At 65.8% G+C, this 112,421-nt stretch carries 101 protein-coding genes, 2 tRNA genes, 1 other RNA gene and 1 pseudogene (1 of these 105 running past the window's edge); 44 read left to right on the forward strand and 61 right to left on the reverse strand.

Annotated elements, in window-relative coordinates; genetic code table 11:
• A pseudogene (locus AC1DFC_RS17510) lies at positions 1–201 on the forward strand (peptidoglycan-binding protein); the annotation flags it as partial.
• 132 nt (positions 202–333) lie between these two features.
• Here the strand turns inward: AC1DFC_RS17510 and AC1DFC_RS17515 are convergent.
• From AC1DFC_RS17515 to AC1DFC_RS17530, 4 genes are all read right to left on the reverse strand, one after another.
• Complete coding sequence (locus AC1DFC_RS17515; protein ID WP_007834208.1) at positions 334–1,818, reverse strand: DegQ family serine endoprotease; 1,485 nt, start codon at positions 1,816–1,818, stop codon at positions 334–336.
• Positions 1,819–1,880: 62 nt separating this feature from the next.
• A complete protein-coding gene (locus AC1DFC_RS17520) occupies positions 1,881–3,266 on the reverse strand; it encodes an ATP-binding protein (RefSeq protein ID WP_478179672.1) in 1,386 nt (461 codons plus the stop codon).
• A 109-nt stretch (positions 3,267–3,375) separates the two neighbouring features.
• Positions 3,376–4,035: a response regulator gene (locus AC1DFC_RS17525; RefSeq protein WP_007834212.1), complete on the reverse strand. Its 660-nt coding sequence runs from the start codon at positions 4,033–4,035 to the stop codon at positions 3,376–3,378.
• A 51-nt stretch (positions 4,036–4,086) separates the two neighbouring features.
• Positions 4,087–4,857 (reverse strand): IclR family transcriptional regulator domain-containing protein, encoded by a 771-nt coding sequence (locus AC1DFC_RS17530; protein WP_007834214.1) that lies wholly within the window; start codon positions 4,855–4,857, stop codon positions 4,087–4,089.
• A gap of 132 nt (positions 4,858–4,989) precedes the next feature.
• On the opposite strand from AC1DFC_RS17530, the gene pobA reads away from it, so the two are divergent.
• Complete coding sequence (gene pobA / locus AC1DFC_RS17535) at positions 4,990–6,171, forward strand: 4-hydroxybenzoate 3-monooxygenase (RefSeq protein ID WP_007834217.1); 1,182 nt, start codon at positions 4,990–4,992, stop codon at positions 6,169–6,171.
• Here pobA and AC1DFC_RS17540 read toward each other — a convergent pair.
• Genes AC1DFC_RS17540 through AC1DFC_RS17550 form a run of 3 tightly spaced genes read right to left on the reverse strand, consistent with a single transcriptional unit; the run spans position 6,168 to position 9,845 of the window.
• On the reverse strand, positions 6,168–6,584 hold the full coding sequence (locus AC1DFC_RS17540) for an SRPBCC family protein (protein ID WP_413313184.1): 417 nt from the start codon (positions 6,582–6,584) through the stop codon (positions 6,168–6,170). The genes pobA and AC1DFC_RS17540 overlap by 4 nt on opposite strands.
• A 13-nt stretch (positions 6,585–6,597) precedes the next feature.
• On the reverse strand, positions 6,598–7,476 hold the full coding sequence (locus AC1DFC_RS17545) for a helix-turn-helix domain-containing protein (protein ID WP_478179673.1): 879 nt from the start codon (positions 7,474–7,476) through the stop codon (positions 6,598–6,600).
• A gap of 35 nt (positions 7,477–7,511) precedes the next feature.
• Positions 7,512–9,845 carry a xanthine dehydrogenase family protein molybdopterin-binding subunit gene (locus tag AC1DFC_RS17550; protein ID WP_478179674.1) on the reverse strand — a complete coding sequence of 778 codons (2,334 nt, stop codon included), beginning with the start codon at positions 9,843–9,845 and terminating at the stop codon, positions 7,512–7,514.
• Between the two features lie 201 nt (positions 9,846–10,046).
• Between AC1DFC_RS17550 and aat the strand changes: the two genes are divergently transcribed.
• Genes aat through AC1DFC_RS17565 form a run of 3 tightly spaced genes read left to right on the forward strand, consistent with a single transcriptional unit; the run spans position 10,047 to position 12,490 of the window.
• Positions 10,047–10,802, forward strand: coding sequence for a leucyl/phenylalanyl-tRNA--protein transferase (gene aat / locus AC1DFC_RS17555; RefSeq protein ID WP_478179736.1), 756 nt, complete (start codon positions 10,047–10,049; stop codon positions 10,800–10,802).
• Positions 10,799–11,632: an arginyltransferase gene (locus AC1DFC_RS17560; protein WP_007834223.1), complete on the forward strand. Its 834-nt coding sequence runs from the start codon at positions 10,799–10,801 to the stop codon at positions 11,630–11,632. Before aat ends, AC1DFC_RS17560 begins: the two co-directional genes overlap by 4 nt.
• Positions 11,633–11,662: 30 nt before the next feature.
• Positions 11,663–12,490 (forward strand): IclR family transcriptional regulator, encoded by an 828-nt coding sequence (locus AC1DFC_RS17565; RefSeq protein WP_056599149.1) that lies wholly within the window; start codon positions 11,663–11,665, stop codon positions 12,488–12,490.
• Positions 12,491–12,576: 86 nt separating this feature from the next.
• Here AC1DFC_RS17565 and AC1DFC_RS17570 read toward each other — a convergent pair whose 3' ends face one another.
• From AC1DFC_RS17570 to AC1DFC_RS17605, 8 genes are all read right to left on the reverse strand, one after another.
• Positions 12,577–13,767 (reverse strand): serine hydrolase, encoded by a 1,191-nt coding sequence (locus tag AC1DFC_RS17570; RefSeq protein ID WP_478179675.1) that lies wholly within the window; start codon positions 13,765–13,767, stop codon positions 12,577–12,579.
• A 116-nt stretch (positions 13,768–13,883) separates the two neighbouring features.
• Entirely contained in the window at positions 13,884–15,422 is a 1,539-nt protein-coding gene (locus AC1DFC_RS17575; protein ID WP_007834227.1) for a 2-isopropylmalate synthase, read from the reverse strand.
• Positions 15,423–15,465: 43 nt separating this feature from the next.
• Entirely contained in the window at positions 15,466–17,169 is a 1,704-nt protein-coding gene (gene leuA / locus AC1DFC_RS17580; RefSeq protein WP_007834229.1) for a 2-isopropylmalate synthase, read from the reverse strand.
• A 185-nt stretch (positions 17,170–17,354) separates the two neighbouring features.
• Positions 17,355–18,179 carry a CDP-diacylglycerol--serine O-phosphatidyltransferase gene (pssA, locus tag AC1DFC_RS17585; RefSeq protein WP_478179676.1) on the reverse strand — a complete coding sequence of 275 codons (825 nt, stop codon included), beginning with the start codon at positions 18,177–18,179 and terminating at the stop codon, positions 17,355–17,357.
• A gap of 185 nt (positions 18,180–18,364) precedes the next feature.
• Positions 18,365–19,381: a ketol-acid reductoisomerase gene (gene ilvC / locus AC1DFC_RS17590; protein ID WP_007834233.1), complete on the reverse strand. Its 1,017-nt coding sequence runs from the start codon at positions 19,379–19,381 to the stop codon at positions 18,365–18,367.
• A 49-nt stretch (positions 19,382–19,430) separates the two neighbouring features.
• On the reverse strand, positions 19,431–19,691 hold the full coding sequence (locus AC1DFC_RS17595; RefSeq protein WP_007834235.1) for a DUF4282 domain-containing protein: 261 nt from the start codon (positions 19,689–19,691) through the stop codon (positions 19,431–19,433).
• Between the two features lie 53 nt (positions 19,692–19,744).
• Positions 19,745–20,236, reverse strand: a complete 492-nt coding sequence (gene ilvN, locus AC1DFC_RS17600; RefSeq protein WP_007834236.1) for an acetolactate synthase small subunit — start codon at positions 20,234–20,236, stop codon at positions 19,745–19,747.
• Between the two features lie 110 nt (positions 20,237–20,346).
• The gene (locus AC1DFC_RS17605; RefSeq protein WP_007834237.1) at positions 20,347–22,131 is read right to left on the reverse strand and encodes an acetolactate synthase 3 catalytic subunit; all 1,785 of its coding nucleotides are present in this window, start codon (positions 22,129–22,131) and stop codon (positions 20,347–20,349) included.
• A 294-nt stretch (positions 22,132–22,425) separates the two neighbouring features.
• Here AC1DFC_RS17605 and AC1DFC_RS17610 point away from each other — a divergent pair, with 294 nt between their 5' ends.
• From AC1DFC_RS17610 to AC1DFC_RS17635, 6 genes are read left to right on the forward strand one after another with little or no spacing between them, the layout of a single operon-like run.
• Entirely contained in the window at positions 22,426–22,992 is a 567-nt protein-coding gene (locus tag AC1DFC_RS17610; protein WP_042673514.1) for an RNA polymerase sigma factor, read from the forward strand.
• On the forward strand, positions 22,989–23,414 hold the full coding sequence (locus tag AC1DFC_RS17615; protein ID WP_007834240.1) for a DUF3619 family protein: 426 nt from the start codon (positions 22,989–22,991) through the stop codon (positions 23,412–23,414). Before AC1DFC_RS17610 ends, AC1DFC_RS17615 begins: the two co-directional genes overlap by 4 nt.
• 15 nt (positions 23,415–23,429) lie before the next feature.
• Complete coding sequence (locus AC1DFC_RS17620) at positions 23,430–24,263, forward strand: DUF3106 domain-containing protein (protein ID WP_478179677.1); 834 nt, start codon at positions 23,430–23,432, stop codon at positions 24,261–24,263.
• 13 nt (positions 24,264–24,276) lie between these two features.
• A complete protein-coding gene (locus tag AC1DFC_RS17625) occupies positions 24,277–24,843 on the forward strand; it encodes an RDD family protein (protein WP_413331472.1) in 567 nt (188 codons plus the stop codon).
• The gene (locus tag AC1DFC_RS17630; protein WP_413331471.1) at positions 24,840–25,247 is read left to right on the forward strand and encodes a diacylglycerol kinase; all 408 of its coding nucleotides are present in this window, start codon (positions 24,840–24,842) and stop codon (positions 25,245–25,247) included. The genes AC1DFC_RS17625 and AC1DFC_RS17630 overlap by 4 nt, the downstream gene beginning before the upstream one ends.
• A gap of 31 nt (positions 25,248–25,278) precedes the next feature.
• Positions 25,279–25,869, forward strand: coding sequence for an LOG family protein (locus AC1DFC_RS17635; RefSeq protein WP_007834248.1), 591 nt, complete (start codon positions 25,279–25,281; stop codon positions 25,867–25,869).
• A 45-nt stretch (positions 25,870–25,914) separates the two neighbouring features.
• On the opposite strand, the gene AC1DFC_RS17640 is transcribed toward AC1DFC_RS17635, so the two are convergent.
• Together AC1DFC_RS17640 and AC1DFC_RS17645 are read right to left on the reverse strand one after the other, a co-directional pair.
• Positions 25,915–26,253 (reverse strand): P-II family nitrogen regulator, encoded by a 339-nt coding sequence (locus AC1DFC_RS17640; protein ID WP_007834250.1) that lies wholly within the window; start codon positions 26,251–26,253, stop codon positions 25,915–25,917.
• Positions 26,250–27,947, reverse strand: a complete 1,698-nt coding sequence (locus AC1DFC_RS17645; RefSeq protein ID WP_007834251.1) for an NAD+ synthase — start codon at positions 27,945–27,947, stop codon at positions 26,250–26,252. The genes AC1DFC_RS17640 and AC1DFC_RS17645 overlap by 4 nt, the downstream gene beginning before the upstream one ends.
• Positions 27,948–27,966: 19 nt before the next feature.
• Here AC1DFC_RS17645 and AC1DFC_RS17650 point away from each other — a divergent pair, with 19 nt between their 5' ends.
• Positions 27,967–29,139, forward strand: a complete 1,173-nt coding sequence (locus AC1DFC_RS17650) for a GNAT family N-acetyltransferase (protein WP_007834253.1) — start codon at positions 27,967–27,969, stop codon at positions 29,137–29,139.
• A 59-nt stretch (positions 29,140–29,198) separates the two neighbouring features.
• Positions 29,199–29,951 (forward strand): hypothetical protein, encoded by a 753-nt coding sequence (locus tag AC1DFC_RS17655; protein ID WP_413331469.1) that lies wholly within the window; start codon positions 29,199–29,201, stop codon positions 29,949–29,951.
• Here the strand turns inward: AC1DFC_RS17655 and ppa are convergent, their stop codons facing one another.
• A complete protein-coding gene (ppa, locus tag AC1DFC_RS17660) occupies positions 29,952–30,479 on the reverse strand; it encodes an inorganic diphosphatase (RefSeq protein ID WP_007834256.1) in 528 nt (175 codons plus the stop codon).
• 254 nt (positions 30,480–30,733) lie between these two features.
• On the opposite strand from ppa, the gene AC1DFC_RS17665 reads away from it, so the two are divergent.
• Together AC1DFC_RS17665 and AC1DFC_RS17670 are read left to right on the forward strand one after the other, a co-directional pair.
• On the forward strand, positions 30,734–33,265 hold the full coding sequence (locus AC1DFC_RS17665) for a sodium-translocating pyrophosphatase (RefSeq protein WP_478179737.1): 2,532 nt from the start codon (positions 30,734–30,736) through the stop codon (positions 33,263–33,265).
• A 1-nt stretch (position 33,266) separates the two neighbouring features.
• On the forward strand, positions 33,267–33,635 hold the full coding sequence (locus AC1DFC_RS17670; RefSeq protein ID WP_007836718.1) for a nuclear transport factor 2 family protein: 369 nt from the start codon (positions 33,267–33,269) through the stop codon (positions 33,633–33,635).
• A 10-nt stretch (positions 33,636–33,645) separates the two neighbouring features.
• Here AC1DFC_RS17670 and AC1DFC_RS17675 read toward each other — a convergent pair whose 3' ends face one another.
• Entirely contained in the window at positions 33,646–34,275 is a 630-nt protein-coding gene (locus tag AC1DFC_RS17675) for a TetR/AcrR family transcriptional regulator (protein ID WP_007836717.1), read from the reverse strand.
• A gap of 125 nt (positions 34,276–34,400) precedes the next feature.
• On the opposite strand from AC1DFC_RS17675, the gene AC1DFC_RS17680 reads away from it, so the two are divergent.
• Positions 34,401–35,243 carry a metal-dependent hydrolase gene (locus AC1DFC_RS17680; RefSeq protein ID WP_413331467.1) on the forward strand — a complete coding sequence of 281 codons (843 nt, stop codon included), beginning with the start codon at positions 34,401–34,403 and terminating at the stop codon, positions 35,241–35,243.
• Positions 35,244–35,256: 13 nt separating this feature from the next.
• Here the strand turns inward: AC1DFC_RS17680 and AC1DFC_RS17685 are convergent, their stop codons facing one another.
• The 8 genes from AC1DFC_RS17685 to AC1DFC_RS17720 form a co-directional block, all read right to left on the reverse strand.
• On the reverse strand, positions 35,257–35,844 hold the full coding sequence (locus AC1DFC_RS17685; protein WP_007836715.1) for a hypothetical protein: 588 nt from the start codon (positions 35,842–35,844) through the stop codon (positions 35,257–35,259).
• A 250-nt stretch (positions 35,845–36,094) separates the two neighbouring features.
• Positions 36,095–36,325 carry a hypothetical protein gene (locus tag AC1DFC_RS17690; RefSeq protein WP_007836713.1) on the reverse strand — a complete coding sequence of 77 codons (231 nt, stop codon included), beginning with the start codon at positions 36,323–36,325 and terminating at the stop codon, positions 36,095–36,097.
• Positions 36,312–36,683 carry a hypothetical protein gene (locus tag AC1DFC_RS17695; protein ID WP_413313150.1) on the reverse strand — a complete coding sequence of 124 codons (372 nt, stop codon included), beginning with the start codon at positions 36,681–36,683 and terminating at the stop codon, positions 36,312–36,314. Before AC1DFC_RS17695 ends, AC1DFC_RS17690 begins: the two co-directional genes overlap by 14 nt.
• Positions 36,684–36,700: 17 nt before the next feature.
• Positions 36,701–37,612: a DUF6999 family protein gene (locus AC1DFC_RS17700; protein ID WP_413313148.1), complete on the reverse strand. Its 912-nt coding sequence runs from the start codon at positions 37,610–37,612 to the stop codon at positions 36,701–36,703.
• Positions 37,596–39,518, reverse strand: coding sequence for an iron-containing redox enzyme family protein (locus AC1DFC_RS17705; protein WP_478179678.1), 1,923 nt, complete (start codon positions 39,516–39,518; stop codon positions 37,596–37,598). The genes AC1DFC_RS17700 and AC1DFC_RS17705 overlap by 17 nt, the downstream gene beginning before the upstream one ends.
• A gap of 3 nt (positions 39,519–39,521) precedes the next feature.
• Complete coding sequence (locus tag AC1DFC_RS17710) at positions 39,522–40,463, reverse strand: fatty acid desaturase (RefSeq protein WP_413331465.1); 942 nt, start codon at positions 40,461–40,463, stop codon at positions 39,522–39,524.
• Complete coding sequence (locus AC1DFC_RS17715; protein ID WP_413331464.1) at positions 40,444–41,217, reverse strand: sterol desaturase family protein; 774 nt, start codon at positions 41,215–41,217, stop codon at positions 40,444–40,446. The genes AC1DFC_RS17710 and AC1DFC_RS17715 overlap by 20 nt, the downstream gene beginning before the upstream one ends.
• Positions 41,218–41,226: 9 nt before the next feature.
• Complete coding sequence (locus AC1DFC_RS17720; RefSeq protein WP_478179679.1) at positions 41,227–42,801, reverse strand: phospholipase D-like domain-containing protein; 1,575 nt, start codon at positions 42,799–42,801, stop codon at positions 41,227–41,229.
• A 143-nt stretch (positions 42,802–42,944) separates the two neighbouring features.
• Between AC1DFC_RS17720 and AC1DFC_RS17725 the strand changes: the two genes are divergently transcribed.
• Positions 42,945–43,496: a peroxiredoxin gene (locus AC1DFC_RS17725; RefSeq protein ID WP_478179680.1), complete on the forward strand. Its 552-nt coding sequence runs from the start codon at positions 42,945–42,947 to the stop codon at positions 43,494–43,496.
• Between the two features lie 19 nt (positions 43,497–43,515).
• On the opposite strand, the gene AC1DFC_RS17730 is transcribed toward AC1DFC_RS17725, so the two are convergent.
• The 3 genes from AC1DFC_RS17730 to AC1DFC_RS17740 all read right to left on the reverse strand — a co-directional run bounded on the left by AC1DFC_RS17730 (position 43,516) and on the right by AC1DFC_RS17740 (position 48,940).
• A complete protein-coding gene (locus AC1DFC_RS17730) occupies positions 43,516–44,943 on the reverse strand; it encodes an HlyD family type I secretion periplasmic adaptor subunit (RefSeq protein ID WP_478179681.1) in 1,428 nt (475 codons plus the stop codon).
• Complete coding sequence (locus AC1DFC_RS17735; protein ID WP_478179738.1) at positions 44,940–47,222, reverse strand: peptidase domain-containing ABC transporter; 2,283 nt, start codon at positions 47,220–47,222, stop codon at positions 44,940–44,942. The genes AC1DFC_RS17730 and AC1DFC_RS17735 overlap by 4 nt, the downstream gene beginning before the upstream one ends.
• A 206-nt stretch (positions 47,223–47,428) precedes the next feature.
• Entirely contained in the window at positions 47,429–48,940 is a 1,512-nt protein-coding gene (locus tag AC1DFC_RS17740; RefSeq protein ID WP_478179682.1) for a DUF4214 domain-containing protein, read from the reverse strand.
• A 329-nt stretch (positions 48,941–49,269) separates the two neighbouring features.
• Between AC1DFC_RS17740 and AC1DFC_RS17745 the strand changes: the two genes are divergently transcribed.
• From AC1DFC_RS17745 to moeA, 4 genes are all read left to right on the forward strand, one after another.
• Positions 49,270–50,703 carry an aldehyde dehydrogenase family protein gene (locus AC1DFC_RS17745; protein ID WP_478179683.1) on the forward strand — a complete coding sequence of 478 codons (1,434 nt, stop codon included), beginning with the start codon at positions 49,270–49,272 and terminating at the stop codon, positions 50,701–50,703.
• Positions 50,704–50,840: 137 nt separating this feature from the next.
• Positions 50,841–51,992, forward strand: coding sequence for a GTP 3',8-cyclase MoaA (gene moaA, locus AC1DFC_RS17750; RefSeq protein WP_007836684.1), 1,152 nt, complete (start codon positions 50,841–50,843; stop codon positions 51,990–51,992).
• A complete protein-coding gene (mobA, locus tag AC1DFC_RS17755) occupies positions 51,989–52,642 on the forward strand; it encodes a molybdenum cofactor guanylyltransferase MobA (RefSeq protein WP_413331459.1) in 654 nt (217 codons plus the stop codon). The genes moaA and mobA overlap by 4 nt, the downstream gene beginning before the upstream one ends.
• Positions 52,639–53,952 (forward strand): molybdopterin molybdotransferase MoeA, encoded by a 1,314-nt coding sequence (gene moeA, locus AC1DFC_RS17760; RefSeq protein WP_478179684.1) that lies wholly within the window; start codon positions 52,639–52,641, stop codon positions 53,950–53,952. Before mobA ends, moeA begins: the two co-directional genes overlap by 4 nt.
• A 13-nt stretch (positions 53,953–53,965) precedes the next feature.
• Here the strand turns inward: moeA and rnhA are convergent, their stop codons facing one another.
• Positions 53,966–54,415, reverse strand: coding sequence for a ribonuclease HI (gene rnhA / locus AC1DFC_RS17765; protein WP_056518034.1), 450 nt, complete (start codon positions 54,413–54,415; stop codon positions 53,966–53,968).
• Positions 54,416–54,457: 42 nt separating this feature from the next.
• A complete protein-coding gene (locus AC1DFC_RS17770) occupies positions 54,458–55,228 on the reverse strand; it encodes a class I SAM-dependent methyltransferase (RefSeq protein ID WP_193386569.1) in 771 nt (256 codons plus the stop codon).
• Here AC1DFC_RS17770 and gloB point away from each other — a divergent pair.
• Together gloB and AC1DFC_RS17780 are read left to right on the forward strand one after the other, a co-directional pair.
• Positions 55,227–56,015, forward strand: a complete 789-nt coding sequence (gene gloB, locus AC1DFC_RS17775; RefSeq protein WP_413331457.1) for a hydroxyacylglutathione hydrolase — start codon at positions 55,227–55,229, stop codon at positions 56,013–56,015. The two genes, AC1DFC_RS17770 and gloB, sit on opposite strands and share 2 nt — an antisense overlap.
• Positions 56,012–57,616, forward strand: a complete 1,605-nt coding sequence (locus AC1DFC_RS17780) for a transglycosylase SLT domain-containing protein (RefSeq protein WP_478179685.1) — start codon at positions 56,012–56,014, stop codon at positions 57,614–57,616. The genes gloB and AC1DFC_RS17780 overlap by 4 nt, the downstream gene beginning before the upstream one ends.
• Before the next feature lie 33 nt (positions 57,617–57,649).
• Here AC1DFC_RS17780 and AC1DFC_RS17785 read toward each other — a convergent pair whose 3' ends face one another.
• The 8 genes from AC1DFC_RS17785 to dnaX all read right to left on the reverse strand — a co-directional run bounded on the left by AC1DFC_RS17785 (position 57,650) and on the right by dnaX (position 65,017).
• Positions 57,650–58,834, reverse strand: coding sequence for a low temperature requirement protein A (locus tag AC1DFC_RS17785; protein WP_007836675.1), 1,185 nt, complete (start codon positions 58,832–58,834; stop codon positions 57,650–57,652).
• 70 nt (positions 58,835–58,904) lie between these two features.
• Positions 58,905–59,741: an ABC transporter permease gene (locus AC1DFC_RS17790; protein WP_413313130.1), complete on the reverse strand. Its 837-nt coding sequence runs from the start codon at positions 59,739–59,741 to the stop codon at positions 58,905–58,907.
• Complete coding sequence (locus tag AC1DFC_RS17795) at positions 59,741–60,556, reverse strand: ABC transporter ATP-binding protein (RefSeq protein WP_413331454.1); 816 nt, start codon at positions 60,554–60,556, stop codon at positions 59,741–59,743. Before AC1DFC_RS17795 ends, AC1DFC_RS17790 begins: the two co-directional genes overlap by 1 nt.
• A 45-nt stretch (positions 60,557–60,601) precedes the next feature.
• A complete protein-coding gene (locus AC1DFC_RS17800) occupies positions 60,602–61,639 on the reverse strand; it encodes an ABC transporter substrate-binding protein (protein WP_007836672.1) in 1,038 nt (345 codons plus the stop codon).
• Between the two features lie 137 nt (positions 61,640–61,776).
• On the reverse strand, positions 61,777–62,169 hold the full coding sequence (locus tag AC1DFC_RS17805; RefSeq protein WP_478179686.1) for an MAPEG family protein: 393 nt from the start codon (positions 62,167–62,169) through the stop codon (positions 61,777–61,779).
• A gap of 15 nt (positions 62,170–62,184) precedes the next feature.
• Positions 62,185–62,775 (reverse strand): recombination mediator RecR, encoded by a 591-nt coding sequence (recR, locus tag AC1DFC_RS17810; RefSeq protein WP_007836670.1) that lies wholly within the window; start codon positions 62,773–62,775, stop codon positions 62,185–62,187.
• 9 nt (positions 62,776–62,784) lie between these two features.
• The gene (locus AC1DFC_RS17815) at positions 62,785–63,117 is read right to left on the reverse strand and encodes a YbaB/EbfC family nucleoid-associated protein (protein ID WP_007836669.1); all 333 of its coding nucleotides are present in this window, start codon (positions 63,115–63,117) and stop codon (positions 62,785–62,787) included.
• A 55-nt stretch (positions 63,118–63,172) separates the two neighbouring features.
• A complete protein-coding gene (gene dnaX, locus AC1DFC_RS17820) occupies positions 63,173–65,017 on the reverse strand; it encodes a DNA polymerase III subunit gamma/tau (RefSeq protein ID WP_478179687.1) in 1,845 nt (614 codons plus the stop codon).
• A 182-nt stretch (positions 65,018–65,199) separates the two neighbouring features.
• Between dnaX and ffs the strand changes: the two genes are divergently transcribed.
• An RNA gene (gene ffs, locus AC1DFC_RS17825) (signal recognition particle sRNA small type) lies at positions 65,200–65,296 on the forward strand.
• A 59-nt stretch (positions 65,297–65,355) separates the two neighbouring features.
• Here the strand turns inward: ffs and AC1DFC_RS17830 are convergent.
• The 3 genes from AC1DFC_RS17830 to AC1DFC_RS17840 are packed head-to-tail and all read right to left on the reverse strand — an operon-like array spanning position 65,356 to position 72,430.
• On the reverse strand, positions 65,356–66,597 hold the full coding sequence (locus AC1DFC_RS17830) for a TIGR03862 family flavoprotein (RefSeq protein WP_478179688.1): 1,242 nt from the start codon (positions 66,595–66,597) through the stop codon (positions 65,356–65,358).
• On the reverse strand, positions 66,594–69,854 hold the full coding sequence (locus AC1DFC_RS17835) for a UvrD-helicase domain-containing protein (RefSeq protein WP_478179689.1): 3,261 nt from the start codon (positions 69,852–69,854) through the stop codon (positions 66,594–66,596). Before AC1DFC_RS17835 ends, AC1DFC_RS17830 begins: the two co-directional genes overlap by 4 nt.
• The gene (locus AC1DFC_RS17840; RefSeq protein WP_478179690.1) at positions 69,851–72,430 is read right to left on the reverse strand and encodes a PD-(D/E)XK nuclease family protein; all 2,580 of its coding nucleotides are present in this window, start codon (positions 72,428–72,430) and stop codon (positions 69,851–69,853) included. Before AC1DFC_RS17840 ends, AC1DFC_RS17835 begins: the two co-directional genes overlap by 4 nt.
• Positions 72,431–72,587: 157 nt before the next feature.
• Between AC1DFC_RS17840 and trxA the strand changes: the two genes are divergently transcribed.
• On the forward strand, positions 72,588–72,920 hold the full coding sequence (trxA, locus tag AC1DFC_RS17845; protein ID WP_007836664.1) for a thioredoxin TrxA: 333 nt from the start codon (positions 72,588–72,590) through the stop codon (positions 72,918–72,920).
• A gap of 182 nt (positions 72,921–73,102) precedes the next feature.
• Positions 73,103–74,368, forward strand: coding sequence for a transcription termination factor Rho (gene rho, locus AC1DFC_RS17850; RefSeq protein ID WP_478179691.1), 1,266 nt, complete (start codon positions 73,103–73,105; stop codon positions 74,366–74,368).
• A gap of 54 nt (positions 74,369–74,422) precedes the next feature.
• Here rho and AC1DFC_RS17855 read toward each other — a convergent pair whose 3' ends face one another.
• Complete coding sequence (locus AC1DFC_RS17855; RefSeq protein WP_478179692.1) at positions 74,423–75,490, reverse strand: oxidoreductase; 1,068 nt, start codon at positions 75,488–75,490, stop codon at positions 74,423–74,425.
• 181 nt (positions 75,491–75,671) lie between these two features.
• On the opposite strand from AC1DFC_RS17855, the gene AC1DFC_RS17860 reads away from it, so the two are divergent.
• The 3 genes from AC1DFC_RS17860 (at position 75,672) to AC1DFC_RS17870 (ending at position 79,096) form a co-directional block, all read left to right on the forward strand.
• On the forward strand, positions 75,672–75,941 hold the full coding sequence (locus tag AC1DFC_RS17860) for a type B 50S ribosomal protein L31 (RefSeq protein ID WP_007836661.1): 270 nt from the start codon (positions 75,672–75,674) through the stop codon (positions 75,939–75,941).
• 78 nt (positions 75,942–76,019) lie between these two features.
• Positions 76,020–77,756: a hypothetical protein gene (locus AC1DFC_RS17865; RefSeq protein ID WP_007836658.1), complete on the forward strand. Its 1,737-nt coding sequence runs from the start codon at positions 76,020–76,022 to the stop codon at positions 77,754–77,756.
• Positions 77,753–79,096 (forward strand): MATE family efflux transporter, encoded by a 1,344-nt coding sequence (locus AC1DFC_RS17870; protein ID WP_007836656.1) that lies wholly within the window; start codon positions 77,753–77,755, stop codon positions 79,094–79,096. Before AC1DFC_RS17865 ends, AC1DFC_RS17870 begins: the two co-directional genes overlap by 4 nt.
• Positions 79,097–79,109: 13 nt before the next feature.
• On the opposite strand, the gene phoR is transcribed toward AC1DFC_RS17870, so the two are convergent.
• The 7 genes from phoR to pstS all read right to left on the reverse strand — a co-directional run bounded on the left by phoR (position 79,110) and on the right by pstS (position 85,857).
• Positions 79,110–80,447: a phosphate regulon sensor histidine kinase PhoR gene (phoR, locus tag AC1DFC_RS17875; RefSeq protein WP_478179693.1), complete on the reverse strand. Its 1,338-nt coding sequence runs from the start codon at positions 80,445–80,447 to the stop codon at positions 79,110–79,112.
• A gap of 44 nt (positions 80,448–80,491) precedes the next feature.
• On the reverse strand, positions 80,492–81,184 hold the full coding sequence (gene phoB / locus AC1DFC_RS17880; protein WP_007836652.1) for a phosphate regulon transcriptional regulator PhoB: 693 nt from the start codon (positions 81,182–81,184) through the stop codon (positions 80,492–80,494).
• Between the two features lie 131 nt (positions 81,185–81,315).
• A complete protein-coding gene (gene phoU / locus AC1DFC_RS17885; RefSeq protein ID WP_007836651.1) occupies positions 81,316–82,017 on the reverse strand; it encodes a phosphate signaling complex protein PhoU in 702 nt (233 codons plus the stop codon).
• A 9-nt stretch (positions 82,018–82,026) separates the two neighbouring features.
• Positions 82,027–82,809, reverse strand: coding sequence for a phosphate ABC transporter ATP-binding protein PstB (pstB, locus tag AC1DFC_RS17890; protein ID WP_007836650.1), 783 nt, complete (start codon positions 82,807–82,809; stop codon positions 82,027–82,029).
• 17 nt (positions 82,810–82,826) lie between these two features.
• A complete protein-coding gene (gene pstA, locus AC1DFC_RS17895; protein WP_007836649.1) occupies positions 82,827–83,711 on the reverse strand; it encodes a phosphate ABC transporter permease PstA in 885 nt (294 codons plus the stop codon).
• Positions 83,708–84,790, reverse strand: a complete 1,083-nt coding sequence (gene pstC, locus AC1DFC_RS17900) for a phosphate ABC transporter permease subunit PstC (RefSeq protein ID WP_007836648.1) — start codon at positions 84,788–84,790, stop codon at positions 83,708–83,710. The genes pstA and pstC overlap by 4 nt, the downstream gene beginning before the upstream one ends.
• Positions 84,791–84,822: 32 nt before the next feature.
• A complete protein-coding gene (gene pstS / locus AC1DFC_RS17905) occupies positions 84,823–85,857 on the reverse strand; it encodes a phosphate ABC transporter substrate-binding protein PstS (RefSeq protein ID WP_413331447.1) in 1,035 nt (344 codons plus the stop codon).
• 262 nt (positions 85,858–86,119) lie between these two features.
• Here pstS and AC1DFC_RS17910 point away from each other — a divergent pair, with 262 nt between their 5' ends.
• Positions 86,120–87,640, forward strand: a complete 1,521-nt coding sequence (locus AC1DFC_RS17910) for a Ppx/GppA phosphatase family protein (RefSeq protein WP_007836646.1) — start codon at positions 86,120–86,122, stop codon at positions 87,638–87,640.
• A 6-nt stretch (positions 87,641–87,646) separates the two neighbouring features.
• Here AC1DFC_RS17910 and AC1DFC_RS17915 read toward each other — a convergent pair whose 3' ends face one another.
• The 4 genes from AC1DFC_RS17915 to AC1DFC_RS17930 form a co-directional block, all read right to left on the reverse strand.
• Positions 87,647–88,495: a hypothetical protein gene (locus tag AC1DFC_RS17915; RefSeq protein WP_478179694.1), complete on the reverse strand. Its 849-nt coding sequence runs from the start codon at positions 88,493–88,495 to the stop codon at positions 87,647–87,649.
• A gap of 199 nt (positions 88,496–88,694) precedes the next feature.
• Positions 88,695–89,156 carry a SixA phosphatase family protein gene (locus AC1DFC_RS17920; RefSeq protein WP_413313111.1) on the reverse strand — a complete coding sequence of 154 codons (462 nt, stop codon included), beginning with the start codon at positions 89,154–89,156 and terminating at the stop codon, positions 88,695–88,697.
• Between the two features lie 19 nt (positions 89,157–89,175).
• Entirely contained in the window at positions 89,176–91,497 is a 2,322-nt protein-coding gene (gene ppk1, locus AC1DFC_RS17925; protein WP_007836641.1) for a polyphosphate kinase 1, read from the reverse strand.
• A complete protein-coding gene (locus tag AC1DFC_RS17930) occupies positions 91,494–92,372 on the reverse strand; it encodes a GNAT family N-acetyltransferase (protein ID WP_478179695.1) in 879 nt (292 codons plus the stop codon). The genes ppk1 and AC1DFC_RS17930 overlap by 4 nt, the downstream gene beginning before the upstream one ends.
• Positions 92,373–92,510: 138 nt before the next feature.
• Here AC1DFC_RS17930 and AC1DFC_RS17935 point away from each other — a divergent pair, with 138 nt between their 5' ends.
• The 3 genes from AC1DFC_RS17935 (at position 92,511) to AC1DFC_RS17945 (ending at position 95,125) form a co-directional block, all read left to right on the forward strand.
• A complete protein-coding gene (locus tag AC1DFC_RS17935; protein ID WP_413313109.1) occupies positions 92,511–94,190 on the forward strand; it encodes an FAD-dependent oxidoreductase in 1,680 nt (559 codons plus the stop codon).
• 108 nt (positions 94,191–94,298) lie between these two features.
• Positions 94,299–95,003, forward strand: coding sequence for a glutathione binding-like protein (locus tag AC1DFC_RS17940; protein WP_478179696.1), 705 nt, complete (start codon positions 94,299–94,301; stop codon positions 95,001–95,003).
• Between the two features lie 45 nt (positions 95,004–95,048).
• A tRNA-Pro gene (locus AC1DFC_RS17945) sits at positions 95,049–95,125 on the forward strand.
• 111 nt (positions 95,126–95,236) lie between these two features.
• Here the strand turns inward: AC1DFC_RS17945 and AC1DFC_RS17950 are convergent.
• Together AC1DFC_RS17950 and AC1DFC_RS17955 are read right to left on the reverse strand one after the other, a co-directional pair.
• Positions 95,237–96,190: a porin family protein gene (locus AC1DFC_RS17950; protein WP_443260864.1), complete on the reverse strand. Its 954-nt coding sequence runs from the start codon at positions 96,188–96,190 to the stop codon at positions 95,237–95,239.
• The gene (locus AC1DFC_RS17955) at positions 96,190–97,524 is read right to left on the reverse strand and encodes a glycosyltransferase family 2 protein (protein WP_478179697.1); all 1,335 of its coding nucleotides are present in this window, start codon (positions 97,522–97,524) and stop codon (positions 96,190–96,192) included. The genes AC1DFC_RS17950 and AC1DFC_RS17955 overlap by 1 nt, the downstream gene beginning before the upstream one ends.
• 279 nt (positions 97,525–97,803) lie before the next feature.
• Between AC1DFC_RS17955 and AC1DFC_RS17960 the strand changes: the two genes are divergently transcribed.
• Positions 97,804–97,880 (forward strand) — tRNA-Arg (locus tag AC1DFC_RS17960).
• 181 nt (positions 97,881–98,061) lie between these two features.
• Positions 98,062–99,300: a tyrosine-type recombinase/integrase gene (locus AC1DFC_RS17965; protein ID WP_478179739.1), complete on the forward strand. Its 1,239-nt coding sequence runs from the start codon at positions 98,062–98,064 to the stop codon at positions 99,298–99,300.
• 136 nt (positions 99,301–99,436) lie between these two features.
• Here the strand turns inward: AC1DFC_RS17965 and AC1DFC_RS17970 are convergent, their stop codons facing one another.
• Entirely contained in the window at positions 99,437–99,703 is a 267-nt protein-coding gene (locus AC1DFC_RS17970) for a helix-turn-helix transcriptional regulator (RefSeq protein ID WP_478179698.1), read from the reverse strand.
• 1,020 nt (positions 99,704–100,723) lie between these two features.
• On the opposite strand from AC1DFC_RS17970, the gene pabB reads away from it, so the two are divergent.
• The 3 genes from pabB to AC1DFC_RS17985 all read left to right on the forward strand — a co-directional run bounded on the left by pabB (position 100,724) and on the right by AC1DFC_RS17985 (position 104,507).
• On the forward strand, positions 100,724–102,907 hold the full coding sequence (gene pabB, locus AC1DFC_RS17975) for an aminodeoxychorismate synthase component I (protein WP_478179699.1): 2,184 nt from the start codon (positions 100,724–100,726) through the stop codon (positions 102,905–102,907).
• Complete coding sequence (locus tag AC1DFC_RS17980) at positions 102,900–103,763, forward strand: DMT family transporter (RefSeq protein ID WP_478179700.1); 864 nt, start codon at positions 102,900–102,902, stop codon at positions 103,761–103,763. The genes pabB and AC1DFC_RS17980 overlap by 8 nt, the downstream gene beginning before the upstream one ends.
• 147 nt (positions 103,764–103,910) lie before the next feature.
• A complete protein-coding gene (locus AC1DFC_RS17985) occupies positions 103,911–104,507 on the forward strand; it encodes an acyl-homoserine-lactone synthase (protein WP_478179701.1) in 597 nt (198 codons plus the stop codon).
• 41 nt (positions 104,508–104,548) lie between these two features.
• Here AC1DFC_RS17985 and AC1DFC_RS17990 read toward each other — a convergent pair whose 3' ends face one another.
• Positions 104,549–105,259 carry an autoinducer binding domain-containing protein gene (locus AC1DFC_RS17990; RefSeq protein WP_478179702.1) on the reverse strand — a complete coding sequence of 237 codons (711 nt, stop codon included), beginning with the start codon at positions 105,257–105,259 and terminating at the stop codon, positions 104,549–104,551.
• 324 nt (positions 105,260–105,583) lie between these two features.
• On the opposite strand from AC1DFC_RS17990, the gene AC1DFC_RS17995 reads away from it, so the two are divergent.
• A complete protein-coding gene (locus AC1DFC_RS17995; protein ID WP_478179703.1) occupies positions 105,584–106,564 on the forward strand; it encodes a helix-turn-helix domain-containing protein in 981 nt (326 codons plus the stop codon).
• A 105-nt stretch (positions 106,565–106,669) separates the two neighbouring features.
• On the opposite strand, the gene AC1DFC_RS18000 is transcribed toward AC1DFC_RS17995, so the two are convergent.
• A complete protein-coding gene (locus AC1DFC_RS18000) occupies positions 106,670–107,569 on the reverse strand; it encodes a ParB/RepB/Spo0J family partition protein (RefSeq protein ID WP_478179704.1) in 900 nt (299 codons plus the stop codon).
• On the reverse strand, positions 107,566–108,354 hold the full coding sequence (locus tag AC1DFC_RS18005) for a ParA family protein (RefSeq protein WP_478179705.1): 789 nt from the start codon (positions 108,352–108,354) through the stop codon (positions 107,566–107,568). The genes AC1DFC_RS18000 and AC1DFC_RS18005 overlap by 4 nt, the downstream gene beginning before the upstream one ends.
• A 303-nt stretch (positions 108,355–108,657) precedes the next feature.
• Here AC1DFC_RS18005 and AC1DFC_RS18010 point away from each other — a divergent pair, with 303 nt between their 5' ends.
• The 5 genes in view from AC1DFC_RS18010 to AC1DFC_RS18030 are tightly spaced (at most 13 nt apart) and all read left to right on the forward strand, a layout consistent with a single transcriptional unit that may run on beyond the window.
• Positions 108,658–109,158 (forward strand): hypothetical protein, encoded by a 501-nt coding sequence (locus AC1DFC_RS18010; RefSeq protein ID WP_478179706.1) that lies wholly within the window; start codon positions 108,658–108,660, stop codon positions 109,156–109,158.
• On the forward strand, positions 109,155–109,487 hold the full coding sequence (locus tag AC1DFC_RS18015) for a TrbC/VirB2 family protein (protein ID WP_093048053.1): 333 nt from the start codon (positions 109,155–109,157) through the stop codon (positions 109,485–109,487). The genes AC1DFC_RS18010 and AC1DFC_RS18015 overlap by 4 nt, the downstream gene beginning before the upstream one ends.
• Positions 109,488–109,500: 13 nt before the next feature.
• Positions 109,501–109,869 (forward strand): VirB3 family type IV secretion system protein, encoded by a 369-nt coding sequence (locus AC1DFC_RS18020; protein WP_478179707.1) that lies wholly within the window; start codon positions 109,501–109,503, stop codon positions 109,867–109,869.
• A gap of 12 nt (positions 109,870–109,881) precedes the next feature.
• Positions 109,882–112,389 (forward strand): VirB4 family type IV secretion/conjugal transfer ATPase, encoded by a 2,508-nt coding sequence (locus AC1DFC_RS18025; RefSeq protein ID WP_478179708.1) that lies wholly within the window; start codon positions 109,882–109,884, stop codon positions 112,387–112,389.
• Positions 112,382–112,421, forward strand: partial view of a TrbJ/VirB5 family protein gene (locus AC1DFC_RS18030; RefSeq protein ID WP_478179709.1) — the start only. It continues 692 nt past the right edge of the window; only the first 40 of its 732 coding nucleotides appear in the window; its start codon is at positions 112,382–112,384; its stop codon lies off the right edge, out of view. Before AC1DFC_RS18025 ends, AC1DFC_RS18030 begins: the two co-directional genes overlap by 8 nt.

Below are 112,421 nucleotides of genomic sequence, written 5' to 3' on the forward strand. Positions count from 1 at the left end.
AACACCGCGCAGGGCAAGGTGATTGCCGCGGCCTTCATGGACGCCTTCAACCAGATGGTGCGTTCGCTGCGCAACTACAAGGCGCAGACGGTGCGCGGCCAGGGCCTCGGCGGCGGCGGCCGGTTGGGCGTGGATGGCGGTGCGGCGCCTTCGCAGACCTCCGCGCCAGAAGCGGCTGCGGCGCAGCGCCGCCGCAAGTAGGGGCGCATCGCCGGCCCATCTGCCTCGCTCAGAAGTAGCGCGTCTCGGCCGACGACTCGAACCAGTTGTTGTTGGACGGGCAGCCCCAGGGCCGCCCGCCTGCTGCGCAATCTCGGTTGGCTTTCTTGAGCCTCACCCGATCCGCACGGGCACGAAGATCTTGTCTTCACCGCGCTGGATCAGCAGCGCCACCGACTTGTTGGTCGCCTTCGCCACCACCTCGCGCACCTGCTCCACGCTCTGCGCCGGCGTGCCGTTGATGGCCAGCAGCACGTCGCCCGCCTGCACCCCGGCCTGCGCCGAAGGACCGCCGACATCCTCGATCAGAAGACCGTTCTCGACCGAGGCCTGGCGTTTTTCCTGCGGCTGCAGCTGACGCAGCGCCAGGCCCAGCTTGCCCTGTCCCACGTCGGCATCGGCCTTCGCGACCTTGGCGGGCTTGTCGCTCGCATCGCCCAGCTTGGCCTGCAGTTCCTTGCGTTCGCCCTGGCGCCACACTTCGAGCGCGACCTTCTTGCCCGGCGCTTGCTGGCCGATCACCGCGGGCAGGTCGCCCGAAGAGACGATGGCCTGGCCATCGACCTTGCGGATCACGTCGCCCGCCTTCAGGCCCGCCTTGTCGCCGGGGCCGCCCTTCTCGATGTTGGAGACCAGCGCGCCTTCGGGCTTGTCGAGCTTGAACGAATCGGCAAAGGCCTGGTTCACTTCCTGCACCGCCACACCGAGCCGGCCGTGCGTGGCCTTGCCGGTCGCGACGATCTGGTCCTTCACCTGGATCGCCACATCGATCGGGATCGCGAACGACACGCCCTGGTAGCCACCGCTGCGGCTGTAGATCTGCGAGTTGATGCCGACCACCTCGCCGCGCGTGTTGAGCAGCGGACCGCCGGAGTTGCCGGGGTTCACGGCCACGTCGGTCTGGATGAAGGGCACGTAGCTGTCGTCAGGCAGCGAGCGGCCCTTGGCGCTCACCACGCCGGCCGTCACGGTGTTCTCGAAGCCGAAGGGTGAGCCGATGGCCAGCACCCATTCGCCGACCTTCAGGTCCTTGGTGTTGCCCAGCGCGAGCACGGGCAGGCTCTTCGCATCGATCTTGAGCACCGCGATGTCGGTCTTGGCGTCGGCACCGAGTACCTTGGCGCGGAACTCGCGGCGGTCGGTCAGCTTGACGGTGACCTCCTTCGCGTCCTTCACGACGTGGGCGTTGGTGATGATGATGCCGCTGGGGTCGACGATGAAGCCCGAGCCTTGGGCGCGCACCGGCACGTCGCGCTGCTGTTGCTGCTGGCCGCGCGGGTTGATCTGGCCCTGGAAGCGGCGGAAGAACTGGAACATCGGGTCTTCGGGGTCGATGCCCTGCATCTCGGCCGCCTCGTCATCGGACGCCTTCATCGTGCCCGTCACGCTGATGTTGACCACGGCCGGGCCGTCGCGCGAGGTGATGGTCGAGAAGTCGGGCAGCGTGACCATGGCCGCGGGCGCCGCGGCGGTGGCGTTGGTGGTCGGCGCGCTCACGGCACGGGCACTGGTGTAGGCACCGGCACCGACGGCACCGATCACGCCCGCGCTCGCCAGGGCAATCACCAGGGCGCGGGGCGAAGTCAGACGGGAGTTCATTTGTCGGTTCCTTTCAGGGCGTATGGACGCCAATGCGATGAAAGGAATGTCGCCCCCCCGACTTAAGCGCCGCTTAAACCGGGTCCATCCCCCGGTTCCAGCCCTCTCCCCCTGGGAGAAGGAACGAAGACGACGCGTACCCGCAGGCCGCCCAGGCTCGGAGATTGATCGAGTGCCACCGTTGCCCCATGCAGGTCGGCAATCGACTTGACGATGGCCAGTCCGAGGCCGCTGCCGGATGCCTGCGTTTCACCGGAGCGGTAGAAACGGTCGAGCACGCGCTCGCGCTCGGCCGGAGGCAGACCCGGGCCGCTGTCGTCCACGGTGAGCTCGACCGAGTCGCCTTGCCGGGCGATGCCGATGTCGACGCGGCCCTCCAGCGGCGTGTACTTGATCGCGTTCTCGAGCAGGTTGCGCAGCAGCATGCGCAAGGCCTCGGGCTGGCCGTCGACCACGGCCGCATCGGCATGCGCGATGCCGATGTCGATGCCGCGCGCCTGGGCCGCCGCCACCGCGTCGGACACCGCGAGGCGCGCCACCTCGGACAGGTCGACCGGCTCCGGCTTCGCGCCGGCCGCCATGCTGGCCTCGTGCCGCGCCAGCGCGAGCATCTGCTCGACCAGCCGTGTCGCGCGATCGATGCCCGCCACCAGGCGGTTCACGGCCAGGTCGCGCGACGCACCGTCGGGCGCGCGCTGCAGGCCCTGCACCTGCAGCTTCAGCGCGGCCAGGGGCGAGCGCAACTCATGCGCGGCATCGGCGACGAAGTGCTTCTGCGCATCGAAGGCGTGGCGCACGCGGTCGAACAGCAGGTTCAACTCCTGCACCAGCGGGCGCACCTCCTCGGGCAACCCCTCCTCGCTCACCGGCGACAGGTCGTCGGCCTGCCGCGACGCCACCTGCTTGCGCACGCGCGCCACCGGCGCGAGCGAACGGCTCACCACCCACCAGACGACCAGCATCAGCAGCGGCGCCATCAGCGCGACCGGTGCGATGGTGCGCAGGGCCAGCGTGCCGGCCATGTGGCGCCGCGCCGCCATGTCCTGCGCCACCTGGATCACCAGTCCGCGCGTCTGCATCGAGAACACGCGGTAGGTGGTGCCGCGCGCATGCACGTCGGCGAAGCCCAGCACCGCGAGCTGCGGCAGTGCGGCCTCCTCGGCGGACTCGAAGATGCGCACACCGTCGGCGGTCCACACCTGCACGACGAAATCGAAGTTCTGTTCACCGGTGCCGATGCCGCCCACCGCCGCGCTCGGCGGCAGGCCGGCGCGCAGCGAGAGGGCCATCTGCTGCATGTGGTAATCGAAGATGTCGTCGGCCTCGGCCAGCACCGTGCGGTAGGCGACGAGCGCTTGCGCCCCCGCGGCGAGCACGATCGCCACCAGCAGGAACCAAAGCAGCCGTGCGCGCAGCGAGCCGGTCAATGAGCTCCAAACCTTCTTCATGCGCACTCCGTTCGTGGGACGACATGGAACCGGCTCAGCCGGGCCGCAGGCGTCGCCCCCGGCAGGGGGTAGGCGAAGCGACACGAAATGCGCGAAGCCTGGGGGCGAGTCACAGCTTCGGCACCATGTAGCCAACGCCGCGCACATTGCGGATGAGTTCGGCACCGAGCTTCTTGCGCAGGCCGTGCACGTAGACCTCGACCGCGTTGCTGCTGATCTCGTCCTTCCAGCTATAGAGCTTTTCCTCGAGCTGGGCGCGCGACAGGACCATGCCGGGCCGCGCCAGCAAGGGCTCCAGCACCGCCCACTCGCGCGCAGACAAAACCACCGGCTGGCCCGCCACCGTCACCTCCCGCGTCGCGGGATTGATGCTCACGCCCATGTGCTCGTACACCGGCTCGGCGCGCCCGGCCGCGCGGCGCAGCAAGGCGCGGATGCGAGCCAGCAGCTCGTCGAGGTCGTAGGGCTTGAGCACGTAGTCGTCGGCGCCAGCATCCAGGCCTTCGATGCGCTGCTGCACCGAGTCGCGCGCGGTGGCGATCAGCACGGGCATGCGCTGCTTGCGCGTGCGCAGGTTGCGCAGCACCTCGAGGCCGTCGCGGCGCGGCACGCCGAGGTCGAGCATCACGAGGTCGTATTGCTGGGTGCGCAGGGCCGACTCGGCGGCCTCGCCGTCTTTCACCCAGTCCACCGCGTACTGCTCTGCGCGCAGCAGGTCGAGCACGGCTTCGCCAATCATCACGTCGTCTTCGAGGAGGAGGAGTCGCATGGGTGTGTCCGTTCTCGGGATTCGAGGCCGCGGCGGCGCCGAAAGTTCAGATCAGAGGAGCGAGCGGACTTCGCGCGCCGCCTCGAACAGCAGCGGCAGCATCTCGCGCTGCAGCGTCTCTTCCTGGTAGCGGGTGCCGGACAGCACCACGTTGAGCGCGGCCACTGTGTGGCCCTGCATGTCGCGCAGCGGCACCGCCAGCGCCTGCACGCCGAGTTCGTGCTCTTCGCTGGCAAAGCAATAGTCGTTCTTGCGCACCTGCGCCACCAGCTGCCGCAGGCCCCGCGCCTGCGTCACGGTGTGGGGCGTGAGCCGTGCCAGGTGGCGGCCCTTGAGCCACTGCGTGAACTGGGTCGGCGCCATCGCCGCCAGCAGGACGCGGCCGGTGGAGGTGGCATGCGCAGGCAGCCGCGCACCGAGGTGCAGGCCGTAGGCCAGCACGCGCGTCGGCGTGCCGTAGCTGCCGCTGCGCGCAACGATGACCGCCTCTTCGCCGTCGAGCACCACGGCCGAGAAGGACTCCCCGGTCTGCGCCGCCAGCCGGTTCAGCGTGGGCTGCAGCGCGCGTGGCAGCCGCGACGAAGCGAGGTAGCTGCCCGAGAAGCGCAGCACCTTCGGCGCCATCCAGAAATAGCTGCCATCGGTTTCCAGGTAGCCCAGGTGGGCCAGCGTCAGCAGGTGCCGGCGGGCCGCGGCACGCGTGAGGCCGGCGCGCTCGGCGGCCAGCGTGGCATTGAGGCGCTGGCGTTCGGTGTCGAAGCTTTCGAGCACCGCCATTCCCTTGGCGATGCCCTCGATGAAGTCGGCTCTGGCGATGGTCATTCGTCGTCTGTGGTCGAGTTGTTGCGCGATCATCGCGCACGCATTCGCATGATCGCACAGAGCCTCGCGCAGCGTCCCCACAGACCGCCGAGTGCGCCCTACGCTCCACGAAACCCTCTCGGAGACACGAACATGCGCACACAAGTCGCGATCATCGGCGCCGGCCCAGCCGGCCTACTGCTCGGGCAGCTCCTGCACAAGGCAGGTATCGACAACATCATCGTCGAGCGCCAGAGCGGCGACTACGTGCTGGGCCGCATCCGCGCCGGCGTGCTAGAGCAGGTCACGATGGACCTGCTGGCCCGCGCGGGTGTCGACAGCCGTGCCAAGACCGAGGGGCTCCCGCACGAAGGCATCGAACTGCTGTTCAAGGGCGCGCGCCACCGCATCGACATGCACAGCCTCACGGGTGGCAAGCAGGTGACGGTGTACGGCCAGACCGAGGTGACGCGCGACCTGATGGAAGCGCGCACCGCGGAAGGCCTCACGACGATCTACAGCGCCGCGAACGTGAGCCTGCACGACTTCGATTCGGGCAAGCCGCGCGTGCGCTACGAGAAGGACGGCCGGACGCACGAGATCGAATGCGACTTCATCGCCGGTTGCGACGGCTACCACGGCGTGAGCCGCGCGAGCGTGCCGGCGGATGCGATCCAGACCTACGAGAAGATCTATCCCTTCGGCTGGCTCGGCGTGCTGGCCGACGTGCCGCCGGTGTCGCACGAACTGATCTATGCCAACACCGAACGCGGCTTCGCGCTGTGCAGCATGCGCAGCGCCACGCGCAGCCGCTACTACGTGCAGGTGCCGACCGAAGAGCGCGTGGAAAACTGGAGCGACGAAGCCTTCTGGAACGAACTGCGCGCGCGCCTCGATCCCGAAGCTCGCGCGCATTTGGTGACGGGGCCTTCGCTCGAGAAAAGCATTGCGCCCTTGCGCAGCTTCGTCGCCGAGCCGATGCGCTTCGGTTCGCTGTTCCTCGCGGGCGATGCAGCGCACATCGTGCCGCCTACCGGTGCCAAGGGGCTGAACCTGGCGACTGCCGACGTGGGTTACCTGTCGCGCGCGTTCGAGATCTTCTACGCAGAGAAGTCGGCCTCGGCACTGGATCGCTACTCGGACCTGTGCCTGCGTCGCGTCTGGAAGGCCGAGCGCTTCTCGTGGTGGTTCACCTCGCTGATGCATCGCTTTCCGGAGACGGGCGCCTTCGGCCAGAAGATCCAGGAGGCCGAACTCGACTACCTCGTGCACTCGACCGCCGCCTCTACCTCGCTGGCGGAGAACTACGTCGGCCTGCCGCTCGAAGACTTCTAGGCGGCTGCCGAAGCGGAGCGGCCCTCGAGCGCGGCCTTCATGGCCATCCCACCCTGCGCCATCATCGGCTCGATGTAGGCCGCGATGGCGTCGGGCAGCACGTCGGTGATCCAGACGAAGCGAGAACGGCCTTCTCCCTCGGTGAAAACCTGCGCGGAAGCATGGTGATGGGCGGCCTGCCCGCCGGTGACGGTGTAGGCCAGCCGCCGATGGGCGTCGTCGATGCCGACCAGCATTTCGCGCGCGACAAGGCCGTTGGCGAAAGTGAGGATGCGGGCGCCTTCGGCGTCGATCGTGCAGCCGGTGAGAAAACCCGGTGCCAGCCGCGTGTGCACCGCCTTGAAGTCGCGCAGCGCATCCCATACCCGGGCCGCATCCGCCTCGACGATGAATTCCTTGTAGACCGTGGCCATGGCAAACCTCGCTTCAGGGGTTGATCAGGCGGTCATCATCGAGGAGCGCGGCGATGCGGTCTTGGAAAATCCTGCGGTCGCCCCGGGCCGCCTTGCGAAAGCCCCCCGGCGACACGCCGGCAGCGCGGCGGAAGGTGCGCACGAAGTTGCTGAGGTCGGCAAAGCCCACGTCGAGCGCCACCTCGGTCACGGGCCGGCTGTCGTCGTCGGCCAGCAGGCGCGCGGCATGCCGCAGGCGCGAGCGCACGAGGTACTGGTGCGGTGTGACGCCCAGTACCTGAGAGAAGAGCCGCAGGAAGTGGAACGAACTCAAGCCGGTTTCGGCGGCGGCGCCATCGAGGCCGATGTCGTGCTGCGAATGCGCGTCGATCCACATCGCGGCATCGACCGCGCGGCGGCGGTCGCGCGGTACGGCCGTGGACGCGGAGCCGGACTTGGCTCGGTCGGACACGACTTCGACGAAGCGGCTCGCGAACCACATGCCGAGTTCGTCCAGGCCCACGTCGCTGTGCCCATCGGCCGCGGCCTGCGCGAGTTCGCCGATCACCACGAGTTCGGCCAGGGGTGGCAAGCCGCCGGTGCGCCAGGTCTTCCGGTCGCCGCCGATCAGGTCGACAAAGCCCGGCGACAGGTGGAAGGCCAGGCACTCGTCGCCGCAGACATGGTGGTCGTGCGTGCAGACGTACTCGTCGCCCGGGCAACCGACCAGCACCGATCCGGCGACCAGTTCGTAGGCTTGGCCGCGCGTGCGGTAGCCGAAGCTGCCCTTGCGCACATACGAGACCGAATAGCCTTCATGCAGTTCGGCGAAGGGCTGCGCATCGGGCCCCGCGTCGCAGCGGTAGCTGGCGACGCGGATCGGGTCGGTCTGCAGTTCGGTGGTTACGAGCATGGCTTGCGCCTTTCAGGTCCACCGCACCGCAATGCTCAGTCGATGGTCTGCATGGCCTGCCACACGCGCGCCGGGCTCAGCGGCATGTGCAGGCGCGGCGCGCGCGTGGCGAGGCCATTGCGTGCAAAGGCATCGGCCACCGCATTGACGATGGCCGGCGTGGCGCCGATGGTGCCGAGCTCGCCCACGCCCTTCACGCCCAGCGGGTTGTTCTTGCACGGCGTCGATTCGTCCATCTCCATCTGGAACATCGTGTCGACGATGTCGGCGCGCGGGGCCGCGTAGTCCATCAGGCTGCCGGTGACGGGCTGGCCGGTTTCGTTGTCGTACACCACCTGCTCGTACAGCGCCTGCCCGATACCCTGCACCGCGCCGCCCTCGAGTTGGCCGCGCACGATCATCGGATTGATGACCCGGCCCACGTCGTTGACCGAGCTGTAGGCCACCACGCTGATCTCGCCGGTGGGCGGATCGATCTCGATCTCGCAGATGTGGCAGCCGTTGGGCCAGGTCGGGCCGGCCACGGTGCTGGTGGAGTCGACGAAGATCTCGCGCTCGGGCTGCTTGGCGGCAAGCGCAAAGAGGTCGAGTTCGAGGTCGGTGCCGGCCACGTTGAAGACGCCGCGGCTGTAGACGATGTCGTCGATGGAGGCCTCGAACTCCTGCGCGGCGAGTTCGCGCGCCTTGTCGATGGTGCGCTCGGCACCGACGCGCACGGCCGAGCCGCCGGTGAACAGCGAGCGAGAACCGGCGCTGCCGAAGCCGTCGCCGCGGTCGGTATCGCCGAGCACCACGCGCACCTTCTCGATGGGCACGCCGAAGGCATCGACCGCGAGTTGCGCAAGCGAAGTGGCAATGCCCTGCCCCATGGCGTTGACGGCGGAAAACACCTCGATCACGCCATCGGCCTGCACCGAGACCGTGACACGCTCCTCGAACACATTGCCGCCTGTCCATTCGAGGAAGGTGGCGATGCCCAGGCCGCGGTGCCTGCCCTTGCTGGCCGAGTTGGCCGCGCGGGTCTCGAAGCCCTCCCAGTCGGCGAGCGTCAGCGCCTGGTCCATCACCGACTCGAAGTTGCCGGTGTCGTAGGTCTGCGCCATCGGGTTCTGGTACGGCATCTGCTCGGGGCGGATGAAATTGCGGCGGCGCAGCGCGATGCGGTCGATACCGGTCTGGCGCGCGGCCTCGTCCATCAGCCGCTCGATGGTGAAGATGGCCTCGGGGCGCCCTGCTCCGCGATAGGCGCCGGTGGGCGCGGTGTTGGTGAGCACCGCCTTGAAATGGAAGTCGATGGTCTGGATGTCGTAGACGCTGGTCTGCACCCAGGGGCCGATCAACAGCTGGATCGCGACACCGGTGCCAGTGGCGTAGGCGCCTACGTTGGCCAGCGTCTTGATGCGCAGGGCCAGGATCTTGCCGTCGGCGTCGAGCGCCATTTCGGCGCGCGCCTCGATGTCGCGCCCGTGCGCGCTCGACAGGAACTCCTCGCTGCGCTCGGCCACCCACTTCACCGGCCGGTCCACCTGCAGTGCGGCGAAGGCGACCGCAATGTCTTCAGGGTAGGCACCGGTCTTCATGCCGAAGCCGCCACCGACGTCGCCAACCACCACGCGCACCTTTTCCTTTGGAAGGCCGATGGCGGCACAGACGGAATCGCGTACGCCGGAGGGCATCTGCGTGCTCATGCGGATCGTGAGGCGGCCGGTTTCGGGGTCGCGCGCCGCCAGCACGGAACGCGGCTCGATCGTCAGGGCGACCACACGCTGGTTGTGCACGTCGAGCGCCACCACATGGGCGGCCTTGGCGAAGGCCGCGGTCGCGGCCTCGCTGCTGCCGTGGCGCATTTCGGCGGCGATGTTGCCCGACGCTTCTTCGCACAACAGCGGTGCATCGCTGGCGATGGCACTCTCAAGGTCGACCACCATGGGCAGGTCTTCGTAGTCCACCATGATGGCCTCGGCGGCATCGCGGGCCTGCTGCACCGTATCGGCCACCACGGCGGCCACGACTTCGCCGACGAAGCGTGCGCGCTCGTGCGCGATGGCATAGCGCGGCGGGCTGGCGCTGTCGCTGCCGTCCGCCCGCTTGAAGCCCGCGGCGCCCGGCAGGGGCTTGACGCCGGCCTCGGCCATCTCGGCACCGGTAATCACGCGCAGCACGCCGGGCATGGCGGCGGCGGCGCTGGTGTCGATGGAGAGAATACGCGCGTGCGGATAGGAGGATCGCAGGAAGACGAGATGCGCCTGCTCGGGAAGCGTGACGTCGTCGGTGTAGCGTCCGGCGCCTGACAGCAGGCTTTCGTCCTCGAGGCGGCGCACCGCCTGGCCGCTGCCGAAGCGCGTGGGATTGGGTTCAGTGGTCAACATGGTCCTCTTGTGCTCATCCCCGGCGTGTGCGCGGGCCTGCCTGATCTGCTTGTGGAAGCTGCGATTGCAAGCTGTGGACTATAGGGTTTTCGGCGGGTTTTGTGGTGCCGCAGCGTGAGGGCCGAACCTTGTGGCGCGTCAGCGGTGTGCGATTTTCACCCGGCTGGATTCGGTTTCGCGAAGCCGTGTATACCTATGCCCATGCGACAACTGCCTTGGCTCGAACCCGGAGACGCCCTGCCCGACCCCGCCTCTGCCTGGGGCGTGGCCGACCCCGTCCCCGGGCTGCTGGCGGCCGGTGGGGCGCTCGATGTCGATACTTTGATGCAGGCCTATGGCAACTGCGTCTTCCCCTGGTTCAGCGAAGACCAGCCGATTCTGTGGTGGAGCCCGGACCCCCGCATGGTGCTGCAGGTGGCGGAGTTCAAGCTGCACCGGTCGCTGCGCAAGACGCTGTTGCGCTTCATGGAGACACCTGGATGCGAGGTGCGCATCGACCATGACTTCGCGGCCGTCATCAAGGCCTGTTCGGCCTCGCCGCGCGTCGGCCAGTCGGGCACATGGATCGTGCCGGACATGGTCAGGGCCTATACGGATTTGCACGACGCCGGCCATGCCCACAGCGTCGAGACCTGGATCGACGGCAAGCTCGCGGGCGGACTCTACTGCGTAGCCCTGGGCCGCGCGGTGTTCGGCGAGTCGATGTTCACCCGCCGGCCGGACGCCTCGAAGATCGCACTGGCCGCGCTCGTGGCGCTGTGCCGGCATGCCGGCGTCCAGATGATCGACTGCCAGCAGAACACCTCCCATCTCGCGAGCCTCGGCGCCCACGAGATGGCGCGCAAACGCTTCGTCGCACACGTGGCGCGGGTACGGCAACAGGAGGGCCCACGCTGGCGATTCGACCCCGTATACTGGTCCGAACTCCTTTCCGCGCGACCTCTTTCACCGACGTGACGCACCTCAAGGACCTTCCGCTTCACACGCTGCAGTTCTACGCAACGGCGCCCTACCCCTGCAGCTATCTGCCGGACCGGCAGGCCCGCTCGCAGGTGGCCACGCCCAGCCACCTGATCCACAACGACGCCTATTCAGACCTGGTGCTCAGCGGCTTCCGGCGCAGCGGCATGTTCACCTACCGCCCCTATTGCGACGGCTGCCGGGCATGCATTCCGCTGCGGGTGCTGGCCAACAGTTTCCGGCCCACGCGCAGCCAGCGCCGCGCGCTCAAACAGCATGCCGGCCTGCAGGCGCGCGTGCTCAAGCTGTGCTTCATGCCCGAGCACTACCAGCTCTATCTGCGCTACCAGACCGGCCGCCACGCGGGCGGCGGCATGGACCACGACAGCATCGACCAGTACACCCAGTTCCTGCTGCAGAGCCGTGTGAACTCCCGGCTGGTGGAGTTCCGCGAAACGCTGCCCGACGGCAGTGCGGGCGCGCTCAGGATGGTGTCCATCCTCGACGTGCTGAACGACGGCATCTCGGCCGTCTACACCTTCTACGAGCCCGATACCCGCGCCGCGCCGGGCCGTCTCGAGCAAGCGGACGGCCCCCAGGGGGGGCAGCGAGAACACGAAGGGTCGAGCGTGGGGGCAATCTCCACCGGCTACGGCACCTACAGCGTGCTCTGGCAGATCGAGCAGGCCCGCAAGCTGGGGCTGCCGCACGTCTACCTCGGGTACTGGATCGAACACAGCCCGAAAATGAGCTACAAGGCGCGTTTCTCCCCGCACGAAGTATTGGTGGATGGACACTGGCAGGCGCCGGGCGATTTCACAAGGTAAAATGGCGCCCGGTCATCACCGCAGAGCGCCATGAGAAAAAACCAATCCGACATTCCCGCCGTTCCCGTGATCCAGGTGATCGAGCGCATGTTCGCGCTGATCGATGTCCTGGCATCCCGCGAGGAGGCGATTTCGCTGAAGGAAATCAGCGAAAAGACCGGGCTTCATCCCTCGACCACGCACCGTATCCTCAACGACCTGGCGGTCGGCCGCTTCGTCGACCGGCCCGAAGCCGGAAGCTACCGGCTGGGCATGCGCCTGCTGGAGCTGGGCAACCTGGTGAAGGGCCGGCTCAACGTGCGCGATGCAGCACTCGGCCCGATGCGCGAGTTGCACAAGCTGACGCAGCAGCCCGTCAACCTCAGCATGCGCCAGGGCGACGAAATCGTGTACATCGAGCGCTCCTACAGCGAGCGCTCGGGCATGCAGGTGGTCCGGGCCATCGGCGGACGGGCCGCCCTGCACCTGACCTCGACGGGCAAGCTGTTCCTGGCGGCGGACGATCCGCAGCGGGTGCGCAGCTATGCCACGCGCACGGGCCTGGCGGGCCACACGCGCAACAGCATCACCCAGTTGCCGGCGCTGGAGCGTGAGCTGTCGAAGGCGCGCCAGTACGGCATCGCCCGCGACAACGAGGAACTGGAACTGGGCGTGCGCTGCATGGCTGCCGGCATCTACGACGATCAGGGCAAGCTGGTGGCGGGCCTGTCGATCTCGGCGCCGGCCGACCGGCTGGACGAAGGCTGGCTGCCCAAGCTTCAGGCCACGGCCAATGAAATCTCGGGCGCGCTGGGCTTCAAGGACGGAATGGCCGTCACGCCGTCGCCCACGAGCAGCAGCACCCCGCCGGCAGGCTGACCCAAAGAAGAAGGCCGGCCTCAAAAGCAAACAGGCCCTGCGAAGGGCCTGTTTTCATTGCGGTCTGACGGACTGTTGCGAATCGATCAGCCGGCCACCTGGTAGCTGGTATTGCGCGAAGAAGCGGCTGGCGTACCGTTGGCATGGGTGGCCTCCACCCAGCGGCGAACCCGCTCGGCGTCGGCGATGCGGCTGAACTTGCCGGCCGAATCCAGGAACACCATGATCAGCTTGCGCCCGGCCACCCGGGCCTGCATCACGAGGCACTGGCCGGCTTCGGAGATGTAGCCGGTCTTCTGCACGCCGATTTCCCAATCGGGGCTCTTCACGAGGCGGTTGGTCGTGTTGAACTGCAGCACGCGGTTGCCGACCTCGACCTGGTACTCAGGCGAAGTGGACAGGGAACGCACCGTGGCATCGGAGTAGGCAGCATTGACCAGCAGCGCCAGGTCTTGCGCGCTCGACTGGTTGCGGCTCGACAGGCCGGTGGGCTCCACGTAGCTCGTGTCCTTCATGCCGAGCATCTTGGCCTTGGCATTCATGATGCTCACGAAGGTCGTCAGGCCACCCGGGTAGGTGCGGCCCAGCGCGTGCGCGGCGCGGTTTTCGCTCGACATCAGCGCCAGGTGGAGCAGTTCGCCGCGCGAGAGCGTGGTGCCGACCGTCAGGCGCGAACTGCTGCGCTTTTCGGTGTCGACGTCGTCCTGCGTGATGGTGATGAGTTCGTCGTTCGGCAGATGGGCCTCGCTGATGAGCAGGCCGGTCATGAGCTTGGTGAGCGATGCAATCGGCAGCACGGCATGGTCGTTCTTGCTGAACAGCACTTCGTGCGTGTCCTGGTCGACGACCAGCGCAACGCTCGACTTCAGGTCGAGCACGTCCTCGGTGCCATGCAGGCCAGCCATCTGGCCGAAAGATTGGCGCGGCGCCTCTGTGACACGAACCACCGAGCGGCGCTGCACGGCCACTACAGTCTTGCCGTTCCTCTTGCGGATGGTGGCCACGACATTGCGGCCGCCACGAACCACCTTGTCCGCTTTTTCGTTGTTCTCGGCCCGTCCGGCACGCGCCGTCTTGGACGATGCGCTGCGCTTGACCTCGACCGGCACCGGCCCCTTCGCCTTCTTGGCAACGGTGGCTTTGGCGACAGGCTTTTCTTTCTTCGCGGCCTGGGCGCCAGGCAGCAAAAACGCCGCGGCGCACAGCGCAACGGCGAGCATTTTGAGTGCGGGTAGAAACCGCTGGCTGGAAACTCGGCGGAGACGGGCTTCAGACATTTATAAATCTCCAGCGGCGACAAACGAGGACCGCAGTGTATCGAAATCAAAAAAGGCACGCAATATCAGTTACTTGCGTCCTCTTCTTCAATCGAAAATCAAGGATCGCCTAAAACCTAACCCTGTGCTGCAACTCTCTCAGCTTGGCTCTGTAACTTGTTGAGCGCGCTCAAATAAGCCTTTGCCGAAGCGACCACGATGTCCGGGTCTGCACCCACACCGTTGACCACCCGCCCTGCGTTTTGTAACCGAACTGTAACCTCCCCTTGGCTTTCCGTCGAGCCACTGATGGCATTGACAGAGTAAAGAACCATTTCGGCGCCGCTCTTGACGTGCGACTCGATGGCTTTCAGGGAAGCATCAACCGGGCCATTCCCGTCGGATTCGCCGGTGACTTCCTTGCCCTGGACGGTGAACACGACCTTCGCCTGGGGGCGCTCGCCGGTTTCGCTGTGCTGGGAGAGAGAAACGAAAGCAAACTGCTCACCAACGTTCGACACCTCTTCCGCGCTGACGAGCGCTAGGATGTCCTCGTCGAAAATTTCCGACTTACGGTCGGCCAGCTCCTTGAACCGGAGGAACGCGGCATTGATGTCGCCCTCGCTTTCCATGGCCACGCCCAGCTCCTGCAGTCGCTGCTTGAAGGCATTGCGGCCGCTGAGCTTGCCAAGCACGATCTTGTTGGCCGCCCATCCCACGTCCTCCGCGCGCATGATCTCGTAGGTGTCGCGCGCCTTGAGCACGCCGTCCTGGTGAATGCCCGAGGCGTGCGCGAAGGCGTTGGCCCCCACCACCGCCTTGTTGGGCTGCACCACGAAGCCGGTGGTCTGGCTGACCATGCGGCTCGCGGCCACGATGTGCTGCGTGTCGATGCGCAGGTCGAGCCCGAAATAATCCTTGCGGGTCTTCACCGCCATGACCACTTCCTCGAGCGAGCAGTTGCCCGCGCGCTCGCCCAGCCCGTTGATGGTGCATTCCACCTGGCGCGCGCCGCCGATCTTCACGCCCGCCAGCGAATTCGCCACGGCCATGCCGAGGTCGTTGTGGCAGTGCACCGACCAGATCGCCTTGTCGCTGTTGGGAATGCGCTCGCGCAGCATCTTGATGAAGTTGCCGTAGAGCTCGGGAACGGCGTAGCCGACAGTGTCCGGCACGTTGATGGTGGTGGCACCTTCGTTGATCACGGTTTCGAGCACCCGGCACAGGAAGTCCGGGTCGCTGCGATAGCCGTCTTCGGGGCTGAACTCCACGTCCGCCAGCTGGTTGCGCGCGAAACGCACGGCCAGCTTGGCCTGCTCGTGCACTTCGTCGGGCGACATGCGCAGCTTCTTCTCCATGTGAAGCGGCGAGGTCGCGATGAAGGTGTGGATGCGCCCGCGGGCCGCGCCCTTGAGGGCCTCGGCCGCGCGCGCAATGTCGCGGTCGTTGGCGCGCGAAAGGCCGCACACCGTCGAGTCCTTGATCGCATTGGCAATCGCCTTTACGGCCTCGAAGTCGCCGTTCGAGCTGGCGGGAAAGCCGGCTTCGATGACGTCGACCTTCAGCCGCTCCAGCAGCTTGGCGATGCGCATCTTTTCATCGCGCGTCATCGAGGCGCCGGGCGACTGCTCCCCGTCGCGCAGGGTGGTGTCGAAAATAATGAGTTGGTCGGTCATCGTGGATCTCCTGTGTTCGTTCCCACCTTGCGCGTCGGCAGCGTCAGGCGGCTTCAACCACCGATTGTGCGCCGTGTGCGCCCAAGGCACGAGCACGCTGCACGCCCGAGACAATTGCCTTCAGCGACGCCGTGATCACGTTCGCGTCGATGCCCACGCCGAACAGCGTGCGGCTTTCGTCGACGCGCAGTTCGAGGTAAGCCACGGACTTCGCATCGGCGCCGGCGCCGATGGCATGCTGGTGGTAGTCCATCACGCGTACCGTATGGCCGGTGGCCTGGCTCAGTGCTTGCGTGAAGGCGTCGATGGGGCCGTTGCCGCGGCCTTCGATGGCATGGGTTTCACCGTTCCACGACAGGTCGCCGCGCAGGACCACGGAGGCGCTGGCGCCCTCGCCTTCTTCCTCGATCACGCGGTGCTGCAGTGCCTGAGCGGTCTCGATGCCGTACTCGCGCACGAACAACTGCCAGAGGTCGGCGGCGGTGAGCTCCTTGCCGGCAACGTCCATCACGCGTTGCACGGTCTGCATGAATTCCATCTGCAGGCGGCGCGGCATCTCGAGGCCATATTCGCTCTCGAGCAGGTAGGCCATGCCCCCCTTGCCGGACTGGCTGTTGACGCGGATCACGGCTTCATAGCTGCGGCCCACATCCTTCGGGTCGATGGGGAGATAAGGCATGTCCCAGATGTCGCCTTCCCTGCGCGCGGCGAAGGCCTTCTTGATCGCGTCCTGATGCGAGCCCGAGAACGAGGTGTAGACGAGGTCGCCCACATACGGATGGCGCGGGTGCACGGGAATCTGGTTGCAGTGCTCGACGGTGGTACGGATCTCGTCGATATTCGAAAAATCGAGCTCGGGCGAAACGCCTTGTGTGTAGAGGTTGAGCGCGACGTTCACGAGATCAAGGTTGCCGGTGCGCTCGCCATTGCCGAACAGACAGCCCTCAATGCGCTCGGCGCCGGCCATCAAGGCCAGTTCGCCGGCCGCGGTGCCGGTGCCGCGGTCGTTGTGCGGATGCACGCACAGCACGATCGAATCGCGGCGCGCAAGGTTGCGGTGCATCCACTCGATCATGTCGGCGAAGATGTTCGGCGTTGAATGCTCCACCGTCGTGGGCAGGTTCACGATGCATTTGCGCTGCGGCGTCGGGGCCCAGACCTCGGTTACCGCATCGACCACGCGCTTCGAGAACATCACGTCGGTGCCGGAGAACATCTCGGGCGAGTACTGGAAGGTCCACTGCGTGTTCGGCTGCCTGGCGGCGAACTCGTTGAACATGCGGGCATGGCTGCTGGCCAGCTCGACGATCTGGTCTTCGTCCATGCCGAGCACCACGCGGCGCATCACGGGCGCCACGGCGTTGTAGAGGTGCACGATGGCGCGCGGTGCGCCCTGCAGCGATTCGAAGGTGCGTTCGATGAGATGGTCGCGCGCCTGCGTCAGCACCTGGATCGTCACGTCGTCGGGAATGCGGTCTTCCTCGATGAGCTTGCGCACGAAGTCGAATTCGACCTGCGAGGCAGAGGGAAAGCCGACTTCGATTTCCTTGAAGCCGATGGCCACGAGGGTTTCGAACATGCGCATCTTGCGCGCGATGTCCATGGGCTCGACCAGCGCCTGGTTGCCATCACGCAGGTCGGTCGACAGCCAGATCGGCGCCTTGGTCAGCACGGCATCGGGCCAGGTGCGGTCCTTGAGGCCGATCGGGGCGAATGCGCGGTATTTGCTTTGAGGTTGCTTGAGCATGTCGATTTCTCTGAGATGGTTGGTAATCAACCAGCAACCCCAAAAACAAACGGCCCGTTGCTGGTGCGAACGGGCCGTGGTGAGGGATTTGCGCGCGCGCTACCGTCTCCGCCCGTGAGGGAGGGCTAGTAGGGCCAGCAGCGAAATCTTGGTCATGAGGGCTGTGAATGTAGCACAAGCCGCCGTCAGTTATGCAAGCCCCGTTCGTCCGGCTCTTCGGTCGAGGTGCTGATCACGCTCGCCGGCTGCCCCTTGGCCTTGCGCCACGCATAGACCACGTAGCCACTCAGGCCGTACATGACGAAAAGGCCGAACAGCACGGTGGGCGGATGGATGTTGATGACCGCGATCCCGAGCGCTATGAGCACGATTGCGGCAAAGGGCACGCTCTTCTTCATCTGGATGTCCTTGAAGCTGTAGAACGGCGCATTGGTGACCATCGTGAGGCCCGCATACAGCGTGAAGGCAAAGGTGACCCAGGTGATCTGCGTCCACGAGAGATACAGCACCTCCCCGCCGCGCTTGCCCCATTCGTCCACGAGCCAGATGAAGCCTGCCACCAGTGCAGCAGCCGCGGGCGACGGCAGCCCCTGGAACCAGCGCTTGTCGACCACGCCGGTGTTCACGTTGAAGCGCGCGAGCCGCAGCGCCGCGCAGGCGCAATACACGAAGGCGGCGATCCAGCCCCAGCGGCCCAGGCCCTTGAGCGACCACTCGTAGGCGATGAGCGCCGGCGCGGCGCCAAACGACACCATGTCGGACAGCGAATCCATCTGCTCGCCGAACGCGCTCTGCGTGTTGGTCATGCGGGCCACGCGCCCGTCCAGGCTGTCGAGAATCATCGCGGCGAACACACCGAGCGCCGCGAGGTCGAATCGCGCATTCATGGCCATCACGACCGAGTAGAAACCGCCGAACAACGCCGCGAGCGTGAACAGGTTCGGCAGGACGTAGATGCCCTTGCGGCGCTTGCGCGGCTGCACGTCGTCGGGAATCGTATCGTCATGCATTGGAATGGCCTCCATCGCTCGCGGGCGCTGCGCGGTCAGCTATCCATTCGATAGCATCTATGTCTGTGAGTCGCATGGCTTGCAGTGTAGTTCAGGGGACCTCTTCGGCCCCTGCAAACAAAAGGGCCACCGCGACGGGTGGCCCTTGGGAAACGGGTGCCGAAAGCACCCTCTCGCCGGGAAGATCAGTTGCGGGTCTGATCGACCAGCTTGTTCTTCTTGATCCAGGGCATCATCGCGCGCAGCTTTTCGCCGACGACTTCGATCTGGTGCTCTGCATTCAGGCGGCGGCGGCTGATCAGCGCAGGCTGGCCGGCAGCGGCCTCGAGCACGAAGCTCTTGGCGTATTCGCCGGTCTGGATGTCGCGCAGCACTTGCTTCATGACCTTCTTGGTCTCGTCGGTCACGATGCGCGGGCCCGTGACGTACTCGCCGTATTCGGCGTTGTTCGAGATCGAGTAGTTCATGTTGGCGATGCCGCCTTCATAGATCAGGTCGACGATCAGCTTGAGTTCGTGCAGGCATTCGAAGTAGGCCATTTCGGGCGCGTAGCCGGCTTCCACCAGCGTTTCGAAGCCGGCCTTGATCAGCTCGACCGTACCGCCGCACAGAACCGCTTGTTCGCCGAACAGGTCGGTCTCGGTTTCTTCGCGGAAGTTGGTCTCGATGATGCCGGCCTTGCCGCCACCGTTGGCGGTGGCGTAGCTCAGCGCGAGGTCACGCGCCTTGCCGGTCTTGTCCTGGTGCACGGCCACGAGGTGGGGCACGCCGCCGCCTTGGGTGTAGGTGCTGCGCACCGTGTGGCCGGGGGCCTTGGGAGCCACCATCCACACGTCGAGGTCGGCGCGCGGCTGAACGAAGCCGTAGTGCACGTTGAAGCCGTGCGCGAAGACGAGCGAAGCGCCTTCCTTGATGTGCGGGGCCACGTCGTTCTTGTAGACGTTGGCGATCTGCTCGTCAGGCAACAGGATCATGACCACGTCGGCCGCCTTCACGGCGTCGGCGACTTCGGCGACCTGCAGGCCGGCCTTGCCGACCTTGTCCCACGAAGCACCGCCCTTGCGCAGGCCGACCACGACCTTGACGCCGCTGTCGTTCAGGTTCTGCGCGTGCGCATGGCCTTGCGAGCCGTAACCGATGATTGCCACCGTCTTGCCCTTGATGAGGCTCAGGTCCGCGTCTTTGTCGTAGTAAACCTTCATGTATTTCTCCTAAAAAATCTCAAGCACCCGCAGAGCGGGTGAATTTCACTCAGAGGCCGGAGGAATTCCGGTCCTTCATTTGCTGGTTGATGGACACGAGGCTGTCGTGGATGCGGAACAGCACGATGAGCAGTTCGCTGTAGATGCGAACACCGATGGCACCGAAGATCAGGAACGTGAAGGCCGGCAGGTACTGGCGCTGGTAGAGCGCCGCCCCCGCAAGGACAATCACGCCCAGCAGGCCGAGAAAGTAGAGCACCCGGACGATCGCGGGAGTCACCATCCTGTCGAAACCGAGCAGACCTCGCATCACTTTTGCCTCATGTGTGGATGAACGAATGAACTGAGGGCGCCTTCACCCTCCTACACGCGCAGAATGCGCTCGCCGCGGCCGATGCCGCTGGCACCGGTACGGACAGTCTCGAGGATAGCGCTACGTTCGATCGCTTCCAGAAAAGCGTCGTTCTTGCCATGGTCGCCAGTGAGTTCGATGGTGTAGCTCTTGTCGGTCACGTCGATGATGCGGCCGCGAAAAATTTCGGCCATGCGCATCATTTCCTCGCGCTCCTTACCGACCGCGCGCACCTTCACCATCATGAGCTCGCGCTCGGTGTAGGCGCCTTCGGTCAGGTCGACGACCTTCACGACTTCGATCAGGCGGTTCAGGTGCTTGGTGATCTGCTCGATCACGTCGTCGGAACCGGTCGTGACGATGGTCATGCGCGAGAGGCTCGCGTCCTCCGTGGGTGCGACCGTCAGCGATTCGATGTTGTAGCCACGGGCCGAGAACAGGCCCACCACGCGGGAAAGAGCACCCGGCTCGTTTTCCAGCAGCACTGCAATGATGTGTTTCATGTTTGCGTGACTCCTCTTTTCGCCGCCCTCCCCCGCGCACGGTAATGCGCGGGCTTGGCGGGCAATAGATTCGTCAGTAAAGGTTGAGCGAGAGAAAAATGCCCCGCGGATCAGAGATCCTCGGAACCCATCAGCATCTCGGTGATGCCCATGCCGGCCTTCACCATCGGGAACACGTTCTCGGTGGGGTCGGTGCGGAAGTCCATGAACACCGTGCGGTCCTTGAGCTTACGTGCTTCGCGCAGCGCGGGCTCCACGTCTTGTGGACGCTCGATCAGCATGCCGACATGGCCATAGGCCTCGGCGAGCTTCACGAAGTTGGGCAGTGCGTCCATGTAGCTGTGGCTGTAGCGGCCGGAGTATTCGATCTCCTGCCACTGGCGCACCATGCCCAGGTAGCGGTTGTTGAGCGAGCAGATCTTGATCGGCGTGTTGTATTGCAGGCAGGTGGAGAGTTCCTGGATGCACATCTGCACCGAGCCTTCGCCGGTGATGGTGAACACTTCCGAATCGGGCTTCGCGAGCTTGATGCCCATGGCGTAGGGAATGCCCACGCCCATGGTGCCCAGGCCACCCGAATTGATCCAGCGGCGCGGCTCGTCGAAGCGGTAGTACTGGGCAGCCCACATCTGGTGCTGGCCCACGTCCGACGTGATGTACGCGTCGGCGTCCTTGGTCATGTTCCAGAGGGTCTCGACCACGTACTGCGGCTTGATCACGTCCTTGTTGCCGCGGTCGTACTTGAGGCAGTCGCGCGAGCGCCAGGCTTCGATGGTCTTCCACCAGTCGGCCAGCGCGCCGGCGTCGGGCTTGGTGGTGCTCTCGCGGATCATCGAGATCAGCTCGGTGAGCACGTCCTTCACGTCGCCGACGATCGGGATGTCGACCTTCACGCGCTTGGAAATGCTCGACGGGTCGATGTCGACGTGGATGATCTTGCGTTCGTTCTGCGCGAAGTGCTTGGGGTTGCCGATCACGCGGTCGTCGAAGCGCGCGCCCACGGCCAGCAGCACGTCGCAGTTCTGCATCGCGTTGTTGGCTTCGATGGTGCCGTGCATACCCAGCATGCCGAGGAACTTGCGGTCGCTCGCCGGATAGGCGCCCAGGCCCATCAGCGTATTCGTGACCGGATACCCGAGCATGTCGACCAGCGTGCGCAGCTCGTTGGTGGCGTTGCCCAGCAGCACGCCACCGCCGGTGTAGATGTAGGGACGCTTCGCGGCCAGCAGCAATTGCAGCGCCTTGCGGATCTGTCCGCCGTGGCCTTTGCGGACCGGGTTGTACGAGCGCATCTCGACCTTGTCGGGATAGCCTGCATAAGGCGTTTTCTTGAACGAAACGTCCTTGGGCACATCCACCACCACCGGGCCGGGACGGCCGCTGCGTGCGATGTGGAAGGCCTTCTTCATCGTCATGGCCAGATCCTTGGGATCCTTGACGAGGAAGTTGTGCTTGACGATGGGACGGGTGATGCCGACCGTGTCGCATTCCTGGAAGGCGTCGAGGCCGATGGCGGCCGTCGGCACCTGGCCCGAGATGATCACCATCGGGATCGAGTCCATGTACGCCGTCGCGATGCCGGTGACCGCATTGGTCAGGCCAGGACCGGAGGTGACCAGCGCCACGCCGACGTCGCCGGTGGCGCGCGCATAGCCGTCGGCCGCGTGGACGGCAGCCTGCTCGTGGCGTACCAGCACGTGCTGGATGGTGTCCTGCTTGTAGAACGCGTCGTAGATGTAGAGAACCGCGCCGCCCGGGTAGCCCCAGACGTACCGGACGCCTTCGGCCTGTAGTGCCTTGACCAGCACTTCAGCGCCCATGAGTTCTTGCGTCGGGTTGCCTGCGCCTGAGGACGCGGCTGCTGCGGAAGCGATTTCCGCCTTGGAGATTTCCATGATCAACCTTTGTGTTATTTCGGGAACGAAATACCTTGGGTGCCCCTTGCCAACCCTTGTGGGGCCGCGCCAGGACTTGAGGCCAAAGCCATGGGCGGACTGATGTTCCGCCGGACCGTGACCCGTTTGCCTTTTGACTTGCAAGGCGAATTATGACATTTCTGGGCGTTCAGATTCGCTTCAGCTGCCCTGTAAAGCCACAAAGGCATAATCCGCGGCGATAAACACACATGCGACTTACGCAATCGCCAGACCCCTTTTCCCATGCGGCGCGCCTTTCGCGCCCCCTCTCGCTTGGCCACTGAACAAGAACTCTCCGACTTCCTGAAAAGCGTCGAACGGCGCGCTTTCAAGCGCTCGGTCTACCACGTGCGGGATGAAGAAGCTGCGCTCGATATCGTGCAGGACAGCATGATGAAGCTGGCGCAGCACTACGGTGACAAGCCCCCGGCCGAGTTGCCGATGCTGTTCCAGCGCATCCTGTCGAACTGCACGCTCGACTGGTTCCGCCGCCAGAAAACCCGGCGTGCCCTGTTCTCCAACCTCAGCGATTTCGAATCGATCGACGACGACGGAGATTTCGACCTGCTGGAGAACTTCGTCTCGCCGACCGACTCTAGGGAATCGGAGAGTGCCGAAGACACGACCCGCCGCGCCCAGGTCTTCCACGAAATCGAGGAACAGATCGCGGCACTGCCGGGTCGTCAACGCGAGGCTTTCCTGATGCGTTACTGGGAGGAAATGGACGTCGCAGAGACGGCCGCTGCGATGGGCTGCTCCGAGGGCAGCGTCAAAACCCATTGTTCGCGAGCCGTTCACGCTCTGAGCAAGGCGCTCAAGGCCAAGGGAATATCGCTATGAACACTAAGGTTCCAACATCAACTTCCAGCACCGCCGAAGACCAGTTCGGTCAGCGCGTGATTGCCCGCCTTTCGGCCGGCAATCGGGAGTTGCCGCACGACATCGGCGAACGGCTTCGCGTGGCGCGCGCACAGGCCGTGGCCGCGCGCAAGCTGCCTCCGCAGCTGCGAACCGCGACTGTGGCGGTGCAGTCGGGTCATACGCTCACGATGGGTGGCAGCTGGTGGACCCGCATCGGCTCCGTGGTGCCGCTGATCGCACTCGTGGCCGGCCTGATCGCCATCAGCGCGATGCAGGAGGACGATCGCGCCAGCGAACTGGCCGAAGTGGATTCCGCGCTGCTGACGGGCGACCTGCCGCCCGCCGCCTACACCGACCCCGGTTTCGCTCAATTCCTGAAGGCCGACAGCGCCTCCGACTGAACCCTCACCAACCGAATGCGACGCCGCTCCATCTCCAGCGCGAACACTACCCATCCGTTGCGCCCGCTCCAGGCGGGCGTAGTCGTTTGGGCGGGTACGCTTGCGGTCGCAGCCTTCGGCCTGACGCTCGCCAACGCCCAGCCCCCCACCGAGGCGGCGGTCAAGGGCTCGACCCCGGCAAGTTCCGCGTCTGCCACCAGCCCGAAGGCCGTCTCGACCACAAGGCCACTCTGGAGCGAACTCACGGCCGAGCAGCAGCAGGCCCTCAAGCCGCTCAGCGTTCACTGGAACACGCTGAACGTCGGCCAGAAAAGGAAATGGCTGGCGCTGTCTCGCAACTACGCGAGCATGTCGACCGAAGATCAATCCACCCTGCACAGCCGCATGATCGAATGGGCTGCCCTGAGCAATCAGCAACGTGCGCAGGCTCGCCTGAACTTCGCCGAGGTCAAGCGCATTTCACCCGACGAGCGCAAAGTCAAATGGGAGCAGTACCAAGCCTTGAGCGAGGAAGAAAAGCGCAAGCTTGCGGAACGCGCCCCACCCAAGCCACGCGGGGCAGCCATTCCCGTTCGGCCGGTTTCGTCCCAGAAGCTCGTGCCGGTGCCGGCCGTCACGCCTGCAGGGCAGCACACGCCCAGAATCCTGCTGGCACCGCCGCCCCCGGCCGTGCCCGCAACGATCCTGGTGGCCTCGCCGCCGGAGCGAGCCCCCGCGGTCACGACGCCGGCGGTTTCCGTCACGCCTGCGCCCCCGGCGCCAGCCAGCGCCACGTCCGCGCCGGTTCCGGCGGAAGCCCAGGTACCGGCGCCGTCTTCTGGGGCCGAGGCACCTCCCTCTGCCCCCTGATCCCAAGGCTCCGATGGTTTCCAGCTCCCCCGAGGCGTCGGGCTCCGATCAGGCCGCCTCGCAGATTCCTCCAGCAACCCACGCTCCTGTTTCGATAGTGCCGGGCCTCTGGCGCCGCATGGCCTGCTGGCTCTATGAGGGCATGCTGCTGTTCGCCGTGGTGTTCGTTTCAGGCTGGCTCTTCAGCACGCTGGGCCAGATGCGCGACGCCATGGATTCACGGCGCCATCTTTTTCAGGCTTTTCTTTTCGTGGTGTTCGGCGTGTACTTCGTCTGGTTCTGGACCAAGGGCCAGACCCTCGCCATGAAGACCTGGAACATCCGCATCGTCGATGCACACGGACGGCCTGTCAGCCAGCGCCGGGCGTTGGCGCGCTACCTGCTGAGCTGGGTCTGGTTTCTGCCGCCGCTGGCCGCCATTGCGCCGTTCAAGCTGTCGGGCGGCGAATCGACCGTCCTGATTTTCGGCTGGGTCGCCGTCTGGGCGCTGCTGGCGCGTTTTCACCCCGAGCGCCAGTTCTGGCACGACGCCTGGGCCGGTACACGGCTCATCACCTCCAAACCGATGAGTCGCCGATGAGTGCCTTGCCCAAGCTCCCCGATCCCTCCGTCAATCCGCAGAAAGCCCGCAAGGGCCTCGAACGGGTCTGGCATGCCGCGCTGATTTCTCTGCACGGCCTGCGCGCCGGCTGGAGCGAGCCCGCTTTCCGCCAGGAAGCCATCATGTCGATCGTGATGATCCCGGCCGCCTTCTGGCTCGGACACGGCTGGACCGAGGTGGCGCTGCTCGCGGGCAGCGCGATCCTGGTGATGATCGTCGAGCTGCTCAACACCGCCGTCGAAGCAGCCATCGACCGCATCGGGCCCGAGTGGCACGACCTCTCCAAGCGCGCCAAGGACATGGGCAGCGCCGCGGTGCTGCTTTCGCTCACGCTTTGCGGGGGCATCTGGGCGGCGGCGTTGTGGCAACGATTCGTGTCATGAGCAGGCCTGCGGGCTGCGGCATGATGGCAGGATGAATCCTGAATTTTCGATTTGCGTGTATTGCGGCTCGCGCCCCGGCGAGCGCCCCGAGTTTTCCCAGGCCGCACAAGCGGTCGGCCAATGGATCGGCCGGCATGGCGGCCAACTGGTCTATGGCGGCGGCCGCACCGGCCTGATGGGCACGGTGGCCGAGGCCACCCGCCTCGCCGGCGGCCGCGTGGTCGGCATTATCCCCAAGGCACTGGTCGACAAAGAACTGGCCAACCCGCTGTGCGATGAACTGCATGTGGTCGACACCATGCACGAGCGCAAGGCCATGATGGGCGAGCGCGCCGACGCCTTTGTCGCCCTGCCGGGCGGCATCGGCACCTTCGAGGAACTGTTCGAGATCTGGACCTGGCGCCAGCTCGGCTATCACGACAAGCCGACCGGCATCCTCAACACCGCCGGCTATTACGACGGCCTGCTGGGCTTCCTGGCGCACAGCGTGCGCGAAGGCTTCATGGGCGAATGGCAGATGGAACTGATCCGCACCGGTACCGACGTGCCCGAACTGCTCACGGCGCTGCGCGCCGAAGTGCCGCTCCACCCGCGCGAAGACAGGCTGTCGGAAAACCTCTAAGGCGCGCGGTTCGAAAAAAGGCCCCCGTTGCCGGAGGCTTTTGCTTCAGACTGCGTTCTCGTTTTCTTCGCCGGTGCGGATCCGCACGATGCGCTCCACGTCCGTCACGAAAATCTTCCCGTCGCCAATCTTCCCGGTGCGCGCCGAGCTGACGATGGCCTCGATGCAGCGTTCCACATCGGCCTCGTTGACGACAACTTCCACCTTCATCTTGGGCAGGAAGTCGACCACGTATTCGGCGCCGCGGTAGAGCTCGGTGTGCCCCTTCTGGCGGCCGAAGCCCTTGACCTCGGTGACGGTCAGTCCGGTAACGCCCACTTCGGCCAAGGCCTCGCGCACGTCCTCGAGCTTGAAGGGTTTGACGATGGCGGTGATCTGCTTCATGGTTTTTGCGCTCCGGCGGTTTCGTTGAATTTGCTGGTGATAGGGTAACGCCAATCCTTGCCGAAGCTTCGGTGGGTGACCCGGATGCCTACCGGCGCCTGACGCCGCTTGTATTCGTTGATCCTGATGAGCCGCGCAACCCGCTCGACCACCGCGCGGTCGTAGCCCGCGGCAATGATCTCGTCGATGCCTTCGTCGTCCTGCATGTAGCGTGCCAGGATGCCGTCAAGGATGTCGTAGGGCGGCAGGCTGTCCTGGTCGGTCTGATCGGGGCGCAGCTCGGCGCTGGGAGGCCGCGTGATGATCCGCTCGGGGATCGGCGCCGCCCCCATGCCGTACGGATCGTGGGCATTGCGCCAGCGCGCCAGCGCAAACACGGTGGTCTTGAGCAGGTCCTTGATGACCGCGAAACCGCCCGCCATGTCGCCGTAGAGTGTGCAGTAGCCGGTGGCCATCTCGCTCTTGTTGCCCGTAGTGAGCACGATGGCGCCGAACTTGTTCGACAGCCCCATCAGCAGCGTGCCGCGGATGCGGGCCTGGATGTTTTCCTCCGCCGTGTCTTCGGGCCGGCCCTTGAATTCCTCTGCCAGCGCATCCTTGAAGGATTCGAAGGTGTGCTTGATCGAAATCTCGTCGTAGCGCACGCCCAGGCGGCCGGCCATGTCGCGCGCATCGATCCAGCTGATGTCGGCGGTATAAGGCGAAGGCATCATCACCGCGCGAACCTTGTCCTTGCCCAGTGCATCGACCGCGATCGCAAGCACCAATGCGGAGTCGATACCGCCCGAAAGCCCCAGGATGGCGCCCGGAAAACCGTTCTTGCCGACGTAGTCGCGCACGCCCAGCACCAGTGCGTCCCAGAGCTGTGCTTCGGCGTCGCGCGGGGGTGCGATGGCAGCCGGCTCGGCCACGAAGCCGACGCTGCCCCGGGGCGTGCGCTCCAGCTGCGCGAAGACCAGCTTCTCCCGGAAGCTCTCCGCCTGCATGGCGGTGGTGCCATCGGCCTGCAGCGCGAACGAAGCGCCATCGAACACCACCTCGTCCTGCCCGCCGACCAGGTGCGCATACACCAGCGGCAGCCCCACGGCACGCGCTCGGTCGGCCATGCGCGCGACGCGCTCGCCCTCCTTGCCCACGTGATAGGGCGAGGCGTTGATCACGGCCAGCACCTCGGCGCCGGCGTCGCGGGCCAGCTCGGCCGGCTGGTCGAACCAGGCGTCCTCGCAGATCAGCAGTCCAACGGAAACCCCGCCCGCCTCGAACACGCAAGTGCCCTGCCCCGGCGTGAAATACCGGCGCTCGTCGAACACCTGGTAGTTCGGCAGTTCGCGCTTGGCGTAGGTTTCGAGGATGCGGCCTTCCTTGATGACGCTGGCCGCGTTGTGGCGCATTTGCACGGCCACCGAGCGACTGCGCAGGCTGCCGCCGGTTGGATGCCCCACCACCACGACCATGTCTTTGAGGTCGGCCAGAGCGGCAGCAATGCCTTTCACGGCATCATCACAGGCTTCGGTGAAGGCGGGACGGAGGAACAGGTCCTCCGCCGCATAGCCTGCAATCGAGAGTTCGGGCGTCAACAAGAGACGCGCGCCCTGTGCATGGGCCTGGCGCGCGGCGTCGACGATCTTTTTCGCGTTGCCGGCGAGGTCGCCCACCACAAAATTGAGTTGCGCGATGGCGAGCTTGAGCGTCATACAGAAGGAAGAAAAAGGCTTGAACGATTATGTCATTCGGGTTCTGTCGTCGCCGTCGGACCTGAGCCCGGAAGCATGGAACGCGCTGCTGGCCGCCGAGGCCGAGCCCTCGCCTTTCATGCGCCACGAATACCTTGCGGCGCTGAATGACAGCCGCAGCGCCTCGCCGGACAGCGGATGGGTGCCGCAGTTCGTCACGCTGTGGCAAGGTGAGCAGTTGCAGGCGGCGTGCCCGTTCTACATCAAGGACCATTCGTACGGCGAGTACGTGTTCGACTGGGCCTGGGCCAACGCCTACGAGCAGCACGGGCTGGCCTACTACCCGAAGGCCGTGGTTGCAGTGCCTTTCACGCCCGTGCCCGGCGCGCGGCTGCTGGCGCGCGATGCGCAGAGCCGCACATTGCTGGTGCAGGGGCTCGTCGCGCTGTGCAAACAGGAGGAACTGTCGTCGCTGCACCTGCTGTTCGGCGCCGAGGCGGACATCGCCGCCTGCGTCGAAGCCGGCCTGATGCTGCGCAACACCGTGCAATTCCACTGGACGAACACGGCACCCTCGGCCGGCACCGGCTACGCGGACTTCGACGCCTTCCTCGCCAGCCTCTCCCACGACAAGCGCAAGAAGATCCGCCAGGAGCGCCGCAAGGTGGCCGACGCGGGCGTGAGCTTCCGCTGGTCGCGCGGCGCCGACATCTCGAAGGCCGATTGGGACTTTTTCTACCGCTGCTACGAACGCACCTACCGCGAGCATGGCAACCCGCCCTACCTCACGCGCGACTTCTTCCGGCGCATGGCCGACACCATGCCCGAAGCCTGGCTGCTGTTCATCGCCGAGCGCAACGGCAAGCCGATGGCCGCCAGCCTGATCGCCCTCTCGACGCAGTCCGACAGGCCGTTGGTCGCCTATGGCCGCTACTGGGGTGCGCTGGAGCGCGTCGACTGCCTGCATTTCGAGGCCTGCTACTACCAGCCGCTAGCCTGGTGCATCGAACATGGTGCCCAGCGCTTCGAGGGCGGCGCCCAGGGCGAGCACAAGATGGCGCGCGCGCTGATGCCGGTGAAGACCACCAGTGCCCACTGGCTGGCGCATCCCTCGTTCGCCGATGCAGTCGAGCGCTTCCTGGAGCGCGAGGGTGCGGGCATCGAGAACTACATGGACCACCTGGGCGAGCGCAGCCCCTTCAGGTCCGCCTGAGTTGTGCCATTCGGGGCTGCTATAAAGGCGCCCGATTCGACAATAACACAAAGAAACCAATGCCATTCTTCGGACTGGGGCTGCACGTCCTCATTGCGCTGTTCTTTGCCGTGCATGCAATGCGCCACGGCAAGCAGATGTACTGGCTCATCATCCTTTTCAGCTTCCCGCTGCTGGGCAGCATCGTGTACTTCATGGTCGAGTATCTGCCCGCTTCGCGCATGCAGCGCACCGCGGGGAAGGTGGCGAACGCGGCCATCGGCTTCATCGATCCCGAGCGCGAATACCGCGCGGCCACCGAGGCCTACGACCTCGCGCCTACGGCGCAGAACAAGCTGCGCCTTGCCAAGGCCGCGCTCGACAAGGGCCAGGCCGCCGATGCCGTCGGCCACTACCGCGACGCGCTGAAGGGTCCGCTCGCCTCCGATCCCGAATTGCAGTTCGGCCTCGCCAGCGCGCTGATGGCCGCAGGCAGCCCTTCGGCGGGTCGTGACGCACTGCAGGCCTTGCAGACCCTGCGCAGCACGCGCGACGATTACCGCAACGACGAAGTCGCCGTGCTGACGGCCCGCGCACTGGCGGCCGACGGGCGCAACACGGAAGCGCGCGAAGCCTTCGAAGCCGCATTGAGCAAATACAACACGGTCGAGGCGCGCGCAAGCTATGTGGTCTGGCTGGCGCAGCAAGGCGACGCCGCTGCGGCGCAGCGCCAATGGGACGAACTCCAGCAGGCCGCGCGCCACTGGAACTCGCACGCCAGGTCGGTCAACCGCGAGTGGATGCGGCAGGCTGGCGATGCGGTCCGGGGCTGACTACTTCTTGTAGGCGGCGATGCCGTCCAGGACTTCCTTCTTGGCGGCGTCGATGCCTTCCCAGCCCAGCACCTTGACCCACTTGCCGGCTTCCAGGTCCTTGTAGTGCTCGAAGAAGTGGCTGATGGCCTTCAGGCGCATCGGGTTCACGTCGTCGACTGACTTCCAGTGGCTGTAGATCGGCAGCACCTTGTCGGTGGGCACGGCCAGCACCTTGCCGTCGACGCCGGCCTCGTCTTCCATCATCAGGATGCCCAAGGGGCGGCACGGCACCACCACGCCCGGCAGCAGTGGGTATGGGGCAATCACCAGCACGTCCACCGGGTCGCCATCGCCCGACAGGGTCTGCGGCACGTAGCCGTAGTTGGCCGGGTAGTACATGGCCGTCGTCATGAAGCGGTCGACGAAGATCGCGCCGGATTCCTTGTCGACTTCGTACTTGATCGGATCGGCGTTCATCGGGATTTCGATCACGACGTTGAAGGCATCGGGGACGTTCTTGCCGGGGGAAACTTTGTCGAAGGACATGACGTTTTTCGAGTAGTTGAAAAGTATGAGAGGGATGGGGACAAACCCGGAGTTTACTTTCCGCGTCACCGACCCGTCGCACGCACGCTCGTTTTTGCCTGTAAATTGCAACCGTTGGCCAATCGGCTCCGCACCCCAGGTGCAGCGAGCTTCGAGGAAGCAACGCGGCGGAAAACATGGTCCCGTACGCGTTGCACGCAGGGCCCATGCTGTCCGTCTCCACAAGTCACAACGAACGAATGGAGAAGCAAAGCATGATCGGCAACACCCCCCTGATACTGGCCATCGTCTGCGGCCTCGTGGCCGTGGCCTACGGTTTCTGGGCCCGAAGTTGGATTCTCGCGAAGGACCCGGGCAACGCCCGCATGCAGGAGATCGCGGCGGCCATCCAGGCCGGCGCCTCTGCCTACCTCGCCAAGCAGTACAGCACCATCGCCGTCGTCGGCGTTGTGCTCGCCATCCTCATCGCCATCTTCCTCGACCTGACCACGGCGGTCGGCTTTATCGTGGGCGCGGTGCTCTCGGGTGCTTGCGGCTTCATCGGCATGAACGTGTCGGTGCGCGCCAATGTGCGCACGGCGCAGGCGGCCACGCACGGGATCGGCCCGGCGCTCGACGTGGCATTCCGCGGCGGCGCCATCACCGGCATGCTGGTGGTGGGGCTGGGCCTGCTGGGCGTGTCGGTCTTCTACTGGGTGCTGTCCGCTGGCGGCATTCCGGCCGGGGCCCACGGCCTCTCGGCCATCCTCAATCCGCTGATCGGCTTTGCCTTCGGCTCCTCGCTGATCTCGATCTTCGCGCGCCTGGGCGGCGGCATCTTCACCAAGGGCGCCGACGTCGGCGCCGACCTGGTGGGCAAGGTCGAGGCCGGCATTCCCGAAGACGACCCGCGCAATCCGGCGGTGATCGCGGACAACGTGGGCGACAACGTCGGCGACTGCGCCGGCATGGCGGCCGATCTGTTCGAGACCTACGCCGTGACGCTCATCGCCACCATGGTGCTGGGCGCGCTGATGGTCACGGCGGCGCCGACCAATGCGGTGCTGTATCCGCTGGCGCTGGGCGGCGTGTCGATCATCGCGTCGATCATCGGCTGTTTCTTCGTGAAGGCATCGCCGGGCATGGTCAACGTGATGCCGGCCCTCTACAAGGGCCTCGCCGTGGCGGGCGTGCTGTCGCTGGTCGCGTTCTGGTTCGTCACCAGCTGGCTGATTCCCGACAACGCCATTGCACCGAGCGGCAGCCAGCTCAAGCTGTTCGGCGCCTGCTTCGTCGGCCTTGCGCTGACGGCCGCCCTGGTGTGGATCACCGAGTACTACACCGGCACCCAGTACAAGCCCGTGCAGCACATCGCGCAGGCCTCGACCACTGGCCACGGCACCAACATCATCGCGGGCCTCGGCGTGTCGATGCGCTCGACGGCGTGGCCGGTGATCTTCGTGTGCATCGCGATCCTGGCGTCCTATTCGCTGGCGGGCCTGTTCGGCATCGCAGTGGCGGCCACCTCAATGCTGAGCATGGCCGGCATCGTGGTCGCGCTCGACGCCTACGGCCCCATCACCGACAACGCCGGCGGCATCGCCGAGATGAGCGAGTTGCCCGACAGCGTGCGCGCCGTGACCGATCCGCTCGACGCGGTCGGCAACACCACCAAGGCCGTGACCAAGGGCTACGCCATCGGCTCGGCCGGCCTCGCCTCGCTGGTGCTCTTTGCCGACTACACGCACAAGCTCGAGAGCTTCGGGCTGAACATCAGCTTCAACCTGAGCGACCCGATGGTGATCGTCGGCCTCTTCATCGGCGGCCTGATCCCTTACCTGTTCGGCGCGATGGCGATGGAAGCCGTGGGCCGTGCGGCCGGCGCGGTGGTGGAAGAAGTGCGCCGCCAGTTCCGCGAGATCCCCGGCATCATGGAAGGCACCGGCAAGCCCGAGTACGGCAAGGCCGTGGGCATGCTGACCGGCGCGGCCATCAAGGAAATGATGATCCCCTCGCTGCTGCCGGTGCTGGTGCCGATCATCGTGGGCCTGGTGCTCGGCCCGAAGGCGCTGGGCGGGCTGCTGATGGGCACCATCGTCACCGGCCTGTTCGTCGCGATCAGCATGTGCACCGGCGGCGGCGCCTGGGACAACGCCAAGAAGTACATCGAGGACGGCCACTTCGGCGGCAAGGGCAGCGAGACGCACAAGGCCGCCGTCACCGGCGACACCGTGGGCGACCCCTACAAGGACACTGCCGGCCCGGCGGTGAATCCGCTGATCAAGATCATCAACATCGTGGCGCTGCTGATCGTGCCGCTGGTGGTGAAGTTCCATGCCGGCGATGCGGCGGCGGCGGTACCGACGAAGGTCGAGCAGCCGCCGGCCTCCACGGCGCCCGCTGCCTCGCCCGCCGCCGCTGCCACGCCGTCGACGCCCGCGGCCGTGGTGGCTTCGGGCGCCGTGTCGGCCGCCGAAGCCGCCGCCGTGAAGGTCGAGAACGGCGTGGTCAAGTTCTACTTCGCGAGCGCCAGCGCCGAAGTGGCGCCCAACGCCAGGGAAGCGCTGACCGACGTGATCAAGGCCGTGCAGAGCGGCAGCACCGTGCTCGTGAGTGGTTACCACGATGCGAGCGGCGACCCAGCCAAGAACGCCGAACTTGCCAAGCAGCGCGCGGTGGCCGTGAGCGATGCGCTCAAGGCGCCCGGTGCGCCCGAAGACAAGATCGAGCTCGCCAAGCCCGAGCAATCCCAAGCCGACGGGCCGCCCTCCGAAGCGCGCCGCGTCGAGGTCAAGATAAAGTCCTGAGATGCCCACACCCGCACGACTCGAATCCTTCATCGCCGCCGTCGAAGGCGGCGCGCATGCCAAAGCCATCGAGGACTACTACACGGAAGACGCCACCATGCGCGAGAACCAGGCCGAGCCACGGCGCGGCCGCAGCACGCTGGTGGCGCAGGAGACGGCCGTGCTCGATCGCACCGAAACCGTCACCTCCACCTGCGTGCGTCCGGTGCTCGTGAACGGCGACCATGTGGCGATCCACTGGATCTTCGAGTTCACGTTCAAGGGTGGCGCCAGCATGCGCATGGAGGAAATTGCCTGGCAGCGCTGGGAGGGCGAGCGCATCGCCGAAGAGCAGTTCTTCTACGACCCCGCGCAGCGAAAGCCGGGCTGATTCTCGGCTTCTAGCGCCGGCTCTCGGCCGCCACGGCCCGCACCAGCCGGGTGGCTGGCGCTACCAGCTCCCGCAGGTCCGCAGCGCGATCCTGCTCGATGGCTTGCAGAACGAGTTCATTGATGCCGCCGACCACCGTCATCGCCATCTGGCTCGTCAGATGCACTGCGAGGCCTTCCGCGTCGCCGCTGCTGTTGATCGCCACCTGGATGAAGTTGGCGATCTCGTCGTTCACCCGGCGCCGCACCGCGAGGCCCGGCATGCCCAGGCCGAGGATCTCGACAAACAGCGTGCGCAGCAGCACCGGGTCCTGGGCGAGGTAATCGAAATACGCCGCCATGGCCTGCTCCACCTGCGCATGCCACGGTTGCGCGGGGTCGAAAGCCTCGCTCACCGCCTGCAGCGCGAGCCGGCTGGCGGTTTGGTAGAGCGCGATCAGGCACTCGGTCTTGGTGCTGAAGTGCTCGTAGAAGGTGCGGCGCGACACGGCCGCCTCGCGCACGATGTCGGCAATGGTGGTTTCGGCGTAGCCCTTGGCTGCCACGGCATGCGCCATGCCTTGCAGCAGGCGCGTGTAGTGCTCGCTTCCGGTGCCATCGGCTGACTTGGAAGGCACGGCTGTTTCGACGGCTTCACTCATGAACGGCACATTTTCCTACGTCATGGTACTTGACAGTACCAACTTGCGATTGCACCATGGAGGCAAGTCGGTACGACGATGTACCAACCATTTCAATTCCGTGCTTTTTTCGAGGCTTGTTTTTCATGACTGATCTCGTGGTCCGCCGCCTTCTGATCGATTTGCAATCGCCCTTTGCCCGCGACTGGTGCGGCGGCGACGCATTCTCGACCGCTTTCTTCAACGCCCTGTCGATGAGCTTCCCCTTCGGCGAACAATTCTTCATCGACGCGGTTCGCGATGCCGTCGCCACGCTGCCGACGGAAGTGCAGGAAAAGCATCGCGCCGACGTGCGCGGTTTCATCGGGCAGGAAGCCACGCACCGGCGCATTCATTCGCTCTTCAACAACCACCTCGAAAGCCAGGGCCTGGTGGATGGCTGGACGGCGCGCGCGGGCAAGCGCCTGACGCTGATGGAAGACGCCGACCCGCGCCACGCGCTGGCGGTGACGGCGGCCACCGAGCACTTCACGGCGCTGTTCGCCGAATGGCTGCTGGCCCACCCCGAGATCCTCGACGGCGCCGAGCCCCGGCTGCGCACCATGTGGCTGTGGCACAGCGCCGAAGAACTGGAACACAAGAGCGTGGCCTTCGACATCTACAAGGCCGCAGGCGGCTCCGACGAATGGCGCAAGCGCTGGTTCCGCCGCGTCACGATCATGTTCCTGGGCGACCTGATGCATCAGACCATCGACAACCTGCGCCGCGAAAAGCAGCTGTGGAAATGGTCGACCTGGAAGAGCGCCGTGCGCATCCTGCTGAGCCGCGACGGTCTGCTGCGCGGCAACCTGGCCGGCTGGCGCGGCTACCTGCGCCCGGACTTCCATCCGATGCAGCAGGACAGCAGCCTCTCGGTGCGCTGGCTGGAGGACAACCGCGCACAGTACACACCCGTGGGCGCGACACCCGAGGCAGCGGCCGCGGGTTGACCGGCAAGAAAGCTCAGTAGAAGTTGGCGCGTTGCGGCGCACCGCCGCCGGCCTGCTGGTGTTCGGGGCGCAGCGCCAGGTCGTGCAGGGTGTCGAAATCGGACGGAGCATCCGGCACGCGCATCACCACTTCCAGCTCGTGCATCGAAGTGACCCAGCGGCCGGCCGGCGATTCGGCAGGCTCGTCGTTGGCGAAAACGCCGTCGCGGATGTAGAGGGTCTCGCCCTCGGGGCGCTCGGCATGCAGCTCGATCAGGCGCGCGATGGAGAAGTTGTACGTCACGAGCTTTTCGCGCGTCTTGCGGTCCTTGCCGCCGCAATTGAACGAGCCTTCCGCGGCAATGACGATACAGGAGCCGTCCACGCCTCCGTCCATCTCGATCTCGTTGCCCGAACGCCAGATGGCGTTGGGCAGGCGCACGCGCACCTTATCGATCACGAGGTCGCGCTGCTTGTTCAGGCTGCCAAGAGGCGGCACCAGCGAGCGCAATTGGCGCAGGCGCTCGGCGAAGTTGTCGTCCATCAGGAATTCGACATGGTGCGTGGCGCTGCCGGAGGAGCGCTTGACCACCTGAATGACCACGTGGCGCGACTTAGCCATGGCAGAACCCCTTTGCAAGCGTTGAATTCCATGTCCCGCGAGGGGCGTCGACGGCGTGGCTGCAATTCATTGGAAATCGGCTACAAATTAGAACTTTTGAATTCATGCAATCACTTGCATCATTTGTTTCTAACTGTATAACGATTGGCGGCAATGGGGAAGGCCAATTCGTGACTTATGCACGCGGAAATGTCTCCAAAGTGCCTCCCTGATGTGCTAGCAGGGTGTCTCTAACGGACTCGGTCAATACCTACTCAAGGGATTCGTCGAGCGCCTTGCACGAAGGCGCGCAAACGGTCTGGGACTTGCCCAGCACCTGGCGGGTGCGCAACTGCGAGCGCACGCGGTGCTTGCCGCACATGAAGCACGACATGGTCGCGCCACTGAACGACGCCGACGCGCGGAACGGCGAACCGGGCGTCTTCGATTTGTAACGTAGGCCGTCCGCCACCACTGCCGTCTTCACTTCACCCTTCGCCATGCGTCTTGTCCTTGCTATTCGGTTCGGCACGGCGCATCGCGCGTGCAATGGCTTCCCGGGCACTGGTTTCAGCCGCCAGGGAAGCGTCCAACGCCGAGCGGCAAAGCCCGGCGTACTGGTAGTTGAGGTTCTCATACACCTCGGCCGCGGCCGGATAGGCATCGAGCAGGCGGCCGAGCTCGGCGCCCTGCTCGACATCCTCGAACTCATGCACGAGGTGTTCGACCACGGAACGGTACTGCTCTGCGCCGACGGGCACAGCGCTGTGTTCAAGCTTTTCCAGCAGTTGTGCCAACACGTGGGTCACTGCCAGATCGGTCTTGGGAGACGGATTATCGGTCGTGTTCATGGTTTGCATCTGGGGGCAGCATACGCCTATGCAAGTGGCTGCTCGCACGGGGAGGTCTCTGGCGCCCCGGTTTCCTGGGCCGCCTGCATCCGCTGGAGCAGGCTATGCAGCATCTCGGTGGACAGCCCGTGGATCACCAGCCGATGCCCCGCCCGCAGTGTCGACAGGGGCACGAGCGGGTGCTTGTTGTTGACCAGAATGAGGTGTTCGGGCGCGGCCAGGATCGTGGCTGCGTAGATGCCGATGGTTTCGTCCAGCTGCAGGGAGTTGGCGGCACGCCAGAAATCGTTGTCCGTCAGCATCAGCTGGTAAAGCGGCGTAAAAAGCTCGATCGCGCTTTGCAGGTCGAGAAAATTGAGCTTTCCCTGGGGCATGTCTTCCAGCCGCGGGCCGGGCTCCCTGATCATCGAGAAATCGACCTGTTCCGCCTTGCGCAACGCCACGCCCTTGTCGCGCAGCGCCTTGTTCAGCCGGATCACGAAATTGAACAGGTTCAGGTCGTGCTTCAGGAACATCTCGTCCTTCAGCGCGTCGATGCCGGCCGGCTCCAGCGGGCTCGTCGCTACCGGGGCCGGCGAGTTTCGCCCGATGAAGGCCAGCACCTGCGAGCCCAGGTGAAAGTGCCGCAGGATCAGCCAATTGGCCTCCGGCGAAACAAAGCGCTTCAGCCCCCACGCGAGAAGTCGGTGCAGCAGCATCGAATGCGACCAGTTGCGCGGCACGAACACCTTCACGATCTGGATCAGGATGATCGTCAGCCGCGCGATCGGCCGCAGGAACGGCAGCAGGTACTGGCGCGACGCCGAACTCGAATCGGCCAGCCACGCGGCCTTGACGTCGTCGGGCAGCGGCGTGCTCTGGTCGAGGTAGAGCGCCAGCCAGGGGCTGGGGTCGCGCTCGTCGTGCGCCTGGGTCAGGAAATCAGGTGTTCGGTCCATGGGGCCTGCGTTCGGTGATGTGCTGGAACTGCATCAGGTACAGCGCGGCCGTATGGYGCGCGGTGTCGGCTATCTGTCGGGCGGCGCGCGCGTGCCCCTCTACGGCCATGACCATCTCGACCGCCGTGAGCCAGCGGCTCAGGTGATGCTCGTCGTTGTGACCGTGGTATTCGAGGAAGCGGAAGGCATCGGGTGGCAGCTTCAGGCCGGACTTGAGCAGCGGCAGCAGCGCCGGCACGATGCGCTGGCCCGTGCCCTCGATGATGTAGATCGCGCCCAGCAATCCGATCGGGTCGCGCGTGGCGGCCAGGCCATGCAGGTAGGCGTTGAGCGCCTCGCCGCCGGGGTTGCGGCGCAGGTCTTCGATGTTCTCGACCATGCCGCCGGCCTTGCGGTAGTCGCTGAAGAGGATGTTGAAGTCGTTCTGCTCCTCCCCCGCGTGCACGCCGATCAGCGAGGCCAGCATCTGGTACGGCTCGCTCAGCGAGGCGGCGCCTTCGCGCATCCACAGGCTGCCTTCGCGAACCTGGGGCACCCATTGCTCCATCCAGTTCAGGTAGTCGGGCACGGCAAAGCGGCGCTCGCGGATCTGGCGGACCAGCGGCGTGCGCCAGACCCGGGAGCGGTAGTCGTGCCAGATGGCGGCCAGTTCGGTCAACAAGGCACCGAGGCCCTCGGGCGCGGCGGCCGGGTCGTGCGGAGGCGCGATCACGAGGTCGTCGTCAGGCGCCGCTGCCGCCGCCGCGCGCGATGCGGCAACCACCGGCACGGCATCGACCGCCTCCACTTCGAGCAGCATGTACGCCGCCATGAATCGCCCCGACTCTGGCACGTAGCAGAAGATCTGCTCGCCGGGATTCAGCGCCCTGGTGTGCAGGAATTCGGCCAGCATCACGAGGATCGACGCGGCCCCGGTGTTGCCGCGCCAAGCCAGGTTGCTCCACCAGCGCTCGCGCGGGATCGACAGGTCGGCCTTGGCCATCAGGTCCTCGACCACCGGGATGAATTTTTCCGACGAGTAGTGGCAGAGAAAGTGATCGACCCGCTTCGGATCGACCCAGCCGTCGCGCACGAGACCCGCGTACTCGTGGATGCCGATGTCGAACAGGTGCGGCAGCAGACGGATGTCCTGGCGCAGCGACAGCGCGCCGGCAGCTTCGGCCTCGGCCCAGGAACCGAAATCGAGGTGGCCGCGTGCCCGGTCTTCGGTCAGCCCGAGCTGCATGCACACCGGGTAGTCGCCCGAGAAGGCGCGCTGGTGCACCCACTTCAGCTTCAGCCGCAACCCCGGTGCACCGGCCAGTGCGGGCGTACCGTCGGACAGCAGCAAGGCGCCCGCGCCATCGGACAGCATCCAGCGCAGGAAGTGAGAGTCGAAGTCTGTCTCGTAGCCGCGCGCCGCGAAGCGCGAGCGCTTGAAGAGGCGCGACGGCATCTCGCTGGCCACCGCCACCGCCGAGCGGTGCGCCCCCAGCTCGATGCCCTGCGCGGCCGTCTGGATCGCCGACACGCCCGCCGCGCAGATGCCGTGCACCGAATGCGTCTCCATCGGCTGCGCCGTCAGCTCGCCCTGGATCATGTTGGCAAAGCCTGGCATCAGCGTGTCGCCGCCCGACGAGCCGCTGGCCAGCAGCGACACGCGCGACAGCTCCGCGCCGCCCCGCCGCAGGCAGTCGCGGATCGCACCTGCCGCCAGTTGCGCATTGGTGTGGCGGGTCACGCCTTCCTCGTCGATGGCGTAGTGCCGCGTGAGGATGCCGTTCTCCGCCAGGATGCGCCGCTTGATGCGCTCCGACATGCGGTTGAGCGGCGCGATGTAGGCGTCCATGCGGTCGTTGGGAATGGGCTCGCCCGGCATGAAGTAGCCGGCGCTTTCGAGGTAGACGCGTTGAAATGAGACGGGCATGGTTCAGTTGATGGGTGAATCGGGAGGCATCAGCGGGCGGCTGCGAAAACGCGGCCACACGGCCCCCAGCAGGAACACCCGCACCATGTACGGCACCAGCCCGCCCTCGTTGAGCGCAGGGTCCACCTGCGCGCGGTAGCGCGTGCGATGCAGGCGGGTGAGCTCGGACCAATGGGCATGCGAGTTTTCGTGGTGTGCGGTGTGCAGGCCGATGTTGAACAGCAAGGGGTTCACCAGCCCCTCGAAATTGCGGGCGTAGTTCAGCCGGCTACCCGGGGTATCGCCCTGCGCCTCCTTGCGAGGCGCCTTCCGGCCGTCGGCGTGGGCATGCTGCAGGTAATTGGTCGCCAGCAGCCAGTGCAGGCCGTGCAGTTGCGGCACGATGACGAAGACCAGCGCCTTGCGCCAGTCGAGCCCCAGCAGCACCGCCCAGCTGGCCAGCCACAGCGCGTACTGCGCCATGCAGTAGCGCCACGCGCCTCGCCTATGCAGCCGCAGCCGAGCAAGCCAGGCGAAGAACACCGGCATCAACACCCACACCGCCTGGAACGGATGCAGCAGGTAACCCCGCAGATGGTTGGTGTCGCCGCCGAAGCGGTAGGTGCGCGCCACGTCCTTCGAGCCATGCCGGTGGCGATGGTGGTTGGCCACGTGCGCAGGCCAGAACACGAAGGTCGGGTGTCCCTGCAGCAACGTGATCCAGAAGTCCGTCAACCGGTTCATGCCCCGCCCGCGCCACATGCGCAGATGCACATGGTTGTGATGGATCACGCCGACGCCGAGCGTCAGGAACAGCGTCATCCCATATAGCAGGACATCGAAGCCATGGAACCACTGCCACGCAGCCAGCCCAGGCAACGCGACGAGATAGGCAAGGCTCTGCCAGTCGCGCCGGTGACGCAGCCGCGGCAGGTGGCGGCTCGCGTCAGGCCGTGGTCGCGCCATGCTTCTTGCGGAAGGCCTGGAGAACCGGCTCGGCTGCATCGGCCGCGACGCGCGTTCCGAACAGCCGGTCCATGAACGTGAATTGAAAACCGTAGTTGCCGTTGTGCACGGCATGGTGCAGATGGTGCCGGCGGCTCGCCGCGAACCAGTGGCTGTACGACACGCCCGTGAAGAAGTCGTAGTTCGAATGCCCGATGCAGTTGAAGAACAGGCTGAACACCGGCACCGCCGCGAGCGACCAGAAGCTGAAGTCGTGCACCACCATCGGCAGCAGGATCACGTTGCCGAGCATCAGCGCCTCGACGGGGTGAAAGCTGTAGGTGGCCCACGGGGTGGTCACGAACGAGCGGTGATGCGGCCCGTGAAAGCGCCGCAGCCAGCGCGCATGCAAAAGCCGGTGATTGATCCAGAAATGCACGTCGTTCCAAAAGGCGAGCGCGAGGATCTCGACCGCGACTTGCCGCCAACCCGCATCGCCGTCGAGCCGCGCCCAGCCCAGCTGCAGCAGCCCCCATGGAAACACCATGCCCAGCCCGAAGATCAGCACCGACACCCCCGACTGCCCCAGTTCGCGCCGCAGCTGCCCCGGCTGCAGCGGCCGCGGATCGAGTTCGCGCCCGATGCCCAGCGCCGGCAGCGCGCGCTTCGTCAGCAGCCACGTGAGGCCGCCAAAACAGAGATAGATGCCGCCGAAAAAAAGCACGCCCCACAGCATGACCTGCGGGGCGGACAACGAGGTGAAGGTCTGCGCCATCCCCCGAGGCTACAACAGCATCTCGGGAACGATCGGCGCGATGAGCATGTTGTAGAAGCGCTGGAAGAAGCCCGACTCCGGCTCCGAGGTCAGGATCATCTCTTTCTCGCCGTCGTTCGTCAGCCATTGCAGCGTGCCGGTGTCCTTGGCCAGCCGCAGCCGGTAGGAATTCTGCAGCTTGCTGATGTTGATGACGCGCAACATCTCGCGCGCCAGTTGCGGGCTGTCGACCACCACCCCCATCTCGGTGTTCTGGCTGGCCGAGCGCGGGTCGAGATTCATCGAGCCGATGAAGATGCGCGTCCTGTCGATCGCAGCGGTCTTGGAGTGCAGCCGCCCCAGCGACTTGCCGAACATGCCGAAGCGCTCGCCCGCGCTGGTGCGCTGCGGGCTCAGTTCGTAGAGGTCGGCGCCGCTTTCGAGCAGCCGCTGGCGGTAGCGCGCATAGCCGGTGTGCACCAGCGGCTCGTCGTTGGCCGCCAAGGAATTGGTCAGCAGCGTGAGCTTGACCTTGCGCCTGGCCAGGTCCTCGAAAGCCTCCATGCCGCGCTCGCCCGGCACAAGGTACGGCGAGGTCAGGTCGACCTCGGTCTTGGCGTCGAGCAACAGCGCCCAGACCTTCATCGTCACGCTGGTGGCGATGGCCTCGTCGGCGGACATGGTCGCGGGCTTGGTGGGCGGGTCGGCGATGGCGCGGGCTTCGCCCCACAGCAGGCCCATGCGGCCGCCGTCGAGCTCCTCGGCAATGGGCCCGTAGCCGAGGATGTCGGATGGCGGCAGCACGATCTTCGGTGGTGGCGCGGCCATGCCCACCCAACTGTCGAAATYGGCGCCGTTCGGCCTGCGGCCGCCCTCGCCCGTCACGATGTCGGCAATCGGCCAGACCTGCACGCTGTTCCAGTAGGCGTCGAAGATCGATTCGAGCTGCGGCACCACCTTGCCGGTCACCAGCGCATCCATGTCGATGAAGTTCTGCGCCTCGCTGAGCACGAAATACTCTTCGGCGATGTTGCGCCCGCCTACCACCGCCATCACGCCGTCGGCGATGAAGAGCTTGTTGTGCATGCGGTGGTTGAGCCGCGAAATCTCCCACGGCGACGCCGCGAAGCGCGACAGGAAGCCGTTGCGCCCGCAGCAGAACGGGTTGAACAGGCGCACGTCGACGTTCGGCGTCTCCGAGAGCGCCAGCAGCAGCTGCTGGCTCTTGACGGTATACAGGTCGTCCACCAGCACCCGCACCTTGACGCCGCGCATCGCCGCCTCGCGCAGCGTGCGCAGCAGCAGGCGGCCGACGGCGTCGTTCTCGAGCTGGTAATACTGCACCACCAGCGAGCGCTGGGCCCGCTGGGCGAGTTGGATGCGCGCGTCGAGCGAGTACACGCCCAGCGGCATCAGCCGGAAGCCCGAGTGCTCGCCGGGCGGCGTGGATGCGGCGGCAATCTTCGCGAGCGTGGTCGACGGGTCGGCGGAGGCGGCAAATTCGGGGGGCCGTTCCCGTGCCGGCGGCAGCGAACCGCAGGCGCCGAGTGCCGCGATCAGGGCGCCAGCGAGCGCGAGGCGCAGAAGCAAGAGGCAGGCGTTCATGATGGTGCTTCCATGGCGTGGTTCTTCCCCGTCGTTTCTTCAATTGTTCTGCTCAATACGCGGGCCGGCCTGCACCGGTTTCAAGGGCCCCTTTTGGGGACGCCCGGCCTAGAATTCGGCCCACATCGCTGCGGAGTTACATCATGGCCCGTTCGCACCTCCATCGCATCGCCTGGATGACGGTTTTTTCAGCCCTGGCGCATCCCGCCTGGGCCGCGCTGGACATCGGCGACCCCGTCCCCAGGTTCACCGCCACCGCGGCCCTGGGCGGCAAGACCTTCCGTTACTCGCTGGCCGACGCTCTCGCGAAGGGGCCGGTGGTGCTGTACTTCTTTCCAGCGGCCGATTCCAACGACTGCTCGATCGAGGCCCACGCCTTCGCCGAGGCCGTGGACCAGTTCGCCGCACTGGGCGCCAGCGTGATCGGCGTTTCGGCGGACGACATCGGCACCTTGTCGAAGTTCTCGGTCAAGTCCTGCCAGAGCCGCTTTCCGGTGGCGTCGGACGAGGGCAAGACCGTGATCCAGGGTTTCGACGCGCTGATGCAGACGCGGCCCGACTTCGCCAACCGCCTGTCGTACGTGATCTCGCCGGACGGCAAGGTCGCCTACTACTACCAGAACCTGAATCCGGACAAGCATGTGGAGCGCACGCTGAATGCGGTGAAGGCGCTGCCGAGATCCACGGCAAAGTAAGCAAAGGGCCAGGCCCGCTCTATCGAACCCGGACGCCCTCGTTCCAGCCCTTTTCCAGCGGATTCAGCACCAGCTGGATCAACCGGCGCCTATCGGTCTGGATGTCCGCCTGAAGGCTCATGCCGGATTGCAGGGCCTGGGGGCGCCCTTTGACCCAGATGCTGGCATCGGGCCCCGCGAGCGCAATCTGCACGCGGTAGGCAAGGCCGTTTGTTCGCTGGTCCGAATTGCTGCTGTCGAAGTTGCGATTGCCGGATGCGGACTGGCCCGTGCCCGTCTGCTTGTCGAGCGCCTGCGGATTCTGGAACTCCGCGTCCGCACTGACCCATTTCACCCTGCCGGCCACGGCCCCGTATTGCGTGAAGGGAAAGCTGTCGAGCTTGACCTCGACGGGCTGGCCGATCTTGACGTAGCCGATGTCGTTGTTGCTGAGGAAGACTTCGGCGATCAACGGTGTATTCTCGGGAACGATCGTCAGGAGCGGCTGATTGGCCGCCACCGCACTCCCCAGTGTCGTGACCCCGAGGCTCTGGACCACACCGGACACTGGCGCACGCAAGGTCTTCAGGCCATTGAGTTGCTGGGCCTTTTCGAACTCGGCCTGGAGACTCGCGCCCTCCCGGCTTGCCTGCTCGACCTCCGCAAGGATCTGCACCTTGCGCTCCTGCTCCACGGCCGCTTGACGGAAGCGCGCCTCCTGGAGCCCAGCAGCAAGCTGCGCCAGCGTCTGGCTTTGCGCCGCCAGGTCATGCTCCAGGCCTACCACTTCCTGCTCTTGTTTGAGGCGCTCGCCTTCGCTGAAGAAGCCTTCCTTTACGAGTGCCAGGCTCTGCTGGTAGCGCTTAGTCGCGAGCCCGAGATTCAAGCGCAATTTCGTGTGCGTCGACTCGGCCGCCCTGAGGGCCTTCGTCTTTTCGTCGACCGATGCCCTGGCTTCCGCTAGCTTGGCTTCGAATGCCGCTTCGCGGGCTTGGATCGTCGCCATCTGGTCGGGCGTCAACGCCAGCGTTCTCGCCGCGCCGGAACCGCCGCCCGGCACCGACATAGGCAGGTGCTGCCCCTTCATCTCCACCATGAGCCGCGCCATCTGCTGCTGATTCTGCTGCAGCCGTTGCTGGCTGCTGGAGAGATCGGCCTGGGACAAGGTTGGATCTAGTTCGATCAGGAGATCGCCTTCCTTGACGCGTTGACCTTCGCGCACGTGGATGACGCGCACGAGGGCCGGCTCGATCGTCTGCATGACCTTCACACGCCCATCGGGAATCAGCCTGCCGGGCGCCGTCGCCACAATCTCGATCTCTCCGATACACGCCCAGGCAATGGCGCCGAGCAACAGCACCGCCAGCGCCCACATCAGGCCACTGGCAAATGGCGCAGGAGGCGCTTCCTCGATGGCGAGCGCCGGGCTGTGAAACGCTCGCTCCTTCGGGGACAGCACGACGCTCATGCTTCCGTCTCCGCGGGGTTGCCGCGCCGTTCGGGACGATGCGCTGCATGGGGCTTGCGGACACCAGTCAGCGGCTCGTGCTGCTGCATGGCCCAGAGCCTCGCAAACTCGCCTTGCTGCGCAATGAGTTCCTGCAACCCGCCCTGCTCCACCACCTTGCCGCTGTCGAGCACGACGATGCGGCTGCAATGCCGCAGCGTGGAGAGCCGGTGGGCAATCATGATGACCGTGCGGCCACGGCAGATCTGCGCCATGTTGGCCTGGATGGCCTGCTCGCTCTCAACGTCCAGCGCACTGGTAGCCTCGTCCAGGATCAGGATACGCGGGTCTCCCGTCAGTGCCCGGGCGATCGCGATGCGCTGGCGCTGCCCGCCGGACAAAAGGGCACCGCGTTCGCCGACCGGCGTGTGGTAGCCCTGCGGCAAAGCCGTGATGAATTCGTGCGCCCCCGCCTGCTGCGCCGCGAAGACGATGCGGTCAAAGGACATCCCCGGGTGGGCGACTGCAATGTTTTCCGCAATCGTCCCGCTGAACAGGAAACTGTCTTGCAGCACGACGCCGATCTGCCTACGCAACTGCTGGGGATCGGCATGCGCGATGTCGTGGCCATCGACCAGCACGCGCCCGGCCTCCACGCCGTACAGCCGCTGAATGAGTTTGGTGAGCGTCGACTTGCCGCATCCGGAGCGCCCCACGATGCCCACCACTTCGCCCGGTTCCAGCAGAAGGCTTACATCGTTCAGCACCAGCGGCGTTTCTGGCTGGTAGCGGAAGTGGATCGAACGCAACTCGACGCGGCCCTTCAATGGCGGCATGGCCTGGACACCTGCGTTGGTGGGCTCCGGCTGCGCATTCATGAGGTCGCCCATGCGGTCGACCGAAAGCTTGACCTGCTGGAAGTTCTGCCATAGTCCCACCAGCCGGGACACCGGCTGCAACACCTGTCCGGCGAGCATCTGGAAGGCAATAAGCCCCCCGACGGTGAGATCGTTGTTCATCACCAGCGTAGTGCCGACCCAGAGCACTGCCAGTGTCAGCATCCGCTGGACTGCCTGCGAAATGCTCTGCGCCGCATTGCCCAACTTGCTGACATCGAACCCGGCTGCCACCTGCCGCGCGGCCAGCAGGTCCCATTTGCGCTGCCACACGGGCGCCAGCGCGAGGCTCTTCAGCGTATGGATGCCCTGGATGCTCTCGACCATGAAGCTGCCGGCCTCCGCGCTGCGATCGAACTTCGTCTGCAGCGCCGTCGCAAAGATGGGCTGGGCCACCAGCGTCACGAGGGCAAGAATCGGTAGGCCGATGAGCGTCACGATGGTCAGCTTGATACTATAGAGCAGCATCACCGAGATGAAGATGCCGATGAAGAGCCCATCGACCAATGTCGTCAGTGCGCCGCCCGTGAAGAAACTGCGGATGTTTTCGAGCTCGCGTGTGCGAGCCAGCGTGTCGCCGGCCTGGCGCTGTTCGAAATATCGGATGGGCAGGCTGAGCACATGGCGGAACAGATCGCTCGACAGGCCGGCGTCGAGACGAGCAGACGTATGCGCGAGCATGTATCCGCGCAACGTGTTGGTCACGGCTTCGAAGACGATCAGGCCCGCCATGCCGATACCGAGAACATGCAGGGTCGACAGGCTCTTGTGCATCAGGACCTTGTCGATGATGACCTGGCTGAACAGGGGCGTCGTCAACGCAACCAGTTGGAGCAGAAATGCGCCGAGCAGCACCTGCCCCAGCGGCTTGCGATAGCGCCACAGCACTGGCGCGAACCACCCGAGGCCAAAGCGGCGGGAGCCCGAGCCGCCGATTGCGCCGAGTTGCAGGGGTTGGCGGAAGCAAATGACGGCAAGAGTGCCCCTTTCTCCATGGCTTTCGACGAGCTCTGCCATCGAAACCCATTTGAATTTGGAGGTCTGGGGTATCCAGAGGAGGAGTTCCCCCGAAACCTGTGCCGGATCGACTGCAGATTCGTCCGCAACACCAGGGTGCCGACCGGTGGAAGGCCCGCGCTTTTCGCGCCGGGCAACCACAGTGACCACGTTTCCATCGGCGCCAACGATCACGCAAGGGATGGGGAGCGAGCGCGCCCCACCGCGCTGTTTGAGTAGCCGCCATTTGCGTGACGGGCGTTCCTGGATCCGCAGGGGTTTCGACACGAGCCCCAGGTGCTGCGCCGCATGTTGCAGCTCTTGTGTGCCGATGGGGGTTTCAGGACGCCAGCCCATCGCCTCGCCGAGCGCCTGTACGCTCATTTCCAGAGAGAAAAAAGCAATCACGGGCTGCAATGCGGCGAGACCTTGAAGCGCACGAAAAGAGGCGCCGCCAACCTCAGTAGGCATTTTTTGACCGCCAGAATTTATGGGAGGCTGCGGATAAATCACGCTCCGCTCTCCATTTCTTCAATTTGGTCCAGGCGCTTCATCCAACCCAAGTTTCAACCATGCAAAGGCTGCGGCGACACGAGAGCGACAGGCCGCTCACTTCACGCTGTCAACAAGAAATTGACTTGCGATAGTTGCGCCAGCGTAGCGTGATGGAATGTGATGTTTTGGGCCCCGTCAGTGAAAACTACATCTTGGCCGCTTTGCGTCATATGACCGAGTACATCGGCACTACCGCTATATCCAAACCCAACGAATTTCAATTGATCTACATTTTCCAATCCAAATACCTGGTCGTTTCCAGGCCGAAGGGAATCAAACGTAAAGACGTCTGCACCACGACCACCAATTAACGTATTGCCGCCTTGTCCACCGAGCAACTCATCGCTCCAGCTTCCAAAGCTTGAAGCCATGAAATTTGCCTGCCCAGACATGGTGTTTGCGCGAAACTCCGTTGAATCCGAAAATCCAACTACAGCATCGGCACGTGACATTCCATGATCGAGCGCATTGACCCAGGCGGCCAACCCAGCCTGATCAGGTTCTCGCCCTAAAACATTTTTATAAAGGAGCGTCGCAAACTGATTATTGTTAAGCGCTCCGTAGGTATTTTGAAACTCGACTGATCCAACGAAACCCTGCGCAACCGATTTGATCGTTTGCGCACCAGCATCCAGTGCATTGACCCAATTAACAAAACCAGTTCCATCTGGCTCTCTGTTTAGAGTAGCCTTGTAAAGGCGAAAAACCTCGCCTTGGTGCTCATTGCTGAATCGCGCCGTCATATAGGCATCAACGCCTGTCGCACTATTATTTTTGAATTCCATTGACTCAGAAAAACCCACCACCACATTGGCTCTGGAATTTCCGGCATCGAGAGATTGAACCCATGCAGAAAGGCCGTTACTATCAGGAGTCCGCCCAAGGACATTCTTATAGAGCAAAGTCACGAATTGCGTATTGTTGAGGGCCCCGTAATTTGCTTGAAATTCCGTAGAATTTACGAAGGTTGCCGCAGCAGCCCCTACGGTCATTCCACTTTTCAATGCAGTCACCCATTCTTGAAAGCCACCAATATCGGGCTCCCTCCCCAATGTCGCTTGGTATAGCCGATAAGCGCTCCCATACCAAGAATTGGAGGCTCCGGTTATGCCATCGCCGCCGTCGATCGTGTCGTTGCCGCTTCCCCCGACCAACGCATCGTTGCCCCACCCGCCAGTGATCTTGTCGTCACCACTGCCACCGTTGAGGTAGACAGAACTCGTGGCCCCCCAGGCCGTGAGGGTGTCATTGAAGTCAGAGCCAAGGACTGCATAGATCTGCGAAAGCGTGTCGCGATTGCCCCAGCCATCCGTCGCGGTACCCGACCGGAGATCGACGCTGACACCGGCGGGACCATCGTTGTAGTGAACTATGACCGCGCCGGTGTTGTTCCCGGTGATGAAGTCGTTGCCTTGTCCGCCCCAGATGTCGTCGTTCCCTTCATCACTGAAGATGGAATCGTTGCCTGCGCCGCCGTCGATGAGATCATTTCCGGCACCGCCGTGGATGATGTCTGAACCTGAGGTTCCTACCAAAGTATCGTTTCCGGGGGTGCCGTCGATGATCGCCACAGTACGTTCCTTCGTTTTTAAGTAAGACCTACCAACGCTTGTAGCGCTCCTCGCTGCCGATACAAACGCTCCAGGGTCATGGGCTTCACCCCTTCCCCCTTAAACCAGCACTGCTGGTCTACAGGTATCGTATCTGCTTGTATCCATATTTCATCAATGAAACACGCGCCCGGCTCGTGCTTTTTCCACGGATGACTGGCTTTTCGCGGCGCCCTTTGAGAGAGCAATACTTAAATACTAAGTTTTTTTAGGTAACGTTTCCCTGATCGGCGCTCCAGGACAGGAGCGGCCGGACAGAGATGTTTTCGGTCCGCGCAAAATCCAACCCCATGCAGCTCAACTACATCGCCAACGCGCACGTCCCGTCCTCCTCCGGCCGCACCCTGGCCGTCATCGACCCTTCCGACGGCCAGGTTTTCGACGAAATCCAGCGCAGCAACGCGGCCGATATCGACTCCGCCGTGCGCGCCGCGCGCGACTGCTTCGAGGGTGTCTGGCACAAGGTCAGCGCGGCCGACCGCAGCCGCCTGCTCTACAAGCTCTCGCAGAAGATCGCCGAGCACGTCGACGAGCTCGCGCTGATCGAGCAGCGCGACTGCGGCAAGCCGGTGAAGCAGGCGCGCGCCGACGCTGTGGCACTGGTTCGCTATTTCGAGTTCTATGCCGGCGCCTGCGACAAGCTGCACGGCGAGACCATCCCCTACCAGGACGGCTACAGCGTCTTCACCTGGCGCGAGCCGCACGGCGTCACCGGCCACATCATTCCGTGGAACTACCCGATGCAGATCTTCGGGCGCAGCGTGGGCGGCGCCCTGGCGGCTGGCAACGTGTGCGTGGTCAAGCCGGCGGAAGACGCCTGCCTCTCGCTGATCCGCGTGGCGCAGCTCGCGGCCGAGGTCGGGTTCCCGGCCGGCGCGCTGAACATCGTGACGGGCTACGGGCACGAGGTGGGGGACGCGCTCGCTCGGCACGAGGGCATCGACCACATCAGCTTCACCGGCAGCCCGAAGATCGGCACGCTGATCCAGCAGGTAGCGGCCGAGCGGCACTGCCCGGTCACGCTGGAGCTGGGCGGCAAGAGTCCGCAGATCATCTTCGCGGACGCTGACCTGGACGCGGCCATTCCCGTGGTCATCAATGCCATCGTGCAGAACGCCGGGCAGACCTGCTCGGCCGGCTCGCGGGTGCTGATCCAGCGCGACATCTACGAACCGCTGCTGGAGCGCCTGGGCCACGCCTTCGAGGCGCTGCGCGTCGGCCCCGCGGCCATGGATCTCGACGTGGGCCCGCTGATCCGCCAGACGCAGCAGCAGCGCGTGTGGGACTTCTTGAGCGATGCGCAACATGCCGGCATCCCGATGGTGGCGCAGGGCATCGTGGTCGACGAAGCGCCCGAGACCGGCTTCTACCAGGCGCCCACCCTGCTGCGCGACGTGCCGGTGAATCACCGGCTCGCACAGGAAGAGGTGTTCGGCCCGGTGCTGGCGGCCATGGTCTTCGCCGACGAAGACGAAGCCGTGGCGCTTGCCAACGCCACGCAGTTCGGCCTGGTCGCCGGCGTGTGGACCACCGACGGATCGCGCCAGTTCCGCATGGCCAGGCGCGTGAGGAGCGGCCAGGTGTTCATCAACAACTATGGCGCGGGCGGGGGCGTCGAGCTGCCGTTCGGCGGCGTGAAGTCCTCAGGCTACGGCCGCGAAAAGGGTTTCGAGGCCCTCTACGGCTTCACCACGCTCAAGACCGTCGCCGTCAAGCACGGCTGAGGCCAAGGGCCGGCCCGGCAGCCGCCCAAACAGAGCGCATTCCAGAACATTGACCTGGGACATGGTTTACGCAGCGGCGATCAAGTAGCCTGAGGTTCACAGGCCCTTGGGCCGTGGCGCAAAATCGGACCCGCTTCATGAAAAACAGCAGCAATACCGTCATTCCGATCTCCACGATCGGCCGCGCACGTCCCGCCGTGGCCGTGCCGGAGGTCGCCGTGCCCGCCACGGGGGTGCTGCTCGACCGCCTCGGCCGGCCCATGACCGACCTGCGCATCAGCGTGACCGACCGGTGCAACTTTCGCTGCAGCTACTGCATGCCGAAGGACGTGTTCGACAAGGACTACAAGTACCTGCCGCACAGCGCGCTGCTGAGTTTTGAAGAAATGACGCGGCTGGCCCGCCTGTTCGCTGCGCACGGCGTGCGCAAGATCCGCCTGACCGGCGGCGAGCCGCTGCTGCGCAAGAACATCGAAGGCCTCATCGAACAACTCGCCGGGATCCGCTCGCCCTCCGGCGAGCCGCTGGCGCTGACGCTCACCACCAACGGCTCGTTGCTCGCGCGCAAGGCCGCCGGGCTGCGGGCTGCAGGCCTGCAGCGCGTGACCGTGAGCCTCGACAGCCTCGACGACGCCGTGTTCCGCCACATGAACGACGTCGACTTTCCGGTGGCCGATGTGCTCGCCGGCATCGACGCGGCGCTGGCCGCCGGCCTCGGCCCCATCAAGGTCAACATGGTCGTCAAGCGCGGTACCAACGAGCAGGAAATACTGCCGATGGCCCGCTACTTCCGCACGCACCACGGCGGCAAGGTGGTGCTGCGCTTCATCGAATACATGGATGTGGGCGCCACCAACGGCTGGCGCATGGACGAGGTGCTGCCCTCGGCCGACGTCATCGCTCGCATCCATGCCGAATTTCCGCTGGTGCCGCTGGAAGCCGCCACGCCCGGCGAGACCGCCCAGCGCTGGGCCTATGCCGACGGCAGCGGCGAGATCGGCGTGATCAGCAGCGTCACGCAGGCCTTCTGCCACGACTGCAGCCGCGCGCGCCTGTCGACCGAAGGCAAGCTGTACCTCTGCCTCTTCGCCAGCGCCGGCCACGACCTGCGCCCGCTGCTGCGCGGCACCGCCAGCGACGACGACATCGCCTCGGCCATCGGCCACATTTGGCAGGGCCGTGCCGACCGCTACTCCGAGCTGCGCGCCCTGCGTGGGCCTGACAACGACAGCGGCGATGCCGGCGGCAAGGCGCCGCGCCGCGTCGAGATGAGCTACATCGGCGGATGACGCAGGCGCCCGCCATGCCCGCGCACGCCTTCATCGCGGCCGCCGACATCACGGGGCTTCTGCTGGCCGGCGGACGCGGCTCTCGCATGGGCGGGGTCGACAAGGGACTGCAGCTTTTCAACGGCGAGCCGCTGGCTCTGCATGCGATCCGGCGGCTGGGGTCGCAGGTCGGCCAGCTCATCGTCAATGCCAACCGCAACCTCGCCGACTACGAAGCCTTCGGCGTGCCGGTGTGGCCCGACAGCCTCGCGGACTATCCGGGGCCGCTCGCGGGCTTTCTCACCGGGTTGGAGCACTGCACGACACCCTGGCTGTTGACCGTACCTTGCGACACACCGCTATTTCCGCCAGACCTCGCCGTCCGGCTCGCCGAAGCGGTGGCCGCCGAAAATGCAGAGATCGCGATGGTCAACGCACCCGAAATCTCCGAAGGCGAGGTGGTGCTGCGCCTCCAACCCGTCTTCTGCCTGCTGCGCGCCGACCTGCGCGAGAGCCTGCGGCGCTACACCGAAGCCGGCGGCCGCAAGGTCCACGCATGGACCGCACAGCACCGCACAGTGCACGTGCCCTTCAACCGCCCCGGCGACGCGCCCGACGCTTTCTTCAACGCCAACACCCTGGCCGAACTGCACGCCCTCGAAAACCGATGAGCCGCATCGCAGACATCGCCTCCGCCCTTTCGGGCTACGACGCTGCCATCGACCTGAGCGTCGAGGCCGTCCACGCTTTTCTCTCGCAACTCACGGCCTCGGCGGTCGTCACGCAACGGGAGACCGTCTCCCTGCTCGACGCGCTCGGCCGCGTGCTGGCCGAAGACATCGTCTCGCCCATCAGCGTGCCGCCGCACGACAACTCCGCCATGGACGGCTACGCCTTCGACGGCGCGGTGCTGCCGCGGGACGCACCCATCGACGTCTCGGTCACGCTGCGCGTGGCGGGAACGGCGCTGGCCGGCGCCGCCTGGCGTGGCACGCTGGGTTCAGGCGATGCGGTGCGCATCATGACCGGCGCCATGATGCCGGCGGGCCTCGACACCGTCGTGCCGCAGGAGTTCTGCAAGGTCGATGGCGACCGCGTGTGTTTCCCGGCCAGGGTGCTGCGCCGCGGCGACAACCGCCGCCTTGCGGGCGAAGACCTGATGCAGGGCCAGACCGCGCTGCGCAAGGGCGAACGCCTGTCGCCCGCCGCGCTCGGCATGGTCGCGAGCCTCGGCCTGCCGGACGTGCCTGCGCTGCGGCGGCTGCGGGTGGCCTACTTCTCGACCGGCGACGAGATCCTGAGCCTCGGCGACGCGCCGCGCGAAGGCGCCGTGTACGACAGCAATCGCTACACCGTGTTCGGCATGCTCGCGCGGCTGGGCTGCGAGGTGATCGACCTCGGCCTCGTGCGCGACGATCCGGCCACGCTCGCCGCCGCATTGCGGCGCGCCGCGCGCGAGGCCGATGCCATCGTCACCAGCGGCGGTGTCAGCGCCGGTGTGGCCGACCACACGCGCGACGTGATGCAGCAACTGGGCGACATGGCGTTCTGGCGCGTGGCCATGCGCCCGGGCCGGCCGCTGGCGGTGGGATTGATCCCGCGCGAGGCGTCGCCGCAGCCAGCGGTGCTGTTCGGACTGCCGGGCAATCCGGTGGCCGTGATGGTGACCTTCCTGGCCTTCGTGCGGCCGGCGCTGCTGCGCCTGATGGGCTGCCACGACGCGGCAGCCGCGCCACCGCCCTTGCTGCGTGCACGCTGCACGGGTCCGATTCGCAAGAAGCCGGGCCGCACCGAGTACCAGCGCGGCTTCGTGAAGACCATGCCGGACGCGTTGCCTGAGGTGTGCGTCGCGAGCCATCAGGGCTCGGGGGTGCTCAGCTCGATGGTCGAAGCCAACGGGCTCGTGGTGCTGCACCACGATCAGGGCAATGTCGCGGCGGGCGGCGAAGTCGACGTGATGATGTTCGACGGCAACATCTAGGCGCCCCGAACGGTCAGATCCGGCCCAAGGCCTTGTCCACGCCCTTGTTGGCCAGCATGTCGGCGCGCTCGTTGCCCGGGTCTCCCGAGTGGCCCTTGACCCAGCGCCACTCGATCTGGTGGCCGCCCTCGCTCACCAGCTTGTCGAGCCGCTGCCAGAGTTCGACGTTCTTCACGGGCTGCTTGCTGGCTGTCATCCAGCCCTTGGCCTTCCAGCCGCGGATCCACTCGGTGATGCCCTTGCGCACGTACTGGCTGTCCAGGTAAAGCAGCACCTTGCAGGGCCGCTTGAGCGCGGCCAGGCCTTCGATGACGGCAGTCAGCTCCATGCGGTTGTTGGTGGTGTCGAGTTCACCGCCGAACAGGTCTTTCTCGGTGGAGCCCGACTTGAGCCACGCGCCCCAGCCGCCAGGGCCGGGGTTTCCCTTGCACGCGCCATCGGTGTAGATCACGACTTCGTTCAAACCGGCTTTTCCTTCTTCATCATCATTCGTTTTCGTTCATTCTCAATTCTTGCCGACCTCGTTGCGGTGCACCTTGCCCGCGATGGGCACCGGCGCCGTGGCGCGGGCGCCCGAGCGGCGCCACTCGGCGCTCAGCAGGCGCATGCCGCGCACCCGCTTCACGGCGACCAGGAAGTAGGCTGCGCCAAAGATCGGCCACCAGCGCTCGCCGGCGGCATCCATCCAGCGCGAGCGCTCCAGCCAGGCTTCGCTGCGCACCGCAGGCCGGTAGACGCCGAAGCGGCCCGACTCCACCTCGAAGCTCAGGAGCCGCAGCCAGTCGCGCATGCGCCAGTAGCCGATGAACTCCCCGCCTTCGGGCAGGTACAGGTCGCCGATGCCGAGCCGGCGATAGAGGTGTGCGCGTCGCTGCCGCATGCCCCAGAGGCTGGCCGGATTGAACCCGCAGATCACCACGCGGCCCTCGGGCACCAGCACCCGCTCCACCTCGCGCAGGGTGGCGTGCGGATCAGGGCTCAGTTCGAGCGCGTGCGGCATCACCACCAGGTCGAGGCTGTTGGCTGCAAACGGCAGTGCCGCGAAGTCGGTCAGGAGCGTCGCCCTGCCGCCTCGGGCGGGGTCGTCCAGCGCCAGCCAGCGGTGCGGCATGCGGTTGGCGCGCAAGCCGTCGACCTCGGCCGCACCCAGCTGCAGCGCGTGATAGCCGAACACGTCGGCCACCGCCTGATCGAACTGGGCCTGCTCCCAAGCCAGAAGGTAGCGCCCCGGGGGGGTCGCGAACCAATCCTGCAAACCTATAATTTGACCGCTCATGACCCTTGTTCCGCTGCCCGCCTTCGCTGACAACTACATCTGGATGCTGCACGACGGGTCCCACGCCATCGTGGTGGATCCGGGCGACGCCCAACCGGTGTTCGACGCGCTGGCGCGCCACAAGCTGCAGCTGGCCGCGATTCTAGTCACGCACCACCATCCCGATCACACAGGGGGCGTGGCCGCGCTGCACGAGGCCACCGGCGCACCCGTGTGGGGGCCGGCGCGCGAGCGCATTCCCGAGCCGTTCACGCCGCTGGCGCAAGGCGACATTGCCGAGGTGCTCGGCCTGCGCTTCGAGGTCATCGACGTGCCGGGCCATACGGCCGGCCACATCGCGTACTTTCTGCCTGCGGCGCAAACGGCGGGTGGCGATGCGCCGCTGCTGTTCTGCGGCGACACGCTGTTCTCCGGCGGCTGCGGGCGCCTGTTCGAAGGCACCCCCGCGCAGATGCTGGCTTCGCTCGATGCGCTTGCCGCATTGCCGGGCGACACGCGTGTCTGCTGTGCGCACGAATACACACTTTCTAACCTGCGTTTTGCCCAGGCGGTGGAACCGGGCAACGCCGAACTGGATCACTACAACGCGCGCTGCGAAAGCCTGCGCGCGCAGGGGCAGCCCACGCTGCCGTCGCAACTGGCAATCGAACGCCAGGTCAACCCCTTTCTTCGCAGCCGCGAAGCCACTGTCCTTCGAGCGGTGCGTGCCCACGCCGAGCTGGCTGCCGATGCAGTCGAGGCCGACGTGTTCGCCGCACTGCGCCAATGGAAAAACGACTTCCGATGAAACTGATCGCTGCCACCTGCCTTGCAGGTTCACTGGTGCTCGCGGGCTGCGCGGGCACGAGCAACAACAACTCCTCCCCCTCTTCTTCGTCGGCCGGCGGCACCGGCGCCAAGGCCACGGGTAGTGCGGCCCCCATCTACCCACGCGACTCTCTCTCGCCCCTCGCCACCGGACAGGCCCAATCGCAGAGCGTGGTCACGCTCGCGCCACCGGTCGACATGTGGGACCGCATCCGCCGCGGCTTCAAGATGCCCAACCTCGACAGCGACCTGGTGCGCGATCGCGAGCAGTGGTATTCCAGCCGGCCCGACTACATCCAGCGCATGACGGAGCGCTCGAACAAGTACATCTTCCACATCGTCGAGGAGCTCGAGCGGCGCAACATGCCGACCGAACTCGCACTGCTGCCCTACATCGAGAGCGCGTTCAATCCGCAGGCCATCTCCAGCGCGCGCGCCGCGGGCATGTGGCAGTTCATGCCGGCCACCGGCACCGACTTCGACCTGAAGCAGAACATCTTCCGCGACGACCGCCGCGACGTGGTGGCCTCCACCCGCGCCGCGCTCGACTACCTGCAGAAGCTCTATGGCATGTTCGGCGACTGGCAACTGGCCCTGGCCGCCTACAACTGGGGCGAAGGCAGCGTGAGCCGCGCCATCGCCAAGAACCAGCGCCTGGGCCTGCCCACCACCTACAGCGACCTCACGATGCCCGCCGAGACGCGGCTCTACGTGCCCAAGCTGCAGGCCGTGAAGAACATCGTGGCGAATCCGCAGGCCTTCAACACCGAGCTGCCGTTGATCGCCAACCACCCGTACTTCCAGACCGTCACGCTCACGCGTGACCTTGACGTGGAACTCGCGGCCAAGCTTGCCGACGTGCGGCTCGAAGACTTCCGCGCGCTCAACCCCGCTGCGCACAAACCGGTGCTGATCGCAGCCGGCACGCCGCAGATCCTGCTGCCGTGGGACAACGCGGCCGTGTTCCAGCGCAACTTCGATGCCTATTCGCAGGGTCAGTACGCCAGCTGGACCGCCTGGGTCGTGCCCAACACCATGACCGTGGCCGACGCGGCCCAGCGCTCCGGCATGAGCGAAAGCGACCTGCGCGCCATCAACAACGTGCCGCCGCGCATGCTCATCAAGGCCGGCTCGACGCTGATCGTGCCGCGCGGCGCCCGCGTGAAGGAAGACGTGGCGGCCGTGGTGGCCGACGGCGGCCACCTGAGTTTCCAGCCCGAAATCATCACCCACCGCACGACGGTGAAGGCCGGCCGCGCGGACAGCGTCGCCAGCATTGCGCGCCGCTACAACCTCAAGCCCGCCAACGTGGCCGAGTGGAACGACGTGAAGCCCAACCACGCCTTCAAGCGCGGCTTCAGCGTGGTGGTGTACCTGCCGATCCGCGCCACGGTGGCGGCGCGCGCCGGCACCGGCGTGGCGGTCGCGCGCGGACACGCGGTGGCGGTATCTGCGAAGCGCGGCGCACCGGTGAAGGTTTCGGCGCCGCGGGGCACCAATGTCGTCAAGGTGCCTGCCAGCAGCAAGCAGCAGGTGGTGCGCGAGAAGCGCGGCGGCACGCCGGCCAAGAAAAAACGCTGAAACGGCGCTCTTCCTGCTTCGGCCTCTGGAGGTTCAGCGGGCCGCTGCCGCAGCCCATGCCCTGCGGCGCACCACGGCTTCGAGTGCGGCCACAGCGATCATGACAAGCGTCGTGAGCGTGCCCACCACCATCACCGAGAGGTGCGGAGCAAAGACTGCGAGCACGGCCAACAGGCCCAGGCCGTAAAGGTGCGACTGCGGCAGGAAACCGCGTACCACACGCTTGAACAGCGCATTGCCGAACAGGTACAGCGCCGGCCCACCGATGAGTGCGCCGAGATACTTGAGCTCGGCATGGTGCGAGCCCTCGTTGATCGTGAGCTCGTCCGCCACCGCGCACACGATGATGCCCGCCACCAGGATCACGTGCGTGTAGTGGAACTTGGCGCCGATGCCACCGGGGTCGGGCGAATGCTCGATGGCATGGGTCGCCTCCCTCGCGCTGGTGTCGAAGTACATCCACCACATCGCGAGGCTGCCCGAGAAACCCACGAGCAGCGCGAACAGGTCGATGCCGTGCCATTCAGTGTGCTGGCCGAAGGCGATGCCGGTGGCCAGCACCGACTCGCCCAGCGCGACGATCACGAACAACTGGCAGCGTTCGGCGAGGTGCCCGCCGTCAATGGTCCAGTCGGCGGTCGTGGAGCGGCCCAGTCCCGGAAAGCGCAGCCCGATCATCGGCGCGATGTATTCGCACAGCACGCCGACGAACCACAGCGCGAGGCGCGCCTGCCCTTCGGCCAAGCCGCCCGCGATCCAGAACGCTCCGGCCAGGCAGTTCCATGCCAGCAGCCGGCGAAAATTGGGTGTGAGCGGATCGTTCGAGCCGATGGCGATCAGCATGCAGAACGTGCGCCCCGCCTGGATGCCCACGAAGCACAGCGCGAACACCAGCCCGCGCTCTGCGAAGGCGCCGGGCAGCGCCGAGGCCATCACCATGGCCAGCAGCATGATGGCGAACAGCACGCCTCGAATGCGTAGCGCGCCAGGGTTGAACCAGTTGGTGGTCCATGCCGTGTACTGCCAGCCCAGCCATACCGCGAACCACATCACCAGCGTCTGGAACGCGCCCGACAGCGTGAGGTGATCCAGCAGATAGTGGGAGAGTTGCGTGACCGAAAACGCATAGACCAGGTCGAAGAACAGCTCTTCGTTCGAGACCCTGGCAGCCTCGTTGCGCGAGCGCAAGGTCGTGGCCCGCTTGTTGTCGTGGCTCATTGGCTTACTACCCCCGTGAATTCGTTGCCGCGCTCTCCGGAGCGTCGCGCAAGATCATCGCATGAGGGAGCTACAGCTTCTCGGTTTCGCCGGTCTTGGGCTGCCACTTCATGAGCCGCTTCTCGATCAGCCCCACGATGCCGTCGAGCACCAGCGCAAAAGCCGTGAGCACCACGATGCCGGCGAACACGGTGTTGACGTCGAAGGTGCCTTCGGCCTGCAGGATCAGGTAGCCCACGCCGCGCGCCGAGCCCAGGTATTCGCCCACCACCGCGCCCACGAAGGCCAGCCCGACCGAGGTGTGCAGGCTGGAGAACACCCAGCTCGTTGCGCTCGGCAGGTACACCGTGCGCAACAGCTGCCGCTGGTTCGCGCCCAGCATCTTCGCGTTGGCCAGCACCACCGGGCTCACCTCGCGCACGCCCTGGTAGACGTTGAAGAACACGATGAAGAACACCAGCGTGACGGCCAACGCCACCTTGCTCCAGATGCCCAGGCCGAACCACAGCGCGAAGATGGGCGCGAGGATCACCCGCGGCATCGAGTTGGCGGCCTTGATGTAGGGGTCGAGGATCAGGCTGGCCGTGGGCGCGAGCGCCAGCCACAGCCCGCAACCCAGGCCGAGCACCGTGCCGATGCCGAAGGCCAGCACCGTCTCCAGCAGCGTGGTTCCCAGGTGCAGGTAGATGTCGGCGTTGCCCTTGAGCCCGTCAGGGAACAGCGCATTGGGCGGCACCTCGAACGGCAGGAACCAGCTCCAGATGCGGCCCGCCACCTGGATCGGCTCGCCGACGAAAAAGGCGAACTGCTGGTTGCGCGAGGCAATGTGCCACGCCACCAGGATCACTACCAGCAACGCCAGCTGCCAGAAGCGCGCGTTGCGCTCGTTGAGCCCGAGGCGGGGCATCACGCGGCCTTCCTCAGCTGCTGCGCGTAGCCCTTCAACACCTCGTCGCGCAGCACCTCCCAGATCTGGGTGTGCAGCTCCACGAAGCGCGGCTGCGTGCGCACCTCGGCAACGTCGCGCGGACGCGACAGGTCGATGGCGAACTCGCCGATGGGGTGCGTTGCCGGGCCGGCCGACAGCACCACCACGCGGTCGCTCATGGCAATGGCCTCGTCGAGATCGTGCGTGATGAAGAGCACGGCCTTCTTCCTTGCGCTCCAGAGGTCGAGCACTTCGTTCTCCATCAGTTGGCGCGTCTGGATGTCGAGCGCGCTGAAGGGTTCGTCCATGAGGATGATGTCGGGGTCGAGCACCAGCGTCTGTGCCAGCGCCACGCGCTTGCGCATGCCGCCGGAGAGCTGGTGCGGGTAGCGGTCGCCGAAGCCTGATAGGCCCACGCGCGAGAGCCATGCCTCGGCCTGCTGGCGCGCTTCGGCATCGGACACACCGCGGTACTGCAGGCCCACCATGACGTTGTCGATGGCGCTGCGCCAGGGCATCAGCGCCTCGGTCTGGAACATGTAGCCGGCGCGCGTGTTGATGCCCGCGAGCGTCTGGCCGAAGACCTTCACGGTGCCCGAAGAAGGTTCGAGCAAACCCGCACCAACGTTCAGCAGCGTCGATTTGCCGCAGCCCGTGGGACCGACCACCGAGACGAACTCCCCCGCCTTGATGCGCAGCGTGGTGTCGGCCACCGCGGTGTAGCGCTGGCCTGGATCGTCCTTCGAATGGAAGGTGCAACTGATGGAGAGAAGTTCGAGTGCGTGGTCGGACATGGCGTAAAAAACCCGGCCTGAGCCGGGTCGCGGGGCCGTTCGAAATCAGGCTTTGAACCTGTCTTTCGCGCGCCGAGCAAAATCGTTGGTGTAGGTCTTTGCGAGGTCGATCCTGTCGGCCTTCACGGTGGTGTCGAAGCTGGCGATCGCGGTCAGCGCGGTCTTGGGGCCGTCGACCGGCACGAGGCCGTCGGTGGCGATCGACTCGCGCACCTTGTCGAAGGACGCGAGGTACAGCGCCCGGTCGCCGAGCAGATAGGTCTCCGGCACCGTCTTGATGATGTCGCCGGGCCCCGCCGTCTGCAGCCACTTGAGCCCGTGCACGATGGCATTCGCCAGCGCCTGGCAGGTGTTGGGATTCTTCTGGATGAACTCGCTCGACGCATACAGGCAGGCTGCCGGCATCGGGCCGCCGAACACCTGCTGCGTGCCCTGGAGCGTGCGCGTGTCGCTGATGATCTTCACGTCGCCCTTCTGTTCGAGCATCGTCATCACCGGGTCGGTGTTGCTGATCGCGTCGATCTGGCCCGAGCGCAGCGCGGTGAGCGCGCCGGCCGCCACGCCGACGCCGATGTAGCTCACGTCGCTGGCCTTGAGGCCGCCGCGCGACAGCACGAGGTTGGCGACCATGTTGGTCGACGAGCCTGGCGCCGAGACACCGATCTTCTTGCCCTTGAGGTCGGGAATGCCGGTGTAGCCCGCCATGTTCTTCGTCGACACGCCCACCGCGATCTGCGGTGCGCGGCCCTGCAGCACGAAGGCCTGGAAGAACTGGTTCTTGGCTTGCAGGTTGATGGTGTGTTCGTAGGCGCCCGAGCAGACATCGGCCGAACCGCCGACCACCGCCTGCAGTGCGCGCGCGCCGCCCGCGAAATCGGAAATCTCCACATCGAGCCCCTCGGCCTTGAAGTAGCCGAGCTGTTCGGAAATGGTGAGCGGCAGGTAGTAGAACGCCGCCTTGCCACCCACCGCGATGGAGATCCTGGTTTTTTCCAGCTTCGCCTGCTGCGCAAAGACGCGCGGCAGCGCGATGGTTGCGGCGGCGATGGCGGAAGCTGAAATGAGGGTTCGGCGATGGAGCATGAAACGGTGCCTGCGGGCTCGGTGATTCCTGGGACTGAATCGAGCTTAGGGGCCGCATCAGGCGACGGCATCGGGGTGATCCCGTGCGGGTTTTCACGTAATCATGAAGGCCTCGCCGCGAAGCCCGCGCCGAAGCGTCAGCGCGCCAGGAAAAGTATCGCGACGTTGACCAGGAACCCGAGCGCCCAGACAGCACTGCGCGCGCTGCCCAGACCCTTGATGTAGAGCACGATGTAGATCGCGCGCAGCACCACGTAGGCCGCGGCGAGCATGTCCAGGCGCGCCTGTGCCGCGCCGAGCTGGTGCGCGATGATCACCGCGCCGATGAAAAACGGCAGGCCTTCGAAGCTGTTCGCCTGCGCGCTGTTGGCGCGCGCGCGCCATCCGCCCTGCTTCGCGGCCCAGTCGCGCGGATGCTGGTTGTCGCGAGGGCCGAAGCTTCCAGCCTTGGCGATCCACGCCGCGAAATACGGCAAGCCGCAGGCGATGAAAACGCACCAGTAGGCGATGGTGAGCAAGGAAAAAGTCACGTTCGCATGCGCGTGCTACCTGCGATCCACCAGGGCATGCGCGATGGTGCCGAGATCGACGTATTCGAGTTCGCTGCCGGCCGGCACGCCGCGCGCAAGGCGCGTCACCGTGAGGCCATGCTGCTTCAGCGCCTCGCCGATCACGTGCGCGGTGGCTTCGCCCTCGGCGGTGAAGTTCGTGGCCAGGATGACCTCGCTCACCGTGCCGTCGCGCGCGCGGTCGAAGAGCTTCTGCAGTCCGATGTCTTTCGGCCCGATGCCGTCGAGCGGACTGAGCTTGCCCATCAGCACGAAGTAATAGCCGCGGAACGCGCCGGTGCGCTCGAGTGCGGCCTGGTCGGCCGGCGTCTCGACCACGCAAAGCTTGGTTCCGTCGCGCCGCGAGTCCATGCAGACGCTGCAGATCGGCGCCTCGGTGAAGGTGTTGCAAAGCTCGCAATGCCGAACGTGACCCGCGGCCTGCTGCAGCGCGCGCGCGAGCAGCTGCGCACCCTCGCGGTCGTGCTGCAGCAGATGGAACGCCATGCGCGAGGCCGACTTGACGCCGACACCGGGCAGGCGGCGCAGCGCATCGATCAATGCGTCGAGCGAACCGGCGTCTGCCATCTCGGCCGCTTAGAACGGCAGCTTCATGCCGGGCGGGAGACCAGGCATGCCGGCCGTGAGCTTGCCCATCTTCTGCTCGCTGGTTTCCTCGGCCTTGCGCACGGCGGCGTTGAAGGCGGCCGCCACGAGGTCTTCGAGCATGTCCTTGTCGTCCGCCAGCAGGCTGGGGTCGATGGTGATGCGCTTGACGTCGTGCTTGCAGGTCATGACGACCTTGACGAGGCCGGCGCCGGATTCGCCTTCGACCTCGATGTGGGCGAGTTCTTCCTGGGCCTTCTTGAGGTTGTCCTGCATTGCCTGCGCCTGCTTCATGAGGCCGGCCAGTTGTCCTTTGTTGAACATCGTTGGTCCTGGTTGTTGGGTTGAAAAGTGGGTGAAGGATAAGAGAGATGGGAGCTCAGGCCGGTTTCAGGGTTCCGGGAACGATCTTCGCGTCGAAGTCGCGCATCAGCGCCTGCACTTCAGGGTCGCTCATGATGGCCTCTTCGGCCACGCGCTGGCGCTCGTCGGCGGCCTGCTTGTTGCGGCGCGCGGGGCTGTCGATCACGCCGCCGATCTCGATGGCGAGCTTGATGTTGTGGCCGAGGTTGTTCAGCGCAGCTGTCAGCTTTTCGCGGCTCGACGGCTGGTTGAGCGTCTCGCGCTCGATGCGCAGCAGCCACTGGTCCGTGTCGCGGCCCACCAGCTGCGACTGCAGCGCCAGTTCGCGTGCAAGGGCCGTGATGGCCTCGGCCGCGACCAGTTCGGAGACCGTGGCGTACCAGAAATCGCCGTCTTCGCTGGTCGGAATGGGGGTGAATGTGCTGCGCGGCTCATCGGGGCGCGGCGTGTCCCGGACACTCGGTGGAGGCTGCACGCGAATGGGCACGCCGACAACCCTGGCGGTCGTATCGCTGGCCTCGGGGCGGGATTCGGCCTGTCGGGGTTCATCGACCACCGCGAGGCGATGGCCCGCCGGGACCGGGGCGGCATGGGCGGGCGCCGCAGCAGGCGCTTCAGCGTCAATCGGAGGGCGAACGACCGGCATGGGCGCCGGAGCGGAGGCTGCGGCACGCACCGGAACCTGCGGCGCCGCGGCCGCAGCTTCATTCAGAGTTTTTTTTTCCGTGGAAGCCGTCGAAGCAGCCGCGTTGGAGGGTTTGAAGGCCAGTAGCCGCAACAGCACCATGGTCAGCGCGGCGTACTCGTCCGGGGCCAGGCCCAGCTCGCCGCGGCCGTGCAGGCACAGGCTGTAGAGCAGTTGCGTCTCGTCGGCCGGCATCAGCGCGGCGAGGCGCGCGGTGTCGGCCGCGTCGGGATCGGTGGCGGCATCGGCCGACTCCGCCCGCGAGGGCACGGCCTGCAGCACGGCCATGGCCTGCAGCACAGCCGTCATTTCTTCCAGCGTGGAGGCGGCGGACATGCCGTCGACGCGCAGCGCCTCGGAGGTTTCGACCACCGTCTTGCCGTCGCCCTGCGCGAGCGCCTCGATCAGGCGGAATACATGACCTCGATCGACGCTGCCGAGCATCTGGCGCACGCCCGCTTCCACGAGTTCGCCGTTGCCGAAGGCGATGGCCTGGTCGGTGAGCGACAGCGCGTCGCGCATCGAGCCGCGCGCCGCGCGCGCCAGGAGGCGAAGCGCCTGCGGCTCGGCCGGAACATTCTCGGTGTGCAGCACGCCGGTGAGGTGTTCGAGCACCGTCTCGGGCGCCATCGGCCGCAGGTTGAACTGCAGGCAGCGCGACAGCACCGTGACCGGCACCTTCTGCGGATCGGTCGTGGCCAGCACGAACTTGAGGTACTCGGGCGGCTCCTCGAGCGTCTTCAGCATCGCGTTGAACGCGGTGTTCGTGAGCATGTGCACTTCGTCGATCATGAAGACCTTGAAGCGCCCCTGCACCGGCTTGTAGACGGCTTGCTCGAGCAGCGACTGCACCTCGTCCACGCCGCGGTTCGAGGCCGCGTCGAGCTCGGTGTAATCCACGAAGCGGCCCGAATCGATGTCGCGGCAGGCCTGGCACACACCGCACGGCGTGGCCGTGATGCCGCCCTGGCCATCCGGGCCCTGGCAGTTGAGCGACTTCGCCAGAATCCGCGAAACAGTGGTCTTGCCGACACCGCGGGTGCCGGTGAAAAGATAGGCGTGATGCAGGCGCTGCGTGGTCAACGCGTTCTCGAGCGCCTGCACCACGTGCCCCTGGCCGACCATCTCACCGAAGGTTTTCGGACGGAACTTGCGAGCGAGCACGAGATAAGACATTGCGGGCATTCTAAAAGGCGTGAGGCGCCGATCCGGCCCCGGTCGCAAGAAACGAGAGGCTTCTCTGCCCCGCTCCGGAGGGGCGCCGCGCACGGCCGCCCGAAGCGGCCGCCCCGCCTCCTGGAAGGGGGTTGGCGAAGCGACACGAAGTGCGCGAAGACTGGGGGGTTAGAATCCATGCTGACGGGCCTCCCTGCATGGTGAAGTGGCCAACCGGGTCAGGTGGGGAACCAAGCAGCCCTAACTGCGTAGTCAGTGCCAGGGGTAAGGCTCGTCAACCTCTTCAGCAGCTTCGTTTCATTCCGTGCGAAATGAAACGAGGCTTGCAACAATCACTCTCAGCCCAGACCTAGACGACGAATCGCGCCGCGCGCCGCGGCCGCGCCGCTGGCCATCGACGCTGTCAGCAGGTAGCCGCCGGTCGGCGCCTCCCAGTCGAGCATCTCTCCTGCCGCAAACACGCCGGGCAGCGCGTTCGACATCAGCTGCGCATCCAGCGCGTCGAAGCGCACGCCGCCTGCCGTGCTGATCGCCTCGTCGACCGGCCGCGTCGCGATGAGCTTCAAGGGCACCGCCTTGATCGTCGCGGCCAGTTGCGCGGCGTCCTGCATCGCTTCGCGGCTCAAGGCCTCGTGCAGCACCCCCGCCTTGATGCCCTCGAGCCCCAGCCGGCTCTTGAGATGGCTGCTGAGCGAACGCGCGCCGCGAGGGTGCGTCACTGCGGCCAATACCTGTTCGGCACTGCGGTCGGGCAGCAGATCCAGCAACAGCGTCGCGCTGCCCTTCGCGGCAATCTCGTCGCGCAGCAGCGCCGACGCCGCATAGATCAGGCTGCCTTCGATCCCCTTGGCTGTCGCGACGAACTCGCCCTTGCGCGCAAAGTGCCTCCCGTGGCTGTCGGTGAACGAGATCGCGACCGACTTGAACGGCTGCCCGGCAAAGCGGCTGGAGAAATGCTCGCTCCAGCCGGTGCCGTCGAAGCCTGAATTGGCCGCCAGCAGCGGCGCCACTTCCACACCCTGCGCCTGAAGCCACGGCACCCACGCGCCATCGGAGCCGAGACGAGCCCAGCTCGCGCCGCCGAGCGCCAGCACTACCGCATCGGCCTTTGCCGCAATGCCGCCGGCAGGCGTCGCGAACCGCAGCGACGCCGTGTCGAAAACCCCATCGCCCATCCAACGATGCCGCATATGAAACTGCACACCCGCCGCGCGCAAACGATGCAACCACGCGCGCAGCAGCGGCGCGGCCTTCATGTCGGTTGGAAACACGCGCCCCGACGTGCCGACGAAGGTCTCGATGCCCAGGCCGCTCGCCCATTCGCGCATCTGCTGCGGTCCGAACAGCGCCAGCATCGGTTCGAGCTGCGCGCGGCGCTCGCCGAAGCGGGTCATGAACACATCGAAGGGCTCCGAGTGCGTGAGGTTCAGCCCGCCACGGCCGGCCAGCAGGAACTTGCGGCCGACCGAAGGCATCGCGTCATACACATGCACCTGTGCGCCGGAAGCGCTCAGGACTTCAGCCGCCATCAGGCCGGCAGGTCCGCCGCCGATGACGGCGACGGTAGGGGAAACAGTCATTCGAGATTTACCAGTTCGCCCTGCCCGGTGAGGAACGCGACGCGCACCGTGGCACCGGGATAGGCATGTTGCACCGCTGCGCGATAGCGCTGCATCTGTGCGATCAGCGCAGCGTCCCGTTCGGGGCGCGCCGCAGATTTGTAGTCGAGGATCCACCAGGCGCCGCTGTCGCGCTCGCGCACCAGACGGTCGATGCGCAAGATCTCGCCTTCATGCACCAGCGTGACTTCGTTGCCATGCCAGTCGACCCTGCGATCGTCCCACACCCAGGCGCCCTCGCCCGCGCGGATGCGCTGCGCCAGCGCGGCGGCACCGCGCGCCTGCTGCGCATCGAGCATGAATTCGCGTGCTGCAGCGCGCACGTGGGCCGCAGGCAGCGGCTCGCCAGGGACAGCCCATTCGAGCAGGCGGTGCATGGCCTGGCCGAAGGCGGCGGCGCGCGCGTCAACGGTGGTGTCTGGCGCTTTCTTGGTGGCAGGTTGTTCGACCAACACGGGCGCCGCAGGCATGCGCTTCATCGAGAAGCTGCCCGCGCCGGAGTCGGTCGGCAAGGCGACCAGTGGCTCGTCGGCCTCGGTAGGCTCGCACAGCGGCTCCAATCGCGCCCACCAGCTGCCTTCGTTGGCGCGCGCCGGGCGCACCGACGACAACACCAGCCGCTCGCGTGCCCGCGTGGTCGCGACGTAAAGGCCGTTGAGCTCTTCACGATGGCGCGCGCGCTGCTCCTCTTCGAGCAATGCCGCCGCGCAGGCCGGCGGCGTCTTCTCGCTCGCAAGGAACACGAAGCGCGTCGGCGCGCTGTCGCTGCCCTTCCATTCGACCAACACGCCCATGGTCTGGGCACGCGGTGGTGCCGCGTCGCAGTCGAGCATGAGAACGGTATCGGCCTCCAGTCCCTTCGCGCCATGCACGGTCAGCAGTTGCACCGCATCGGGCGCGGCAACGGCCGGGGCGCGCACGCCGCCAGCGCGCAACGCACGCACCAGTGCATACGGTGTCGCGAAACGTGCGCCGTCAATCTCGAGCGATGCGGACAGCAGGCCGCGCAGATTGGCCAGCGCGCTCTGGCGCATCGCGGCGGGAACTGCGGCGCCGAATTTCGCGAGCAGATCGCCATCGTGAAAGATCGCGTCTAGCGCGTCGTGGGGCGGCAGTGTCATCAGCCAGCGCTGCCACTTCCTGAGCTTTGTGCCCGCCTCGATCAACGCCGGCGGCAGGCTTTCGTCCTTCAGGATCAGTGCGAACCAGCTCACCGGGCCGCGCTCGCGCTGGCGCAGTGCGAGCTGCACCAGCGCCTCGTCACCGATGCCGAACACCGGCGACTTCAGCGCCCGCGCCAGCGAAAGATCGTGCGCGGGCGACACCAGCACATCGATCAGCGCGACCACGTCCTGCACTTCGGGTGCGTCGTGCAGATCGTTCTTCTCTGGCTGCTGCACGGGAATGTGGCGCTGGCGCAATGCGTCCTGCATGGCCGAGAGCCGGCTGCGGCGGCGCGCCAGCACCATGATCTGGCGCGGCGGCGTGCCGTCGGCGATGCGCTGCGCCACCCATTGCGCGGCCTGTTCGCATTCCTTCTGCAGCAGCTGTTCTTCGGGCAGCACGCGCGGTGTGACGAGGCTGTCGCGCCAGTGCAGCATGCCGTCGTCGGCCGGTGCCGCATCGGACGCATCGCCGAGTGCGTCGCGGTCGATGGCCGGCAGCTTGAGCAGTTCGCCTTCGTCGCCGCGCTCGGTGGTGTGGGCGCGGTAGCCATCGAACTCACCGGCCTCTTGCGCCGCCAGCATCGCCGTATTGACCAGCCCGACCACGGCCCGCGCATTGCGGTGGGTGTGGTCGCAGTTAAGCAACTCGCCGTCGAGCCCTTCGCGCACGAACTTCTTCGCGGCGATGAACACCTGCGGCTCGGCGCGGCGGAAGCGGTAGATGCTCTGCTTCGGGTCGCCCACGATGAACACTCGCGGCGCTCGGCCCTGCGCTCCGGTGTACGCGCTGAGCCAGCCGTACAGCGCCTGCCACTGCAGCGGGTTGGTGTCCTGGAATTCGTCGATCAGCAGGTGCGCAATGCGCGCGTCGAGCCGCTCCTGCACCCAGCCCGACAGCGCCGACTGGCCGAGCAGCAGTTGCGCGGCCTGCTCGACGTCGTTCATGTCGACCCAGCCGTGGGCACGCTTCACATCGGCAAAGGCTGTGATCAGCAGGCGTGTGAGGCGCGTCATGCGCTGCTGGTAGAGCCATGCGGCGTGCTGGGCCTGCGCGCCGCACAGCACCTGCAGCTCGGCCTCGGCTTCCTGCGCGGCGGGGAACTTCTGCAGGTTCTTGTTGAGGCGATCTTCGGTGGCGACGAAGAAGTTCTTACGCAGGTGCGCGAGCGCGGCCGCCAGCGAATCGGCTGGAGGCTCGCCCATGCCGAACACGTCGATGATGGCCTCGGCCGCCTTCTGCGGCGTCTTGTTGCTCTCGCGGCCGAGCGCGGCGGCGCGGTCAAGCCAACGGCGGCGCACCGGCTCGCCGAGCAAGGCCTCGGTCGGTTCGTCAAGGCCTTCGAGCGACGGAAAGAACACGCTGAAATGCTGGACGGCATTCTCTGCATCGGCCAGTGAGAACTCGACGCGCTTCGAGAGCGCCTCGCTCAGGGCCTTGGCCGTCTGCGAGCGGCCGTGCGTCGCGACGACGGCGTAGTAATCGGCCAGCGCATTCTTGTCGGCGGTGACGGCCTCGAAGAAGGGCCGCCACGTGTGGCCGCGCGCCTCGGCGTCGTCTTCGAGCAGTTCGTAGTTCGACGGCAGGCCCAGCTCGCGCAGCACCGCGAGCGGCGCATTGCGCAGCAGGCCCGCGAACCAGGCGTGGAAGGTGCGGAACTGCACCGGCCTGCCACCTTCGAGCAGGCGCCTGTAAAGGCCCTTCAGGCGCGGCACGGCGGCCAATGCGGCCGCCGGCTCGACGCCGCGCATCACGAGCTGGCCGACCAGTTCTTCCGGCGTCCGTTCGGCAAAATCCTCGAGCCACTGGTCGAGCCGCTCGCGCATCTCGCCGGCCGCCTTCTTCGTGAAGGTGATGGCCAGGATCTCATGCGGCTCGCAGGCAGACTCGCCTTCTTCGAGCAGCGCGCGCAAGATGCGCGACACCAGCATCCAGGTCTTGCCCGCGCCTGCGCAGGCCTCGACGGCGACCGAGCGGCGCGGGTCGCAGGCGACGGTATAGAAGGCCTCGCGCGTGACGTGCCGGCCGTTGTGTTCGTAGGCAGCGCCGTTCATTTCGCAATGCCCCCGAGCCGGGGGACCTCGTTGCCCCAGAAGTCCTTGCGGCAAAGGCCGCGTGCGGCGCAGTAGTCGCAGACGGCGCCCTCCCCTAATGGCGGCAGTGCTGCCCCCTGTGCAATGCGCGTGAAGTCGTCGATGATGCCGGCCACCAGCGCATCCCGCGCCTCGACCACGGCGGGCTGCTCGACGGTCTGCGTGCCGGAGGACTTTTCCCCGACGTTCACATAGGCCGCACGCAAGGTGTCGTCGGCCACCAGCGCGGCATAGAAGGCCAGTTGCGTGTCTTCGGTCGGGTCTTTCACGCGCTCCTTGCTGACGGCGGCGGACTCGGTCTTGTAGTCGATCACGAAAGCCTGGCCGTCTGGCATGCGGTCGATGCGATCGAGCCGGCCGATCAGCCGCAGCGTGCCCAGGGACTGCTCCTTCCAGGGCTCGGCTTCGACGAAAACCGCGCCGCCCGCCTCGTGCCCCGTCAACCAGTTGAGGTAGCCGTCGCGCACCGCGGGCCAGGCCGCGGCGAAAGGCAGGAACTCGGCTGCGGACAGGCTGAGCTCCTGCGTCGCGCGCCGGGCGGCCTCTTCGATGAGCGCAGTGCGTTCCTGCGCGTCCTGCGTCGCAGCCCCTGCCAGCGTCTCGTGGAAGTGACCAAGCACGGCATGCAGCCAGTTGCCGAAGTCGCGCTTGTCGACCTCGGCATCGAGCTCGTCGGCGCTGCGCAGGCCCAACTGCCGCAACGCGAAGAAGCGGTAGGGGCAGCGGCGCAGGTCTTCGTACACGCTGGTCGAGATGTTCTCCAGTGGCAGGAGCGCGCCGGAAGGGATCGGATATTCGGTTGGCTGCACGGTCACGTCGCGCGGCGTGCGCGGATCGGCCGAGGGCTGCAGCGCGTGATCGAGCTGCAGCGCCTGCACCAGCGGACTGGGCCGTACCGGCTCGCCGCTGGCGTCGGACTGGCGCCAGATCAACTCGCACGACGAGTTGTGCAGGGCCGCGGCCCAGGCCGCGCGTTGCGCAGCTTCGAGCGTTTCACGCGACGCCAAGCCCAGTTCGAGTCGCTGGGCGGCGCTCCAGTTGCCGGGCGGCTCGGGCGACGCAGGCAGGCGCCGGTCGTCGCAGCCGGGGATGACCACGGCGCCGAACGCACGGCCCAGCAATTGGTACAGCGGCAGCACGACGACCTTAGGTGCCTGGTCGCCCGCGGGGGGCACGAAGCTCGCGTCTTCCAGCACGTCGCGGACCCAGGCGGTGAATTCGGCCAGCGTGTGGCGCCCGCCGGGGAAATCGTCGTCGTCGCCATGCGCGCCGGCATCGAGCCACAGGGCGCCGATCACTTTGCCGCCCGCGAGGTCTTCGTCGAGCAGCGCCCATTGGCCGCTGGCTTCCAGCAGCTCGCGCAACGCGCGCAGCCAGTCGGCCAGGGGGCGGGACCGGGCCATGGGCGCGCGTCGCGCCTCGATGGCCTCGGTGAAGGACAGCAACGTGGCGTCCTGCGCTTTCTCGCTGCGCGCCACCAAGGCACACCAGGCCAACCAGTCGCGCAGGCCCTCGCGGCGCAAGCGGGCTTCGAGCAGTTGCACAGCCGGTGCATCGCCATCGGTGCCGCTCTTGAGCCATTCGAGCACCTGGTCGCTGGCGGCGTCGTGGGCGCAGGCGCGCAGCGCGCTCATCAGCGTGGCGGCAGCGCGCGTGGTCGACAGCTTCCAGCCCGTTTCGTCGTGCGTGACGATACCTTTCGCACTCAGCTGGGCGCTGATGCGGCGCGTGAGGGCGCGGTCGGTTGCGATCAAGGCGACCGGTGCGCGGTCTTCGGCGAGGTGGCGCAGCACGCAGGCGGCGGCGAGTTCGGCTTCGTCTTCGGGGTCGAGGGCGACGTGCGAAACCGCAGCCTGCGTGGGCGCGCCCGAGGGCACGAGCGAGAGATGAAGAGCGCGGTCGCCCCACAGCTTGCAGAGCGACTGCGTGAGCGGATCGGCCAGGAAGCCCTCGAGCACGATCAGCGCGTCGACCTGCGCGCGCGTGCTGTCGCGCAGGAGCACGTCGGTGGCATAGCCCGAGGTCGAGGCCCACGCGACGGCGATGCGGATCAGCGCGCTCTCGATGCGAAACCATTCCGACTCGCTGCCCGCCTCGGCCACGCCCGCCGCGCGTTGCGCCCATTCGCCGCCCCGCTCTTCGGGACTCACGGCAGCTGCAAGAGGGGCCAGTTGATACGCCAGTTCGACGACGCGGCCGGCAAGGGCGAAGCGCTCGGCGCTGAAACCGGCTTGCGACAGCAGCGCCTGCGCCGTGACCAGGTCGCGCGCCATGTCGTGCGCGATGTCGTAGCCGGCCGGCACGAAGCCGCCCGCGCTGCGGGCCCAGTTATGGGTGGTCTCGAAGCGCGGCACGAAGCCTGGGCTGCCGCTGCGGGCCCACATGGCGCGCGCCACGCCCATCAACTGCGCGTAGGGCACCAGCACCACGGTGCGGGCGGCATGCAGCTGGCGATCGGCCAGCGCGCGGACGATCCGCGCAACGACGCCATCGGCGGGATCGCACCACAGGGCCTGGACAGGGAGGCCTTCGTTCATGTTCTATCGAGGGGTTGGAGAGCGCGTGGACGTGACGCACAAGGGCTTTTGGCTATCGCCGCCATAGCGTCCCCGCACGGCACGCCACCCCTTGGTTTCTGTCACAATGACCAGCACTTTAGCTGCACCGAAACTCTCTGCGCACAAGGACCCACACATGGCCAGCGAACTCATCAAACACATCTCCGATTCCTCCTTCGAGGCCGACGTGCTCAAGTCCAGCCAGCCCGTGCTGGTCGATTACTGGGCCGAATGGTGCGGTCCCTGCAAGATGATCGCCCCGATCCTCGACGAAGTGTCGGCCGCCTACGAAGGCAAGCTGAAGATCGCCAAGCTGAACGTGGACGAGAACCGCGACATTCCCGCCAAGTTCGGCATTCGCGGCATCCCCACGCTGATGCTGTTCAAGGACGGCCAGTTGGCCGCCACCAAGGTCGGCGCCATGAGCAAGGCGCAACTCACGGCCTTCATCGACCAGCAGCTCGCCTGAGCGATTTCCACCGGCCAGCGCGCAATGCGTTGGCCGGCGCGTTTTTCCTGTCATAATCTCCCACAGATCACCGGCCCTTTATCCAGGCAACCGGTTCGAGTTCCCCGGTTGGTGAGGCACCTCTCGCTTCACACCCAACCTCCCCCCGTTTTCCGTTCGATTACCCCGCGAGGGGTCATTCCATGCACTTAAACGAACTCAAGGCACTCCACGTGTCTGAAGTCCTCAAGCAAGCCGAAGCGCTTGAGATCGAAAACGTCGGCCGCATGCGCAAGCAGGAGTTGATGTTCGCGATCATCAAGAAGCGCGCCAAGGCCGGCGAACAGGTCTTCGCCGACGGCGTGCTCGAAATACTGCCCGACGGCTTCGGCTTCCTGCGCAGCCCCGACACCAGCTTCACGGCCAGCACGGACGACATCTACATCTCGCCGAGCCAGGTGCGCCGCTTCAACCTGCACACCGGCGACATGATCGAAGGCGAGGTGCGCACGCCCAAGGACGGCGAGCGCTATTTCGCGCTGACCAAGCTCGACAAGGTCAACGACGGTCCGCCCGAGCAGAACAAGCACAAGGTGATGTTCGAAAACCTGACGCCGCTGTTCCCCAAGGAGCAGATGAAGCTCGAGCGCGACGGCATCAAGGGCGACGAGAACATCACGGGCCGCATCATCGACATCATCGCTCCCATCGGCAAGGGCCAGCGCGCCCTGCTCGTGGCGCCGCCCAAGAGCGGCAAGACGGTGATGATGCAGCACATCGCCCACGCGATCAGCGTCAACTACCCCGACGTCCACATGATGGTGCTGCTCGTCGACGAGCGCCCTGAAGAAGTGACCGAAATGCAGCGCACGGTGAAGGGCGAAGTCATTGCTTCGACCTTCGACGAGCCCGCAGCGCGCCACGTGCACGTCGCCGAAATGGTGATCGAGCGCGCCAAGCGCCTGGTCGAACTGAAGAAGGACGTGGTGATCCTGCTCGACTCGATCACCCGCCTCGCCCGCGCCTACAACAACGTCGTGCCCTCGTCGGGCAAGGTGCTGACGGGCGGCGTCGACTCCAACGCGCTGCAGCGCCCCAAGCGCTTCCTGGGCGCCGCGCGCAACGTGGAAGAAGGCGGCTCGCTGACCATCATCGGCACCGCGCTGATCGATACCGGCAGCCGCATGGACGAAGTGATCTTCGAAGAGTTCAAGGGCACCGGCAACTCCGAAATCCACCTCGACCGCCGCCTGTACGAAAAGCGCGTGTTCCCCTCGATCCAGCTCAACCGCAGCGGCACGCGCCGCGAAGAATTGCTGCTGGCACCCGAGATCCTCCAGAAGACCCGCATCCTGCGTCAGCTCATGTACAACATGGACGAGATCGAGTCGATGGAGCTGATGCTCAAGAACATGAAGGCGACCAAGACCAATGTCGAGTTCTTCGACATGATGCGTCGCGGCGGCTGAGCACCACGCTCTTCCGCAAAAGCGCGTTGGCCCTCAAGGGCCGACGCGCTTTTTTCATGGGCGCTCGATGCGGATGGCGCGGCCTTCGACGGTGCTCTGGCGGCCGATGTCGAGCAACTCCATCAGCGCGACGGCCTGCTCGGGCGGCACGGGGTTCGGGCCGTGGCCGAGGATCGCGTCGCGGACCGCAGCGTAGTAGTCGACGTAGTTGCCTGGCCGCGTCGGCAAGGCGCGAAAGTGCGGCGCCCCATCGCTGCCGATCAGCGTGAGCTCGCCATCGAGCGGATCGGCGCCCCACCCCACGGCCGGCGGCCGCTGCCCGGCGCGCAGCGCATCCTCCTGGGTATCGACGCCATGCTTGACGTAGCTGCCACGCGTGCCGTGCACGATGTAGCGCGGCGCCGCATGGGCGGCGAGCGTCGTCGAATGCAGCACCACGCGCAGCGGCGCATGCGGCCCCTGCTCGTAGCGCAGCACGGCATGAAAGTAATCTTCGACCACAGCACCGTCGCGCAGCACGGCGGTGTCGAGCTGGATCGTGTCGGGCCGGCCAAAAAGCTGCACCGCCTGATCGACCAGATGGGCGCCCAGGTCCACCCACAGACCCGCCCCCGGCACGGCCTGCTCGCGCCAGCGCGCCTTCACCTCGGGCCGGAAGCGGTCGAAATGCGACTCCAGGTACACCGGCCGGCCCAATTCGCCGGACGCCAGGACATCCTTGAGGGTCAGGAAATCGGCATCGAAACGCCGGTTCTGATACACCGCCAAGACAAGGTTGTTGCGCTTGGACAACGCCTCGAGCTCCCGCGCCTCAGCCACATCGAGCGTGAAAGGCTTGTCCACCACCACGTGCTTGCCGGCCTCCAGCGCTGCCTTGGCGACCGGATGGTGCTGTGCATTGGGCGTCGCGACCACGACGAGGTCGATGTCGGCGCGGGCCACCAGCGCCGCCACGTCGGGCACCACGGGCACACCGGGCCAGTCGGCGTGCACTTTGTGCGGCTGCGAACTCACCACTGCGGCCAGTTCGAGCCCCGGAACGGCCGAAAGCACCGGCGCATGGAAGGTCTGGCCGGCAAAACCGTAGCCGACGAGGCCGGCGCGCAAAGGTGCGGAGGTCATGGAAGGGTTCCGTTTGCTCGAAAATAGGGCAGTATGCGATAATCATGGGCTCCGCGAAAAGTGCGGCTGGGCAGCTTCGCCCGGCCTCCTGGATTTCCCAGGGCAGCGCGCCAGACCATTGGCACGCTGGTGGCTCTCGCATCGACCGCGCATTGATTCCAACAGCGCAAAAGGAAAAACCATGGCAAAAGAAGGCATCCACCCGAATTACCGCGAAATCCTGTTCGTCGACATGTCGAACGGCTTCAAGTTCGTGACCCGTTCGTGCGCGAACACCAAGGAAATGGGCAAGACCGACGACGGTCGCGAGCTCCCCCTGTTCAAGCTCGACACCACCAGCGAATCGCACCCGTTCTACACCGGCACGCAGAAGTCGGTCGACAACATGGGCGGCCGCGTCGAGAAGTTCCGCAACCGTTTCGGCAAGACCACCGGCGCTGCTTCGAAGTAAGGCACGCGCTTTCGCGTCGAGGGCAGCCCGGTTTACCGCGCTGCCCTTTTTCTTTCTGAATTCCGCCTCTTTCGCCACTTGAACCAGCCCACCCCCGCGATCGTTGCCCAGAGTGCCGTGCGCCGGCTGCCGCGCATCGCGTTGCTTCTGCTGTGCGCGGCCTACCTGCTGCCGGGCCTGGTCGGCCGAGGCCCCTGGAAGAGCGCGGACATCACGGCCTTCGGCTACATGGCCGAACTGGCCCGCAGCACCGAAGGCATCGCGCGCTGGTTCGATCCTCTCCTGCTGGGCCTGCGCCCCGAAACGCCCGCGCTGATCCCGTACTGGATCGGCGCCCTGGCGATCAAGATCGCGCCGTCGTGGCTGAACCCCGACCTGGCCGTGCGAATCGCATTCGCGTTCCTGCTCTGGGGCACCTTCACGGCCAGCTGGTATGCGGTGTACTACCTGGCCCGCACGGCGCGTGCCCAGCCCGTGGCCTTCGCCTTCGGCGGGGAGGCACGGCCGACCGACTACGCACGCGCGATTGCCGACGGCGGCCTGCTGGCACTGATCGCCTGCCTCGGCCTCGCCCAGCTTGGCCACGAGACCACGCCCGCGCTGGCACAGCTGTTCTTTGCCTCGCACCTGTTCTACGGCGTGGCCGCACTGCCCTATCGCCGCGCGGGCCCGTTGATCGCACTGACGGTGGGCACCATCGGCATCACGCTGAGCGGTGCGCCCACCGTGGGGCTCGCGCTGGCCGTCGGCAGCGTGCTGTACATCGCCTACGAGCGCCGGCTCGCCATGCAGTCCGAGCGCGAGAACATCAACGACGAAGACAACGGCCCCGGCTACACGCGAGGCGCCCTCCTCGCGATGACTGGCATTACCGCGCTGGCGGCGGTGCTCGTGTTCGGGCTGAAGCTGCCGACATGGAAGATCACCGTGCTCGGCGGTTCGCTGCTCGGCGACGCACGCAGCCAGGCCAAGCTGCTGCTGTGGTTCACTTGGCCGGTCTGGCCGCTTGCCATCTGGACGCTCTGGCGCTGGCGGCGGCAGCTCACGGCACGCCACGTCGCGCTGCCCTTCTGGTTCGCGCTGGTGCCGCTGGCGGCCACCTGGACCACCGACTACTCCGACCGCTCGCTGCTGCTGGCGCTGCCTGCGTTCGCCACGCTGGCCGCCTTCGCCCTGCCCACCTTCAGGCGCAGCGCAGCGGCGCTGATCGACTGGTTCAACGTGCTGTTCTTCAGCGGCTTGGCCGTGCTCGGCTGGATCTACTGGGTCGCCATGCAGACCGGCGTGCCGCCCAAGCCCGCCGCCAGCGTGGCGCGGCTGGTGCCCGGCTTCGTGCCCGAGTTCTCTCCCATTGCCGTGGCTCTCGCGGCGGCCGCGACCATTGCCTGGTGCTGGCTGGTGCGCTGGCGCACGGGGCGGCACCGTGCCGCGCTCTGGAAGACGCTGGTGCTGCCGGCCGGCGGTACGGCGCTGTGCTGGATGCTGCTGATGACGCTGTGGCTGCCGCCCATCGACTACGCGCGCAGCTACGTGCCGCAGGTGCGGGCCGTGGCCGAACGTGTCGGCCAGCCGCGCTGCATCGCGGAACTCGCGCTCAGCCGCCCGCACATCGCGGCCCTGCGCCACCACGGCAACTTCAACGTGCAACCGCTGCTGCTGGGCACCGATTGCCCATGGTTGCTGGCGAGCCCAGAGACCATCGAGCGCCTGCACACCATCATTCCCTTCGACCAGTGGCGCTTTGCCGGCACGCTGCGCCGACCCAGCAGCGCAGCCGACGACCTCCTGCTCTACCAGAAGATCACGCCACAGTGAGGGGCGGCGAACGGGCCCTGATCGCGCGGCACGCGGGCACCGTGCTCGCCGGGCAGCTGGCCGTGATGGCTTTCGGCGTGGCCGACACCATCATCGCCGGGCGCTACTCCGAACAAGCACTGGCCGCCCTGTCGGTCGGTGCCGCCATCTTCGTCAGCGTGTACGTCTCGCTGATGGGCGTCCTGCAGGCACTGCTGCCGGTCTGGGCCGAACTGCATGGCGGCGGCCGCGCCGGCGAGGTGGGCCGCTCGGTGCGGCAATCGCTCTACCTGGCCGCCATTGCCATCGTGGCTGGCATGGCGATCCTGCTGCTGCCCGACGCGGCGCTGCGGTGGACCCAGGTGCCGGCTGCAATGCGCGGCGAAGTCGAGGCCTATCTGGCGGTGCTGGCCTTTGCACTGGCGCCGGCCCTGCTCTTTCGCCTGTTCAGCACGCTCAACCAGAGCCTGGGCAAGCCCCAGCTCGTGACATGGCTGCAACTCGGTTCGCTGGCCGTGAAGCTGCCGCTGTCGATCTGGTTCACCTTCGGTGGCGCGGGCCTGCCGGCCATGGGCCTCGTGGGCTGCGGCTGGGCCACGCTGTGCGTGAACTGGGCGATGCTGGGCTGCGCCATCTGGCTGTTGCGCAACCGCGCGTTTTATCGCGACTACGGGCTCTGGAAGCGCATCGAAGCGCCCGACTGGCAGCAGATCCGCAAGTTCGCGCGGCTCGGCGTGCCAGGCGGCTTGGCGGTGCTGGTCGAAGTGACCTCGTTCACGCTGATGGCCTTGTTCATCGCCCGCCTTGGCACGGCGGCCGCGGCGGCGCACCAGATCGCGTCGAACCTGCTGGCCGTGGCCTACATGACCCCGCTGTCGCTGGCCATCGCGACCAGCGCGCGCGTGAGCTTCTGGCTCGGTGCCGGGGATGCGGCCAGGGCCCGGCACGCCTGTCGCCTGGGCTTCGAGCTGACCGCGCTGTGCGCTTTGTTCTACGCCGCCGCCATGGCTGCGCTGCGCTACGAGCTCGCCAACGTGTATTCAGACAACCCCGCTGTGATCGCGATGGCCGGCGCACTGCTGCTGGCGGTGGCCATGTATCACTTCGCCGATGCGGTGCAGACCTTCTGCGTGTTCGTGCTGCGGTGCTACCGGGTCACGCTGGCGCCGCTGGTGATCTATTGCGCGATGCTGTGGGGACTGGGCCTCGGCGGAAGCTACCTGCTGGCGTACCGCGGACTTGGCCCCTGGGCGGCCATGCAATCGCCGCTGGCGTTCTGGATCATGAGCGCCTTCGCGCTGGCGCTGACGGCCCTGCTGTTCGGCGCGCTGCTGCGTTGGACGATGCGCCAGCGCGCTTGACAAGAGCTGCCTGCTACCTGGCCAGCACGCGCGCTTCCCGCACGCGCACTGCGGGAAACACCAGCGCAAAGCGCGAACCCTTGCCCACCGTGCTTTCGATGCGCAGCTCGGTGCCGTGCCGCTGTGCAATGTGCTTGACGATGGCCAGCCCCAGCCCCGTGCCGCCTGTCTCGCGCGAACGGCTGCGGTCGATGCGGTAGAAGCGCTCGGTCAGCCGGGGAATGTGCTCGGCGGCAATGCCGGGACCCGTGTCTTTCACCGCGTATTCGCCACGCCCGTCAGGCAGCACCCGCCAGCTCACCGCCACCTCGCCGCCGCCTGGCGTGTAGCGGATGGCATTGCTCAGCAGGTTCGACATCGCGCTCTGCAGCTCGGTCGGTGCGCCCGACACTTCGGACTCGGCTTCGATGGTGAACGACAGCCGGTGTCCCTGCGGCGCCACACGGCCCGACAGCCCGCGGCCCTCGTCTTCGCACTGTGCGAGCAGCGCACGAATGCGGATCCACTGGTTGCCCGAAGGCGCCGCGCTGCCTTCCAGCCGCGACAGCGTCAGCAGGTCGTTCACCAGCGTTTCCATGCGGTGCGACTGCTGCCCCATCAGCGACAGGTAGCGCATGCGTTCGTCCGCGTCGAGCGGCAGGTTCTGCAGCGTCTCGACGAAGCCCGCCAGCACCGTCAGCGGCGTGCGGATTTCGTGCGACACGTTCGCCACGAAATCACGCCGCATCGCCTCGGCCTGCTCCAGCGCCGTGATGTCGCGCGTCAGAAGCATGCGGCGGTTGCCGGCATAGGGATGCACCTGCACCGACAGCCGCACCAGGTGGGGGCGCTGATGCGAGTGGCCGGGTCCGGAGGCGTCGATGACCACGTCGCGGCTGTAGTTCCACGATGCAAGGTAGGCGACGAAGGCCGGATCGCGCACGAGGTTCGCCAGCTGCTGCGCAAGGTCGCGCTCGGCATCGATGCCGAACTGGCTGGCGGCCGTCTGGTTGCACCATTCGATGCGGCCCTGCTCGTCGAGCAGCACCACGCCATTGGGTGAGGCCTGGATGGCCGCGAGGAACTCCTGCAGCCGCTCTTCGGCTTGCCGCGTCTGCTGCTCGCGGTCGCGCAGCAGCTTGCGGATGCGCTCCGACAGCTCGCCCCACACGCCCGCTCCCCTCGTCGGCAGGCCCGCCGCGTCGTTGCGCAGCACCCGCATCAGCCGCTCGGCGCGCCAGGCATCGAGCACCAGCCAGAGCACCGCGCCCAGCCACGCGCCCAGCCATCCGAACTTCCAGCCAAAAATCGCGACAGCGCCCGCTCCTATTGCAAGGGACGCTATTAAAAAAGTAGCTATGCGAAAAGGCATGGCGGGCGATTATCCGCGCCCGCGGCCAAGGGACGCCACTGCGGTCAAACCGTGACTTGGGCGGTCAGCCGGTAGCCCGCTCCGCGGACGGTTTCGACCATCGGCGCCGCCGCACCCAGCGATTCGCGCAGGCGCTTGACGTGCACGTCGACCGTGCGCTCCTCGATGTAGACGTGGTCGCCCCACACCTTGTCGAGCAGCTGCGCGCGGCTGTGCACGCGCTCGGCATGCTGCATCAGGTAGGCCAGCAGCTTGAACTCGGTCGGCCCGACCTTCAGCGCGCCGCCCTGCCAGGTCACGCGGTGGGTGGAGGTGTCGAGCGCCAGTTCGCCGATCTCGACGCGCTCCGTCACCACTTCCGGCGCCCGACGACGCAGCACCGCACGGATGCGGGCCAGCATCTCCTGGGTGGAGAAAGGCTTGGTGATGTAGTCGTCGGCACCGGCATCGAGGCCGGCCACCTTGTCGGGCTCGTCGCCGCGCGCGGTCAGCATCAGGATCGGGATGGCCTTGGTGCGCGGGTCCTTGCGCCACTGGCGCGCGAGTTGCAGGCCGCTCTGGCCCGGCAGCATCCAGTCGAGCAGGATCAGGTCCGGCAGGAAGGCGTCGATCTCGCGTTGTGCTGCCGCACCGTCTTCAGACCAGATCGGCTCGAAGCCGTTGTGGCGCAGGTTGACGGCGATCAGCTCGGCGATCGAGGACTCGTCTTCGACGATCAGGACTCGGGGTTTCTTCATGTTATCTGCTCACTTGATGGTCGCCCCGGTCCCTTCCAGCGAACGTCGCGGAACCGGCTTTGCCGGGCCGCTGGCGTTGCCCCCTGCAAGGGGATTGGCGGCCACACGAAGTGGGCAAGCCTGGGGGTTTGTCATTGAAGCGCGGACTCGATTTCCTGCATCGAAGTGTGCCGCACATCGGCGCCCTTGACGATGTAGATGATGAACTCGGCAATGTTCTTGGCGTGGTCGCCGATGCGTTCGATGGCCTTGGCCAGGAACAACAGGTCCAGGCTGGCGGAGATGGTGCGCGGGTCTTCCATCATGTAGGTGACCAGCTTGCGCACGAAACCGTCGAACTCCTTGTCGATCAGGTCGTCGTCCTTCAGGATCGACAGTGCCGCGGCCGTGTCCAGGCGCGCGAAGGCGTCCAGCGCGGTGCGCAGCAGGCCCGAGGCCAGGTCGGCCGCGATGCGCAGCTCGGTCGTCGGCAGCTGGCGGGCCGCACCGCTCTCGATGATCGACTTGACCATGCGCGCGATCTTGTTGGCCTCGTCGCCCACGCGCTCGAGGTTGGCGGTGGTCTTGCTGATGGCGATCAGCAGGCGCAGGTCGCGGGCGGTCGGCTGGCGGCGCGCGATGATGGACGACAGCTCGCGGTCGATGTCGATTTCCATCGCATTGACGCGGTGCTCGGTCTCCATCACGCGGTCGGCGGCTTCGGTATCGAACTGCAGCAGCGCGTACACAGCCTGGTGAATCTGCGACTCGACCATGCCGCCGAGCTCCATCACGCGCGACGAGACGCCGTTGAGTTCGCTGTCGAACTGGCTGGAAAGGTGTTTCTCGGTCATGGTGTCTCCTTAGCCGAAACGGCCGGTGATGTAGTCCTCGGTTTCTTTGCGCTGCGGCTTGAAGAACATCTGTTCCGTCGCACCGAATTCGATCAGGTCGCCGAGGTACATGTAGGCGGTGTAGTCGCTGCAGCGGGCGGCCTGCTGCATGTTATGCGTCACGATGACCACTGTGTATTCATTCTTCAGCTCGGCGATCAGTTCCTCGATCTTCGCGGTGGAGATCGGGTCGAGCGCGGAGCACGGTTCGTCGAGCAGCAGCACTTCGGGCTTGATCGCGATGCCGCGCGCAATGCACAGGCGCTGCTGCTGGCCGCCCGAGAGGCCCGAGCCGCTTTGCTGCAGCTTGTCGCGCACTTCGGTCCACAGGGCGGCCTTCTTCAGGGCCCACTCGACGCGGTCGTCCATTTCGCTGGCCGAGAGATTCTCGAACAGCTTCACGCCGAAGGCGATGTTGTCGTAGATCGACATCGGGAACGGCGTGGGCTTCTGGAACACCATGCCGACCTTGGCGCGGATCAGCGCCACGTCCTGCTTGGAGGTAAGCAGGTTCTCGCCGTCCAGGGCGATGGTGCCTTCGGCACGCTGCTCCGGGTAGAGCTCGAACATGCGGTTGAAGGTCCGCAGCAGAGTCGACTTGCCGCAGCCCGAGGGGCCGATGAAAGCGGTGACCTTGTTCTCGGGAATCTCGAGGTTGATGCCCTTGAGCGCGTGGAACTTGCCGTAGTAGAAGTTCAGGTCCTTGACCGAGATCTTCGAGCGCGACGGTTGTTGTGCGACGGTGTTTGGCATGTTGTCTTCTTCTGGATTCAGTGTTTGGTGCGCGTCAGGACCCGCGCCAGGATGTTGAGGGCGAGCACGGCAATCGTGATCAGGAACACGCCGGCCCATGCCAGCTGTTGCCAGTTCTCGTACGGGCTCATCGCGAACTTGAAGATCGTGACCGGCAGGCTGGCCATCGGCTGGCTCACGTCGGCGGTCCAGAACTGGTTGTTCAGAGCGGTGAAGAGCAGCGGCGCGGTTTCGCCCGCGATGCGCGCCACAGCAAGCAGCACGCCCGTGACCACACCGGCGCGTGCAGCGCGCAGCGTGATGCTCAGGATGACCTTCCACTTCGGCGTTCCCAGCGCGTAGGCCGCTTCGCGCAGGCCCGGCGGCACCAGCTGCAGCATGTTCTCGGTGGTGCGGATGACCACCGGGATCACGATCAGTGCAAGCGCCAGCGCACCGGCCAGGCCCGAGAAGGTCTTGAAATAGGCCACCACCACGGCATAGACGAACAGGCCGATCACGATCGACGGCGCCGACAGCAGGATGTCGTTGACGAAACGCGTGACGGATGCGAGCCAGCCCTTGGGGTTGTACTCGGCCAGGTAGATGCCGGCCATGATGCCGATGGGCGTGCCCACGAAGGTGGCCAGCGCCACCATCACGAACGAACCGAAGATCGCGTTCGCGATGCCGCCCACCTCGTTCGGCGGCGGCGTCATCTCGGTGAAGGTGGCGATGGCCAGGCCGCCCACGCCCTGGCGCAGCGTTTCCCAGAGGATCCACACCAGCCAGAACACACCGAAAGCCATCGCAGCGAGCGACAGCGTGAGCGCGATCTTGTTGACGCGGTTGCGCGAAGCGAACCGGGCCTGGCGCGTTTCGGCAAGCGCCTTGGCGTTCAAGAGGTTTTGAGCGGTACTCACGATTTGGTTCCTTCGCTCTTCTTCATCTTGGCCAGCAGCATCTTGGAGAGCGACAGCACGACGAAGGTAATGAAGAACAGCACGAGGCCGAGGTACATCAGAGCAGCCTGGTGCAGGCCCGCGCCGGCTTCGGCGAATTCGTTGGCGAGTGCCGAGGTGATGCTGTTCGCAGCCTCGAACACCGACAGCGAGTTGAGTTGGTTCATGTTGCCGATCACGAACGTGACAGCCATCGTTTCACCCAGCGCCCGGCCCAGGCCGAGCATGATGCCGCCGATGACGCCGGCCTTGGTGTAGGGCAGCACCACCTTGGAGACGACTTCCCAAGTGGTCGAGCCGAGACCGTAGGCCGACTCCTTCAGCAGCGGCGGCGTGACCTCGAACACGTCGCGCATCACCGAGGCGATGAACGGAATGATCATGATCGCCAGGATGATGCCGGCCGACAGAATGCCGATGCCCACCGGCGGGCCGGAGACCAGTGTGCCGAGGTAAGGCACGCCGCCCAGCAGCTTCTGCAGCGGCTGCTGCACCCAGGTGGAAAGGATCGGCCCGAACACCAGCAGGCCCCACATGCCGTACACGATGGAGGGCACCGCCGCCAGCAGTTCGATGGCCGTGCCCAGCGGGCGCTTGAGCCAGCTGGGTGAAAGTTCGGTGAGGAAGAGCGCAATGCCGAAGCTCACGGGCACCGCGATCACCAGCGCGATGATCGAGGTGGCCAGCGTGCCGTAGATCATGACCAGGCCGCCGTACTCGTCCTTGACCGGGTCCCACACGCTGCTCGTGAGGAAGCCGAGGCCGTACTTCGAAATGGCGGGCCAGGCGCCGGCGATCAGCGACAGCAGGATGCCGATGAGCATCGCGAGCGTCAGCAACGCGGCGCCCTTGGCGGCCCAGCCGAACAGCCGGTCGGCCATCGGGCCGGAGCGCGCTGCCTTCACGGGCGGCGGAGGGGCGGTGGCACGACCGCGCTCGGCCGCAAGGTCGAGGGAGGTGGCAGCGGCGGGAAAGGTGGATGACACAGGTCGCTCCGGCAAAGACGAGAGCGGCGCGTCCTGGAGCGAGGGTTTGCTCATGGACACGCCGTTCTTCTGGACTGATGGGTGGATTACTTGAACGCGACGGCCTTGCCCGACGCATCCTTCACTTCACCCCATGCCTTGGCGATGGTCGCCTTCACGGCGTCGGGCATCGGCACGTAGTCGAGGTCGTCGGCCGTCTTGTCGCCGCTCTTGTAGGCCCAGTCGAAGAACTTGAGCACGGTAGTGGCGTTGGCGGGCTTGTCCTGCACCTTGTGCATCAGGATGAAGGTGGCACCGGTGATGGGCCATGCATCCTTGCCGGCCTGGTTGGTCAGCACCTGATAGAAGCTCTTGTTCCAGTCGGCGCCGGCGGCGGCGGCCTTGAAGGCCGAGTCGTCGGGCGACACGAAGGTGCCGGCGGCGTTCTGCAGTTGGGCGTACGTCATCTTGTTCTGCTTGACGTAGGCGTACTCGACGTAGCCGATCGAGTTGGGCAGGCGGTTCACGAAGGCTGCGACGCCTTCATTGCCCTTGCCGCCCGCGCCGGTGGGCCAGTTCACGGCCGTGCCTTCGCCGACCTTGCTCTTCCACTCGGCATTGACCTTGCTCAGGTAGTTGGTGAACAGGAAGCTGGTGCCCGAGCCGTCGGCGCGGCGAACCGGGGCGATGGCGGCGTCGGGCAGGTTCAGCGAACCGTTCAGCGCCTTGATGGCGGGGTCGTTCCACTTGGTGACCTTGCCGAGGTAGATGTCGCCCAAGACCTGGCCGTTGAGCTTCAGCTCACCGGGCTTGATGCCGGGAATGTTGACCACGGGGATCACGCCGCCGATGACGGTGGGGAACTGCATCAGGCCCTTGGCCTGCAGTTCGTCGTCCTTCAGGGGAGCGTCCGAAGCGCCGAAATCGACGGTCTTGGCTTCGATCTGCTTGATGCCGGCGCCCGAGCCGACCGACTGGTAGTTGATCTTGACGCCGGTGGCCTTGTTGAAGTCGGACGCCCACTTGGCGTACAGCGGTGCCGGGAAGCTGGCGCCAGCGCCGGTCACGTCCTGGGCGAAGGCGGAAATGGAGAACACCGCGGCCACCAGGCCGGCTGTTGCAAATTTGAACGTCGTTTTCATGAAGCTTCCTTTAGAAGTAAGAAGTAGTCCCTTTTTTGGGCTTGAACGGACTCTAGAAAGCTTGTGTGACATCGGTGTGACACCTCTCTGTCGAGGGAAAATGCCTTCGTTTCCCCCGCGATCCATGTGACGCTGTCACGCAACCGTCATGGTCCGCGCCTAGCCTTGCGAACCTCGCTGTCGCGCGAATCTGGAGGCTGCGCGCTCTGTCACGGCGCTACGATCAAACACAACAAGACACCCGCCTTCTTCTCGGAACCACATGCAAAACGGCACCCGCCTCGCAGCAGTCGACCTGGGCTCGAACAGCTTCAGGCTCGAAATCGGACAGGTCGATCACGGCCAGATCCACCGCACCGAATACCTCAAGGAGACCGTGCGCCAGGGCAACGGACTGGACAGCGCGCGCAACCTCACCACCGAAGCCATGCAGCGCGGCTGGGACGCCCTCGCTCGCTTCGGCGAGCGGCTGGCCGGCTTCAAGCGCTCGCAGGTGCGAGCCGTAGCCACGCAAACGCTGCGCGAAGCACGCAACCGCGAAGAGTTCCTGCTGCGTGCACGCACCATCCTGGGCTTCGGCATCGACGTGATCCCGGGCCGGGAAGAGGCCCGCCTCATCTATCAGGGCGTGGCGCACATGCTCCCGCACACCGACGCATCCGAGCGCGAGCGCCGGCTGGTGGTCGACATCGGCGGGCGCTCCACTGAAATGATCATCGGCCACGCGCTCGAGGCCGAACTGGTCGAGTCGTACCGCGTCGGCAGCGTCGCCTGGTCGATGAAGCACTTCGCCGAGGGCCAGTTCACGCCCGCAGCCTTCCGCGCCGCCGAAGTGGCCGCCAAGGCCGTGCTCGACGATGCGCTCGGCAGCTACACCCGCGACCAGTGGGACGTGGCCTACGGCGCCTCGGGCACCATCGGCGCGGTCGGCGACGTGCTCGCTGCCGCGGGCGCCGAATCGGGCCTGGTCACCCGCGAAGGCCTCGACTGGCTGCTCGACCGCTTGCTCAAGGCCGGCAGCGCCGACAAGCTGCGCATCGACGGCATGCGCGAGGATCGCAAGGCCGTGATCGGCGGCGGCGTGAGCGTGCTGCGCGCGGTGTTCGACCTGCTCGGCATCGAGGAGATGAAGGTGGCGCAGGGTGCATTGCGCCACGGCGTGCTCTACGAGTTGCTGGAACGCGACGAGAGCGTGGCCGACATGCGCACGGCCACCGTGGCCCGTCTGGCCAGCCGGTTTTCGGTCGATGCGGCCCAGGCCAAGCGCGTGGGCGAAACGGCCGCGTCGCTGTTCGTGCAGCTCTCCCCCGCCGCGCGCGGCGGCAGCACGTCGAGCCGCGCCGGCCGCGCATTGCGCAAACTGGGCTGGGCGGCGCAGCTGCACGAGATCGGCACACTGGTCTCGCACAGCGACTATCACAAGCACGGCGCCTACATCCTCGACAACACCGACGCGCCCGGCTTCGCGGTGAACGAGATGCACGCGCTCGGCCAGCTGGTGCTAGGCCAGCGCGGCAAGCTGCGCAAGCTCGAAATCGCGCTGGACGACGAGACCTTCGTCATGCAGCTGCTGTCGCTTCGGCTCGCGATCATCCTGTGCCATGCACGCCGCGATCCCGATCCGCTCGCGCTGCATCTCGCGGCATTGGGCGCCAGGGCTTTCACGATTGCCTGCGCGCCCGACTGGGCCGAGGCCTACCCGCAGTCCGCACACCTCCTGCGCGAAGAAGTGCAGGCCTGGCAGAAGACCAGCACCTGGCGCGTGGAACTCAGCGGGGCCTGAGCCGCTTTACTTGGGATCGGGGCCAACCGTCCGACCGGCTGCCACATGGGCCATGCGAGGCTCGTCGTCCCCGAACATGCCGGCATAGGCAGGCTGAACGACCTGGGCAAGCCCTTGCCTCAGCCCTTCCCGGGCAACCGCGGGGTCATTGAGCAGGCCGTCATACCGGAAGTAGGTCGGCTGACTCAAATCGGAGGTATGGCTTGCCTGGTAGAGGACAGCCTGATGCTCGTCTCTCAGCAACTGCTCGACCGCCACGATGGGCTTGAAGCTCGAAGTCGCATCGGATGCCCCATAAGCAGTCGTGATCCGCAGGATCAACGTGCTGTAGCCGGGGGTCGGCTGGAGTTCCGGCACCTGCATCTCGGGGAGCTTTCCAGTCGCGCGCATGAAAGGCGTCAGCTTCACCTCGCGGCCGCCGTCCCGCAGGCGCGCCGCCAGCCGCTCTGCGAAATAGCTGTTGAGCCCCATGGGCACACCGCTGTTCCTCACCGCAGCCGTGAACTCCTTGCTGCGCCGGTCCGTGCGGTCGGCCGTCGTCATCCGGCTGTTGGTGTCGATGCCAAGTGCCAGCAGCGCGCCGATAGGCCCCAGGAACCCGGCAAAGCTCGTCAGCCCCGAACCACCGCCATCCACGACGATCAGTTCGTCCTCCTGGTTGTAGATGATTTCGACCTTCGCCACCGACCGGGCGGCATCGTGGCGGGCCTGCAGCGCAGGCGGGGGCGTGTCCGTCGCGCACCCTGACACAAGGGCTGCGGCAACAAGCAGGGGAGTCAGCGTTTTCAACGACATGCCTGCGCTTTCCCGCAGCAGGTTCGTGAAGCTTCTTGGCGAGAGGTTGAGCAGTTTCATGCGTGTTCCCCAGTGAGGTGGCCGACTGGCAATGGCCTTTCCCCTCATCGGGGCCAAGCGGACTGCCGTGGAGTCACTGTAGAAATTGCGCCGCTTGCGCACATGAGCGGTGCGCCCCTTTTCCAGGGAGACAAGCGCCCCGCCCCACTCGGTCTGCAACCATGACAAAGCGCCTGCCCGGAAGCGGCAGGCCGGGGGGCTAGATGAGCTCGGGCGACTGCACCGTGACGACGACGGTCTGCACGTCGCCGTCGCGCTCGCGCGTGCGGATCCACCACAGCGCGCCCTTGCGCACCGGGCAGCTGTCCTGCTTGAGGCCGAGCAGGAGCGAGATGGCCTGCCCCACCGAGGGCTGGTGGCCGATCATCAGCACCACCGATTTGCCGTTGGGCCAGCCGGCCGCACCGAGCAGCGCCTCGGGCGTGGTGTCGGGCGCGAGTTCCGAACGCAGCTTGTACTTGCGGCCCAGGGCCAGCGCGGTCTGCTCGCAGCGCCGCGCGGGGCTGCAGATGATGCGCGTGCCGTCGGGCAACTGGCGGTCCAGCCAGCCGGCCATCCGCTTGGCCTGCTTCTCACCGCGCGGGGTGAGCGAGCGCTGCATGTCGTCGCAGCCCTCGGTCCAGTCCTCGGCTTCGGCGTGGCGCCAGAAGATCAAGTCCATGGTCATGGTCCTTCGTGCGTCAGTTGCTGGATGCATCGCGCAGATGCCCTCGTGAAGCATAGCGGTTCATGAGCGCAGACTGCGCACCATGAGCCTCGATGGCGCGCGCCACGCCGTCCTCGCCCGGATGCGTGTCGTGGTCGACGCGCGTGTAGATGCCGTCTGCACCCAGGTCCCAGGCATCGCGCCCGTCGTGCAGATAGGCCACCAGGCATTCGTCGATCAGCCGCTGGCGCAGCGCGGCGTCCGTCACGGGCCAAGCGAGTTCGATACGCCGCATCATGTTGCGGTTCATCCAGTCGGCACTCGACAGGTACAGCGACTCGTCCTCGCCGTTGCGGAAATAGAAGACCCGCGAATGCTCCAGGAAGCGCCCGATCACCGAGCGCACGCGGATGTTGTCGGTCAGCCCTGGCACCTGCGCGGGCAGCGTGCACGCACCGCGCACGATCAGGTCGATCTTCACGCCCTTCTGTCCCGCGCGGATCAGCGAGGCGATGATCTCCTCGTCGGTCAGCGCGTTCATCTTGGCGACGATGCGCGTGGGGTGGCCTGCCGCAGCGGCCATGCCCAGCGCATCGATCTGCGCGGTGATGTTCTTGTGCAGGTCGAACGGCGCCAGCCACATGCGGTTGAGTCTGGGCAGCCGGCTCTGGCTGGCCATGTGCACGAACACCGCTTCCATGTCGGCCGTCAGCAGCGGGTCGGCCGTGAGGTGGCTGATGTCGGTGTAGAGCCTGGCCGTGCGCGGGTTGTAGTTGCCCGTGGACAGATGGCCGTAGCGGCGCATCTGCTTGCCCTCGCGCCGCGTCACCAGCAGCATCTTGGCGTGGGTCTTCAGGCCGACCACGCCGTACACCACCTGCGCGCCGATCGACTCGAGCATCTCGGCCCAGTTGATGTTGGCCTCTTCGTCGAAGCGTGCCTTCAGCTCCACCACCACCGTGACTTCCTTGCCGCGGCGCACCGCTTCGCGCAACAGGTCCATCAGTTCGGAATCGGTACCCGTGCGATAGATGGTCTGCTTGATCGCCAGTACATGCGGATCGAGCACCGCTTCGCGAAGGAACGCAAGCACGCCCTCGAAGCTCTCGAAGGGCTGGTGGATCAGGACGTCGCCGCGCTGCAGTCGCTCGAAGAACGACTGCGCCGGCGACAGCGTGACCGGGTACGACGCCGGGTATGGCGGAAACCGCAACTGCGGCTCCTCGAGCAAGTCGGCCAATTGCGTGAGCCGTGCCAGGTTGACCGGCCCGTGCACGCGGTACAGGGACTGCAGCGGCAGGTTGAACTGCGCCAGCAGAAAGCTCGCGAGCGACTCGGCGCAGCTCGCCGACACCTCCAGTCGCACGGCCTGCCCGTAGTGGCGATGCTGCAGCCCCTGGCGCAAGGCGGTGCGCAGGTTCTTCACGTCTTCCTCGTCCACTGCCAGGTCGGAATGCCGAGTGACGCGGAACTGCGAAAAATCGCCCACCTCCCGCCCCGGGAACATGCTGGCAAGGTGCGCACGCACCACGCTCGACAGCGCCACGAAGAGCGTCTTGCCGTCCGACACCTTGGCCGGCATCTTGATCAGACGCGGCAGCACGCGAGGCACCTTCACGATCTGGATCGGGTTCTCGCGCCCGAACGCGTCCTTGCCACCCAGCCGCACGATGAAGTTGAGCGACTTGTTGGCCACCTGCGGAAACGGATGCGCCGGGTCGAGCCCGACCGGGATCAGCAGCGGGCGCACCTCGCGTTCGAAGTATTCGCCGACCCACTTTCGCTGCGCCGGATTGCGCTCGCCGTGCGAAATGATGTGGATGCCGTGCGTGGCAAAGGTCGGCATCAACTCGTCGTTGTACAGCGCGTACTGGCGCGCCACGAGCTTGTGTGCCGCTTCGGCCAGCCGCTCGAACGACTCGACGGTGTAGACGCCCTTGCGGTCGCCGGCGCTGCCCGCGATCAGGTGCGGCGCGGCGCGAACCTCGAAGAACTCATCGAGGTTGGAAGACACGATGCAAAGGTAGCGCAGCCGCTCGATCAGCGGCACCTCGGGCCGATGGGCCCAGTCGAGCACCCTTTCATTGAATGACAGGATGCTGTGGTCGCGGTCGAGCAGCGTGAACGTGGGCGCCGCGACGGCTGGCGACCGGTCTGCGGGGGCGAGTGACATGGGCACTGATTCTGGAGCAAGCGGCACGGGAGCACACGTAGGCGGAAATATGACAGTGTCGATGTCATTTGTGACGCTCTCATGACATTCTCGTGACGCCACCGCCGCCGTCTTGTGGGGCTCCATCATGCCCGGAGACAGGGCGGGCAACCCGTTGTGGGACGGGGCAGCCGCCGGCTTCATGCGCCCAGGAAATGCTTGCGGTAGCGCGCCGGCAAATCGTCGATGCGCATCAGCATCGGCAGGTCGGCCGCGTTGAAGTCCGGGTCCCAGGCCGGCGCGCCGAGCACCTTGGCGCCCAGCCGCAGGTAGCCCTTGATGAGCGCCGGCGGCTCCACGTCGAGCGTGCTGTCGAGACGCTCGACCGGCAGCGGCAGGCGGGGCTGCACCTGGTACTGGATCGGCGCCAGGTGCTTGGCCGACACCTGGCGCCAGATGCTGGCCGCCGCGTCGCCGTTCGTGACACCGTTGTGTGACATCGGAATGCTCGCGCAGCCGATCATCGTGTCGAGCTTGTTGCGATGCATGAAGCCAGCCAGTGCACCCCACAGCGCGAGGATCACGCCGCCCTGGCGGTGGTCGGGATGCACGCAGCTGCGGCCCAGCTCGACCATGCGCTCGCGCAGGTCGCGCAAGCGGGTGAGGTCGAACTCGGTGTCGCTGTAGGTGCTGCCGACGCGGCGGGCCTGGGCCGGCGTGAGCACGCGGTAAGTACCGATGACCTGCTGCGTCAGCTCGTCGCGCACCAGCAGGTGTTCGCAGAAATCGTCGAACAGGTCGATGTCGTGGCCGGCCAGCGGCGAGGAGACCCGGGCGCCCATTTCGCCGACGAACACGTCGTAGCGCAGGCGCTGGGCAGCTCGCACGTCGTCCAGGTGACGGGCCCAGCCCACGGTGATGCCTTGCTTGGTATCGGCAACCGGCGGCAGGATGACAGCAGGCGCCTGGGGCACCGACGTGCGGGCAACGGCAGGCACACCGGTTGCGGGAGCGGGCCACAAGGCCGCGCGCAGCCCGATCTGTGAAAGCGGAAACGTCGGGTTGGGCAGTTCTTTCATGGGGAACCCTTTCTGCCGAGGGAGTCTCCGCACCTGCCATGAAGCGCGCGTGTCAGGAAGATTGCAGCCGCATGACGGTGTTGCGCCGCGCCGCTTCGTCGTTTAATGCAGTGGATTCGCGACATGGAGTTTCCCCACATGGCCCTCGACGCAAACGGCACCGACAGCAACCGCCTTCACCAGACTTTTCCTGTCCTCAGTGACACCGAGATTGCGCGCATTGCGCGCTTCGGCACCGTGCAGCAGTTTGCGCGCGGCAGCCGGCTCTTCACCGCCGGGGAAACCGGTCCCGGCATGTTCGTGCTGCTCAAGGGCGTGGTAGCCGTCACGCAGCGCGACGGCCTTGGCCACGTCGTGCCCATCGTGCGGCAGGGGCCGGGCGAATTCCTGGCCGAAGTCGGCCAGTTGAGCGGCCGCCCCGCCCTGGTCGATGGCCATGCCGACGAAGACGTCGAGGCGCTGCTCGTCTCCCCCGCGCAGTTGCGCGCGTTGCTCGTGGCCGAAGCCGACCTGGGCGAGCGCATCACTCGCGCGCTGATCCTGCGGCGCGTGGCGCTGATCGAGTCCGGCGCCAGCGGCCCGGTGCTGATAGGCCAGCCGCAGTCGCCCGACATGGCACGGCTGGAGAACTTTCTTCGCCGCAACGGCTATCCATATCACCTGGTCGACGCCGCCGAAGACCCCGACGCCGCCGCGCTGCTTGCGCAATACGGCGCCAGCAAGCTGCTGGCCGTGTGCCCCGACGGCTCGGTGCTGGTCAACCCGGCTGACGACGCGCTCGCGCGCTGCCTGGGCATGGTCGACACCGCCGAGCGCAACGAGTTGTTCGACGTGGCCGTCGTCGGTGCCGGGCCGGCAGGGCTCGCCACCGCCGTCTATGCGGCCTCCGAAGGCCTGCGCGTCATCGTGCTCGACTGCCGCGCCTTCGGCGGCCAGGCGGGCGCGAGCGCGCGCATCGAGAACTACCTGGGCTTTCCGACCGGCATCTCGGGGCAAGCGCTGGCGGGCCGGGCTTTCGTGCAGGCGCAGAAGTTCGGCGTCGAGATGCTGATTCCAGCCAAGGTGGTGTCGCTCGACTGTTCGCGCGACAACGCCCTCGACAGCCTGGCCGTTGCCCTGGCCGATGGCCGCACGATCCATGCGCGCACCGTCGTCATTGCCAGCGGCGCGCGCTACCGGCGTCCCGAAGTACCGCGTCTCGCCGAATTCGAAGGCCGCGGCATCTGGTACTGGGCCTCGGCCATCGAGGCGAAGATCTGCGCGCAGCAAGAGGTGGCGCTGGTGGGCGGCGGCAACTCGGCGGGACAGGCGGCGGTGTTCCTGTCGCGCCACGCGGCCAAGGTCAACGTGCTCGTGCGCGGCCCGTCGCTGGCCGCCAGCATGTCGCGCTACCTGATCGATCGCATCGAGGCCACACCCAACATCTCGCTGCAGCCCCACACCGAGCTCGTACGCCTGCACGGCGACTCCGACGAAGGCCTCACCGGAGCGACATGGCGCTGTCACACCAGCGGCGCCGAACATGACTGCCCGGCGCGCAACATCTTCCTGTTCGTTGGCGCCGAGCCCGAAGCCTCGTGGCTCGAAGGCTGCGGGGTGGCCGTCGACAAGCACGGCTTCGTGCTCACCGGCGCCGCCGCGAGCAGCGGCTTTCCGGCGCGGCCGGCCGCGGCGCTCGAATCGAGCGTGCCGGGCGTATTCGCCGTGGGCGACGTGCGATCGGGTTCGGTCAAGCGCGTGGGCGGCGCCATCGGCGAGGGCGCGGCCGCGGTCGCGCTGATCCATCAGCACCTGTCGCAGGCCTCGGCCGTGGCTTGAGGCGCGCATCCATCCGCCAAGCCAGGCCAAACACTTGCGCCCCGCACGCGTTCGAAAGGCCGCGTATATGCTGCCGGGCTCGCATCACATCACGGAGTGCAAGTAGATATGCCCGCATCACCCATCGAGGTCTATTCCTGGCCCACGCCGAACGGCCACAAGGTTCACGTCATGCTCGAGGAATGCGGCCTGCCGTACCACGCGCACCCCGTGAACATCGGCAAGGGAGATCAGTTCGCGCCCGAGTTCCTGCAGATCAGCCCGAACAACAAGATCCCCGCCATCACCGACCCCGACGGTCCCGATGGCAAACCCATCTCGCTCTTCGAATCGGGCGCCATCCTCGTCTACCTTGCGGGCAAGACCGGCAAGTTTCTGCCCACCGGCGATCGCGAACGCTACGACGTGCTGCAGTGGCTCATGTTCCAGATGGGCGGCGTCGGCCCCATGCTCGGCCAGGCGCACCACTTCCGCCTGTACGCACCCGAGAAGATCGCCTATGCCATCGACCGGTACAGCAACGAAGCCAAGCGCCTGTACGGCGTGATCGACAAGCAGTTGTCGAAAAACAGGTTCATTGCCGGCAAGAGCTATTCGATTGCCGACATTGCAATCTTTCCATGGCTTCGCAGTTGGGAGAACCAGGGCATCACCCTCACCGAGTTTCCGCACCTGAAGGCCTGGTTCGACGGCATCGCCGCGCGCCCCACCGTGCAGCGCGGCGTGAAAGTGCTGGCCGACCTGCGCCAGCCGATCACCGGCGACAAGGAGCGCGAGATTCTTTTTGGCAAGACGCAGTACGAGAAACGCTGAGAAGTCCGAGAAGAGCCAATATCCGGGCTAGAATCAAAGGCTTGTCGGGGTGTAGCGCAGCCTGGTAGCGCATCTGGTTTGGGACCAGAGGGTCGAAGGTTCGAATCCTTTCGCCCCGACCATAGAAAACGCAATGCGGACAGTCACTCAAGTGGCTGTCCGCATTTTCGTTTCTGCGTGATGGTGTCCCTGTATGCCGTCGGCAGTGTTCACTTCGGGTGCGGGCCTTGCGCTCAAAAAAGGACCACCCATTCGCCGCGCAGGTATCGGTAGTGGTAGCTGGGCCCCGAAAAGGTAGTGCTGCGGCTGTAGCCCGCGCCAAAACGAAATACCTGCGAGCCCCTGACCGGACTTTGAAGGCTCAGGTCGAACAATCTCGTTGGTTGATTCAAATCGTGATTGATCGTCTCATTGCCAAGCCCCGCCGTCAGGGAAGCCGTCCATCCCTGGAAGCGGTGCCGCCAGCCGATCGCCAGCATCGACTCGCTGTAGCTCTTCGGATTGAAATAGGCTCTGTCCACGTCCTCACGGGTGCTTCGGTACGTTCGATAGCGCGCCTGCAAGGTCAGCCCCAGATCGAGTGACGGCTGATAGATCAGCCGCAGGCGGGCATGGTCCCGTCGGTTGCCGTCCGAAAAATATTGCTGCCCCAGCAGTCCGACCAGGGTCAAATGGCTTCCCAGCCCCTGGTCCACGGCAACCCCGACAAACGAAAAATCGATCCCGCGGTCCAGGGACTTCGGAGTTTCCACCCAGTCGCGGGTTACGAGAAACTCCACCGCGGTACTCTTCGTGGGTGACATGCGGTAACTGCCGTCCAGTGTCAGCAGCGTGTGTCCTCCCTGCTGAAACAGGCCGGCCTCCAGGGCCCCTCCATCGCCAGTCCTGGATTCGATCGAACGGGCTAGAAATGAAATCTTCTTTCCGGCCCTTTGCCAGCTATTTTGCTTGTATTGGTAGTCGGAGAGACGAAAACCCAGGTAGCGATCGGCATTCTCGAAAGCGGGGAAGAATTCGGCCGACACCCTCCTCGATTGAAAATTGTCGCTGTCGCTGGTCAGGAAAAATTCCGTGCCAAAAGCCATGTCGCTTGGTTTTTCCTTGCCTTTTTCTTCGTCGGCTTTACAGGGTCCAGCCAGCACCACGGCCCCAGAGAGGACGGCAATGGAATATCTCAATGCCCCCATCATTTCGTCCCCCAGGCCTTGGGCTTTCTGAACAGCTCATCCAGATATCCGAGAATACTGGCGGGCTGCAGCAGCAGGCTGTACAAGAGCACATAAACGAAGAAGCCCTGGATATTTTTTCGCACGACCAAGCCCGTTTTTTTGAACATTCTGCGTTCGATTGAAAACATCAGAAGACTCAACGCGAATGCCGCCGGTATCAGCGCGAGCGTCATTATGCCCACAATCCAGTAATAACCGAAAAGCGCGAATATGATTCCTGGAATGAATCCGATGGTGTATGCCAGATCCAGCCATGGAAATACCAGGTTCCAATAAATGAAAAATGTCGACAACCTGGGTTTGAAGAGGATTCCCGGGTGCTTGACAAAGGCCTCGGTCATGCCGCGTGCCCATCGCTGGCGCTGCTTGACCAACTGCCTGATGGTGCTGGGCACATTGGTAAACAAGCACGCATCCTCACAGTGACCCACCCGGTACCCGGCTTTCAGCAGGGCCCACGTCAGCACGATGTCCTCTCCCACGCACTCAGGCCACCCTCCAACCTCGATCAGCGCGGCCCGGTCGTAAATGGAAAACGCACCCTGCGCAACCAATGTGCCTTGGAACAGCGATTGCACCCGCTTGATTGCTGCGATACCGTGAAAATAGTCCCATTCCTGGCAGCGGGTAATCCAATTTTGCCTCGAGTTCCGGACCAGGATCTTTCCTGCGACGGCCCGGGTATTGGGTGGATCGGCCCGGTAACGCTCGACAATACTGGCGAGGGCTCCTCGGTACAGAAAAGAGTCGGCATCCACGGTAACAACCAGGTCGTGCAAGACTTCCTTGAATCCGATATTCAGGGCCCGGGCTTTGCCTCCGTTTTTTTTCAGATCGACGAAGGTGAGCCAGGGGTACTGATCCTTGATTCGCTGAACAACAAGAGAAGTGTTGTCCGTGGATCCGTCATTGATCACGAGAACCTGCAGTTCGCCGGGATAATTCTGGCGCCCGATGCTGGCAAGCGTCTCCTCAATGGAGGCTTCCTCATTGTAAGCGGCCACCAGAATTGAAATCGGGGGATAGACAGACAGCGGGGAATGCGTCGGCCTCTTGTCGAGCAGCAGGCTTATGGCCATGAAGGCATTCATGAAGCCCGGAATAATGGCAATTCCATATACCAGGAAAATGGCCAGCACGGCACCGAGGTAATTCTTCAAATCGGCCAGCCACGCCTCCGCAGCCCATATTGAAAATCCCATCCACGCGGTGGCACCAATTAACGCGATAAGGAATTTCCCTGAAACCGACAGGTAAAGCAATGGCAGTGCTTTTTGACCATCTTCGTTCATATCGCCCTTGATAGTTCCATGGAATGTAACGCTCAAGAAACGTGCTGAACAGTGTGTTCAACCCACTCGCGCAGCTTTGGCGCCACGCGGATTCGGTCAGACCCTCGCTGACTACGAAATTAGACTTCCCCCAATCAAACCCGATTCGGCTCCCGCACGGATTCGAACTACGGTCCCGCCCCGCGAGTCAAGGCGCGGAACTCGGTAGAATCCGCCGCTGCCGACTGAAGGTAAAGCATCTAAGTCGTTGATTTTCCGGGCTTGCCTCCAGCCCGGAATCTGCCCGTAGCTCAGTTGGATAGAGCACCTGCCTTCTAAGCAGGTTGTCGGGGGTTCGATCCCCTCCGGGCAGGCCAATTTCCAGTCCCGAACCTCTCCAAGTCGTCCCGAAACCCGCTCTCCTTCGAGGAGAAGCGGGTTTTTCTTTGCTCCACGACAGATCGGGGCATAGCATGTCTTGTCGGTACTTTGTCGGTACTTCTGCAGGTATTTGCCCTGCTGTCAAAACCAGGTACCGACAGCAAGGAGAAAAACCCAATGCTGACAGACACTTTCGTGAGGCAAGTGAAGCACAAGGGCGCTGAGATCGGCGAGCGCTACGCGGACGGTGGCGGCATGTACCTGCGCGTCAAATCGGCAGGCAAGTACTGGCGCATGGACTACCGGTTCAACGGCAAGGCGAAGACGCTGGCCTTGGGCGTCTACCCTGCGGTATCGCTCGCGAAGGCTCGACAGCGGCGCGACAAGGCCCGCGAACTGCTTGCCGACAACGTCGATCCCGGCCTCGCGAAGCGCGCAGAGAAGATGTCCCGAGCGGTGGACGCAGCCAACACATTCGAAGCGTTGGCGCGGGAATTCCACGCCACCAAGGCCAGCAGTTGGAGCGCGTCCTATTCGGAGCGCTGGCTGCGCATCATGGACAAGGACCTGTTCCCCTACATCGGCAAGCTGCCGATCGCCTCGATCCGGGCCAAGGATCTTCTGCACGCGCTCAAGCGCATCGAGGGCCGAGGCGTCATCGAGACGGCCCACACCCTGCGCCAATGCGCCGGACAGGTGTTCCGGTACGGTGTGCAGACGGGCCGGTGCGCAAGCAATCCGGCGCCGGACCTGCACGGGGCGCTCCGGCCGGTGCTCACCAAGAGCATGGCCGCCGTTCTGGAGCCGCAAAAGGTAGGCGAGTTGATGCGCGCCATCTACGGCTACAGCGGGCAGCCGATCACCCGCGCCGCCCTCCTCCTGTCCGCCCTGCTCTTCCAGCGCCCCGGCAACATCCGTGCGATGGAATGGGCCTGGATCGACCTCGAAAAGGCGATGCTGACCATCCCGGCGCAGGACATGAAGCGCAGGCTCCATGAAAAGCTCAACGGCCGCCCCCACTTCGTGCCGCTGGCGAAGCAGGCACTGCAGACGCTGGAGGAAATTGAGCCATTGACCGGACATGGCCGATACGTGTTCCCCAGCATCCGCACTGGAGAACGCCCCATGAGCGAAAACACCGTGAACGCGGCGTTGCGAAGGCTCGGCTACACCAACGACGAAATGACCGCCCACGGCTTTCGCGCAATGGCCCGCACGGTCATGGCGGAGCAACTGCACGGCATTTCGCCCGACGTCATCGAGGCACAGCTTGCCCACGGAAAGAGCGGGCCGCTGGGTACGGCCTACGACCGCGCGGAGTTCATGGACAAGCGCAAGGACATGATGCAGCGCTGGGCGGACTACCTGGGTCAACTTGCCGCAAGCGCGCAAATCCTGGCGCTCAAGGTAGCTTAGTCGCGCCTCGGCAAGACGTTCATCTCTCAGAACGACGTCGAGGCCTCGGGAGCGATACGCCGATGCCTTGATGCAGGCGATTTGGGCGACTGCGCCCTTCACGCGCAGCGCCCGGCACCGGATCGCGTCCGTACATTCAACTCACTCGACGCGTGTGCGTGAGTGCGGCATTCGCGTAACCCTCCGGATCATCGATCCAGCGCTGAATCGCCGCGCGCGGCCAACCACAAGCGCGCCCGCCCAGGTGCACGGGAGGGGGAAACTTTCCTCCAGCAATTCTTCGGTACACAGTGGTGCGACTCAGTGCGGTGATGCGTATCACATCGGCCATGCGAAAGAACGCGGGTGCGCCGACAGTCTGTGGAACAAGGTCGCGAGCGTTAACGCGGTGTTCGAGTTGCATGACAGATCCTTTATCGGTGCCGTGCTTTCAAGCCGCGCATTGATTGAGATGAAGTGCCTCGCTTGAAGAGCCGAATAGAAGCAGAACCAGTGCCCAGACAAGAGTGAAAGTGCACTGCGCAGGGCTCGCTGTTCAACCCAGCGGCAGCCTCTTTTCAAAATCGTCTTCCGCATGGATTTGCTTCTAGCGTGCGACGAGGTGCCACCTTAGACAACTATGAGTTTTGAGAGGCCTCTGAAAACTGACGGGATGGCCGGCCTGATGGCGCGCGGCGTCTCGCTTCCAAAAACTCCTCATCGCTGCATCAGACCTGTGCTGGCCCGGAACCAGCTTGGCTGTGCGTCCCGAAGCGGGCATGGAATGACCGTCTCTGCTCCCCTCCACACGCGCTGGCAAGCAGTGACAGAAGCAATCCCAGCACAAGTCCACGGGACGTGTGTTCGAGGAAGCCGGGACTCGCGCGAAGGCGGCTCGTTCCGCCTGCGACGCACCTTCTCGCTCAGGCAACGACCCATGGAACATCACCGGCGCAGGTGGCTCAAGGTCGCGGGAAGAGCGCGCCCTGCGCCAGCGTGTTTCATCTCGTTCGAGCAGGCATCGCTCGGCATGACCTCGATTGACACCGCCGTGCGGTAGGCAGATCGATCCGCAACTTTTCTGCTCACGACGGCCGCAGTCATCACCCGCGCATTGTCGAAGCGTCCGCGTATCGGCTGTGGCCTTGTCGATCGAACCCGTCTTGGCCGCAGGCTGACGGCGAGCGCCGGAGCAGACTGCAATATTGGGTTCGTGCACCGGCCATGAGACGAGAAGCGTCGCGCAGTGAGACCGCATGAGCAACGTTCCTTCTCACCGCGATCGGGTTCAGGGCAAAAGATGAGTGACCCCTGATCTACCAGGGACCTGCAGCGCCCCCCTTCGGCAAGCTGCCCACGCCGAGCAACTAGCACATTGCGCAGTTGCGACGCCGACACGGATCTTCAACGATGCACAGCTCTGCCTACCGCCAAGGAGCATCCCATGCGCACGCTGCTGATCGACAACTACGACTCGTTCACCTACAACCTCTACCAGTACCTGGCGGCGTGCAACGGCGAACCGCCGATCGTGCTGCGCAACAACGAGATGCACTGGGACGAGGTCGAGCGCATGCACTTCGACAACATCGTGATCTCGCCGGGGCCCGGGCGTCCGCAGCGACGCGCCGACCTCGGCATCTCGGCCGATGCGCTGCAGCGTTCCCGCAAACCCGTGCTCGGCGTCTGCCTCGGCCACCAGGCCATCGCCCACCACTGCGGCGCTCGGGTCGATCTGGCGGTGCGGCCGATGCACGGGCGTCTCGATCGCGTGTCGCACGCGCAGCGCGATCTCTTCGCCGGCATTCCAGACCGCTTCGAGGCGGTGCGCTACCACTCCCTCGCGGTCACGCAGCTTCCCTCATCCCTGGAGCCGCTCGCCTGGACGTCCGACGGCACATTGATGGGATTGCGCCACGTCTCGCTGCCCTGGTGGGGGGTGCAGTTCCATCCGGAGTCGATCTGCACCGAATTCGGCGCGCGGCTGCTGCGCAACTTCAGGGACTTGACGCTGGAATGGCTCGCGCAGGCGCCGCGACGCGAGGCACGGGATCGCTTCGGACCCGCATTGCACCTTGAAGGTCTGCAGGCGCTGTCGCTGCACGCGGAGTGCATCGACACCGCGGCCGATGCCGAGGCCGTGTTCATGAGCACGTTCGCTCACAGCGAATGCGCCTTCTGGCTGGACAGCAGCCTCGCCGAAGCCGGGCGGGCGCGCTTCTCCTTCATGGGCGATGCAAGCGGTCCGCGCTCCCAGGTACTGAACTACCGCACCGCGCCCCGCGAACTGATGGTGCGCCGGGGCGACGTCGTCCAGGTGCGCGACGAGAGCATCTTCGACTACCTGCGCGACCACCTCCCGGGCCAGTCGCCGGCGGGCCCGAAACTCCCTTTCGACTTCGCCTGTGGCTTCATAGGCTACTTCGGCTACGAACTCAAGCGCGAGCTCGACGGTGCACGCGCCCACGACGCGGACACCCCGGACGCGATGTGGATCCTCGCCGACCGCTTTCTTGCCTTCGATCATCTCGAGCAGCAGGTATGGATCGTCTGCCTCGATGAGGACGCGCCATGCAATGAGAATCGGCGCTGGATGCAGGCCGTGCGCGAGCGGCTGCAAGCCGCACAGGCGGCGGGGCCCGAAGACGGCGCGGACGCGGCCCGCGAGCTGCATTCATTGGCCTGGCGGGTGGACCTGGCGACCTACCGGGATCTCATCCTGCGCTGCCAGCACGAGATCCTTCAGGGCGAGACCTACGAGGTCTGCCTCACGAACCAACTGATCGGAGAAGGCCGCATCCGACCGCTGGAGGTTTATCGGGTCCTGCGCAAGCACAATCCGGCGCCCTATGCGGCCTACCTGCGCATCGGCGGCTATGCCGTGCTGTGCGCCTCGCCCGAACTCTTCCTGCGCATCTCCGGCGAACAAGAGGTGGAATCGAAGCCCATCAAGGGGACCGCGGCGCGCGGCGCGACGCCGGCCGAAGACGAGGCGATCGCGGACGCCATGGTCGCCGACGAGAAGACCCGTGCGGAGAACCTGATGATCGTCGATCTGCTGCGCAACGACCTCAACCGGGTCTGCGAAGTCGACAGCGTTCACGTACCGAGCCTCTTCGCGGTCGAGACCTATGCCACCGTGCACCAGCTGGTCAGCACAATCCGCGGCCGGTTGCGTGCCGACCTCGGAACAGTCGACTGTGTGCGCTCCGCGTTCCCCGGCGGCTCCATGACTGGCGCCCCCAAGGTGCGCACGATGAGGATCCTGGACGAACTCGAAGATGCCGCGCGCGGCATCTACTCTGGCAGCATCGGCTATCTGTCGCTCGACGGCGCGGCCCAGCTCAACATCGTGATCCGCACGCTGGTATCGGCCAACGGCCGGATCTCCATCGGTGCCGGCGGTGCCATCGTCGCCATGTCCGATCCCGATGCCGAAGTCGAGGAGATCGTGCTGAAGGCACAGGCGCTGTGGGATGTTCTCAGGCGCTGCGGTGCGCCGCTCGGCACGCGGCCAGGGAGGGGCGTGGATGCAAGTGTCACAGGCGCTTCGGTGCTCCCGGAGCCGCCATCCGACCCTATGGTTCCGCACACCACCCCGACGCCGCCACCGTCCGCCAATGTCTAGCGCACAGGCCAATCGCCGGGGGATCCTGCTCATGCTGGTGGCCATGGGCTGCTACGTCTTCAACGATGTCTTCGTGAAGCTGGCCGCGCAAAGCCTGCCGCCCGGACAGGTTCTTGCCGTGCGCGGTTCGTTCGCGACCATCTTCGTCCTGGCCATCGCGCGGGGCACGCGCGGTAGCTGGCGAACGGCACTACGCCCGCTCGTGGGGGTGCGCTGCGGACTCGAGGTCACGACGGCCCTCGCCTCCGTGGTCGCCCTGTCGCTGGCGCCGCTTGCCACTGTGAGCACGCTCATGATGACCGCGCCACTGATGATCGCCGCCACGGCGATGGCGCTGCGGTGGGAGCCCTGGCGTGGTGGGCGTCTGTTGGCTGCTGCCGCGGGATTTGGTGGCGTCCTGCTGGTCATCCAGCCGGCCGCGCGGCTGGATGTCCCCGCGGCCGGTCTTGCCTGTGCGCTGTTATGTGCCGCCTCGTTGGCCGCGCGCGACCTGGTGACACGGCGCATCCCCGCCACGATCCCCTCGTCGACCATTGCGGTCGCGACCACGCTCGCTGTGTGCCTCGCGGGCCTGCTGCTGGGTCTCGTGGAACGCTGGACCACGCTCACGCGGTACGAGCTCGGCATGCTCGCGGCGGCGGCGGGTTGCGCGGCGCTGGGCAACTTCGCGCTCATCGTCGCCTGCCGCGGCGTCGATCTCTCGGTCATCACACCTTTTCGCTACAGCCTGATCGTCTGGGCCCTGCTACTGGGATACGCGATCTGGGGCGACGTGCCTCGGCCCCAGGCCGCCGTCGGCGTGCTGCTGATCGTCGCAGCCGGCGTCTTCACCGTCTGGACCGCGCGGCGGCCGTAGGTAAAAAGTCCGAACTGTCCCCGTGCCATGGTGTCGCACGCGGTCGATGGAGCGCTCGTCGCGACGTTCGCCGCCCTATCAACTCTGACAGTGTCCCCGCGCCTGTCATCACGCTGTAATGCGGGCCTCATTCAACGAGGTGACCCCATGGAGATCATTGCGGGAACGATCGACTCTTTCACGGCAGACGTGCTGTTCGACATGGCGCGCTACCGGCACGAGGTATTCGTCGAGAAGCTGGGCTGGAAGCTCGATACGCGCGGTCGGCTGGAGCTGGACGAATTTGACCGGAAGGACACCATCTATCTGATCGCGCGCAATAAGGACGGGGAGATTGTCGGCACGAGCCGTCTCTTGCCCACGCACCGGCCCTATCTGCTCGCCAGTGTCTTTCCTCAACTGCTCGGCGACACGCCCGCGCCGTGCTCGCCTGACGTCTGGGAACTGTCGCGATTTGCCGCGGCCGATTGGATGCGACTCGGCGCGGTCGGGGGTCCACATGGCTGGTCGCTCGCGCTGGACATGCTGAGCGTCGCGATGCGGACCGTCGCCAAGCAGGGCGGACGGCGACTCATCAGCGCCTCGCCACTGGGCATCGAGCGCATCCTGCGTCGCGCGGGCCTGTCCGTGCAGCGCGCGGCGCCGCCGGTGCTGATCGAGGGCCAGCATCTCTTTGCCTGTTTCATCGACGTGGACACGAGCTGGTGCCCGCGCCAAGACCGGCACGCCGACGCGGTCGGTTGAGTCCTCGCAGCCGGGCTGGCGCGCCCCGTGCGGCACCCCACTCAGTTCAGAAGCCCGAGCCGTGAAGCGAATGCCGCGGCCGAGCTCTTGGTGGACGCGCCCAATCTGGCCATGGCGTTCTGCAGATGAAATTCGACCGTGGGTTTCGAGATGCCAAGGATGGATGCGATCTCGTCGCTCGTCTTGCCATCGCCCGTCCAGCGCAGCACCTCCACCTGCCGTTTCGTGAGGGATTCGAGCCCCTCCAGCGGGCTACCTCCCAGGAGGCCGCAGAACGCGCGGTGGGCGGTATGCACCAGCCACTGCAGGCACGGATCCTTGGCGAGTATCTCCGCTGCCGTCAGCGGTTCGCCCGACCTCGCAAGCGTCAGCATGCCGATCCGCGCGTCGGGCTCGAAGACCGATTTCGCCCATCCGACGCGCAGGCCGAACGAGCGCGCCTCGTCCCACATCTGCGGGGCGCTCCGGAAGACTTCGTCGCTCCAGATCACGGGCGTGCCGCTGTGCACGCCGTGAGCGACCGTGGGATCGACCAGGAGGTATCCGGCGTTGATGTAACGGTAATTCCACCGCTCGTCGTACGTGCTGAACATCAAGGTCTTCTGTCGAGTGAAGGGCACGAGCGTGCGCAGCCCGTAGGCGCAATGCTCGAAGCCGAGGTGCTTGGTTGCCACGCTGATCTGCGCGAGCACCTCAGAAGGCTCACTTGCCTGGCTCAAACGACCGAGAACATCCTGGGTCCACTCATTCATAGGTGCGCTTCCTGCGTCGTCGGCACCCTCACCTTTTTCGCGAGCACGGTCGAGGCGCCCGGTGTGGAGTCCGTCAGGCGAGAAGGCCAGCGGCTCCAGCCTTTGAACCGACCCGCGCTGGGCCGGCCTATTGCTTGCCCCCAGCGGCCACTCAGCATGTGATGGAGGCAAGGGTGCGACAGTCTAGAAGCGCCTGGCCGAGCCCGGGGGCAAAATTCACCACCATTTCTGCCAATCTCGCGAGCCCCCCGCTTCGCGCACTGGCGGCGCGGTGCGGCGCAGCGTCGTGAGATTCCTGATTGATCCTCCCTATGGGGGCTCCTCATGATGCACAAGGTCTGGTTCCTGCTGCTTCCCGGATTCCTTCTTCTCGACATCATCCGCGTGCTCGCGGTCTTCAAGGCCGCCAATGCCGCCTTGCGCAGGACGCGCGGCAAGCTCGTCGGCTACGACGTTCGATTGGCCTCGGCAACGGGCGGCCAAGCCCTGAGTTCAAGTGGCGTGGCACTCTCGACGCGTGCATTGCCGCACAGGCTCGTCGGTCGGGCGAGCACGCTCTTCATCAGTGGCGAGCCCGATCCGGACCCGGCTGGACCGGCGGGTGTGCGGCATTTGCGCGAATGGCTCTCCCGGAACCGGAGGCGATTGAGCCGCTGCGCCGTCCTGGGCGCCCGAGCTTTGCTGCCGCGTGCGCCAGACGTCCACGCCGTGCGGCGACAACGCCGCGCTGCGCCGCCGGCACCGCGCCGTGGGCAGCGTGCAGACCTGCCCGCGGCCTGCACCAAAGCGCATGGCTGGCGCGTCATCGAACCGGACCAGGGAGAAGACCTGGCGCTGTCGTGGATCGCGGAGGATCGAGGTGCCGCGTTCGCGGACATGCTCGCCGCGCGCCTTGCCGGATCACGCAGCCGTCGCTACGGCATGCCACGCCGTCGCCGGGTGCCGATCGAGCCACCCACGAGCGATGCGCGGATCGGCACGCTGCATCTGTGGATCGCGGCGCACCTGCAAGAGAACCTCAGCGTCGCCCGATTGGCGCAGAAGGTCCACATGTCCACGCGCTCCTTCGCGCGCTTCTACGAACGCGCGACGGGCCTGTCGCCCGGACGGAGCGTACAGCAGTTCCGCCTCGACGCCGCCTGCCGTTTGCTCGAGACGAGCCCACTTCCCCTCAAGACCATAGCCGGGCAATGCGGCTACGGGTCCCAGGAGGTGATGCGCAGGGCCTTCGTTCGCGACCTGCAGATGACGCCGCGCGAATACCGGCGGCGGCTCGCAACGATGAAAGGTGCGGGCGTGGCCTAGCAGGCCCATGTCTTACCCGGCGCAACAGCGACTGCCCGTCGCCAGACCGCCTGCCGCGACGCGCGCACGTCAGGCGCCAGAACTCGTCAACCGCCGGCCGCATCCCTAATCTTCTGTGGCCCAGCACACCAGCCGCAAGTCCGCCAGCGGCAGCAAGGCACGCGTGCCGTCGCCGAAGCGGACCTCCCCGACGTCGCCGTCCTTCGCCTTGATGCGCAGCGATCCGCGCCGTCCGCCATGCTCGACCACAAGCACCGTGCGGCCGGCGCTGATGACCTTGGCAAGCCCGCTCCCGGGCGCCGCTGGCGTCGAGCCGCGGAGGGACTGGGACGACGGCGGGCGATGTCTTGCCTGCGCACGTCCGATCGGCTCGCCCCGCGCCAGCAGTTCCTCAAGTTCGTGCGGGCGATCGCTGGCGATGGCCACCAACTCGTAGAGCAATCGCACGTCCCCTCCGACCCGCCCGTCCTCCACCGCCTGCCGCAATTGCGGCGGTGCGTCGCTGAGCCGCGCGGCCTCGGTGATGAAGGAACGCGGTTTGCCCAAGCGTCGCGCGATCTCGGCGCGCGAATGGCCTTCCTGTTCCCGGTCGGCGATGAAGGAAGCCAGATCGAATGGCGACATGTCCTCGCGGTGCAGGTTCTCCGCGGCCTGGGCGAACGGGTCGACCCGCTCGTCCAGGAATGCCGGGACTGTGGCGAGCCCTGCCCGGCGCGCGGCGCGCACCCTGCGTTCGCCGCGGTTGACGATGTACCGATCCGCATGTTCGCGATGGCATCGCAACGATACCGGCTCCAGCACGCCATGCTCTCGGATCGATGCGGCAAGTTCCTCGATGCGTTCGCTACGGATGCGACGGCGTGGCTGGCGAGGGTCGAAGTCGATGCGATCGAGCGCCACCTGCATCAGTGTGCCCACGCCCGCAGAGGCCGCTTCGCCCGTGAGCAGATCGGCCGCCCTGAACTGCGACAACACACTCAGGTCCAGCCCGTCGGGCGCATTCATGGCTGCTCGTCCGCAGGCACCGGCATGCTCGACGCGTCGATGCGTTGCTGCAACAACTCGAACACCCGCATCACCTCGAGGCTCGCCTCGCGGGCCGCGCTCTTGGGCAATCGCCACACCGGCACGCCCGCGGCCAGCGCCTCGGGAATGGCCGATCGGGTCGAGATCCGTGCCGGTATCACGAACTCCCGGAAGTTCAAGGCCAGATCCTGCATCGCGGCCTTCTGCCGCAACGAATGCGGATTGAACCGGTTCAAAACGATGGCCGCCAGCCGCAGTTGCGGGTTGTAGCGCCGTCTGACGCCAAAGATGGTTCTGAGCATGTCGGCGACGCCATCGATGCTGTACTCCTCGAGCTCGATCGGGCAGGCCACGGCATGACCAGTGATCAGCGCTGCGCTCATGCGCAAGCCCAGTGCTGGCGGCGTGTCGATCACGACTGCGTCGAATTCCCGCGCCAGGCGAATCATGTTCCTGCGAAATGTGGGAATCACGACCTCCGCCTTCGCGAGTTCGACGTCGGCCAGCTTCTTGCTGCCCGGCACCAGGGCAATGGTCTGCGCGCGGGCCGAGACGATCGGGCCGATGTCCCCTCCGAAAAGTTCCACCGCCTCGGCGATCGCCGAGGACCCACGCAGCGATTTCGAGCTGTTCGCCTGCGCGTCGAGATCGATCAGGCACACCGACTGGCCTCGCATCTCGGCCAGCCAGCATGCGTACAGCACCGCCAGGGTCGACTTGCCGACGCCACCTTTCTGGTTGCCGAAGATGACCACGTTGCCCATGACTTGCTCCTCAGGCCTCGACGCGAACCATGCGGGTCCTCTACACCACATAGCACGCTGCGCGGCTGCCACCGAAACCTGCGACAGGGCTATCCCGGCGCAGGGCGGCCCTGCCTCGTTGGTCCGTGATGGATCGCCATGCCGCGTCGCTCACGAATATCGCCGCCCCTCGCTTTGCGATGCCACTGTCACAAACAATAGTCGACACACGCATGCGCGGAGGCGGACATTGCGCCCATGCAAGCACCCGATGTTCAACACAGGCATGCGACCGACAAAGGCCGATACGCGGCCTGGCCTCCCGTGCTTGTTGTCGCTGGCTTGATGACGCACGCCTGCGCCCTGTGGGCACAGGCCGAGCCCAGCACATCCCAAGTCATCGGTCCACAGCAGCAGGCGGCGCGCGACCACGACCGCATCGCGATCCTTCGCGAAGAGCTCGGGAAGTCGCAAGCGCAACTGGAGGATCTCGCGCGCCGTAAGGCTCAGCGGCTCGCCGCGTCCGATATGCAGGCAGCGACCGAAGCCGAGGCGCAGCGCGTTCGCACGCTCGGCGATATCGCGGCCATCCAGCGAGAGATCGCGTCCACCTCGCGCACCTCCGCCCAGACCGCGGCGGCCAAGCCCACGGCCGCTCAGGCCACCAAGGGCCCTGCCCCCGCCGGCAAGCGCGCGGCGCCGACGCCCTGGTGGGACGTCTACGGCGGCAGCCGGCGCATTGACCCATCGGCTTCAGTTTCTCTCGCGCCCCCGTCTGGGCAAGTGCCCGCGGGATCTTCCTCGGCCACTGGAGTATCGCCATGACCGCATGCTCGATCCACCACATCCGGCCCGCAGCGCGATTCGGCGTCCGAACCCGATGGATCGGATGCCTGCTCGTCGCCGTGCTCGCGGCCGCACCTGCCGACATCGTCTGGGCCGGAAGCCCGTTCGCGACGGGCGCCAACGCGACCCAGCAGCAACTCGTTGCCATCCTGACGCCACTGGCGGCAGTCGCCGTGATGGTCTCCGGCGCCATGGCCTGGTTCGGCCGCCTGAGCTGGTGGTGGATGGTCGCCGTCGTGATCGGCACCGTGCTGGTCTTCGGCGGTCCCCAGATCGTCTCCTGGATCCGGGGTCTGTTCGGGGTGTAAGGGAGAGCGGTCCGTGAGTCGCAACCAAGGCATCGCCGCGGATCCTCTGTTCGTCGGCATGACACGGCCGTCGATGGTCTGGGGCGTCACCTACTCGGCCATGATGTTCAACATCGTGGTCACGACCGAGTCGTTCATCGTGACCAAGAGCCTCGCGTGGCTGCTGGCCTTCGTGCCGATCCACGGGGTGCTCTACCTGGTCTGCCTGTACGAGCCGCGCTTCTTCGACCTGCTGCAGCTGTGGGGCCGCACCCGACTGCCCGCCATGCTCGGCGGCAACCTGCGGTTCTGGCGTGCGAATTCGTACAGCCCCCTGGCGCTGGACATGCCTGATTGGCGGGGGCGCCGCCGCATGCGGACTTGGCCCGTGGCGGTGGTCTGACACGGCATCGCCATGAAGCTGCTGTCACGCTCCGAGCACACGCTCAGCCGCGAAGCCGGCGCCGCAACCATGATCCCACTGTCGTCGCATGTGGACGAGCATGTGGCCCGCACGCGCGCGGGCGACTATGTGCAGACGCTGCGCCTGGCCGGCACGAGCTTCGAAAGCGCGGACGACGATGACATCAACAGCTGGCACGAGCGCCTCAATGTCCTGCTGCGCAACATCGCCTCGCCCAACCTGGCCCTGTGGACCCACGTGATCCGGCGTCGCGAGACAGGCTATCCGGCCGGGCGGACGGTTCCCGGGTTCGCCGATGAAATCGAGCAGCGGTACCGCCGCAAGATGGCCGGCGAGCGCCTGATGGTCAACGAGCTGTACCTGTCGGTCGTCTTCCGGCCGCAGCCGACCCGCATAGGCAACGCGGCATTGCGGCTGTTCAGGCGCACGGACCCAGAGGGTGCACAGGCGGAACTGCGCGACGCCCTCGATGCCTGCGGCAAGCTGCGCCAGGAACTTCTCGCGGCGCTGGAGCGCTACGACCCCGAAGCCCTGGGCATCTATCGCCTGCACGAAGAGGATGTGCTGTTCTCCTCCCTGATGGAATTCCACGGCCTGCTGGTCAACGGGGAATGGCAGCGCATGCCGCTGCCGCGCTCACCCCTCAACGAGGTTCTGGCCACCACCCGGCCCTTCTTCGGCAACGAAGCCATGGAATACCGCACGGGCACCCAGACGCGGATCGGCGCCTTCCTCGGCATCAAGGAGTACCCTACGCCCACGGCGCCGGGCATGTTCAGCGCGCTGCTGACCGCACCCTTCCCCTTCGTGCTCACGCAAAGCTTCACCTTCCTGGCCAAGGGCACGGCGACCGACATGATGAGCCGCCAGCATCACCGGATGGCGGCCGCCGGAGACTTGGCGGTCTCACAGGCCGAGGAACTCAAGGACGCGCTGGACGACCTGATGAGCAACCGCTTCGTGATGGGCGACCACCACTTCAGCCTGCACGTGCTGGCCGACACCTACGACGGCGTCGGCGAGGCCGAAGGCCGGCCCCGCCTGAAGCAGCTCAACGACAACGTGGCCCGCGCCCGCTACCTGCTGGGCGACACGGGAATGGTGGTGGCGCGCGAGGACCTCGCGCTGGAGGCGGCGTTCTGGGCTCAGTTGCCGGGAAACTTCGGCTACCGCAGCCGCAAGGCGCCCATGACCAGCCGCAACTTCGCCGCGATGTCGCCCTTTCACAATTTCCCGACCGGCCGCGCCACGGGCAACTACTGGGGCGACGCGCTGGCCATGTTCATGACGCGTGCCGGCTCGCCCTACTACTTCTCGCTGCATGCGAGCGACCCGCGCAGCCCAGACGGGGGCAGCCGCCGCGACGTCGGACACATCACGGGCGTGGGACCGGTGGGCACCGGCAAGACCACGCTGCTGGGCTTCTGCATGGTGGCGATCTGCAATCGCCTCGATGCCACGCAGGTCATCTTCGACAAGGATGAAGGACTGCACATCCTGGTGCGCGCGCTGGGCGGCCGGTACCTCCCACTCAATAACGGCTTGCCGACCGGCTGCAATCCGCTGCAGCTCGACGACGCGATTGCGGACAACGTCGAGTTCATGCGGCAGTGGCTCAGGCGCCTCGTCATGCGCACACCGACCGACACCTTGAGCGTCCGTCAGGAAGACGACCTCGACCAGGCGCTGCACGGCACCCTCAGGCTCGATCCACCCTTCAGGCGCCTGTCCCGCCTGTCCGCCTTCCTCGACATCACGGATCCTGAAGGGATGCACGCGCGTCTTCGCAGATGGTGCGCCTCGGAACGCGGCGACTATGCCTGGGTCTTCGACAACGATCGCGACGACGTGGCTCCGCTGCTGGCCCGGCACGCCCTGGTCGGCTTCGACGTGACCGACTTCCTCGACAACGAGGTCGTGCGCGCGCCACTGACCATGTACCTCTTTCATCTGGTCAACCGGATGGTGGATGGGCGCCCGCTCGTGTGCTGGATGGACGAATTTGCCAAACTCCTGAGCGACCCCGCCTTCGCGAAGTTCGCCAAGAACGGCCTGGAGACCTGGCGCAAGAAGAACGCGAACATCGCGACCTTCACCCAGAGCACCAGCCATGTGCTCGATTCCGGCATCGCGCGCGCTATCGTCGAGCAGACGCCGACGAAGATCCTGTTTCCCAATCCGGAGGCTGATTACGATGAGTACACCCAGGGCTTCAACCTGACGGACAGGGAGTTCGCGCTCATCAAGCAGGAACTCGAGCCTGGCTCCCGGCAGTTCCTCATCAAGCAGAACCATGTCAGCGTAGTCGCGCAGCTCGATCTCCAAGGCTTCGATGACGCGCTGCACGTCATTTCCGGGCGCACCAGCAACGTCCGCCTCATGCGCGAGTGCATCGCGACATTCGGACCGGATCACGACCAATGGCTCGCGCCCTTCCGCAAGGCGCTGGCCGACCGCCCTCCCCGTTCGCTCTCACACCAGGAGAACTCCCATGCGTAGGTTCCTTGTTGCCCTCCTCCTCGTGGCGGCTT

This window comes from Variovorax sp. 10L421 (genome assembly GCF_056395365.1).

What these genes read in the sequence shown, in the direction of transcription:
- AC1DFC_RS17515 (WP_007834208.1), bottom strand. Translation starts at nt 1,818, where the DNA reads ATGAACTCCCGTCTGACTTCGCCCCGCGCCCTGGTGATTGCCCTGGCG.
- AC1DFC_RS17520 (WP_478179672.1), bottom strand. Translation starts at nt 3,266, where the DNA reads ATGAAGAAGGTTTGGAGCTCATTGACCGGCTCGCTGCGCGCACGGCTG.
- AC1DFC_RS17525 (WP_007834212.1), bottom strand. Translation starts at nt 4,035, where the DNA reads ATGCGACTCCTCCTCCTCGAAGACGACGTGATGATTGGCGAAGCCGTG.
- AC1DFC_RS17530 (WP_007834214.1), bottom strand. Translation starts at nt 4,857, where the DNA reads ATGACCATCGCCAGAGCCGACTTCATCGAGGGCATCGCCAAGGGAATG.
- pobA (WP_007834217.1), top strand. Translation starts at nt 4,990, where the DNA reads ATGCGCACACAAGTCGCGATCATCGGCGCCGGCCCAGCCGGCCTACTG.
- AC1DFC_RS17540 (WP_413313184.1), bottom strand. Translation starts at nt 6,584, where the DNA reads ATGGCCACGGTCTACAAGGAATTCATCGTCGAGGCGGATGCGGCCCGG.
- AC1DFC_RS17545 (WP_478179673.1), bottom strand. Translation starts at nt 7,476, where the DNA reads ATGCTCGTAACCACCGAACTGCAGACCGACCCGATCCGCGTCGCCAGC.
- AC1DFC_RS17550 (WP_478179674.1), bottom strand. Translation starts at nt 9,845, where the DNA reads ATGTTGACCACTGAACCCAATCCCACGCGCTTCGGCAGCGGCCAGGCG.
- aat (WP_478179736.1), top strand. Translation starts at nt 10,047, where the DNA reads ATGCGACAACTGCCTTGGCTCGAACCCGGAGACGCCCTGCCCGACCCC.
- AC1DFC_RS17565 (WP_056599149.1), top strand. Translation starts at nt 11,663, where the DNA reads ATGAGAAAAAACCAATCCGACATTCCCGCCGTTCCCGTGATCCAGGTG.
- AC1DFC_RS17570 (WP_478179675.1), bottom strand. Translation starts at nt 13,767, where the DNA reads ATGTCTGAAGCCCGTCTCCGCCGAGTTTCCAGCCAGCGGTTTCTACCC.
- AC1DFC_RS17575 (WP_007834227.1), bottom strand. Translation starts at nt 15,422, where the DNA reads ATGACCGACCAACTCATTATTTTCGACACCACCCTGCGCGACGGGGAG.
- leuA (WP_007834229.1), bottom strand. Translation starts at nt 17,169, where the DNA reads ATGCTCAAGCAACCTCAAAGCAAATACCGCGCATTCGCCCCGATCGGC.
- pssA (WP_478179676.1), bottom strand. Translation starts at nt 18,179, where the DNA reads ATGCATGACGATACGATTCCCGACGACGTGCAGCCGCGCAAGCGCCGC.
- ilvC (WP_007834233.1), bottom strand. Translation starts at nt 19,381, where the DNA reads ATGAAGGTTTACTACGACAAAGACGCGGACCTGAGCCTCATCAAGGGC.
- AC1DFC_RS17595 (WP_007834235.1), bottom strand. Translation starts at nt 19,691, where the DNA reads ATGCGAGGTCTGCTCGGTTTCGACAGGATGGTGACTCCCGCGATCGTC.
- ilvN (WP_007834236.1), bottom strand. Translation starts at nt 20,236, where the DNA reads ATGAAACACATCATTGCAGTGCTGCTGGAAAACGAGCCGGGTGCTCTT.
- AC1DFC_RS17605 (WP_007834237.1), bottom strand. Translation starts at nt 22,131, where the DNA reads ATGGAAATCTCCAAGGCGGAAATCGCTTCCGCAGCAGCCGCGTCCTCA.
- AC1DFC_RS17615 (WP_007834240.1), top strand. Translation starts at nt 22,989, where the DNA reads ATGAACACTAAGGTTCCAACATCAACTTCCAGCACCGCCGAAGACCAG.
- AC1DFC_RS17620 (WP_478179677.1), top strand. Translation starts at nt 23,430, where the DNA reads ATGCGACGCCGCTCCATCTCCAGCGCGAACACTACCCATCCGTTGCGC.
- AC1DFC_RS17625 (WP_413331472.1), top strand. Translation starts at nt 24,277, where the DNA reads ATGGTTTCCAGCTCCCCCGAGGCGTCGGGCTCCGATCAGGCCGCCTCG.
- AC1DFC_RS17630 (WP_413331471.1), top strand. Translation starts at nt 24,840, where the DNA reads ATGAGTGCCTTGCCCAAGCTCCCCGATCCCTCCGTCAATCCGCAGAAA.
- AC1DFC_RS17635 (WP_007834248.1), top strand. Translation starts at nt 25,279, where the DNA reads ATGAATCCTGAATTTTCGATTTGCGTGTATTGCGGCTCGCGCCCCGGC.
- AC1DFC_RS17640 (WP_007834250.1), bottom strand. Translation starts at nt 26,253, where the DNA reads ATGAAGCAGATCACCGCCATCGTCAAACCCTTCAAGCTCGAGGACGTG.
- AC1DFC_RS17645 (WP_007834251.1), bottom strand. Translation starts at nt 27,947, where the DNA reads ATGACGCTCAAGCTCGCCATCGCGCAACTCAATTTTGTGGTGGGCGAC.
- AC1DFC_RS17655 (WP_413331469.1), top strand. Translation starts at nt 29,199, where the DNA reads ATGCCATTCTTCGGACTGGGGCTGCACGTCCTCATTGCGCTGTTCTTT.
- ppa (WP_007834256.1), bottom strand. Translation starts at nt 30,479, where the DNA reads ATGTCCTTCGACAAAGTTTCCCCCGGCAAGAACGTCCCCGATGCCTTC.
- AC1DFC_RS17665 (WP_478179737.1), top strand. Translation starts at nt 30,734, where the DNA reads ATGATCGGCAACACCCCCCTGATACTGGCCATCGTCTGCGGCCTCGTG.
- AC1DFC_RS17670 (WP_007836718.1), top strand. Translation starts at nt 33,267, where the DNA reads ATGCCCACACCCGCACGACTCGAATCCTTCATCGCCGCCGTCGAAGGC.
- AC1DFC_RS17675 (WP_007836717.1), bottom strand. Translation starts at nt 34,275, where the DNA reads ATGAGTGAAGCCGTCGAAACAGCCGTGCCTTCCAAGTCAGCCGATGGC.
- AC1DFC_RS17680 (WP_413331467.1), top strand. Translation starts at nt 34,401, where the DNA reads ATGACTGATCTCGTGGTCCGCCGCCTTCTGATCGATTTGCAATCGCCC.
- AC1DFC_RS17685 (WP_007836715.1), bottom strand. Translation starts at nt 35,844, where the DNA reads ATGGCTAAGTCGCGCCACGTGGTCATTCAGGTGGTCAAGCGCTCCTCC.
- AC1DFC_RS17690 (WP_007836713.1), bottom strand. Translation starts at nt 36,325, where the DNA reads ATGGCGAAGGGTGAAGTGAAGACGGCAGTGGTGGCGGACGGCCTACGT.
- AC1DFC_RS17695 (WP_413313150.1), bottom strand. Translation starts at nt 36,683, where the DNA reads ATGCAAACCATGAACACGACCGATAATCCGTCTCCCAAGACCGATCTG.
- AC1DFC_RS17700 (WP_413313148.1), bottom strand. Translation starts at nt 37,612, where the DNA reads ATGGACCGAACACCTGATTTCCTGACCCAGGCGCACGACGAGCGCGAC.
- AC1DFC_RS17710 (WP_413331465.1), bottom strand. Translation starts at nt 40,463, where the DNA reads ATGGCGCGACCACGGCCTGACGCGAGCCGCCACCTGCCGCGGCTGCGT.
- AC1DFC_RS17715 (WP_413331464.1), bottom strand. Translation starts at nt 41,217, where the DNA reads ATGGCGCAGACCTTCACCTCGTTGTCCGCCCCGCAGGTCATGCTGTGG.
- AC1DFC_RS17725 (WP_478179680.1), top strand. Translation starts at nt 42,945, where the DNA reads ATGGCCCGTTCGCACCTCCATCGCATCGCCTGGATGACGGTTTTTTCA.
- AC1DFC_RS17730 (WP_478179681.1), bottom strand. Translation starts at nt 44,943, where the DNA reads ATGAGCGTCGTGCTGTCCCCGAAGGAGCGAGCGTTTCACAGCCCGGCG.
- AC1DFC_RS17745 (WP_478179683.1), top strand. Translation starts at nt 49,270, where the DNA reads ATGCAGCTCAACTACATCGCCAACGCGCACGTCCCGTCCTCCTCCGGC.
- moaA (WP_007836684.1), top strand. Translation starts at nt 50,841, where the DNA reads ATGAAAAACAGCAGCAATACCGTCATTCCGATCTCCACGATCGGCCGC.
- mobA (WP_413331459.1), top strand. Translation starts at nt 51,989, where the DNA reads ATGACGCAGGCGCCCGCCATGCCCGCGCACGCCTTCATCGCGGCCGCC.
- moeA (WP_478179684.1), top strand. Translation starts at nt 52,639, where the DNA reads ATGAGCCGCATCGCAGACATCGCCTCCGCCCTTTCGGGCTACGACGCT.
- gloB (WP_413331457.1), top strand. Translation starts at nt 55,227, where the DNA reads ATGACCCTTGTTCCGCTGCCCGCCTTCGCTGACAACTACATCTGGATG.
- AC1DFC_RS17770 (WP_193386569.1), bottom strand. Translation starts at nt 55,228, where the DNA reads ATGAGCGGTCAAATTATAGGTTTGCAGGATTGGTTCGCGACCCCCCCG.
- AC1DFC_RS17780 (WP_478179685.1), top strand. Translation starts at nt 56,012, where the DNA reads ATGAAACTGATCGCTGCCACCTGCCTTGCAGGTTCACTGGTGCTCGCG.
- AC1DFC_RS17785 (WP_007836675.1), bottom strand. Translation starts at nt 58,834, where the DNA reads ATGAGCCACGACAACAAGCGGGCCACGACCTTGCGCTCGCGCAACGAG.
- AC1DFC_RS17790 (WP_413313130.1), bottom strand. Translation starts at nt 59,741, where the DNA reads ATGCCCCGCCTCGGGCTCAACGAGCGCAACGCGCGCTTCTGGCAGCTG.
- AC1DFC_RS17795 (WP_413331454.1), bottom strand. Translation starts at nt 60,556, where the DNA reads ATGTCCGACCACGCACTCGAACTTCTCTCCATCAGTTGCACCTTCCAT.
- AC1DFC_RS17800 (WP_007836672.1), bottom strand. Translation starts at nt 61,639, where the DNA reads ATGCTCCATCGCCGAACCCTCATTTCAGCTTCCGCCATCGCCGCCGCA.
- recR (WP_007836670.1), bottom strand. Translation starts at nt 62,775, where the DNA reads ATGGCAGACGCCGGTTCGCTCGACGCATTGATCGATGCGCTGCGCCGC.
- AC1DFC_RS17815 (WP_007836669.1), bottom strand. Translation starts at nt 63,117, where the DNA reads ATGTTCAACAAAGGACAACTGGCCGGCCTCATGAAGCAGGCGCAGGCA.
- dnaX (WP_478179687.1), bottom strand. Translation starts at nt 65,017, where the DNA reads ATGTCTTATCTCGTGCTCGCTCGCAAGTTCCGTCCGAAAACCTTCGGT.
- AC1DFC_RS17830 (WP_478179688.1), bottom strand. Translation starts at nt 66,597, where the DNA reads ATGACTGTTTCCCCTACCGTCGCCGTCATCGGCGGCGGACCTGCCGGC.
- AC1DFC_RS17835 (WP_478179689.1), bottom strand. Translation starts at nt 69,854, where the DNA reads ATGAACGGCGCTGCCTACGAACACAACGGCCGGCACGTCACGCGCGAG.
- AC1DFC_RS17840 (WP_478179690.1), bottom strand. Translation starts at nt 72,430, where the DNA reads ATGAACGAAGGCCTCCCTGTCCAGGCCCTGTGGTGCGATCCCGCCGAT.
- trxA (WP_007836664.1), top strand. Translation starts at nt 72,588, where the DNA reads ATGGCCAGCGAACTCATCAAACACATCTCCGATTCCTCCTTCGAGGCC.
- rho (WP_478179691.1), top strand. Translation starts at nt 73,103, where the DNA reads ATGCACTTAAACGAACTCAAGGCACTCCACGTGTCTGAAGTCCTCAAG.
- AC1DFC_RS17855 (WP_478179692.1), bottom strand. Translation starts at nt 75,490, where the DNA reads ATGACCTCCGCACCTTTGCGCGCCGGCCTCGTCGGCTACGGTTTTGCC.
- AC1DFC_RS17860 (WP_007836661.1), top strand. Translation starts at nt 75,672, where the DNA reads ATGGCAAAAGAAGGCATCCACCCGAATTACCGCGAAATCCTGTTCGTC.
- phoR (WP_478179693.1), bottom strand. Translation starts at nt 80,447, where the DNA reads ATGCCTTTTCGCATAGCTACTTTTTTAATAGCGTCCCTTGCAATAGGA.
- phoB (WP_007836652.1), bottom strand. Translation starts at nt 81,184, where the DNA reads ATGAAGAAACCCCGAGTCCTGATCGTCGAAGACGAGTCCTCGATCGCC.
- phoU (WP_007836651.1), bottom strand. Translation starts at nt 82,017, where the DNA reads ATGACCGAGAAACACCTTTCCAGCCAGTTCGACAGCGAACTCAACGGC.
- pstB (WP_007836650.1), bottom strand. Translation starts at nt 82,809, where the DNA reads ATGCCAAACACCGTCGCACAACAACCGTCGCGCTCGAAGATCTCGGTC.
- pstC (WP_007836648.1), bottom strand. Translation starts at nt 84,790, where the DNA reads ATGAGCAAACCCTCGCTCCAGGACGCGCCGCTCTCGTCTTTGCCGGAG.
- pstS (WP_413331447.1), bottom strand. Translation starts at nt 85,857, where the DNA reads ATGAAAACGACGTTCAAATTTGCAACAGCCGGCCTGGTGGCCGCGGTG.
- AC1DFC_RS17910 (WP_007836646.1), top strand. Translation starts at nt 86,120, where the DNA reads ATGCAAAACGGCACCCGCCTCGCAGCAGTCGACCTGGGCTCGAACAGC.
- AC1DFC_RS17915 (WP_478179694.1), bottom strand. Translation starts at nt 88,495, where the DNA reads ATGAAACTGCTCAACCTCTCGCCAAGAAGCTTCACGAACCTGCTGCGG.
- AC1DFC_RS17920 (WP_413313111.1), bottom strand. Translation starts at nt 89,156, where the DNA reads ATGGACTTGATCTTCTGGCGCCACGCCGAAGCCGAGGACTGGACCGAG.
- ppk1 (WP_007836641.1), bottom strand. Translation starts at nt 91,497, where the DNA reads ATGAAGCCGGCGGCTGCCCCGTCCCACAACGGGTTGCCCGCCCTGTCT.
- AC1DFC_RS17930 (WP_478179695.1), bottom strand. Translation starts at nt 92,372, where the DNA reads ATGAAAGAACTGCCCAACCCGACGTTTCCGCTTTCACAGATCGGGCTG.
- AC1DFC_RS17935 (WP_413313109.1), top strand. Translation starts at nt 92,511, where the DNA reads ATGGCCCTCGACGCAAACGGCACCGACAGCAACCGCCTTCACCAGACT.
- AC1DFC_RS17940 (WP_478179696.1), top strand. Translation starts at nt 94,299, where the DNA reads ATGCCCGCATCACCCATCGAGGTCTATTCCTGGCCCACGCCGAACGGC.
- AC1DFC_RS17950 (WP_443260864.1), bottom strand. Translation starts at nt 96,190, where the DNA reads ATGGGGGCATTGAGATATTCCATTGCCGTCCTCTCTGGGGCCGTGGTG.
- AC1DFC_RS17955 (WP_478179697.1), bottom strand. Translation starts at nt 97,524, where the DNA reads ATGAACGAAGATGGTCAAAAAGCACTGCCATTGCTTTACCTGTCGGTT.
- AC1DFC_RS17965 (WP_478179739.1), top strand. Translation starts at nt 98,062, where the DNA reads ATGCTGACAGACACTTTCGTGAGGCAAGTGAAGCACAAGGGCGCTGAG.
- AC1DFC_RS17970 (WP_478179698.1), bottom strand. Translation starts at nt 99,703, where the DNA reads ATGCAACTCGAACACCGCGTTAACGCTCGCGACCTTGTTCCACAGACT.
- pabB (WP_478179699.1), top strand. Translation starts at nt 100,724, where the DNA reads ATGCGCACGCTGCTGATCGACAACTACGACTCGTTCACCTACAACCTC.
- AC1DFC_RS17980 (WP_478179700.1), top strand. Translation starts at nt 102,900, where the DNA reads ATGTCTAGCGCACAGGCCAATCGCCGGGGGATCCTGCTCATGCTGGTG.
- AC1DFC_RS17985 (WP_478179701.1), top strand. Translation starts at nt 103,911, where the DNA reads ATGGAGATCATTGCGGGAACGATCGACTCTTTCACGGCAGACGTGCTG.
- AC1DFC_RS17990 (WP_478179702.1), bottom strand. Translation starts at nt 105,259, where the DNA reads ATGAATGAGTGGACCCAGGATGTTCTCGGTCGTTTGAGCCAGGCAAGT.
- AC1DFC_RS17995 (WP_478179703.1), top strand. Translation starts at nt 105,584, where the DNA reads ATGATGCACAAGGTCTGGTTCCTGCTGCTTCCCGGATTCCTTCTTCTC.
- AC1DFC_RS18000 (WP_478179704.1), bottom strand. Translation starts at nt 107,569, where the DNA reads ATGAATGCGCCCGACGGGCTGGACCTGAGTGTGTTGTCGCAGTTCAGG.
- AC1DFC_RS18005 (WP_478179705.1), bottom strand. Translation starts at nt 108,354, where the DNA reads ATGGGCAACGTGGTCATCTTCGGCAACCAGAAAGGTGGCGTCGGCAAG.
- AC1DFC_RS18015 (WP_093048053.1), top strand. Translation starts at nt 109,155, where the DNA reads ATGACCGCATGCTCGATCCACCACATCCGGCCCGCAGCGCGATTCGGC.
- AC1DFC_RS18025 (WP_478179708.1), top strand. Translation starts at nt 109,882, where the DNA reads ATGAAGCTGCTGTCACGCTCCGAGCACACGCTCAGCCGCGAAGCCGGC.